Annotated in this window: 108 protein-coding genes and 2 tRNA genes (2 of these 110 only partly in view); 37 read left to right on the forward strand and 73 right to left on the reverse strand. The window is 50.7% G+C overall.

What is annotated here, in order from left to right:
* Window positions 1-152, reverse strand: partial view of a 50S ribosomal protein L32 gene (gene rpmF / locus ACS18Q_RS10055; protein ID WP_014204674.1) — the 5' portion only. The gene continues 19 nt to the left of window position 1, outside the view; 152 of the gene's 171 nt are visible here — the first part of the coding sequence; its start codon is at window positions 150-152; its stop codon lies off the left edge, out of view.
* 34 nt (window positions 153-186) lie between these two features.
* Window positions 187-711: a 23S rRNA accumulation protein YceD gene (gene yceD, locus ACS18Q_RS10060; RefSeq protein WP_041942505.1), complete on the reverse strand. Its 525-nt coding sequence runs from the start codon at window positions 709-711 to the stop codon at window positions 187-189.
* A gap of 147 nt (window positions 712-858) precedes the next feature.
* Here yceD and ACS18Q_RS10065 point away from each other — a divergent pair, with 147 nt between their 5' ends.
* Window positions 859-1,440 (forward strand): Maf family protein, encoded by a 582-nt coding sequence (locus tag ACS18Q_RS10065; RefSeq protein ID WP_143678745.1) that lies wholly within the window; start codon window positions 859-861, stop codon window positions 1,438-1,440.
* A 129-nt stretch (window positions 1,441-1,569) separates the two neighbouring features.
* On the opposite strand, the gene rluC is transcribed toward ACS18Q_RS10065, so the two are convergent.
* Window positions 1,570-2,520, reverse strand: coding sequence for a 23S rRNA pseudouridine(955/2504/2580) synthase RluC (gene rluC / locus ACS18Q_RS10070; RefSeq protein WP_014204671.1), 951 nt, complete (start codon window positions 2,518-2,520; stop codon window positions 1,570-1,572).
* Between the two features lie 617 nt (window positions 2,521-3,137).
* Between rluC and rne the strand changes: the two genes are divergently transcribed.
* The gene (rne, locus tag ACS18Q_RS10075; RefSeq protein ID WP_441257041.1) at window positions 3,138-6,281 is read left to right on the forward strand and encodes a ribonuclease E; all 3,144 of its coding nucleotides are present in this window, start codon (window positions 3,138-3,140) and stop codon (window positions 6,279-6,281) included.
* A 57-nt stretch (window positions 6,282-6,338) separates the two neighbouring features.
* Here rne and ACS18Q_RS10080 read toward each other — a convergent pair whose 3' ends face one another.
* Complete coding sequence (locus ACS18Q_RS10080) at window positions 6,339-7,097, reverse strand: DUF481 domain-containing protein (protein WP_441257042.1); 759 nt, start codon at window positions 7,095-7,097, stop codon at window positions 6,339-6,341.
* A 342-nt stretch (window positions 7,098-7,439) separates the two neighbouring features.
* On the opposite strand from ACS18Q_RS10080, the gene ACS18Q_RS10085 reads away from it, so the two are divergent.
* Both ACS18Q_RS10085 and ACS18Q_RS10090 read left to right on the forward strand, forming a co-directional pair.
* Window positions 7,440-8,999 carry a SulP family inorganic anion transporter gene (locus ACS18Q_RS10085; protein ID WP_158165517.1) on the forward strand — a complete coding sequence of 520 codons (1,560 nt, stop codon included), beginning with the start codon at window positions 7,440-7,442 and terminating at the stop codon, window positions 8,997-8,999.
* A gap of 146 nt (window positions 9,000-9,145) precedes the next feature.
* Entirely contained in the window at window positions 9,146-10,021 is an 876-nt protein-coding gene (locus ACS18Q_RS10090) for a DMT family transporter (RefSeq protein ID WP_055466022.1), read from the forward strand.
* Window positions 10,022-10,151: 130 nt separating this feature from the next.
* On the opposite strand, the gene adhE is transcribed toward ACS18Q_RS10090, so the two are convergent.
* Window positions 10,152-12,854, reverse strand: coding sequence for a bifunctional acetaldehyde-CoA/alcohol dehydrogenase (gene adhE, locus ACS18Q_RS10095; RefSeq protein WP_004724197.1), 2,703 nt, complete (start codon window positions 12,852-12,854; stop codon window positions 10,152-10,154).
* 629 nt (window positions 12,855-13,483) lie between these two features.
* Here adhE and ACS18Q_RS10100 point away from each other — a divergent pair.
* Both ACS18Q_RS10100 and ACS18Q_RS10105 read left to right on the forward strand, forming a co-directional pair.
* Window positions 13,484-14,119 carry a YchE family NAAT transporter gene (locus ACS18Q_RS10100; protein ID WP_014204666.1) on the forward strand — a complete coding sequence of 212 codons (636 nt, stop codon included), beginning with the start codon at window positions 13,484-13,486 and terminating at the stop codon, window positions 14,117-14,119.
* Window positions 14,120-14,170: 51 nt separating this feature from the next.
* Window positions 14,171-15,046: an ion transporter gene (locus tag ACS18Q_RS10105; RefSeq protein WP_014204665.1), complete on the forward strand. Its 876-nt coding sequence runs from the start codon at window positions 14,171-14,173 to the stop codon at window positions 15,044-15,046.
* Window positions 15,047-15,100: 54 nt separating this feature from the next.
* Here ACS18Q_RS10105 and asd read toward each other — a convergent pair whose 3' ends face one another.
* The gene (asd, locus tag ACS18Q_RS10110) at window positions 15,101-16,216 is read right to left on the reverse strand and encodes an aspartate-semialdehyde dehydrogenase (RefSeq protein ID WP_038150668.1); all 1,116 of its coding nucleotides are present in this window, start codon (window positions 16,214-16,216) and stop codon (window positions 15,101-15,103) included.
* 433 nt (window positions 16,217-16,649) lie between these two features.
* Between asd and nhaC the strand changes: the two genes are divergently transcribed.
* Complete coding sequence (gene nhaC, locus ACS18Q_RS10115; RefSeq protein WP_004724193.1) at window positions 16,650-18,089, forward strand: Na+/H+ antiporter NhaC; 1,440 nt, start codon at window positions 16,650-16,652, stop codon at window positions 18,087-18,089.
* A gap of 196 nt (window positions 18,090-18,285) precedes the next feature.
* Here the strand turns inward: nhaC and ACS18Q_RS10120 are convergent, their stop codons facing one another.
* Entirely contained in the window at window positions 18,286-19,527 is a 1,242-nt protein-coding gene (locus tag ACS18Q_RS10120) for an Hpt domain-containing protein (protein WP_441257043.1), read from the reverse strand.
* Between the two features lie 115 nt (window positions 19,528-19,642).
* Window positions 19,643-20,644: a nucleoid-associated protein YejK gene (gene yejK / locus ACS18Q_RS10125; RefSeq protein ID WP_014204663.1), complete on the reverse strand. Its 1,002-nt coding sequence runs from the start codon at window positions 20,642-20,644 to the stop codon at window positions 19,643-19,645.
* Window positions 20,645-20,728: 84 nt separating this feature from the next.
* Here yejK and ACS18Q_RS10130 point away from each other — a divergent pair, with 84 nt between their 5' ends.
* The 3 genes from ACS18Q_RS10130 (at window position 20,729) to ACS18Q_RS10140 (ending at window position 22,924) form a co-directional block, all read left to right on the forward strand.
* Entirely contained in the window at window positions 20,729-20,944 is a 216-nt protein-coding gene (locus ACS18Q_RS10130) for a YejL family protein (protein ID WP_004724190.1), read from the forward strand.
* A gap of 34 nt (window positions 20,945-20,978) precedes the next feature.
* A complete protein-coding gene (locus ACS18Q_RS10135) occupies window positions 20,979-22,784 on the forward strand; it encodes a DUF3413 domain-containing protein (protein WP_055466019.1) in 1,806 nt (601 codons plus the stop codon).
* Window positions 22,785-22,847: 63 nt separating this feature from the next.
* A tRNA-Pro gene (locus tag ACS18Q_RS10140) sits at window positions 22,848-22,924 on the forward strand.
* 96 nt (window positions 22,925-23,020) lie between these two features.
* On the opposite strand, the gene yidZ is transcribed toward ACS18Q_RS10140, so the two are convergent.
* Together yidZ and ACS18Q_RS10150 are read right to left on the reverse strand one after the other, a co-directional pair.
* A complete protein-coding gene (gene yidZ / locus ACS18Q_RS10145) occupies window positions 23,021-23,983 on the reverse strand; it encodes an HTH-type transcriptional regulator YidZ (protein WP_143678739.1) in 963 nt (320 codons plus the stop codon).
* The gene (locus ACS18Q_RS10150; RefSeq protein WP_206980643.1) at window positions 23,958-25,157 is read right to left on the reverse strand and encodes an MFS transporter; all 1,200 of its coding nucleotides are present in this window, start codon (window positions 25,155-25,157) and stop codon (window positions 23,958-23,960) included. Before ACS18Q_RS10150 ends, yidZ begins: the two co-directional genes overlap by 26 nt.
* A 270-nt stretch (window positions 25,158-25,427) precedes the next feature.
* On the opposite strand from ACS18Q_RS10150, the gene ACS18Q_RS10155 reads away from it, so the two are divergent.
* Window positions 25,428-25,518 (forward strand) — tRNA-Ser (locus tag ACS18Q_RS10155).
* Between the two features lie 111 nt (window positions 25,519-25,629).
* Here the strand turns inward: ACS18Q_RS10155 and ACS18Q_RS10160 are convergent.
* Both ACS18Q_RS10160 and ACS18Q_RS10165 read right to left on the reverse strand, forming a co-directional pair.
* Complete coding sequence (locus ACS18Q_RS10160; RefSeq protein WP_441257044.1) at window positions 25,630-26,640, reverse strand: DUF2955 domain-containing protein; 1,011 nt, start codon at window positions 26,638-26,640, stop codon at window positions 25,630-25,632.
* Window positions 26,630-27,688: an HlyD family secretion protein gene (locus ACS18Q_RS10165; RefSeq protein ID WP_286211053.1), complete on the reverse strand. Its 1,059-nt coding sequence runs from the start codon at window positions 27,686-27,688 to the stop codon at window positions 26,630-26,632. Before ACS18Q_RS10165 ends, ACS18Q_RS10160 begins: the two co-directional genes overlap by 11 nt.
* Before the next feature lie 354 nt (window positions 27,689-28,042).
* On the opposite strand from ACS18Q_RS10165, the gene ACS18Q_RS10170 reads away from it, so the two are divergent.
* Entirely contained in the window at window positions 28,043-29,236 is a 1,194-nt protein-coding gene (locus ACS18Q_RS10170) for an amino acid aminotransferase (RefSeq protein ID WP_441257045.1), read from the forward strand.
* A gap of 32 nt (window positions 29,237-29,268) precedes the next feature.
* On the opposite strand, the gene ACS18Q_RS10175 is transcribed toward ACS18Q_RS10170, so the two are convergent.
* The 14 genes from ACS18Q_RS10175 to ACS18Q_RS10240 form a co-directional block, all read right to left on the reverse strand.
* Window positions 29,269-29,751 carry an NUDIX domain-containing protein gene (locus ACS18Q_RS10175; RefSeq protein WP_441257046.1) on the reverse strand — a complete coding sequence of 161 codons (483 nt, stop codon included), beginning with the start codon at window positions 29,749-29,751 and terminating at the stop codon, window positions 29,269-29,271.
* Window positions 29,752-29,754: 3 nt separating this feature from the next.
* A complete protein-coding gene (locus tag ACS18Q_RS10180; RefSeq protein ID WP_441257047.1) occupies window positions 29,755-30,675 on the reverse strand; it encodes a histone deacetylase family protein in 921 nt (306 codons plus the stop codon).
* Window positions 30,676-30,766: 91 nt separating this feature from the next.
* On the reverse strand, window positions 30,767-31,720 hold the full coding sequence (locus tag ACS18Q_RS10185) for an AEC family transporter (protein WP_441257048.1): 954 nt from the start codon (window positions 31,718-31,720) through the stop codon (window positions 30,767-30,769).
* Between the two features lie 131 nt (window positions 31,721-31,851).
* Window positions 31,852-33,693, reverse strand: coding sequence for a bifunctional sugar phosphate isomerase/epimerase/4-hydroxyphenylpyruvate dioxygenase family protein (locus ACS18Q_RS10190; protein ID WP_441257049.1), 1,842 nt, complete (start codon window positions 33,691-33,693; stop codon window positions 31,852-31,854).
* Between the two features lie 32 nt (window positions 33,694-33,725).
* The gene (locus ACS18Q_RS10195; RefSeq protein WP_441257050.1) at window positions 33,726-34,550 is read right to left on the reverse strand and encodes a shikimate dehydrogenase family protein; all 825 of its coding nucleotides are present in this window, start codon (window positions 34,548-34,550) and stop codon (window positions 33,726-33,728) included.
* A 119-nt stretch (window positions 34,551-34,669) separates the two neighbouring features.
* On the reverse strand, window positions 34,670-36,187 hold the full coding sequence (locus tag ACS18Q_RS10200) for a tripartite tricarboxylate transporter permease (protein WP_441257051.1): 1,518 nt from the start codon (window positions 36,185-36,187) through the stop codon (window positions 34,670-34,672).
* Window position 36,188: 1 nt separating this feature from the next.
* Window positions 36,189-36,704, reverse strand: coding sequence for a tripartite tricarboxylate transporter TctB family protein (locus tag ACS18Q_RS10205; protein ID WP_004724177.1), 516 nt, complete (start codon window positions 36,702-36,704; stop codon window positions 36,189-36,191).
* Between the two features lie 82 nt (window positions 36,705-36,786).
* Complete coding sequence (locus ACS18Q_RS10210; RefSeq protein WP_004724176.1) at window positions 36,787-37,794, reverse strand: tripartite tricarboxylate transporter substrate binding protein; 1,008 nt, start codon at window positions 37,792-37,794, stop codon at window positions 36,787-36,789.
* Window positions 37,795-37,838: 44 nt separating this feature from the next.
* The gene (locus tag ACS18Q_RS10215; RefSeq protein ID WP_158107609.1) at window positions 37,839-38,672 is read right to left on the reverse strand and encodes a class III extradiol dioxygenase family protein; all 834 of its coding nucleotides are present in this window, start codon (window positions 38,670-38,672) and stop codon (window positions 37,839-37,841) included.
* A gap of 4 nt (window positions 38,673-38,676) precedes the next feature.
* Window positions 38,677-39,030, reverse strand: a complete 354-nt coding sequence (locus ACS18Q_RS10220; protein WP_238820973.1) for a protocatechuate 4,5-dioxygenase subunit alpha — start codon at window positions 39,028-39,030, stop codon at window positions 38,677-38,679.
* A 10-nt stretch (window positions 39,031-39,040) separates the two neighbouring features.
* Entirely contained in the window at window positions 39,041-39,910 is an 870-nt protein-coding gene (locus ACS18Q_RS10225; protein ID WP_158107611.1) for an amidohydrolase family protein, read from the reverse strand.
* A 52-nt stretch (window positions 39,911-39,962) separates the two neighbouring features.
* Window positions 39,963-41,030, reverse strand: a complete 1,068-nt coding sequence (locus tag ACS18Q_RS10230; RefSeq protein WP_441257052.1) for a 4-oxalomesaconate tautomerase — start codon at window positions 41,028-41,030, stop codon at window positions 39,963-39,965.
* A complete protein-coding gene (locus ACS18Q_RS10235; protein WP_158107613.1) occupies window positions 41,023-41,700 on the reverse strand; it encodes a 4-carboxy-4-hydroxy-2-oxoadipate aldolase/oxaloacetate decarboxylase in 678 nt (225 codons plus the stop codon). Before ACS18Q_RS10235 ends, ACS18Q_RS10230 begins: the two co-directional genes overlap by 8 nt.
* A gap of 16 nt (window positions 41,701-41,716) precedes the next feature.
* Entirely contained in the window at window positions 41,717-42,742 is a 1,026-nt protein-coding gene (locus ACS18Q_RS10240) for an amidohydrolase family protein (RefSeq protein WP_441257053.1), read from the reverse strand.
* A gap of 155 nt (window positions 42,743-42,897) precedes the next feature.
* On the opposite strand from ACS18Q_RS10240, the gene ACS18Q_RS10245 reads away from it, so the two are divergent.
* The 10 genes from ACS18Q_RS10245 to ACS18Q_RS10290 all read left to right on the forward strand — a co-directional run bounded on the left by ACS18Q_RS10245 (window position 42,898) and on the right by ACS18Q_RS10290 (window position 51,417).
* A complete protein-coding gene (locus ACS18Q_RS10245; RefSeq protein WP_158140393.1) occupies window positions 42,898-44,118 on the forward strand; it encodes a LysR family transcriptional regulator in 1,221 nt (406 codons plus the stop codon).
* A gap of 155 nt (window positions 44,119-44,273) precedes the next feature.
* Entirely contained in the window at window positions 44,274-44,768 is a 495-nt protein-coding gene (locus ACS18Q_RS10250; protein WP_441257054.1) for a hypothetical protein, read from the forward strand.
* Window positions 44,769-44,792: 24 nt separating this feature from the next.
* Window positions 44,793-45,746: a Gfo/Idh/MocA family oxidoreductase gene (locus ACS18Q_RS10255; protein WP_441257055.1), complete on the forward strand. Its 954-nt coding sequence runs from the start codon at window positions 44,793-44,795 to the stop codon at window positions 45,744-45,746.
* 4 nt (window positions 45,747-45,750) lie between these two features.
* Window positions 45,751-46,752 carry an aldo/keto reductase gene (locus ACS18Q_RS10260; protein WP_441257056.1) on the forward strand — a complete coding sequence of 334 codons (1,002 nt, stop codon included), beginning with the start codon at window positions 45,751-45,753 and terminating at the stop codon, window positions 46,750-46,752.
* 135 nt (window positions 46,753-46,887) lie between these two features.
* A complete protein-coding gene (locus ACS18Q_RS10265) occupies window positions 46,888-47,922 on the forward strand; it encodes a TRAP transporter substrate-binding protein (RefSeq protein WP_038150658.1) in 1,035 nt (344 codons plus the stop codon).
* Between the two features lie 24 nt (window positions 47,923-47,946).
* Window positions 47,947-48,513, forward strand: a complete 567-nt coding sequence (locus ACS18Q_RS10270) for a TRAP transporter small permease (protein WP_238808954.1) — start codon at window positions 47,947-47,949, stop codon at window positions 48,511-48,513.
* The gene (locus ACS18Q_RS10275; RefSeq protein WP_441257057.1) at window positions 48,513-49,805 is read left to right on the forward strand and encodes a TRAP transporter large permease; all 1,293 of its coding nucleotides are present in this window, start codon (window positions 48,513-48,515) and stop codon (window positions 49,803-49,805) included. The genes ACS18Q_RS10270 and ACS18Q_RS10275 overlap by 1 nt, the downstream gene beginning before the upstream one ends.
* A gap of 12 nt (window positions 49,806-49,817) precedes the next feature.
* Window positions 49,818-50,555, forward strand: coding sequence for an FAD-dependent monooxygenase (locus ACS18Q_RS10280; RefSeq protein WP_441257058.1), 738 nt, complete (start codon window positions 49,818-49,820; stop codon window positions 50,553-50,555).
* A complete protein-coding gene (locus tag ACS18Q_RS10285; protein WP_441257643.1) occupies window positions 50,492-51,064 on the forward strand; it encodes an FAD-dependent monooxygenase in 573 nt (190 codons plus the stop codon). The genes ACS18Q_RS10280 and ACS18Q_RS10285 overlap by 64 nt, the downstream gene beginning before the upstream one ends.
* Before the next feature lie 68 nt (window positions 51,065-51,132).
* Complete coding sequence (locus tag ACS18Q_RS10290; protein ID WP_441257644.1) at window positions 51,133-51,417, forward strand: hypothetical protein; 285 nt, start codon at window positions 51,133-51,135, stop codon at window positions 51,415-51,417.
* Between the two features lie 81 nt (window positions 51,418-51,498).
* On the opposite strand, the gene ACS18Q_RS10295 is transcribed toward ACS18Q_RS10290, so the two are convergent.
* Complete coding sequence (locus tag ACS18Q_RS10295; protein WP_441257059.1) at window positions 51,499-53,451, reverse strand: DNA topoisomerase III; 1,953 nt, start codon at window positions 53,449-53,451, stop codon at window positions 51,499-51,501.
* A gap of 105 nt (window positions 53,452-53,556) precedes the next feature.
* A complete protein-coding gene (locus ACS18Q_RS10300; RefSeq protein WP_004724159.1) occupies window positions 53,557-53,892 on the reverse strand; it encodes a Grx4 family monothiol glutaredoxin in 336 nt (111 codons plus the stop codon).
* A 329-nt stretch (window positions 53,893-54,221) separates the two neighbouring features.
* Here ACS18Q_RS10300 and sodB point away from each other — a divergent pair, with 329 nt between their 5' ends.
* The 3 genes from sodB to ACS18Q_RS10315 all read left to right on the forward strand — a co-directional run bounded on the left by sodB (window position 54,222) and on the right by ACS18Q_RS10315 (window position 56,302).
* Entirely contained in the window at window positions 54,222-54,806 is a 585-nt protein-coding gene (gene sodB, locus ACS18Q_RS10305) for a superoxide dismutase [Fe] (RefSeq protein WP_014204651.1), read from the forward strand.
* 129 nt (window positions 54,807-54,935) lie between these two features.
* Window positions 54,936-55,439: a VC2046/SO_2500 family protein gene (locus ACS18Q_RS10310; protein WP_004724504.1), complete on the forward strand. Its 504-nt coding sequence runs from the start codon at window positions 54,936-54,938 to the stop codon at window positions 55,437-55,439.
* A gap of 194 nt (window positions 55,440-55,633) precedes the next feature.
* Window positions 55,634-56,302 (forward strand): SDR family oxidoreductase, encoded by a 669-nt coding sequence (locus ACS18Q_RS10315; protein WP_158140377.1) that lies wholly within the window; start codon window positions 55,634-55,636, stop codon window positions 56,300-56,302.
* A 22-nt stretch (window positions 56,303-56,324) separates the two neighbouring features.
* Here the strand turns inward: ACS18Q_RS10315 and ACS18Q_RS10320 are convergent, their stop codons facing one another.
* The 23 genes from ACS18Q_RS10320 to sixA all read right to left on the reverse strand — a co-directional run bounded on the left by ACS18Q_RS10320 (window position 56,325) and on the right by sixA (window position 77,800).
* On the reverse strand, window positions 56,325-57,080 hold the full coding sequence (locus ACS18Q_RS10320) for an MlaA family lipoprotein (protein ID WP_441257060.1): 756 nt from the start codon (window positions 57,078-57,080) through the stop codon (window positions 56,325-56,327).
* A 74-nt stretch (window positions 57,081-57,154) separates the two neighbouring features.
* Window positions 57,155-58,378, reverse strand: a complete 1,224-nt coding sequence (gene ccmI / locus ACS18Q_RS10325) for a c-type cytochrome biogenesis protein CcmI (RefSeq protein WP_283513222.1) — start codon at window positions 58,376-58,378, stop codon at window positions 57,155-57,157.
* Window positions 58,375-58,860 (reverse strand): cytochrome c-type biogenesis protein, encoded by a 486-nt coding sequence (locus ACS18Q_RS10330; protein ID WP_441257061.1) that lies wholly within the window; start codon window positions 58,858-58,860, stop codon window positions 58,375-58,377. Before ACS18Q_RS10330 ends, ccmI begins: the two co-directional genes overlap by 4 nt.
* Window positions 58,857-59,411 carry a DsbE family thiol:disulfide interchange protein gene (locus ACS18Q_RS10335; RefSeq protein WP_004724515.1) on the reverse strand — a complete coding sequence of 185 codons (555 nt, stop codon included), beginning with the start codon at window positions 59,409-59,411 and terminating at the stop codon, window positions 58,857-58,859. Before ACS18Q_RS10335 ends, ACS18Q_RS10330 begins: the two co-directional genes overlap by 4 nt.
* A gap of 3 nt (window positions 59,412-59,414) precedes the next feature.
* The gene (locus ACS18Q_RS10340) at window positions 59,415-61,370 is read right to left on the reverse strand and encodes a heme lyase CcmF/NrfE family subunit (RefSeq protein WP_004724516.1); all 1,956 of its coding nucleotides are present in this window, start codon (window positions 61,368-61,370) and stop codon (window positions 59,415-59,417) included.
* Complete coding sequence (gene ccmE, locus ACS18Q_RS10345) at window positions 61,367-61,849, reverse strand: cytochrome c maturation protein CcmE (protein ID WP_441257062.1); 483 nt, start codon at window positions 61,847-61,849, stop codon at window positions 61,367-61,369. The genes ACS18Q_RS10340 and ccmE overlap by 4 nt, the downstream gene beginning before the upstream one ends.
* Window positions 61,846-62,052 (reverse strand): heme exporter protein CcmD, encoded by a 207-nt coding sequence (gene ccmD, locus ACS18Q_RS10350; protein WP_004724518.1) that lies wholly within the window; start codon window positions 62,050-62,052, stop codon window positions 61,846-61,848. Before ccmD ends, ccmE begins: the two co-directional genes overlap by 4 nt.
* A 1-nt stretch (window position 62,053) precedes the next feature.
* A complete protein-coding gene (locus ACS18Q_RS10355; protein ID WP_004724520.1) occupies window positions 62,054-62,800 on the reverse strand; it encodes a heme ABC transporter permease in 747 nt (248 codons plus the stop codon).
* A 92-nt stretch (window positions 62,801-62,892) separates the two neighbouring features.
* Complete coding sequence (gene ccmB / locus ACS18Q_RS10360) at window positions 62,893-63,561, reverse strand: heme exporter protein CcmB (protein ID WP_004724522.1); 669 nt, start codon at window positions 63,559-63,561, stop codon at window positions 62,893-62,895.
* Window positions 63,561-64,181 (reverse strand): cytochrome c biogenesis heme-transporting ATPase CcmA, encoded by a 621-nt coding sequence (gene ccmA / locus ACS18Q_RS10365; RefSeq protein ID WP_004724524.1) that lies wholly within the window; start codon window positions 64,179-64,181, stop codon window positions 63,561-63,563. Before ccmA ends, ccmB begins: the two co-directional genes overlap by 1 nt.
* A 215-nt stretch (window positions 64,182-64,396) precedes the next feature.
* A complete protein-coding gene (locus tag ACS18Q_RS10370) occupies window positions 64,397-64,906 on the reverse strand; it encodes a DUF2802 domain-containing protein (protein WP_004724525.1) in 510 nt (169 codons plus the stop codon).
* Window positions 64,906-65,400, reverse strand: a complete 495-nt coding sequence (locus ACS18Q_RS10375) for a chemotaxis protein CheW (protein ID WP_004724527.1) — start codon at window positions 65,398-65,400, stop codon at window positions 64,906-64,908. The genes ACS18Q_RS10370 and ACS18Q_RS10375 overlap by 1 nt, the downstream gene beginning before the upstream one ends.
* 38 nt (window positions 65,401-65,438) lie before the next feature.
* Window positions 65,439-66,428 (reverse strand): chemotaxis protein CheW, encoded by a 990-nt coding sequence (locus tag ACS18Q_RS10380; protein ID WP_441257063.1) that lies wholly within the window; start codon window positions 66,426-66,428, stop codon window positions 65,439-65,441.
* Complete coding sequence (locus tag ACS18Q_RS10385; RefSeq protein ID WP_004724531.1) at window positions 66,421-67,197, reverse strand: ParA family protein; 777 nt, start codon at window positions 67,195-67,197, stop codon at window positions 66,421-66,423. The genes ACS18Q_RS10380 and ACS18Q_RS10385 overlap by 8 nt, the downstream gene beginning before the upstream one ends.
* A gap of 8 nt (window positions 67,198-67,205) precedes the next feature.
* Window positions 67,206-68,336 carry a protein-glutamate methylesterase/protein-glutamine glutaminase gene (locus ACS18Q_RS10390; protein ID WP_004724533.1) on the reverse strand — a complete coding sequence of 377 codons (1,131 nt, stop codon included), beginning with the start codon at window positions 68,334-68,336 and terminating at the stop codon, window positions 67,206-67,208.
* Between the two features lie 25 nt (window positions 68,337-68,361).
* Window positions 68,362-70,644: a chemotaxis protein CheA gene (locus ACS18Q_RS10395; protein ID WP_004724535.1), complete on the reverse strand. Its 2,283-nt coding sequence runs from the start codon at window positions 70,642-70,644 to the stop codon at window positions 68,362-68,364.
* A gap of 9 nt (window positions 70,645-70,653) precedes the next feature.
* Window positions 70,654-71,370 (reverse strand): protein phosphatase CheZ, encoded by a 717-nt coding sequence (locus tag ACS18Q_RS10400; protein WP_004724536.1) that lies wholly within the window; start codon window positions 71,368-71,370, stop codon window positions 70,654-70,656.
* A 58-nt stretch (window positions 71,371-71,428) separates the two neighbouring features.
* Window positions 71,429-71,797, reverse strand: a complete 369-nt coding sequence (gene cheY, locus ACS18Q_RS10405) for a chemotaxis response regulator CheY (RefSeq protein WP_038150782.1) — start codon at window positions 71,795-71,797, stop codon at window positions 71,429-71,431.
* A gap of 45 nt (window positions 71,798-71,842) precedes the next feature.
* The gene (locus ACS18Q_RS10410; protein WP_014204643.1) at window positions 71,843-72,577 is read right to left on the reverse strand and encodes an RNA polymerase sigma factor FliA; all 735 of its coding nucleotides are present in this window, start codon (window positions 72,575-72,577) and stop codon (window positions 71,843-71,845) included.
* The gene (locus tag ACS18Q_RS10415; protein WP_004724540.1) at window positions 72,570-73,457 is read right to left on the reverse strand and encodes a MinD/ParA family protein; all 888 of its coding nucleotides are present in this window, start codon (window positions 73,455-73,457) and stop codon (window positions 72,570-72,572) included. The genes ACS18Q_RS10410 and ACS18Q_RS10415 overlap by 8 nt, the downstream gene beginning before the upstream one ends.
* 14 nt (window positions 73,458-73,471) lie before the next feature.
* The gene (gene flhF, locus ACS18Q_RS10420) at window positions 73,472-74,995 is read right to left on the reverse strand and encodes a flagellar biosynthesis protein FlhF (RefSeq protein ID WP_441257645.1); all 1,524 of its coding nucleotides are present in this window, start codon (window positions 74,993-74,995) and stop codon (window positions 73,472-73,474) included.
* 59 nt (window positions 74,996-75,054) lie between these two features.
* Window positions 75,055-77,148: a flagellar biosynthesis protein FlhA gene (gene flhA / locus ACS18Q_RS10425; RefSeq protein WP_004724545.1), complete on the reverse strand. Its 2,094-nt coding sequence runs from the start codon at window positions 77,146-77,148 to the stop codon at window positions 75,055-75,057.
* A 184-nt stretch (window positions 77,149-77,332) separates the two neighbouring features.
* Window positions 77,333-77,800, reverse strand: a complete 468-nt coding sequence (gene sixA, locus ACS18Q_RS10430) for a phosphohistidine phosphatase SixA (RefSeq protein WP_004724546.1) — start codon at window positions 77,798-77,800, stop codon at window positions 77,333-77,335.
* A 221-nt stretch (window positions 77,801-78,021) separates the two neighbouring features.
* On the opposite strand from sixA, the gene ACS18Q_RS10435 reads away from it, so the two are divergent.
* Window positions 78,022-80,802, forward strand: coding sequence for an insulinase family protein (locus ACS18Q_RS10435; RefSeq protein ID WP_441257064.1), 2,781 nt, complete (start codon window positions 78,022-78,024; stop codon window positions 80,800-80,802).
* Here ACS18Q_RS10435 and ACS18Q_RS10440 read toward each other — a convergent pair.
* Window positions 80,799-81,392: a VOC family protein gene (locus tag ACS18Q_RS10440; RefSeq protein ID WP_004724550.1), complete on the reverse strand. Its 594-nt coding sequence runs from the start codon at window positions 81,390-81,392 to the stop codon at window positions 80,799-80,801. The two genes, ACS18Q_RS10435 and ACS18Q_RS10440, sit on opposite strands and share 4 nt — an antisense overlap.
* Window positions 81,393-81,598: 206 nt before the next feature.
* Here ACS18Q_RS10440 and argS point away from each other — a divergent pair, with 206 nt between their 5' ends.
* Together argS and ACS18Q_RS10450 are read left to right on the forward strand one after the other, a co-directional pair.
* Entirely contained in the window at window positions 81,599-83,332 is a 1,734-nt protein-coding gene (argS, locus tag ACS18Q_RS10445) for an arginine--tRNA ligase (RefSeq protein ID WP_014204638.1), read from the forward strand.
* A 111-nt stretch (window positions 83,333-83,443) separates the two neighbouring features.
* Window positions 83,444-83,872, forward strand: coding sequence for an HIT family protein (locus tag ACS18Q_RS10450; protein WP_004724553.1), 429 nt, complete (start codon window positions 83,444-83,446; stop codon window positions 83,870-83,872).
* A 43-nt stretch (window positions 83,873-83,915) separates the two neighbouring features.
* On the opposite strand, the gene ACS18Q_RS10455 is transcribed toward ACS18Q_RS10450, so the two are convergent.
* From ACS18Q_RS10455 to znuA, 5 genes are all read right to left on the reverse strand, one after another.
* The gene (locus ACS18Q_RS10455; protein WP_014204636.1) at window positions 83,916-84,146 is read right to left on the reverse strand and encodes a FeoC-like transcriptional regulator; all 231 of its coding nucleotides are present in this window, start codon (window positions 84,144-84,146) and stop codon (window positions 83,916-83,918) included.
* The gene (gene feoB / locus ACS18Q_RS10460; protein ID WP_238820959.1) at window positions 84,143-86,413 is read right to left on the reverse strand and encodes a Fe(2+) transporter permease subunit FeoB; all 2,271 of its coding nucleotides are present in this window, start codon (window positions 86,411-86,413) and stop codon (window positions 84,143-84,145) included. The genes ACS18Q_RS10455 and feoB overlap by 4 nt, the downstream gene beginning before the upstream one ends.
* Window positions 86,413-86,640, reverse strand: coding sequence for a FeoA family protein (locus tag ACS18Q_RS10465; protein WP_004724558.1), 228 nt, complete (start codon window positions 86,638-86,640; stop codon window positions 86,413-86,415). Before ACS18Q_RS10465 ends, feoB begins: the two co-directional genes overlap by 1 nt.
* A gap of 833 nt (window positions 86,641-87,473) precedes the next feature.
* Window positions 87,474-90,827, reverse strand: a complete 3,354-nt coding sequence (locus ACS18Q_RS10470; RefSeq protein WP_441257065.1) for an AraC family transcriptional regulator — start codon at window positions 90,825-90,827, stop codon at window positions 87,474-87,476.
* A gap of 185 nt (window positions 90,828-91,012) precedes the next feature.
* Window positions 91,013-91,912: a zinc ABC transporter substrate-binding protein ZnuA gene (znuA, locus tag ACS18Q_RS10475; protein ID WP_143678719.1), complete on the reverse strand. Its 900-nt coding sequence runs from the start codon at window positions 91,910-91,912 to the stop codon at window positions 91,013-91,015.
* A gap of 82 nt (window positions 91,913-91,994) precedes the next feature.
* On the opposite strand from znuA, the gene znuC reads away from it, so the two are divergent.
* Together znuC and znuB are read left to right on the forward strand one after the other, a co-directional pair.
* Entirely contained in the window at window positions 91,995-92,783 is a 789-nt protein-coding gene (gene znuC, locus ACS18Q_RS10480; RefSeq protein ID WP_004724564.1) for a zinc ABC transporter ATP-binding protein ZnuC, read from the forward strand.
* On the forward strand, window positions 92,776-93,558 hold the full coding sequence (gene znuB / locus ACS18Q_RS10485; protein WP_004724566.1) for a zinc ABC transporter permease subunit ZnuB: 783 nt from the start codon (window positions 92,776-92,778) through the stop codon (window positions 93,556-93,558). The genes znuC and znuB overlap by 8 nt, the downstream gene beginning before the upstream one ends.
* A 69-nt stretch (window positions 93,559-93,627) precedes the next feature.
* On the opposite strand, the gene sucD is transcribed toward znuB, so the two are convergent.
* The 8 genes from sucD to sdhC all read right to left on the reverse strand — a co-directional run bounded on the left by sucD (window position 93,628) and on the right by sdhC (window position 103,189).
* Window positions 93,628-94,500, reverse strand: a complete 873-nt coding sequence (gene sucD / locus ACS18Q_RS10490) for a succinate--CoA ligase subunit alpha (protein WP_004724569.1) — start codon at window positions 94,498-94,500, stop codon at window positions 93,628-93,630.
* Window positions 94,500-95,666: an ADP-forming succinate--CoA ligase subunit beta gene (gene sucC / locus ACS18Q_RS10495; protein ID WP_004724570.1), complete on the reverse strand. Its 1,167-nt coding sequence runs from the start codon at window positions 95,664-95,666 to the stop codon at window positions 94,500-94,502. The genes sucD and sucC overlap by 1 nt, the downstream gene beginning before the upstream one ends.
* A gap of 167 nt (window positions 95,667-95,833) precedes the next feature.
* Window positions 95,834-97,042, reverse strand: coding sequence for a 2-oxoglutarate dehydrogenase complex dihydrolipoyllysine-residue succinyltransferase (odhB, locus tag ACS18Q_RS10500; protein WP_004724573.1), 1,209 nt, complete (start codon window positions 97,040-97,042; stop codon window positions 95,834-95,836).
* A 28-nt stretch (window positions 97,043-97,070) separates the two neighbouring features.
* Complete coding sequence (gene sucA / locus ACS18Q_RS10505) at window positions 97,071-99,881, reverse strand: 2-oxoglutarate dehydrogenase E1 component (protein WP_004724574.1); 2,811 nt, start codon at window positions 99,879-99,881, stop codon at window positions 97,071-97,073.
* Between the two features lie 88 nt (window positions 99,882-99,969).
* On the reverse strand, window positions 99,970-100,677 hold the full coding sequence (locus ACS18Q_RS10510; RefSeq protein WP_004724576.1) for a succinate dehydrogenase iron-sulfur subunit: 708 nt from the start codon (window positions 100,675-100,677) through the stop codon (window positions 99,970-99,972).
* Window positions 100,678-100,691: 14 nt separating this feature from the next.
* The gene (sdhA, locus tag ACS18Q_RS10515; protein ID WP_004724577.1) at window positions 100,692-102,458 is read right to left on the reverse strand and encodes a succinate dehydrogenase flavoprotein subunit; all 1,767 of its coding nucleotides are present in this window, start codon (window positions 102,456-102,458) and stop codon (window positions 100,692-100,694) included.
* The gene (gene sdhD, locus ACS18Q_RS10520; protein ID WP_038150792.1) at window positions 102,459-102,803 is read right to left on the reverse strand and encodes a succinate dehydrogenase, hydrophobic membrane anchor protein; all 345 of its coding nucleotides are present in this window, start codon (window positions 102,801-102,803) and stop codon (window positions 102,459-102,461) included.
* On the reverse strand, window positions 102,797-103,189 hold the full coding sequence (sdhC, locus tag ACS18Q_RS10525) for a succinate dehydrogenase cytochrome b556 subunit (RefSeq protein WP_038150794.1): 393 nt from the start codon (window positions 103,187-103,189) through the stop codon (window positions 102,797-102,799). The genes sdhD and sdhC overlap by 7 nt, the downstream gene beginning before the upstream one ends.
* Window positions 103,190-103,583: 394 nt before the next feature.
* On the opposite strand from sdhC, the gene ACS18Q_RS10530 reads away from it, so the two are divergent.
* Window positions 103,584-104,873, forward strand: a complete 1,290-nt coding sequence (locus ACS18Q_RS10530; RefSeq protein ID WP_004724584.1) for a citrate synthase — start codon at window positions 103,584-103,586, stop codon at window positions 104,871-104,873.
* A gap of 73 nt (window positions 104,874-104,946) precedes the next feature.
* Here the strand turns inward: ACS18Q_RS10530 and ACS18Q_RS10535 are convergent, their stop codons facing one another.
* The gene (locus ACS18Q_RS10535; protein WP_055465374.1) at window positions 104,947-105,705 is read right to left on the reverse strand and encodes a Nif3-like dinuclear metal center hexameric protein; all 759 of its coding nucleotides are present in this window, start codon (window positions 105,703-105,705) and stop codon (window positions 104,947-104,949) included.
* A gap of 88 nt (window positions 105,706-105,793) precedes the next feature.
* Between ACS18Q_RS10535 and ACS18Q_RS10540 the strand changes: the two genes are divergently transcribed.
* Window positions 105,794-106,567, forward strand: a complete 774-nt coding sequence (locus ACS18Q_RS10540) for a DUF1853 family protein (protein WP_441257066.1) — start codon at window positions 105,794-105,796, stop codon at window positions 106,565-106,567.
* Between the two features lie 51 nt (window positions 106,568-106,618).
* Here the strand turns inward: ACS18Q_RS10540 and pgm are convergent, their stop codons facing one another.
* Both pgm and seqA read right to left on the reverse strand, forming a co-directional pair.
* The gene (gene pgm, locus ACS18Q_RS10545) at window positions 106,619-108,265 is read right to left on the reverse strand and encodes a phosphoglucomutase (alpha-D-glucose-1,6-bisphosphate-dependent) (protein ID WP_441257067.1); all 1,647 of its coding nucleotides are present in this window, start codon (window positions 108,263-108,265) and stop codon (window positions 106,619-106,621) included.
* A 108-nt stretch (window positions 108,266-108,373) separates the two neighbouring features.
* Window positions 108,374-108,913: a replication initiation negative regulator SeqA gene (seqA, locus tag ACS18Q_RS10550; protein ID WP_004724593.1), complete on the reverse strand. Its 540-nt coding sequence runs from the start codon at window positions 108,911-108,913 to the stop codon at window positions 108,374-108,376.
* Between the two features lie 92 nt (window positions 108,914-109,005).
* Here seqA and ACS18Q_RS10555 point away from each other — a divergent pair, with 92 nt between their 5' ends.
* The 3 genes from ACS18Q_RS10555 (at window position 109,006) to fldA (ending at window position 110,707) form a co-directional block, all read left to right on the forward strand.
* Entirely contained in the window at window positions 109,006-109,770 is a 765-nt protein-coding gene (locus ACS18Q_RS10555) for an alpha/beta fold hydrolase (protein ID WP_441257068.1), read from the forward strand.
* Between the two features lie 133 nt (window positions 109,771-109,903).
* Window positions 109,904-110,125 carry a DUF2788 domain-containing protein gene (locus tag ACS18Q_RS10560; RefSeq protein ID WP_004724598.1) on the forward strand — a complete coding sequence of 74 codons (222 nt, stop codon included), beginning with the start codon at window positions 109,904-109,906 and terminating at the stop codon, window positions 110,123-110,125.
* A gap of 54 nt (window positions 110,126-110,179) precedes the next feature.
* Entirely contained in the window at window positions 110,180-110,707 is a 528-nt protein-coding gene (gene fldA, locus ACS18Q_RS10565) for a flavodoxin FldA (RefSeq protein WP_004724600.1), read from the forward strand.
* A gap of 71 nt (window positions 110,708-110,778) precedes the next feature.
* On the opposite strand, the gene ACS18Q_RS10570 is transcribed toward fldA, so the two are convergent.
* Window positions 110,779-111,468 carry an LrgB family protein gene (locus ACS18Q_RS10570; protein WP_086027258.1) on the reverse strand — a complete coding sequence of 230 codons (690 nt, stop codon included), beginning with the start codon at window positions 111,466-111,468 and terminating at the stop codon, window positions 110,779-110,781.
* 9 nt (window positions 111,469-111,477) lie between these two features.
* Window positions 111,478-111,885 (reverse strand): CidA/LrgA family protein, encoded by a 408-nt coding sequence (locus ACS18Q_RS10575; RefSeq protein ID WP_038150800.1) that lies wholly within the window; start codon window positions 111,883-111,885, stop codon window positions 111,478-111,480.
* A 123-nt stretch (window positions 111,886-112,008) separates the two neighbouring features.
* On the opposite strand from ACS18Q_RS10575, the gene ACS18Q_RS10580 reads away from it, so the two are divergent.
* Complete coding sequence (locus ACS18Q_RS10580; RefSeq protein ID WP_143678715.1) at window positions 112,009-112,905, forward strand: LysR family transcriptional regulator; 897 nt, start codon at window positions 112,009-112,011, stop codon at window positions 112,903-112,905.
* A 7-nt stretch (window positions 112,906-112,912) separates the two neighbouring features.
* On the opposite strand, the gene ACS18Q_RS10585 is transcribed toward ACS18Q_RS10580, so the two are convergent.
* On the reverse strand, window positions 112,913-113,446 hold the full coding sequence (locus tag ACS18Q_RS10585) for a DUF4442 domain-containing protein (RefSeq protein ID WP_441257069.1): 534 nt from the start codon (window positions 113,444-113,446) through the stop codon (window positions 112,913-112,915).
* Between the two features lie 266 nt (window positions 113,447-113,712).
* Here ACS18Q_RS10585 and fcrX point away from each other — a divergent pair, with 266 nt between their 5' ends.
* Window positions 113,713-114,162, forward strand: a complete 450-nt coding sequence (gene fcrX, locus ACS18Q_RS10590; RefSeq protein WP_004724608.1) for a ferric iron uptake transcriptional regulator FcrX — start codon at window positions 113,713-113,715, stop codon at window positions 114,160-114,162.
* Window positions 114,163-114,215: 53 nt separating this feature from the next.
* Here the strand turns inward: fcrX and ACS18Q_RS10595 are convergent, their stop codons facing one another.
* Together ACS18Q_RS10595 and ACS18Q_RS10600 are read right to left on the reverse strand one after the other, a co-directional pair.
* Window positions 114,216-115,229 carry an aspartate-semialdehyde dehydrogenase gene (locus ACS18Q_RS10595; protein ID WP_004724610.1) on the reverse strand — a complete coding sequence of 338 codons (1,014 nt, stop codon included), beginning with the start codon at window positions 115,227-115,229 and terminating at the stop codon, window positions 114,216-114,218.
* On the reverse strand, window positions 115,213-115,343 hold the 3' end of the coding sequence (locus tag ACS18Q_RS10600) for a 4-phosphoerythronate dehydrogenase (protein ID WP_004724612.1). 1,015 nt of this gene lie beyond the right edge of the window; 131 of the gene's 1,146 nt are visible here — the last part of the coding sequence; its start codon lies off the right edge, out of view — the gene reads right to left on this strand; the stop codon is at window positions 115,213-115,215. The genes ACS18Q_RS10595 and ACS18Q_RS10600 overlap by 17 nt, the downstream gene beginning before the upstream one ends.

The following is a 115,343-nucleotide window of genomic DNA, read 5'->3' on the forward strand; positions in this document are numbered from 1 at the left end:
TTGCCACGGTAGTAACCGTCAGCAGTCACGTTGTGACGTAGGTGAGTTTCACCTGAAGTCGCATCTACAGATAGAGCAGCTGTAGTAAGCGCATCGTGTGAACGACGCATACCACGGCGTGAACGTGTTTTACGGTTTTGTTGTACGGCCATTGACCCTACTCCTATGTTGTTATTGCTTAAAGATTTACTTCTTTAAACTTTTTAGAACATCGAATGGATTCGGCTTGTCTTCCAACACTTCGTCTGGAAGTTCACCAAACACCATATTGTCTGAATTAACGCTACAATCCGCTTCGTCATGCATCGCTACTTGAGGCAAATTAATGATGAACTCGTCTTCAACTAACTGAATCAGGTCTACTTCACCGTACTCGTTTAGATCTACCAAATCATACTCGTCCGGTGCGTCTTCTTCACTTTTTGGCCCGAAGTACGGGGTGTAAGTGAATTCAACTTCACACTCGTGTGCGAAAACCTCATTACAGCGTTGACACTCTAAATCAACTTCGATGTTAGCTTTACCAGAGATAACAACGAGTCGCTGTTCATCAAGCCCAAATGACAATGAAACTTGTGCGTCGCGTTTAACGCCTGCAGTTGATTCCTCTAAGCGCTTGAAAAGACTCATTTGGATGATGCCATCGTAGTCAAGTCGTTTTGAAGCTGCTTTCGCCGGATCAACTGATCGCGGTATTTTTACCTTTTGCATAGGGCGCGAATATTATCTTCCAAAATAGGTTTAGTCAAAGAAAAAGGCAAAAAAGTTAGTTTTTTTTCCCTTTCCGCTGAGAGCATTATGAACAGCCAGTTTACTTGAGATATGCTGCTGCCAAACTCGCGATAATTGTAAATTAAAATGCAAAATTACCAACTAGTTTTAGCCTCAACCTCACCATTTCGTCAGCAGTTGCTAAGCAAGCTGCATCTGCCCTTTACCACCGCCACGCCCAATTGCGATGAAACGCCACTCGATGGCGAAACACCGCAACAATTGGTGATGCGATTGGCCGAAGGAAAAGCGCGCTCTTGCAATGTTTCGACGCCGAGTTTGGTGATCGGTTCCGACCAAGTGTGTGTGATCAACGGCCAGATCGTCGGTAAACCACACACCCGTGACAAAGCGATCGAACAATTGTTGAGTCAGAGCGGCCAAGCGATCACGTTTTATACAGGCCTCGCGCTCTACAACAGTGAAACGAACCAAGCGCAAGTGGTGCTGGAGACTTTTACCGTTCATTTCCGCCATTTAAGTCGTGCGATGGTGACTCACTATGTGGATCAGGAACAACCACTCAACTGTGCTGGCAGCTTTAAAAGTGAAGGGTTAGGCATTGCGCTGTTTGAACGACTAGAAGGCGATGACCCGAACGCTTTGGTTGGTTTGCCATTGATTCGATTGGTGAAATTGCTGGAAAACGAACAAGTTCGAGTCCTGTAAGGGTAAACCACCCCGCTTGAACACTCTGATTCTGCTATGAAAGCAACATTCAGTTGAACAGCAGCATTCGCTTGAAAAGCAACTGCGCTAAAAAGAAAAAGGCTTGTCTTGCAACAAGCCTTTGAAGGTTTATGCCGATTGGCGCATCTTCGCCAACGCTTTTTCCAGCTTCGCATCGAGCGGGGCATTGATTTCCATCTTTTCACCGCTGGCTGGATGCGTGAACTGAATGTTAGCCGCATGCAGGAACAAGCGATCAATACCAAACTGCGCCGTGTAGGCATCAAAGCGGCGATCGCCATAGCGATCATCCCACGCAATCGGGTGGCCCACATATTGCGTATGCACACGAATCTGGTGAGTACGCCCAGTGATTGGACTCGCCTGCACCAGCGTTGCATCGGCAAACTTCTCTAGAATTTTAAAGCGCGTTTCGGACGGCTTCCCATTCGGGTTCACGCGCACAATGCTGTTGACTTCATTTTTGAGCAGCGGTGCATTGACCACTTTACACTGACTCTTCCACTCCCCCATCACCAGTGCAAAGTAATACTTCTGCACGGTTTTCTCACGGAACTGACTTTGCAGTTGACGCAGTGCCGAACGCTTTTTGGCGATCAACAAAATCCCTGAGGTATCGCGGTCGATACGGTGCACCAGTTCCAGAAAACGTGCTTGCGGACGCAGCGCACGCAGCGCTTCGATGGCGCCAAACTTCAGCCCACTGCCTCCATGCACCGCCGTGCCGGACGGTTTGTTGAGTACCAGCATGTGGTCGTCTTCATACAGAATGCAGTGCTCCAGCTCCGCCACTTTGTTTAGTTTGGTGCTTGGTGCCGCCACCTCGTCCTCTTTGACGTCTATTGTCACCGGAGGAACGCGGACAATGTCACCCGCTTCTAGCTTGTATTCTGCTTTGACGCGTTTTTTGTTCACGCGCACTTCCCCTTTGCGTAGAATTCGATAAACCACGCTTTTCGGGATACTTTTTAATTGGTTGCGCAAAAAGTTATCAATGCGCTGACCAGCCATGTCTTCATCGATATCGATGAACTGGACTTGGGTTCTCATTTCGCTCATGGCGGCTATTCTAACCGTAATAGGATGAAAATCACATTTTTCTTCGTAACAGGAAAACCAGCTTTTCAGCTTAAAATTTGCTCTAAATCGCCGAAATTCACATCAAGTTAACCCCTTGCGTTGGAAAATCGGCGTTGTTTTATTGATAAAATTCAAAATTTGTCAGCAATTTTCTCTGAGAATATTCAGCGTTCACTGACATTTTTTGTACAGAGTCTTAAAATTTTAAGCGCTTTCTTATAAAGCCGATTGCTGAGTTTACCAGTCACTGCTATAGTTCACAGCTGCAATAATCGAACAGGTGATAAATTAATTTGACCGTTCTTTTAATGCAGTTTTAATGAGTAGTCAGCTAAACACCAATGTGCAGCACGTGGCGTAAGACACCATTGGTGAAGGCTTCTTGTTGCTCTACTCATCGTCATTTCATGTTGAGTACCCTCCGCCTCTATGCGGATCACAGGCGTGTTTCACGCTTGTGATGACTGACGTGCCCCAGAGCATCCCCTCCAGCCGGGAGGCTGTATTGAATAAGCCATGGGATCAGGCACCGTGAAAACGAAGCAAAGGCAGCAAGAACAATAATCAAAATGAAAGAAAGAAAACGAGATTTTTAAATGAAAAGAATGTTAATTAACGCAACTCAAAAAGAAGAGTTGCGTGTCGCGTTGGTAGATGGCCAGCGACTTTTCGATTTGGATATCGAAAGTCCAGGACATGAATCCAAAAAAGCGAATATCTACAAAGGACGCATCACCCGCATTGAACCAAGTCTGGAAGCAGCATTCGTCGATTACGGCGCTGAACGACACGGTTTCCTCCCCCTCAAAGAAATTGCCCGCGAATACTTCCCTGAAGGTTATAGCTACCAAGGCCGTCCAAGCATTAAAGAAGTGCTGAATGAAGGCCAAGAAGTGATCGTGCAAGTTGAAAAAGAGGAACGCGGTAGCAAAGGTGCAGCCCTCACCACTTTTATCTCTCTTGCTGGCAGCTACCTGGTCCTGATGCCAAACAACCCTCGCGCCGGTGGTATTTCACGCCGTATCGAAGGGGATGAGCGTACAGAACTTAAATCGGCGTTAAGCACACTGGAACTGCCGCAAGGCATGGGTCTGATTGTGCGTACCGCTGGTGTGGGTAAAAGCGGCGAAGAGCTTGAGTGGGACTTGAATGTTCTGTTGAACCACTGGAGTGCGATCAAACAAGCGTCGGATTCAAACCCTGCGCCATTTTTGATCCACCAAGAAAGTAACGTCATCGTTCGAGCGATTCGTGACTACTTGCGCCGTGATATCGGTGAAATCCTGATCGACAGCAACACCATCTACGAACGCGCACTTGAGCACATCCGCCTCGTCCGTCCTGACTTCGTTAACCGTGTTAAGAAATACGACGGCGAAGTGCCGCTGTTCAGCCACTTCCAAATCGAAAGCCAGATTGAATCCGCGTTCCAACGCGAAGTTCGCCTGCCTTCCGGTGGTTCGATTGTCATCGACCCAACCGAAGCCCTGACCTCTATCGATATCAACTCTGCCCGCGCAACCAAAGGTGGTGATATCGAAGAAACCGCACTGAACACAAACTTAGAAGCTGCAGACGAAATTGCTCGCCAACTACGCCTGCGTGACCTCGGTGGCCTCGTTGTTATCGACTTTATCGATATGACTCCAGTTCGCCACCAACGTGAAGTGGAAAACCGTCTGCGTGAAGCTGTACGTGTCGACCGCGCTCGCGTGCAAATCGGCCGTATTTCCCGCTTTGGTCTGTTGGAAATGTCGCGTCAGCGTCTCAGCCCATCACTGGCTGAAGCCAGCCATCACATCTGTCCTCGTTGTACTGGTACGGGCGTGATTCGTGATAACGAATCTCTGGCTCTATCTGTGCTGCGTTTGATCGAAGAAGAAGCTCTGAAAGACAACACCTCGCAAGTTTTGGCGGTTGTGCCTGTCTCGATTGCATCTTACCTGTTGAACGAAAAACGTCGCTCGGTGAACCACATTGAACGCACTCAGGATGTGAAAATCACGGTTGTGCCAAACTCCGACATGGAAACGCCTCATTTTGAAGTGGTCCGTGTACGTGATGGCGAAGAGCAGAACATTCTGTCTTACCTGATCCCTCGCAAACTGGAAGCAATGAAAGAAGCGGAAGGGAAAGAGCCAACTGAAACGGAAGTCAAACCGAAGCGTATTGAAGAACCTGTACTGAAAGGTTTTGCTGCGCCAGCTCAAACGGCTCCAGCGCCTGCGCCAACACCAAAACCTCAGGTTGAACAACCTCAGGAAGTGAAGGAAGAAAAACCAGGTCTGTTTGGCCGCTTCTTGAAAGCCCTGTCAGGCCTGTTCGCAGCACCTGCAGAAGCACCGAAGAAAGAAGAGCAAGATCAGCCGAAAGCGAAAGGCAACGATGACCGTAATAAGTCGTCTCAACCTCGTCGTGAACGCAATGATCGTCGTCGTAACTCTCGCGACAAGAACAAGCGTAAGCCAAACGACGACACGAAAGAAAGAACCAACGAGAACAAAGCCGCGGATAAAGACGCGCCAAATTCTCGCAAGCAGCAAGAGCGTAAGCCGAAGCAAGAGCGTACAGAACGTAACGACCGCAATGAGCGTAATGAGCGCGGCGATCGTAACGAACGCGGTGATCGCAACGAACCTCGTCGCAATAACAAACGTGACGATGCGAAATCAGCCAAGCTGATGGAACAAGGTCGTCAGCTCGCGGCAGATGCACAACAAGACCCAACCGATGCCCCTCGCGCCGAAGCGAAGGAAGAAAAAGCAGCGGTGGTGAAAGAACGTCGTCAACGTCGTAAACTGACCAAGCAAATTCGCGTCAAAGATCAGCAAGCCGCTGAGCTGGAAGCGAAGAGTGACACTGCGCCAGTGGCTGACAAAGCCGTTGAGTCGGTGAAAGACATCAACACTGATGTGGCTGCAAACGAAGCGCAAGACACCGAAAAAGATGAACAGAAGCAGCGTCGTAACCGTCGCTCGCCTCGCCACCTGCGTGCAAGTGGTCAGCGTCGTCGTCGTGGTCGCGACCGTCGTCCAAACCCATTCCGTCTGCGTAAAGGTGGCGTTGCGTCACCAGAAATGGCAATGGGTAAAGTGATGCCGCGTTATGATCTGGCAAAACCAGCTCAGAAAGCCGCGAAAGTCGACGAAGCACCTGCAGCAGCAGCGAGCGTCGCACTCGGTGGCTTTGCTTGTCCAGAAATGGCCATGGGCAAAGTGATCATTCGTCGCGAAATGCCTCAAGCGGTTGTTGAAGCTGAAGTTGTTGTTGAAGCGCCGGTTGAAGCAGTCAGCACTCCTGTCGTCGAAGCGCCAGTAGCAGTCGCTGATGTGGTCACGCCATCTGACGTGGTTGAAAGCGTTGATGCTGAAGTCGTCGCAGCACCTAAAGCGGCACAGGAGCCAAATGTTCAAGCGCCTGTTCTTGAATCCGTGAATGTGGCTGAATCCGTTGATGTGGTTGAAACCGTTGAAACAGCACCAGCTGTAGAAGCGGCAATCGAGCCCGCACCTCAACCTGCCCCTAAAGCAGCACCAGTGGCGAAGCCAACGGTGAAAGCGGCCGTGACATCAGGCCATGCTTCTGCACCAATGGCAAAAGCACCTGGCTCCAACGAGCTGAAAGAAATCGCGGTCGTGGCAGCGCCATTCCGCACTGAGCGCTACCAACCAATCGGCGCAGGCAGCCAAGCTGCTCGCAATCAAGCCGGTGCAGCGATGGCTAAACCTCAGTCTTTCTAAGCGACGCGACATCCGTCATATAAAAAAGCCCACCTTTCGGTGGGCTTTCTTTTGGGCTTAAAACGCGTAATTCAAACTGATGGTGCTGTAGATTTCATCATGGCTCTTGCCCGCAGCCACTTGCGAGTTGTAGATATATTCGGTGTCGAGTACCAACGCCAATTTTTCAGCCAGCTTGTTTTTTAAGAAGGCGTTTGCCGTGGTCGTGGTGTTGGAATCACCGTAGTCGACACGCACTCCCGCCCCGACATTCATGGCATCAGACAATTGCGTGTTGCCATTGGCAAACGCGTTCGCAATCACTTCATCCTGACTTTCGTTCGCTTTTGTTTTATCAAACGCTTGGCGTTTTGAATAACGGAAACCCGGACCCGCACCAATTTCCAGTTTTGAGGTGCCATCATCAATCAGTGTTTGACCAATACCACCGACGATCAAGGCCTGATGACGGTACGTGGCATACTGATCGTGTTCGTACTTCGCATTGCTAAACAAAAAGGTGTCATTCGATACGGTGTGTTTAATGTCGTAGATGATGCGGTACTTGTTGGTGCCATCATCGTCAGATTGATGAGAATAGTAGGTCGCCAAAGACAATCGCTGGGTTTGCTTTTCTTGCTCGTATTTCAAACTAGCGCCGGAGTTCACCGACATCGATGTGCTGTCGGTTTTCGAATAAATAAAGCCCAATTTGGCATCACCACTGAACTGACCTGCATTGCTATCGACATCAGATCCAGACTCCGCAGCCAATGCATGAAAAGAACAGACACTCAGCAGTGCCGTGAGAGTGATCACGTTACCGGTCGTCGGCATAACAAATCTCCAACTGAAAAAATAAAGTGACCAGTATATGACGTAGAGCACACTATTCGGTTAGCCGATCGTAAAATTTTCAGTTAAATCATTAACAAAACTCACAAACATCCAGCCTTGCTATGGCTGAATACGGGATATTTATCCGGTTAATTGTTGAACTTAATCACACTATTCAGTACCATTCGCCGACTTAAAACACGACACCAATCTGCTGCGACTCATTTTTTTGTCACAATTTCGGCCTGTCACTGGTGATCGTTCACCACACCTGCAAGGGGCTAATATTCAGCACAGAGCATGTGTCTCCATTCATTTAACGACAGCGAAAACTGAATACTCATGTTTGAATTTCCACAATTTTCTAAGCATTCGGTCAAAAATGACGTGCTATCGGGTTTAACCGTCGCATTGGCATTGGTTCCCGAAGCCGTTGCATTTGCCTTCGTGGCGGGTGTGGATCCGATGGTCGGTCTCTATGCCGCCTTTATCGTTGGTCTGGTCACCTCAATTTTTGGCGGACGTCCAGGCATGATCTCCGGTGCAACCGGCGCCATGGCCGTCGTGATGGTCAGCCTGGTGGCAACCCATGGCGTTCAATACCTGTTTGCTGCCATTTTATTTGCCGGCATTCTACAAATTGCCGCGGGCTTGTTTAAATTGGGCAAATTCATTCGAATGGTGCCTCACCCCGTGATGATCGGCTTTGTGAACGGCTTGGCAATTGTGATTTTCCTTGCGCAGTTAGGCCAATTTAAAGCGCCGGATCTCAACGGCATGTTGACGTGGTTGCCACAAGACCAAATGCTACTGATGCTCGGCTTGGTCGCTTTGACCATGGCCATCATCTATTTCCTCCCCAAGATCACCACTGCAATCCCATCGTCATTGGCGGCGATTGTGACCATTACACTGCTGGTGCAAGGCCTCGGGTTAGAAACACGCACCGTGGTGGATTTCCTGCGCGCCATGTCGGGTAATGAGGCAGCCACGCTGGCAGGTAACCTGCCAAACTTCTCGATTCCAAGTGTGCCGATGACATTGGAAACGCTGCAAATTATTCTGCCTTACGCCGTTATTCTCGCGGCCATTGGCCTGATCGAATCCCTGCTGACCCTGACCGTGTTGGACGAAATGACCAATACCCGTGGCCAATCAAACCGCGAATGTATGGGCCAAGGTCTGGCGAACATCACCTGTTCCATGTTTGGTGCTATGGGGGGCTGCGCGATGATCGGTCAATCAATGATTAACGTCAATTCCGGTGGACGTGGCCGCTTGTCCGGTATCGTTGCCGCCGTCATGCTACTAGTCTTCATCTTGTTTGCATCCTCTTTGATTGAGATGATCCCACTGGCGGCGCTGGTTGGCGTGATGTTTATGGTGGTGATCGGCACATTCGAGTGGGCCACTTTCAAACTGGCGCGCCGTGTACCGAAGCAGGATTTCTTTGTGATCGTGCTGGTGACCATTGTCACCGTGTTTACCGATTTGGCAATTGCGGTCGCGGTAGGCGTGATTGCCTCGGCACTGATGTTTGCTTGGGAACATGCAAAACACATTTACGCCAGCAGCCAACTCAACGAAGAAGGCTCCAAGGTATACCAAATTCATGGCCCGATTTTCTTTGGTTCAGCAGCGAACTTCCTCGAACTGTTTGACGCCCAAAACGATCCAAGTGACGTGATTGTTGATTTTGCCCACTCACGCGTGGCCGATCATTCAGCAATTGAGGCGATTGAAACGGTTGCCGAACGTTATGCCAGCTTAGGTAAAACGCTACATCTGCGTCACCTCAGCCAAGATTGCCGCGCTCTGCTACAAAAAGCGGGAAGCTTAGTAGAAATCAACGTCAAAGAAGACCCTAGCTACAAAGTTGCCACCGATGTGTTGGCCGGCTAAGTCGCATTCTGCACAACCCTGAACCACAAAGCCTCTCATGCGAGAGGCTTTTTTATGGCTGCTGCTTTATTGGTCATGATTTAACTTGCTGATACCGCATAGCTTTCATAGCATAGTGCCCTCGCCCTCTCCTCGGACACATCATCATGACATGGATTTTCTTCACCTTTCTTGCCGCCTTCATGCAATCTTGGCGGAACGCCTTTCAAAGTCGCCTCGCTGGTGACGTGAAGACCGCCGGTGTCACACTGGCACGATTTATCTGGGCAAGCCCTTTGGCTGCGCTCTACTTGATTACCTTGTATCACATTGAACCGGTTGAATTGCCATCGTTTAGTCACACGTTTATCGGCTTCATCGTTGGTGCAGCGGTGATGCAAATTCTCGCCACTGCATTGATGGTGAAGCTGTTCAAATTCAATAATTACGCAGTCGGGGCAGGCTTAGCCAAAAGCGAAGCGCTGGTCGCAGCCGTGCTCGGCATGTTGTTCTTTGGAACACATTTGAATGTTCTGGGTTGGATTGGCGTGTTGTTGGGCGGCATTGGTGTTTTTATGCTGAGCGCGCAAGGCGGCTTTCGCCAACTTTCGCTGCCGACGATTTTACTCGGGTTAGGCAGTGGCAGTGCTTTTGCGCTCACCTCTCTGTGGGTGCGCGAAGCAAGTTTAGCACTGGGTCTCCCCTTTCCACACAGTGCGGCATGGGTATTACTGCTGGTGATTTCGCTACAAACCCTGCTATTGGTAGGCTATCTGTTCGCACGTGACATCAATACACTGAAAGCATTGTGGTCAAAGCCAAAACTCACTCTGCTGACCAGCATTAGCAGTTGCATCGGTTCGATGGGATGGTTCAGTGCCATGTCACTGCAAGCTGTTCCATACGTGAAAACTTTAGGTCAGGTTGAAATCTTTTTCACCATGTTGATTTCGATATTCTGGCTAAGGCAACGCGTCCGCATTAAAGATGGGTTGGGGCTAATTTTGGTTGCGCTGGCTGCGGTATTGGTGATGTGGACTTAACGCATCATCCATTTGCACGTCCATGCACGCCACGTCATCAGGTTTTAGCACAGCAATAAAAAAGCCCCACCAAACGGTGGGGCTTGAATTTTCCCGATAATAAGTTTCGTGCTAGCGAAAACTTATCTCATTACGCTTCAGCTTTGTCTTTCTTCGCTTTAGGCGCTGCTTTCGCTGCTTCTTGGTCTGCACGTTTCTTGATAACGGTAGTGCCTTCGAAAGTTTCACCTTCAACGAAAGGTTTACCGTAGTAAGACGCTAGCAGAACTTCTTTCAGCTCGCTGATGAGAGGGTAACGAGGGTTCGCACCAGTACATTGGTCATCGAACGCTTCAACCGCTAGTTCATCAACTTTCGCTAGGAAGTCAGCTTCGTTAACGCCAGCTGCTTGAATTGACGCTGGGATATCCAGTGCCAGTTTCAGCTCTTCCAACCAACCTAGCAGACGCTCAATTTTCTGAGCAGTGCGGTCGCCTGGTTTAGACAGACCCAAGTGGTCAGCAACTTCAGCGTAGCGACGACGTGCTTGTGGGCGGTCGTATTGAGAGAACGCAGTTTGTTTAGTTGGGTTGTCGTTCGCGTTGTAACGAACCACGTTTGCCATCAGCAGTGAGTTTGCCAAGCCGTGAGGCAGGTGGAACTCAGCACCCAGTTTGTGCGCCATTGAGTGACATACACCCAAGAATGCGTTCGCAAAGGCCACACCCGCGATAGTCGCTGCGTTGTGTACTTTTTCACGAGCGATTGGATCTTTCGCACCGTTTGCGTAGCTTGATGGCAGGTATTCTTTCAGCAGTTTCAGTGCTTGCAGTGCCTGACCGTCAGAGTATTCGTTCGCTAGAACAGATACGTATGCTTCCAGAGCGTGAACGACTGCATCGTAACCACCGAAGGCAGTCAGAGACTTAGGCATGTTCATCACAAGGTTCGCATCAACGATAGCCATGTTTGGTGTCAGTTCGTAGTCAGCCAGTGGGTATTTCGCACCAGTTTCATCGTCAGTTACCACAGCGAATGGCGTCACTTCTGAACCTGTACCTGATGTGGTTGTGATACAAACCAATTCAGCTTTTTGACCCATTTTAGGGAACTTGTAGATACGTTTACGGATGTCCATAAAGCGCATTGCTAGTTCTTCGAAGTGAGTTTCTGGGTGCTCGTACATGACCCACATGATCTTCGCAGCATCCATTGGTGAACCACCACCTAGCGCTAGAATCACATCTGGTTGGAAGCTACGCATTTGCTCTGCGCCTTTCTTCACGATAGTCAGCGTTGGATCGGCTTCCACTTCGTAGAATGTGGTCACTTCCATGCCTTGCGCTTTCAGCAGGCTCACTACTTCATCTGCGTAACCGTTGTTGAATAGGAAACGGTCAGTAACAAGGAACGCGCGTTTCTTACCTTCTAGATCGCCCAGAGCGACTGGAAGGCTACCACGACGGAAGTAGATTGATTTAGGTAGTTTGTGCCACAACATGTTTTCAGCTCGCTTCGCAACAATTTTCTTGTTGATAAGGTGTTTAGGACCTACGTTCTCAGAGATAGAGTTACCACCCCAAGAACCACAACCTAGCGTCAGAGATGGCGCAACGTTGAAGTTGTATAGGTCACCGATACCACCGTGAGTGGTCGGGATATTCACCAGAATACGAGCTGTTTTCAGACGGTCACCGAAGTAACGGATACGGTCTGCGTTCACGTCTTGGTCAGTGTATAGGCCTGAAGTATGGCCGATACCGCCGATTTCAACCATTTTCACTGCTTGGTCAACCGCGTTTTCGAAAGAAGTTGCGCGGAACATACCCAGTGTTGGAGACAGTTTTTCGTGAGCGAATTCGTCGTCGTAAGACACTTCACCGATACCTTCACCAACAAGGATCTTCGTATCAGCTGGCACTTTAACGCCTGCCATTTCAGCAATCTTAGTTGCTGGTTGGCCTACGATTTTCGCGTTCAAAGCGCCATCAATCAGAAGCACTTTACGTACTTTGTCTGCATCTGCTTTGCTCAGGACGTGTGCTTTGTGAGTCGCGAAACGCTCTTTCACTTCGTCGTACACTTCGTCCATCACGATAACAGCTTGCTCAGAAGCACACACAACGCCGTTGTCGAATGTTTTAGACATCAGTACTGAAGCAACTGCACGTTTGATGTCAGCCGTTTCATCGATCACAACAGGAACGTTACCTGCACCTACACCGATTGCTGGTTTACCTGAAGAATAAGCCGCTTTCACCATGCCTGGACCACCAGTTGCAAGGATCAGAGCGATACCTTCGTGTTTCATCAGTGCGTTAGACAGTTCCACAGATGGCTCATCAATCCAGCCGATGATGTCTTTTGGCGCACCAGCTGCAACAGCGGCGTCTAGAACCAGTTTAGCGGCATCGTTGGTTGAGTGTTTAGCACGTGGGTGTGGCGAGAAGATAATACCGTTACGAGTTTTCAGAGAAATCAGTGATTTGAAAATCGCAGTTGAAGTTGGGTTGGTGGTTGGAACAATACCACAGATGATACCTACAGGCTCAGCGATGGTCATGGTGCCCATGCTGTCGTCTTCTTCAAGAACGCCGCAAGTCTTTTCATCTTTGTACTTGTTGTAGATGTACTCAGATGCAAAGTGGTTTTTGATTACTTTGTCCTCAACAATACCCATGCCTGATTCTGCTACCGCTTGTTGCGCTAGAGGAATACGAGCTTGGTTAGCTGCCAAAGATGCTGCACGGAAGATTTTGTCGACTTGCTCTTGAGAGTAGGTCGCAAATTCTGCTTGTGCCGCTTTCACGCGAGCAACAAGAGCATCTAGTTCAGCCAGGTTAGTTACAGGCATAATGAATCTCCTAAAATAGAAAAACGTTAAAAACTCTTTATTAAGTATGCGTCCCTGAGTTTTTCTTACTTGGTCAACGGTTAATCTAATCGACAGACTTAGTAAATTGCTTTCATGGCTGAGTATAATATTTCACTGTGTGAAAAAAATTGACTCAGATCAGTTATGAAAAATTAATTACCCCTCTAGGGGTATAAGCCAACACAAAAAGCACCTAAGCAACTGAATAACAACACAAATAAAAACCATTTTTTCGATGACAAAAAACACATCAACGAACAAGTAAAACTAAAAAAACTACAACACTTTGTAAAAAAGTTTCATTTATAAACAACAACACTACGTGTAACCGCCGTTTAATGTGCTACTAAGAGTATATCTTGCGCCACTTCCCCCACCACCGCCACGCTCTTTTTTTACAAAAAATGTGCTGATGTTAACAAAGTCAGCGGAAGACATACGCAATAAGCACAATAGTGAAACATGTTGATTGCAACATTTGCCCATGATTAGTTTTTTTAAATCATAGAACCAAAAAAGCGATACTTTTTTTCATTCGTCCTTTTGCTATCTTTGACTTACATTACGCTTGCTTCATTTCAATCCCATGATCGCCAAGAGACCGTTTAATGCATTTTGAGTTTGCTATCTTTCTACAGTTTTTTTTAGGACTGGTTGCCGCTGTGAACCCAGTGGGCATCATGCCGGTGTTTGTTTCGCTCACCGGTCACATGACACCGGAAGAAAAAAACAAAATCGCGCGTACAGCCAACATTGCCGTGGCTGTCATATTGATTACGGCGCTGTTGGGCGGTCAGATGTTGCTGGATATGTTCAGCATTTCGCTCGACTCGTTTCGCGTCGCCGGTGGTTTACTACTACTGAGTATCGCCTTCTCCATGATGAGCGGTAAGCTGGGTGAAGATAAACAGAACAAACAGGAAAAATCGGAATACATCAGCCGTGAACAAATCGGCGTCGTGCCTTTGGCGATGCCCCTAATGGCGGGGCCAGGTGCCATCAGTTCGACCATTGTCTATGGGTCACGTTACCCTGCAATGATCGACACAGCCGGCATCATCCTAACGATTGTGGTATTCAGCGTTGCTTCGTGGCTGCTGTTTCGCTCTGCGCCGTATATTGTGCGTTTGCTCGGGCAGACGGGCATCAACGTGATCACCCGTATCATGGGTCTGATTCTGGGCGCATTGGGCATCGAATTTATCACCAATGGTTTGCGTAGTCTGTTTCCAGGGTTAGCGTAATCGCAAACGAGGCGTTATGATATTGCAACTGATGAAACTGGTTGCAATATCATGTCCAACAAGACGCTTAAACATCATCTTTATGTCATTATTTTTGGGACTTACACGCGAGGCGGTCGAATCTTCGATATCACGCTGATTGCCGCGATTCTCACGTCCATCGTCGCACTCATTCTCGATTCCATTCCCGATATTTCCGCAGTGTGGAAAACTGAAATTCGTTACATCGAATATTTCTTCACGGCGCTGTTTACCATCGAATACTTACTGCGTCTCTACTGCTCACCCAAACCGACTGCGTACGCCAAAAGCTTCTACGGTGTGATTGATTTGCTGGCGATCTTACCCACTTACTTTGCGCTGCTGTTTCCGTCTGCAACGTTTATGGGTGCCATTCGTTTGCTGCGCGTCATGCGTATTTTTCGAATTCTAAAGCTGGTGCGCTACCTGCAAGATTCCAACATATTGATGCGCTCGCTACTTGCCGCACGCCGAAAGGTACTGATTTTCTTCAGTACTGTGGCGGTTTTGGTGACGATCTTTGGTTCGTTGGTGTATGTCATTGAAGGGCCAGAAAACGGCTTTACCAGCATTCCGCAAAGTATTTACTGGGCCATCGTCACCATCACAACAGTCGGTTATGGCGACGTTGCACCTCAAACGGCACTGGGCAAAGCGGTGGCATCACTGACCATGCTGCTGGGTTATTCGATTCTGGCGGTACCGACCGGGATCATTACCGCCGAACTCAACCAAGAGATGAACTCCCACCGCTCGCTGGTGAAATGCCCCAACTGCTCACAAGCCGGTCATGAAGCCGATGCGATGTATTGCAAACATTGCGGCAGTGAATTGGCAGAGCCGGATAAACGGGTGGTACCGGTCGTCAATGGGCTCGAAACGTTAGAAGAAAATAAAGCGCCGTAAAGGCGCTTTATTATTATTTTTATACGTTAGATATACGTTAGAGCAGAGCGGGATTTATTGCTTTTCAGCAAGGATGATGCGCAGTGTACGACGCAGTGGCTCCGCCGCGCCCCACAACAGTTGGTCACCCACGGTGAATGCGTTGAGGAAGTCATCACCCATCGACATTTTACGCAAACGGCCAACTGGCACGGACAAAGTGCCCGTCACTTTCGCAGGGCTCAGTTCACGCGCGGTAATGTCACGCTCGTTCGGAATCACTTTCACCCAATCGTTGTGCGTTGCAATCATCTCTTCAATTTCATCAAGCGGCACATTTTGTTTCAGCTTAATGGTCAGCGCTTGAGAGTGACAACGCATCGCACCAATACGGACACATGTCCCGTCGATTGGCACAGGCGAGTTTTGCGAACCTAGGATCTTGTTCGCTTCCACGCCGGCTTTCCACTCTTCTTTGCTTTGACCGTTGTCGCGTTTCACGTCGATCCAAGGAATCAACGACCCGGCTAGCGGAACGCCAAACTGGTCGGTTGGGAAGCTCGATGAGCGCATCGTTTCTGCCACTTTCTGGTCGATGTCCAGAATGGAGCTTGACGGATTGGCCAGCTCAGAGCTCACCGCATCGTTGATCACGCCCATTTGCGAAATCAATTCACGCATGTTTTGCGCGCCCGCACCGGAAGCAGCTTGGTAAGTCATGGCGCTCATCCATTCAACCAGGCCGCGTTCAAACAGACCGCCGAGGCCCATCAACATCAAGCTCACGGTACAGTTACCGCCAACAAATGTGTTGGTGCCACCATGAATGCCTTGTTGAATTTGCGCCAAGTTGACTGGATCCAGAGTAATGATGGAGTCTTTGTCCATGCGAAGTGTGGAGGCCGCATCAATCCAGTAGCCTTTCCAGCCAGCTTGACGCAGCGCTGGGTACACCTTTTCAGTGTAGCTGCCGCCTTGACACGTGATCACCGCATCCAGCTGTTTCAGGCTATCAATATCAAACGCGTCTTGCAGTAGACCAGCTTCCTTACCAAAGTTTGGCGCAGGGATACCAATTTGTGACGTACTGTAGAAAACAGGATCGATCAGGTCAAAATCACGCTCTTCAACCATTCGCTGCATCAGTACAGAACCAACCATACCACGCCAACCCACTAAACCTACTCTCATCGCACTAACTCTCCGTGTATTCCAGTTAAAAATTCAATCCATCATCTATAAGTGGTTCAGGATAAAATCTCAAGCCTTTATTCAGAAAAGTCGTAAGTTTTTCTTTCGTCGCACCGCGATACACAACGATTTCGCCGGCAAACTGCTAAAAGCGTTAAATTTGTTAATTCTTCAGCCTTTGGTAATCAAATCTTCACTTAACTACTTACACTTTGTTACACGCATTTTTCACATTACAAATCTTTTTGTTTCAAATTGTTTGCTCAAATACAACATTTAAACCTACCAATTAACCACCATAACGACACAAATCACACCAATTGAGTTTAATGTCGATATATTATTCCAACTCATGTACAGTTCCGCGCAACTGATAAGGATGTTTTCCCCTCCTTAGCACAACTACCCGATAACCCGATAAGAGGTTCTTAGAATGACTCAAGCCCCCAAACGCTTACCCAGCTTGGTACAAGTTATTGTATCGCTCGGTCTGTTTTTACTATTGGCTTTTTCGTTTACTGCTAAGTTCGATCTACCGATTCAGCTGGCCTTATACATTGGCTGGTTCATTATTTTTGTATTAGGTGTCCGCCTTGGTCACAAATACCAAGAACTAGAAAAAGCGGCACTTAGCGGCATTTCTAACGGTTTAGGTGCAGTTTTAATACTTTTAGCCGTGGGTGCGCTGGTCGGAACCTGGATTTCCGGCGGGATTGTGCCGACGATCATTTACTACGGTCTGCAAGCGATCCACCCTTCTATCTTCTTGCTGGCGACCATGGTGATCTGTTCTCTGACTGCGCTGGCTACCGGTACCTCTTGGGGTGCTGCGGGTACCGCCGGTATTGCGATGATGGGGATCGGCCAAGGCCTTGGCGTTCCTGCGCCAATTACAGCGGGTGCGGTTCTGTCTGGCTGTTACTTTGGTGACAAAATGTCGCCTCTGTCAGACTCTGTGATTCTGGCCTCATCCATGTCGAACGTTGAAGTCATGGAACACATCAAAGGCATGCTGCCGATCGCGCTGATCAGCTACATCATCACCGGTATCATGTTTACACTATTTGGTTTCCACTACGCAGGCAACGTCGATATGTCACAGGTTCAGTCGGTGATTAACGCGATGGAAACGCAGTTCTACATTACGCCATATTCGTTTATTCCTGTCCTGATTGTGTTGGGTTTGCTGGCCATGCGTATGCCATCTTTCCCGGTGATCAGCTTCGGTTCGCTGCTGGGTATCGTTTGGGCGGTGATGATTCAGGACGTCGACTTCCTGCAAGCATTCAACACGGCATGGGCACCATTCCACATTGAATCTGGCGTGGATTTCATTGATGCGATTCTAAACCGCGGTGGTATGTCGTCGATGCTGGGTTCAGTGGCGGTCATCGTATTCGGTCTTGGTTTTGGTGGTCTGCTGGATAAAGTGGGCGTGCTGGAAACCATCGCGAAACTGTTCGAACGCCGCGTCACAAGCCCGGGCTCACTGGCAACCAGCACCATCGGTACGGCATTTATGGGGAACGTGTTTGGTTCTGCGATGTACGTGTCCCTGATCCTGACCCCAAAAATCTGTGCGAAGAACTACGACCGTCTGGGTTACAAGCGTAAAAACTTGTCTCGTAACGCCGAGTTTGGTGGCACGCTCACCTCCGGCATGGTGCCTTGGAGTGACAACGGTATTTACATGGCGAGTATTCTTGGCGTGGCAACCCTCTCTTACGCGCCGTTCATGTGGCTCAGCTTCGTGTGTATCATCGTGACCATTTTCACCTCTTACATGGGTTGGTTTGTCGATAAATGCGAACCAACCGCAGAGGCTACGTTGGAAGAGGAAGCGGCGCTGGCATTGCAAAAGCAATCGGCTTAATCCGTACCAACTGATCCAATAAAAACAGAGCGCGAATTTCGCGCTCTGTTTGTTTCTCGCTCTATTGATATCTGCAGTGCCTTATCTCTGCACGGTTTTATCTCTGCACTGTCTCGCCGCCTTTGTTCACCGTCGTCTCTATCCGACACATGTCGAAAAGCAGCGCATCTTGAAAACCCAAATGCGTTGGAAACCGTTAACTCGCCCGCTTGTTCAGAAAGTAACGCGCACTTTCAATGGTCTGCTTCAGATGAGCACTCAACTTCTGTAGGTCCGATTCCGTCGGTTGCGAGCCGTGTTTCAGTTTCATCTCAATCGCCAACGCCACATCACGCAATCCATCGGCGCCTAAATTTCCCGCCACCCCTTTCAAGCTGTGCGCTTTACGCAATGCCCCTTCCGAATCCGTCCTCAACAACTGGCGCAACCCCTCATCATCGTTGCGATGATCTTCAATGAACACCTCCAATAGCATGTGAACCGAGTCGTAATCGTCGTTCAATGAAGAGAGCATGCGCTGAATGTTGATGGCCGAACCCTCTTCAATGACCACCTCCGGTTCAAACGTTGGGTTGATGGGGGTCACCACCGGCGTGGGACTTTCCGCCATCACCAGCGCAGGTTCAGCCACGGGAACAGCTTGCTGTTTGGCGTGCCATTTTTCACGGCGCATCGCCAAAATCACCAACAACAGCATGGCGACAGCGCTACTGAGCATGCTCAGGATCGTCAGCGTTTTAAAGCGTTCTTCATATTGCGTGTTAGCCGACATGATCTCGTTGTGCACGCGATGACGCAGCAGTTTATCGACCAAATTGTCGCCTTCCGCATAGTGACTCAGCAAGGTAGAAACGCGAGCCAGCGTGCGTTGCAAATTATCTTTGGCTTCCGTCGGCAAGGATTCGGATTGTTTCAGCAAGGCATCAAAGGTGCGATAGAGTTCAGGGCTGCGCGCGCCTTCGGTGTACAGCGCTTGCAAGACGAAAGCGCCAATTTTGAGGTAATCGGCCTGCACGTCGGGTTGGTGTGCATAGCGTTCTCGCAGCGCCTGCAACTGCTCGACTAACTCGTTAATCGACAATTCCACGGCAAGAAAACTTCGCGTCTGCTCGATAAAGCGATCCGTCACATACAAGGTTTGCGTTAAGTCGGGCTGAAACCAATTGGAATCTGAATCGGCTTCGAGCTGCAACCGCAATGAGTAAATCACTTGAATATTGAGCGCCAGATCATTGGCGCGTGTGGTTCGGTATGGCGACTGAAAGTAGAGGGTATTACGCAAACCATCCACACTATTTTCAAGCTCATTCAGATTGCGGCTGGTCACTTCTAGCGCGCGGTATTGCAACAGCACCGCCAACAAGACGACGCCCCACACGACAATCACCGCAAGATCCAACCTGTTTTTTAGCCATCCACTGATTCGGTTTGCGCTCATCCCTGCTCTCTGCACTGTATTTGTGATTCAATACAAGCATATACTGAAATACATCACCTGTCGTGACAGCGGCGAAAAAGCATACAAAAAAGAGCGCCGTAGCGCTCTCATGTCATCATTGTTTGCGGGTCAGTTGATCGCGCAAGTTAGGCGGGGTGCCTTTAATGGTCAGCGTGTCAGTTTCTGGATCGTAGAATACGCGTTCCCCCATCAGCAGGCTGTCAAAGCTGATGTTCAGGCCGCCACCGGCGCCCACATACTTAGTCAGTTTGCGCACCGTGCTGCGGTCGCCCGGGAAGCTCTCTTCCAACTCATATCCGTGTTCACGGGTGAAATCAAAGAAGCTGGTGCCGTCGGTGCTTGCGGGCAGCTCCCCTGAAAGCTCTTGAACTTGGACTTCTTCACCCGCTTTGATTTGATCGTTGCAGTACTCGTAAACCTGCTTCTTGTAACTGATCGCTTCGTCTTTTTCGAGTTTTGAATCGGTACAGAAATCTTCTACGGCCTGCATCAGCAGTTGGTTTTGCTGTTTTGGATCCAAACCGATGTCTGCTTGCAGAAAATCAAGGAAGAAGTCAGCCACTTTACGGCCCACACGGCCTTTGATGTAAGACAGGTAACGGTTTGAATCACGATCGGTCTCGTAGCTCGACAGATCAATGCGCGCCGCAATGTCCATCTTATTGATGTCGAGGTAGTCGGTCGCGCTGATGTCGAGACCTTCCGTCACTTTCAAGCTTTGGTTCATCGGCAAAATGCCAATAAACAGATAATCAGTCGCCAGTGATTGGTACTCTGCCATCACCAGAATGCCTTCGTCGGCAAAGGGGTACTTCGCCAACTCATCTTTCAGGCGTTGCGCACTCACTTGTGAAAAGTCGTAAAAGTTACGTTCCCCTTTACGCAATTCATGTAACCATGTTTGAAAATCACTGTCAGACTTAAACGAACCGAAACCTTTGCCCGCTTTCGCATTGAAAACGCGATGCAACTCGGCCACGAGGTTCTCGGTTGAGGTATCATTGTCAAGAGACTGAGCGCGGTAGTTAACCATCAACTCGTCATTATCGTTTTTGCGCAGTTGATGCAAAATGACATTGGAAAGGTGCAAACTCATAGTGAAATATTCATCGTACTGGTTTCAGTTGTAAGGCATAGTAGGTTATCATAAGCCGCTTTTACTATCATCATTAGAGTCTTTATGCCAATTACATCGAAATACAGCGACGAAAAAGTTGAAACTATCCTGACTGAAATCGCTGCCGTTCTTGATAAACATGATGCTTCTCCAGAGCTTACCCTGATGATTGCCGGCAACGTGGCAACCAACGTGTTGAACCAGAACGTGGCCGCAGCACAGCGAAAAGCGATTGCAGAGAAGTTTGCGCAAGCGTTAATGTCTTCGTTGCAAAATTAATTTCATACTTAACACCGGATAAATAGAAAAATACATGGTAGATAGCGGAAACACATACGGCGAACGTGTATCTCGTCTGGTCGGTTGGGGGCACTGGTTTGCCTTCTTCAACATCATTGCAGCCATGCTGATTGGCACACGTTACATTGCTCAGTCGCCGTGGCCGGACACCTTCTTAGGCCAATTTTATTTGACGCTTTCTTGGGTGGGTCATTTCGGCTTTCTGGTTTTCGCCCTCTACCTTTTAATTCTATTTCCCCTCACGTTCCTGATACCGTCACGAACGTTATTTCGGTTTGTTGCCGTCTGTTTCGCCACATTCGGCCTCACCGTCTTACTGATTGATACGCAAACCTATCAGACCATTAACCTCCACCTCACTCCTGTGGTGTGGGAACTCCTCTTTAGTGACGACAGCAACGTCAGCACCGACCTACAACATCTGTTTGTGGTTCTGCCGCTGATCTTTTTGCTGCAACTGGGCTTGTCTGAATGGGTGTGGCGCAAACAACGTAAACTGTCTCACAAGCGCATCGGTCGCCCAATGGCCGCGGTGTTTTTCGTCAGCTTTATTGCCAGCCATCTGATCTATGTGTGGTCGGATGCTTACCTCTACGCGCCAGTCACCAGCCAAAAATCGAACTTCCCACTCTCCTACCCGATGACTGCGAAGTCTTTCATGGAGAAACATGGCCTGTTGGATCGTGAGGAATACCTTAAACGTTTGGAAGAGAAGAGCCGCAGTAATGTGGATTTGGTGAGCTACCCGCTGGAGAAAATCCAGTTCGGTCGTCGTGCGAATAACCTCAACATTCTGGTGGTGAGTGTCGACAACCTACGCGCCGATGTGCTGACCAAAGAGATGATGCCAAACATGGCGCAATTCGCCGCCAGCAACCTCAACTTCACCAACCATTACAGCTCAAGCAACGATGCTTTTGGTATGTTTGGCCTGTTTTATGGCTTACCAAGCAGTTATGCCAGCAGCATCACCGTGCAAGGCACTGCGCCAGTACTGATGGACGTGCTTAAATCACAGTCGTATCAGTTTGGCCTATTCAGCGGCGACAACTTCAGTGACAGCCTGTATCAGGAAACCATTTTCCGTGGCCTGCCGCTCTCCAAAGCACCGTTTGATCCCGATACCTCTGCCGATGAGCAAACCATTCAACGCTGGGCCAATTGGGTCAGCGATAAAAGCAGCGCTCCATGGTTTAGCTTCCTTGAGCTAACCACGGTCGACAACTTCAGCAATTATGCCGATAGCAACACCCAAGGTTCAGCAACGGATAAGCTGCGCAACAACTACCACCATTCAGTCACCGTTGCGGATCGCGAGCTGGGGCTGCTGTTGACCAAGTTGCAAGAGCTCGATTTGATGGACAACACCGTGGTGATTGTGACCTCCAATCACGGCACTGAATTTAATGAAACGAAGACCAACAGCTGGGGCGCGAACAGCAACTACAGCCGTTATCAGCTCCAAGTTCCGATGGTGATTCGTTGGCCGGGCAAAATTGCTGCGACCTTTAACCATCGCTCCAGTCATCTCGATTTAAGCGTCACCTTGCTGCAAGATCTGCTGGGTGTGTCCTCAAACCCGAGTGATTTCAGTAGCGGTCGTAACCTATTTAACGAGAACAAACGGAAGTGGATTCTGGCCGGCGATTCCCGTGAATTGGCCCTGATCACGGACCAAGAAACCACCGTGATCGACAAGTTTGGCAACTTCAAATTGTTTGATGACAATTACCAACGATTGAAAGATGCCAACCCAACATTGCCGATTTTGATGCAAGGGTTGACGGAATTGCAGCGTTTTTACTCAAAGGATAATTAAATCAGCGATTTATCACTGTTTCCTAGTTGACGCACTGCATGAAAATGTTTAGATTAACCCCATCGGACTGTAGCGCAGCTTGGTAGCGCACCGTCATGGGGTGTCGGGGGTCGGAGGTTCAAATCCTCTCAGTCCGACCATACACCTAAAAAAAGAGAGCTTCGGCTCTCTTTTTTCTATCCGCAATTTTCTATCTGCCATTTCCTATCGGCAATAGGGCACGCCCTTCGCATCCATCACACCTGCGTATCGCCATATAACGACTTTATCGTCTCGCGCAGCCACATCACTTTGGCGTTGCGGGTATTGCGTTTATGCCAAATCATTGTGTACGGAATCAAGAGTTTGTCTTGATGATGGCGCGCTAACGGAATCGGTAAACAGATCAAATCTGGATGCATCAACGCGGTATAACGCTGGCAATAGTTCGGTGCTGTGGTGATAAGGTGATGATTCGGTTGCGCAGCCATAAACAGCGACTGTTCAAAGCTTGAAGTGGTGAGCGCAATCTCCCGTTGACGCCCGAGATCGCACAACACTTCATCCAGCGCCCACATTTCACTTTTTTCCCACAGCGTACTGATGTGAGGAAACGATAGAAACTGATCCAGATCCCACGGCCCCTGCAACGCGGGATGATCCGCACGCAAGTACACCACCGGCAGGTCTGAGAAAATCACCTCGAAATCGATAAAATATGGTAACAAATCCAGCGACTCTTTCGAGCGAGGATGACTCTCCCTGCCCGTAAACCCTAAATCGGCGTCACCACGAATGATGGCGTCCAATGCATCATAGTCCCAGTTGCTGGTTTTCACTTTAGCATCGGGATAACGACTGTGGATTTTGGGCAAGAGGTTATTGAGTATCGTCAGCAGCAACGGTGATTCCACCATCAGATGAAAATTTATGCCTTTGGCCGATTCATCACTGCGTTTATCCAAAATTTGCTGGCCAATTTGCAGCCATTCCAAAAGATCTGGCTCCATACTTTGCACCATCGGTGTTGGCACCAAACCACGTTGCGTTTTCACAAATAGCGGATCATCAAACCAATCGCGTAATTTGTTGAGCGATTTGCTGACCGTCGACGGCGTGACATTGAGGATCTTCGCCGCCTTCGAGACGCTACCCTCTTGTAAAATCAGTCGGAGCGTCATCAACAGGTTCAGGTCAAGACGAGTAATGGATTTCTTCATACGGCGCACATCGAGCAGGTTTGGGGATCGAGAATAGTAACGCAGCGCACACCACACTACATAACCCTAAACTCACAATCAGAATATTCTGGGCGCTGAGGCCTAACAGCCCCGCGCTCCAAATGTACGCGGCCGACAAACACACCTGGCTCACGCCAATCACAGAACTGGCGATACCGGCACGAAAAGAAAATGGGCTGAGTGCTTGATTCATGGCCACGCCAAAGCCAACAGAGAAAGCCGCACAAATCAGCCCAAAACCGAGTAAATACCACGACGAACTCACCTCCAGAATCGTCACCGTCACAAGCGTGACGGCCGACAGAGCAAACAGCAGTTGCGATGTCATCAATAAGGTGCGTTCACGAAAATAGGTGAGCGCAATCGGGGTTGAAAATGACGTCACCATGCTGACTAACGCCGTCAACGCCATGACCAGCGAGTATCCGCCTCGGTCGTAGCCCATCTCGGTCATGATCAACATCGGCGAGACATTCACGTAAGTCAAAATGGCGGTGCACATCAACGACGTCATCACCACGCGACTGACAAAAAAGCGTTGCCATAATCGTTCCTCAATATGCGGTGAAACCAGCGAATCGGATGAAGTCGCCGTTCGCGCTTGAGGTTTGGTTTCTTTCAACGCCACCAGCGACATCACGCCAACCACCGCGCCCATGCCCGCCATGGCCACAAACAGCGTATTCCAAGGGAAGAACAACATAATCAGGTAGCCCACCACAGGCGCAATCACCGGTATGACACAGGTGACGCCATTGATCATCGACAGCACTTTCGCGCGGCGAGCATCATCCAGCGTGTCCCGTAAAATCGCAAACGCCACCACGTAGCAAAAGCCAGCGCCGATGCCTTGAACAAATCTCGCCATCAAGAACATCGTGATTTGTTCCGCTGCACCGCCCAACAAGGAAGCCACAACAAAAATGAGCGCGCCCGCCACCGCCACTGGCTTTCGCCCTGCCGTGTCCGCGAGTTTCCCTGCAATCAACATGGTTGCAGCCATGCCAGCAAGGTAGAGCGAAAACGCGACATGAAGCTGCGATTCGCTCGCGCCTAAGTCGCTGGAGATTTGAGGTAACCCCACCAAATACAAATCGATGGCCGTCGGATACAACAGAACCAACAAAAAACTACAAAGCAGATAACGCAGCATAAACACCTCACCCATGAATGATGAGGATGGTAGGTCAGCACCGCAACGCTGGCGAGTGACAACGGCGACAACAGCAATGTCCCTTGGCGACATTCCCGCTCGGCGCTCAACCTGCCGAAGCACATTGCACGACACATGCTTCAAGCGCTGAAAACACCTAAAAACTCTACTCAGAACAACTTTTTGCGTTTAAACGCGCATAAAATCAGCAAACAGTTCAATTGGGGCTTTACAAGATTTCGTGAGGTCGATAATATGCGCTCCAACAACGGAGAGATGGCTGAGTGGTTGAAAGCACCGGTCTTGAAAACCGGCGATGGTTAATAGCTATCCTAGGGTTCAAATCCCTATCTCTCCGCCACATTCGAAGAAGCCGCTGAGCAATCAGCGGCTTCTTTCATTTCTGCACTTCGTATTGTACGCCTTTGTATCCCTTGGCCTGCCTTAATGAACCGAACTTGAATCCGTTATTTCACGACGCCACGTTGTTCCCTTTGATACTGTGCTGACGTGGCCTGATAAGCCTTAAAATGAGCGCACCGATAAAAATGGCAATGCTGATGGACGCCAAACGCATGATGCCGGACGAGAACGAATCGAGACCCACATTTTTGATGGCTTGATAAGTCAGCACAACAAAGTTAGTCAGAAGCAACTGATAAATCGCAGCATGCGCATCACGGCGAATGGCATAACAGGCAAGTTGAATACCCAAGAATAATGACACGCCCATCACCACCCACTCGGGTGCGCCAAAGCCACACAGCATCATGGTCGGGATGGTAAACAAAATCCCGGTTGCCGTGGTGATTAGCCGCTGGTAGACATAATCCTTCTGGTGATCAATCAGTGGTAACTTGAGCATACTGCTGACAGTAATCGCGATCAGCATCGTCTGCGAACTGCCAATCCCAATCAACGCCACCAACACCAAACACATTGCGGTCGCCTTTAACATCGCGACGCGGAGATGACTTTCAATCCCTTGTGCAGGTTCATCCCGTTTGATGTCCTGCAGATCCCCCGGCAGCAATATGTGCATAACGAAGGTGACAACAAGCGCCAACGCAAACGCCCGAAAGATGATGAGCGGCAATCCCGCAATCGGGAAATGCATCTGCTTACTCACCACCGTCGCGATGATGAGCACGATTAACGCCAAGTTCGAGATGATGTCTTGTGGATTGTGATGGCTGCGATGATAACTCCACGTGAAGATGCTCCAACACACCAGCGCAAACCCCGTGGGCGATCCCGCAAACATTTGCACCACAAACACCATTCCGAAGCTCATCAAAAGCAGCACAACAACCAGTTGAACCACCAAACTCATTGGTGGTTTAGATGGTATCGTCGTCAGCAGAATCACCACAAACATCGGTGCCAGAATGGGCAAAGGGTGCCCCGTCACCTTCAAATAAAACAGCAACAGGATCGGCACAAAGACAATCTTGACGATGGGATTAACGCAGCTACGAAACATAAGTCCACACACTGACAATGCTCATCCAAAGGCCAGCCAGAAACTCGCCCAACCCACTTTGTTCCGTGTAAAACGCCACCGTCGCTTGTGAGCCATAACGGATGTTATGTGGGATTTCATCAAACACGATGTTAACCGGATAACGTTGCGCGTTGAGCGATGTGGTATCGGCGCGAATAAACCCTGTGGTTGAATCGACGTTATTGCTATCGCCCGTCCCCCAGCCAAGGCTGTAAACCTTGCCATTCAGCACGCGTCCGGGCATAGAATCGAGCACGATTTTCACCCGCTGACCCGGCTGAATGTGTTCCAACGAGTTTTCTCTGACGAGCGCCGAGATCCAAATTTCCCGCGGGTCGATAAACGTTAGCATCGGCGTGCCCACATTCGCAGGCTGGCCCACGGTCAGTTGAACGTTGGTGACAATGCCATCCGACGGAGCACTCACCGAGGTCTTTTGCAAATCAAGCTGCGCTTTTTCCAAGCTCACCATCGCGGCCAGAATTTGTGGGTTGTTGTTACCTTTCGGCCCTAAATTCTGTTTCGCTTGTTGCAATGAGGCTTCAGCCGCATTGAGTGCCGCCTGAGCACGCGAGCGAGCTTCCACCGCATTATCCAACTCTGACTGGCTCAACACCCCTTTGGTCGCCAGTTCGGACACGCGAGCAGCCTGCTCTCTGGCATTATTTCTCGCCGCTAAGGCATCGGTCACTTTGGCCTGCGCTACTTCGACCGCTGCGGTGCTGGCCCCGATATTCTGCCCGGCCAGTTCCAAATTCGCCTGAGCGGAACGCACCGCGAGTTCATAATTTCTGGCATCGACCCTGAACATCACATCGCCCGCTCGCACCACTTGGTTGTTCTTGATTTTGACCTCAACGATATTGCCGGACACTTCGGGCGCAACACGCACCAAATACGAATGAACGCGGGCAATGCTGGTGATCGGGGTCACCCTGTCTGACCACAGGCTGTACATCCAAATCGCGAGCACAATTACGATGATGGTGACACTTAACTTTCTCGAGGACTGTTCCGTTTTCGACATGCGTGACTTCTCTCAATTCCATGAATGCATTGCCGTCGGCCGTTTCAAGCAACCGCGGTGAATCTCATCAGTATAGAGCGTTCTTCATTTCGTATTTGTTTGTGACTTCATATTATTCAGATGGATATAAGCCACCCGTTCCGATACCTGACGCGTATTGCCCCACCCCAAGCATCTACGCAGATACCACAGAGAAAATGCCCAACGTGCACATTGCCAGTTGACGCCACAATCATGTTGGTGTCATTGTCAGTCGTCGCCGCATTCATTCGGCCGACGGGAGCGGTGAACACTGAAAAGCTCAAGCTGCCGCACACCGCCCAACCTGGCCTATCACAACAAGGAGAAAATACAGTGCTCAACCACGTTACTGCCTACGCCGGAGACCCTATCCTCTCGCTGATGGAAAAATTCATGGCAGACAGCCGCGCAGACAAAGTCAATCTGAGCATCGGCCTGTATTACGATGAAAACGGCAAGATTCCTACGCTCGACTCCGTCGCTGCCTCGCAGGAACAACTGGCTCAAGCAGAGAAACAACCGTGCGTGTATCTGCCCATGGAAGGTCTGGCACCTTATCGCGCTGCCGTGCAATCGCTGGTATTTGGCGATCACCATCCGGCACTGAAAACCCAGCGTGTGGCCACCATTCAGACTTTAGGCGGCTCGGGCGCCCTGATGATTGGCGCAGATTTTCTCCATCACTACTTTCCGCAATCGAAAGTATGGGTCAGCAACCCGACGTGGGAAAACCACAACGCAATTTTCGCCGGAGCCGGTTTCAACGTCGGCACTTACCCTTACTTCAACCCACAAACCAAAATGCTTGATTTCGACGGCATGATTGCCGCGCTGCGCCAACTGCCTGCCCAAGACATCGTGCTGCTGCACCCGTGCTGCCATAACCCAACAGGTGTAGACCTGACTCCTGAGCAATGGGACGAAGTGATTGACGTCATCAAGCAGCAACAGTTGATCCCGTTCTTTGATATGGCTTACCAAGGTTACGGCGAAAGCATGGCCGACGATGCGTATGTGATTCGTAAGATTGCCCATGAAGAAGGCGTGGTGAGTTTTGTCTCCAACTCGTTCTCAAAGATTTTTTCGCTCTACGGCGAACGTGTCGGGGGGTTATCTGTGGTGTGTGGCAATGCTGAAGAAGCGTCACGCGTGCTGGGACAATTGAAAGCAACGGTGCGCCGCAACTACTCCAGCCCAGCGAAATATGGCGCGACGGTGGTCTCTGGCGTGCTGTGCAGCGACGCACTCAAAGCGCAATGGCTAAATGAAGTGGATGGCATGCGCAGCCGCATTCTGACCATGCGTGAAGCGCTGCACGACAAACTGAAGCAACTGCGCCCGGAACAAGATTTCAGCTTCCTGATCAAACAAAAAGGCATGTTCAGCTACACAGGCTTTAGTGCCGCGCAAGTCGATACGCTGCGCGAAACCCACGGCATTTACCTGATTGCCAGTGGCCGTATGTGTTTGGCGGGCTTAAATGCCGCGAACGTGGACAAAGTCGCCGCCGCATTTGCTGCGCTGTAAACGCGATAACATCTCTGATCGGGCACGCCTGATCAGAGATGATTGACCTCTTCAGCATGTCCTTGAATATAACTGCCCAGATGCGTGCTGAACCGCCCCTGTTGCACCCGTTCAATCAATGGGCCTTGTAGCTCTTTCGGGTACAGACGCATGGTTGGCAGCTTATCTAGCGGCACCCACGCTACCGACTGAATGGCTTCTTCATCATTCAGTCCTTTGAGGTTGTCGATGTGCGGTGTGCCACGATAACTATCGATGACATAGAAAAACTCGGCGTGATAGCGCTGCGGATTGTGTTCCAAAAACTCGCGCACGCAAATCAGCTCCCCCACTTCAACGTCAATTCCAGCTTCTTCCAGAAACTCCCGTTGCACACACGCTTTGGTGCTACGGTCACCCGCTTCAAATCCTCCGCCGGGCGGGATCCAATATTCACCGGTAAAATCATGAATTTTCACCAATAAAATGGCGTCGTTTTCAATTAACAGCCCCGCGCCGCGAATGCGATGTTCCATGGGTTACTCCTTGTGAACGTGAAATGCGGCTTTAAAGAGCTGCATGTGAATTGGCACCAATGTTTGATGGTCACTGCGATAGCCACCACCGACCACGCACGCCATCGGCAACTGATGCTGCTTGGCAAGACGCATCATAAAACAGTCGCGCTGAAAAATAGCGTCGGTGGACACATGAAAGTAGCCCAGCTCGTCATCCTGATGAATGTCGATGCCAGCATCATAAATAATGAGGTCGGGGCGATGTAGATTGACGGCCATCGTTACCACCGACTGAAAATGGCTCAGAAACTCCTCATCGCCCGCGTCACGACTGAGCGCGATGTCGATGTCGGATTCGGGCTTACGCGCCGGAAAGTTTTTGTCGCAATGAAACGACAGCGTAATGATGTCGTCGCGCGCCGCACATAACGTCGCGGTGCCGTCGCCATGGTGTACATCGCTGTCGACGATCAAGACTTTATCTATCCCATCCAACAGCAAGGCCTGATGCGCAGCCAACACCAAATCGTTATACAAACAAAAGCCGCTGCCAAAATCGCGGTGCGCATGGTGATAACCGCCACTGAGGTGAATCGCCACGCCATGCTCCACCGCCAATTGAACCGTTAAGCACGTGCCGCCCGCAGACGTCAATGTGCGCTCAATCAGCGCGTCGCTCCACGGAAAGCCTATACGGCGCATCTTCGCCGCTGGCAACGTACCAAACGTTAATGCATCCACATATTCGCTGTCGTGAACTTGTTTAATCGCATCGCAAGTCAGCGCCGTGGGCGAGAAAAACTCAAACGTCCGCAACCAGTCAGCGTCCGCCTGCATCTCCATCAGCGCATCGTACAGCAGTCGATATTTGTTGATCGGATAGCGATGCCCTGGCGGCAGCGGCAATTGCGAATAAATAGAGTGGTAGATCAGCGGGATCATAGCCGTGCCAATTCAATGTCGAATAGGCGAATGTTAACAGTTTGCAGCCCAAAAATCACAGCGCCTCATGCCGGATCCATTGCCTAAATCGCTACGCCATGGCGAGCCACCAATGAGCCACACTCAATACCAGCGGAATGGTCACCAGAGAAGCCGCCGTCGTAGTCAATTGCGCTGTGGCGCAGAAGGTTCGCCGGCTATACACCTCGCCGATGATGGCGTAGATGCTGAGCATCGGCACTGCGGTGATCACCACCAGCGTCATGGTCAGTTCCGGTTCGCCCGGCAGCAACCAACTCATCAACATCAATGCAACCAGCGGTTGCACGATCAATTTACCAACCATGGTCAGCGACAGCGGCGCCCAGCGCGTTTCTTTCACCACTACAGAGGCCAACGAGCCGCCAATCACGAACAGCGCAACTGCAACGGCCGACGGCGCTAGCAGGCTCAATGCCTGATGAATCACATCGGGCACAGGCAGTGACGACACGTTCCCCACCACACCGATCACGATGGCAATCAGTAACGGGTTTTTCACCGTACGTTTCGCCACCCCCAGCAGACGCTGACGCAAGCCCGTTTGCGTGGTGATCGCGTGATAATCCATCAAGATGAAACAGGCGGGTAAAATGCACAAGTTCTCAATAATCAGTGCCATCGCAAAACCACTCACCGGAGGGGAATCCATCATTTGCAACATGATGGGATAACCGATAAACGCACTGTTCGGCACCACCATGCCCGTCACCATCACGGCACTATCAAGTTTGGTTTGCGCGCCGGTTTTACTCAGCAGCCAGTACCCCACCACCATCACGCTGGCAGACGTGAGCAGATAGGCGAGTAAATAACGCAGATTAAATAGATCATCGAGGGGCAGACCAATCAGGGTTTTGACAATCACCGCAGGCAGCGCGAGATACATCACATAGCGCCCCATTTCACCCACCGTGGTTGCTGACACTAAGCCGCGACACACGCACAGGTACCCGAGAAAAATCACCAGAAATATGGGAAATACGACCGACAAAACGTTCAACACTGTCTTCCTTACACTGATTCAAACACACATCGATGATGTGAAACCCTGCCATTCTGGCGACACAATGCGTCAAAGGGTGACACCGTACGGCACCACCCTCTATCGCCCATCACCCGAAGAAAGCTTAACAATTAACTGTGGCGCTGCTGCTCACGAGCCTGAGCCGCCAAGCGAATGTGCGCATTGGGTTCTCCGTAGCCCTGATAGTTCACGCGCTGCACCACCTCCAAGAACACGCCGAAATGCTCTTTGGTGTAGAAGTGGAAAAAATGGCCATCGTCATTTTCATCGTACAACACATTGTACGCCTGCATCGTCGCCAAAAGTTCGGCCTCAAGCTGAAAACGCGCATCCAAATCGCGATAATAGTTGGCCGGAATGGGCAAAATACACGCAGGGTTCACCTGTTTGACGGTCGCAAAAATATCATCACAACCGAACGCAATCTGTTGTACGCCCGCACCTTGCGAGCGATTCACAAATCGCTGCGCTGCCGAGTTGCGCGCTGACGAAGAGTTAAAGGGTATCCGGATGGTGCCATCAGGGCTTTTGGCCACGCGACTGGTGACCAAGCCATTGACGTCGGTCAGGTCCTGACTTGGTTCGATATCAAAGCCAAACAATGCCTTAAAGAAGAAGGTTGCCGATAACATGTCGGTATCCAGTACCGTTTGTCCCACGTGATCGAACGTCGTTAAACCCACGTTTTCTGTGGCCGACAACTCGTGATCAACGGGGACAAAATCGACGTCAAAAAACTCTGGTTGTGACTGGCTATCGACAAAGTAAATCAGTTGATCGCCAACCCCTTTGATAGCCGGAATATTGAGCTCTCCCGGCCCGGCTTGATTGTTAAATCGCGCGCAGCCGTAGTGCTTGGTGCGCTTGATCATCTGCGCCACACTGCTGGTACCAAACCCCATCGCACACACCGACACGCCATGCGACAAAAAGTACTGATGTGCCTGACTCTTTGGCTCATGATTGAGCACCAAATTGATGTTGCCTTGGCGCATTAAATCGACATGTTTAGAGCGGTGACGATGGGTGACCGAAAAACCGAGCTGTTTGAGCAAGTCCACCAGTTGCTGCCCATCCTCCCCTTCAATCGCAAATTCAATGAAGGCCAGTTCGTCAATGGTTGGCGCTGGCACTTCCGGCTCTTTGAGCTGTTCACCGAGCCAAATGAGAGAGCGCATACCATCAGTCGCTTTTTCACTGGCTTGTGACGCACGAAACTCATCATTGAAGATTTCGTGCGAAATATAGTCGCGATAGCCTTTCTCTTTCAAACACTGCATGAACTCAAGAATCGGCATATCGCCCTGCCCCGGAAAACAACGGAAATGGCGGCTGAAGTTGAGCACATCCATTTGCAGACTTGGGGCGTCTGCCAGTTGCACCAACGCAATTTTGTCGGCGGTGATTTCGTTACGCAGCGTATCGAGTGTGTTGTTGCGCGCGTACATATGGAACGTATCGAGCAGAATCCCTAAGTTGTTATGGTCTGCTCGCTTGACGATGTCCCACGCTTGATCGTAATCGTGCACGAAGCGTCCCCACGCCAACGCTTCATAGCCAATCATGAAGTGCTCTTTTTGCGCCAGTTCAGCCAGTTCATGCAAATCCGCCGCCGCACGCGCAGGATCATCAATCACGTGTGGTGAAACATTGGAACAGATCATCAGTTTCGAGGTCCCCAGTTCATGCATCAACTCGAACTTTTTTCGTGCCTGATAGAAGTTCTGCTGACGCAGCGGCTCTGGCATGGCTTCAAAGTTGCGCAGCGGTTGCAGGGCGATGATTTCAAGCCCGAGACTTTCCGCCAATTGTCGAACTTGACGTGGTGTGAATTCCGATTGCGTGAGGTCATTTTCAAAAATTTCCACCCCATCAAATCCCGCATTGGCGGCCGCGTGCAACTTTTCCACCAACGAGCCGGAGATACTGACGGTTGCGATTCCTGTTTTCATAGTTTCATCCTTATTTGGCAAGCCTGAAGGCATTATTCAGCGCTGATTTCACCGCGCAGTGTCTCGCTGTCGACCGGGCAATCAGCAAAATGCTCATAGGCATCCACGCCTTGGTGGATAAAGAGTTCAAAACCGCTGATCACACTCATGTCCTGTTGCTGAGCCAGCGCGATAAATTCGGTTTTGACCGGCGTATACACCGCATCAAACACCCAGCGTTGCTGCTGAACTTGCTCGGGTGTAAACGCAGCGCCCGGCGTGGTGTAGTGCCCCACCGGCGTTGCATTCACTAAGCCATCACAAGCCAGTGCACACGAGGTGAGTTCTTGCGCGTGAACCGCACTGCAAGGCACTCCCGCCTGCTGTAAGTCACTCAACAGTGCCTGTAAACTGGCCGGTTGCTCATCATAGATGTACAGGTGTTCCACTTCGAGCTGCCCCAAACCAAACGCAATCGCGCGCCCCACGCCACCGGCACCTTTCATCAGCACCTTGCCCGGTTTTTGCGTTGGACACGCTTTACGATAAGCGCGGACAAATCCGCTGCAATCGGTGTTGGTGCCACACAACGTGTCGCCATCGATCAGCAGCGTATTTAATGCGCCCAAACGCTCACTGGTTTTGAATTTGCGCTGTACGATGTTCCACGCCCACACTTTATAGGGGTGCGTCACATTGACGCCGCGGTAACCGCGCTGTTTCAGTTCATTCAGTAGCGCCAACAGGGCTTGTTCATTGTCCAGTTCGCAGTCAAACAGCTCGTACGTGGTATTGATATTGAGCTTCTGACCCAGCAGTTCGTGCAGTTGAGGGGACTTACTTTTTTGAATATGTTGACCAATGAGTCCAAGTTTCATACGACATTCCTCTTCGATATTCTCTGACACGCGGCCGCAGTTATCCGCAGCACGACCGCATGAGGATCGTGCTGTAGAAGGTACCGCTATCGTGTTTGATGATTGGATGACGAGTCCGCTTATTTGGCGGCAGCTTTGCGATAAAAGCGTCGTCTCTTACATGTCTTCCAAATCGGGGTTTGTGACAAATAAATCAGCGCAATCATGATGGCTAATACGCTGGAAATCGGGCTGGTGAAAATACCCTGAATCAGGCCCCAAATGCTGTCTTGTTCGGCCAGCATCGCGCGGCGCCAGTTTTGATCCATCAAGCTACTGAGGATCACGCCGAGAATGACCGGCGCAATCGGATAGTTGTATTGGCGCATGAAATACCCCAGCACACCAAACGCCATCATCCACCACACATCAGTGATTGAGTTATTAATGGCGTAAGCACCGACCACCGACAGCACCACAATCATCGGCATCAAAATGCCTTTCGGGCAACTGACCAGCTTGCTGAACACCTTGATGCCTGTCAGGCCAAAAATCAGTACGAAGATATTGGCCAGCGTCAGGTTGCCAACGGTAAACCAGAAGATGCTTGGGTTTTCAGCCAACAGAAGCGGCCCCGGATTCAATCCATGAATAAACAGCGCGCCAATGAACACCGCCGTCACCGCATCGCCGGGAATCCCCAAGGTCAGCATCGGAATATAAGCGCCACCGACAGCCGCATTGTTGGCAGACTCCGGAGCGACTAAGCCTTCCTTCGCGCCCTGACCAAACGGCACCTCCGGATTTTTAGTGGTACGTTTGGCGTAGTCGTAAGCCATCAGCGAGGCGATATCTCCGCCGGTGCCCGGCAGTGCGCCAACAATCACCCCCATGAGGGACGATTTGAGACTCAGTGGCAGGTAACGACGCACGTCCATCCAGCCCGGGATAATTTTGGTCAGCTTTTGTTTGATCACGGTTTTATCGATGTTATGCAGTTGACTCAATACTTCCGACAAACCAAACATGCCGATCATCACCGCAATCGGATTAATCCCATCCCACAATTCAACAACGCCAAAGGTGAAACGCTCTTCTGCCGTCATGGGGTCAAGCCCCACCGTGCCAACCAGAATCCCCAGCGCGCCAGTAAACATGCCTTTGGCGAAGCTGCCATTCGACAGCGAGCTGATCAACATGATGCCGAGCATGCCGATCATCAGGTAATCGCGTGGCTGAAATTGAATCGCAAACGTGCTCACCACCGGTGCGGCAAATGAAAGCACCAGAATACCGACAAAGCCGCCAATCACCGACATGATGGTCGTCAGGCCGATCGCGCGTCCGGCTTCGCCTTTTTCCGCCAGCGGATAGCCGTCCAGTGCGGTCGCAATCGCAGATGGCGCGCCCGGAATATTAAGCAAAATAGCCGTGCGTGAGCCGCCGTATACGCCGCCCATATACACGCCCACCATCAGGCACAGCGCATTATTGAGATCCCACGGAAAGGTAAACGAAATCAGGATCGAAACCGCCATGGTCACCGACAGCCCCGGAATGGCCCCGATGTATATGCCGAGAAACGTGCCAAGTGCGGTCAGTGCCAGCAAGTTCAACGATGTCCAAGACATCAAAAAATAGTGAAGTGATTCCAGCATGTTATGCGTCTCCCTTCATCAGTTGGGAGAAATAAGACAACAGTTCAGCTTCGGGAAACACGCCTTCTGGCAGAATCACCAGAAACACCAAACGAAAAACGACATAGATCGCCACCAATGCCACCAACGCCAATCCAATCGCACTGGTGACGCGGCGCTGATGCAAAAAATAGAGCGCAATCGAGAGGAAAATCAATGCCGACACGATGAAACCGACGCTTTCCAAACACAGGGCAAAGCCGCCAATCAACGCCATCATAAAGATGACCTTTCCCGGTAAGATATGCTGAAAAAATTGCGTCATCGCGGACGGAGTCGCCACTTTCTTCCAACTTTCCCAAACCGTCACCGCAGAAAATACCAGCATGATGGCCGCTGCACTGAGTGGAAATGCTCCCGGCGAACTGAGCGTATATAGATCCGAAATAAAAAATGCTTGATACAGCAACACAAGGCTCAATACGACCATTAACGCGTTAAATACCAATTCACCCGGCTTTCTGGATTGAACATCCATGGTAAATCTCCTCGATAGTCCTTTTTATAATGTGTGCGAAGCCACTGGCATGCTGCTGCATGCCAGGGTCGCCGTAACGCGGTTACTTGCTGATTTTTTGAATATTGAATTCTTCAGGTGAGTGTTTGGCGATACCAGAATCGTAAACAATCCATGATGCCACCGAGCGAAAACGCTCGAGATATTCGTTTGCAGCTGCGCCCGATAAGCCTAAATGGGTAAAGCCGCGTTTGGTGACCAGTTCTTTAAATTCAGCGCTAGCCGCAGAATGGTTGAACGCTTCAGAGAGTTTCTGAACCGCGGCGTCCGGCGTACCTTTCTTCACAAAAATACCGAAGAATGAGCTGTAAGGCAGTTGCGCCGCCAGTTGCGGATAGAAATCCGTCACCGGTTTTACATTCGGAAATTCTGGGTTGGCCGTTTTGTCCATCAAACCGATGATCTTCATTTGACCCGCACGCAGGTACTCTTTTGCTGGACCATAGGAGGTTGGCATCACATCAATCGCGTTACCCAGCAGCGCCGTCATTCCCGGGCCATCGCCGTTATAAGGAATATTCGTCACTTCAAATTGTTCCTGATTCTGCAAGATAGCTAGCAAAATCGATGGCAAGCCGCCCGGCCCGGTGGAACCGACTTTCACTTCTTTCGGATGGGCTTTGGCGTAGTCGATGAACTCTTTCACATTGTCGTAAGGAGCGTCATTGCGAGCGACAATAATCGAAATACCCTGAGCCAAAATCGAAATCGGCACCATGTCGCTATAATCCACATCCGCCAGCCCCATCACTTTGTACAGCTGAGGGTTTTCCGCGCCCATCAAAATTGTGTATCCATCAGCGCCCCGTGCGTTGACGTATTTGGTGGCAATCGCTCCCACGCCACCACTGCGGTTGGTCAAAATCACATCGGTGCCCAACAGCTTTTCTGCTTCCGGCGTTACCGAGCGCATCAGGCTATCCGTTGCACCGCCTGCGCCCCACTGAATGATGCCCTGAATATTCTTTGTCGGATAATCAGCGGCCACGGCCAGCGTCGACCCCATCATCATTGCGCCAACGGCAAGGCGCTTGAAGTAAGAGTGTTTCATAATCTCGTCCTGTATTTATAAGTTTAATGAAATTAATGATTGAACTACTCAAGTAACAACAGTCCGGCTCCCGTGTTGGAAATCGGTATATGGTAGTTGCTATGTTTCACGGTCAGCTGCGGGTTGAGCACACCACGCATGCCGAGCCACATGTTCAGCTCTGGCCCCTGAGAACCGGCCTGTTCAACCAAATCGCGAACGGTCAGTTTCGTTAACGCTTCGGGCTCGTTAACAATCTTGTCCATGCAATAAAGGTCAAATTCTTTGTTGATGAAACCAGCGCGCTCGCCATCCAATTGATGCGATAAACCGCCCGTCCCTAGCACCACCACTTTCAAGTCTTTGTCGAAGTTGCGAATCGCATCGCCCATCGCTTTACCCAAGTCGTAGCAGCGTTTTGGCGAAGGCATCGGGTGCTGTTCAACATTGATACACACTGGAATCACTTTGATGTGATCGTATTGATAGCCAGGCCACATCAATTGCATCGGCACCGTCAGGCCATGGTCGACTTTCATCTCCTGACAGATCGTGATGTCAAATTCTTGATCCACCAGCTCATTACAGATATGCCACGCCAGCTCCGCTTCCCCTCGAATGGTAGGGATGGGTTTGATGCCCCAACCTTCATCAGCGTTGTGATACTCTTCCGCCACGCCAATAGCAAAGGTCGGTTTACGGTCGATAAAGAACTCCAAACCGTGGTCGTTATAGAAGATGATCGCCACATCCGGTTGCTGTTCATTCAACCATTCACGCACCGGAGGGTATGCATCAAAGAAAGATTTCCAGTACGGCGTGTCTTGCAGGCCTTCATCGATCGCTTTGCCGATTGCCGGAATATGTGATGTGGTGATCCCACCTAAAACTTGAGCCATCTGCTTATCTCCCTGCATCCACCAGCTTCTGTTTAAACGCTTCGACACTCATGCCTGTTTGCAATGCGCCGATATCCTGCATGTTCATCCCCAATGCCCCAGCGAACTTCGCCAAGTAATAAATGTTGCCGCCTAGGTCAATCATGCGCAGCACGTCGCGCTCGCGCACGGCCTGCTTCTGCTCGTCGGTCAAACCAAAGCGCTCGCAGTAAGCCATCTCATCGCTGAAAAACGCTTCACGCGCAGACGCGTCGTTGAGCGAGTAACACATTTTGTTGAGGCCGTAGCCTTTGCGCGCCATGTGACCATCGAAAAACGTGGTACCAAAAATGGGCACTTCATTTTTTACATACGCCATGCTCAGTTCCTCATTTCCAGTACAGTTTCATTGGGTTGGTCACCAGTAGTGCGTGTTGCAGCGCTTCGGTTGGGGCGATGCGCGGAATCACATCCACCAAATGGCCATCGTCCGGCACGTGCGATTTCATGTTTGGATGCGGCCAATCGGTGCCCCACAACACTTGATTAGGGAAGTGTTCCACCAGATAACGGGCAAATGGCACCACATCGCTGTAATCCGGCGGCGTTTGTGTCAGGCGCTCTGGGCAGCTCACTTTGGTCCAGATGTGTGGATTGTCTGCCAGTAGCTGGGCGAATTTCTGGAAGTTCGGATGCGCAACGCCCAGTGCAACGTCCGGGCGACCCATGTGGTCGATGACGATTTGCGTGTCCAGTTCAAGCAGGAATGGCGCGATGTCGTCAAAATCCTGCGCTTCGAAATAGACCACAATGTGCCAGCCAAACGGGCGGATTTTTTCTGCGATAGCGAGGAACACCGCTTTAGGCGTCGCATCAACCAAGCGTTTCACAAAATTAAAGCGCACACCGCGCACACCCAGATCATGCATGTGTTGCAGCTCTTGTTCGGTGATGTCGGGAGAAACCACCGCCACACCACGCGCTAAATCCCCCGCGGTGTCGAGCGCGTCCAGCAGTGCGGCATTATCGGTGCCGTGGCATGACGCCTGCACAATCACATTGCGCGCAAAACCGAGATGATCACGCAGTGCAAACAGCTGATCTTTGGACGCATCACACGGCGTGTATTTACGCTTTGGCGAATAGGGGAACTGATCGCCCGGGCCAAACACGTGGCAATGGGCGTCAACCGCCCCGGCTGGCGCGACGTATTGCGGCTGACTTGGGCTGGGATGAAAGGGTAAGTAGTCTTGATCCATGTTTCTCGTCCTTATTATTCTAATCTTTCATTTGTTTCACGCCGGTGTGGGGTTAACGGCCAAACACCACACCATCAAACAGTTTGCGAGCGGTACGCAAAATAGCCGCGCTCTGAACCTCTTCGTGTTCGTTTAACGTCACCACCACACTGAGTTCTCCGCTCGGATGCTCGATACTGAGCGTCATGCGATCGTGCTTGGCAACGTGGGCCACTTTTGCCGCGGGCGACTCCGGCAGCAAGCAAGCCGTCGCGACACTCACGGCGCCCAACACGCCAATCGCGTCATGGCAGCGGTGAGGAATAAAAGTACGCGTATTGATGGCACCGCCCGCTGAAGGCGCGCTCACGATACTCATTTTGGGCACGGACAATTCCGTCACATCACCCAGATTCATCATGGCTCCGGCTTTGATCCGCAGCTGTTCCAGTTGTTGGCGCAGTTCTTGATTGCTCTCCAGCACCTGTGGCGTTTCGCAACCGGATAAGCCGAGTTCTTCGGCCAAAATCACGACCACAGGCATACCGTTATCGATCAAAGTGACCTGCAACCCGTTGATCTCATCGACGGGATTGCCCGTTGGCAGCAGCGCGCCACAGCTCGAACCCGCGGTGTCTTGAAACTCAATCTCGATGGGGCTGGCGAAGCCCGGTACACCATCGATACGGGCAGAGCCTCGGTAACTTACCTGACCTTGTGGTGTCGGAACACGGCATACGGCAATTTGCGCGGTGTTTTCCATAAACACAGTGACATCGGTCACTCCATCCTGCGCGTCAACCAAACCATGCTCGATAGCAAACGGACCAACCCCCGACAGGATGTTGCCGCAGTTCTGCTGATCGGTGACCAGCGCTTGATCGACGAACACTTGCAAAAACAGATAATCCACATCCACGCCGGCACGTTCAGACGGCTTCACCACCGCCACTTTCGAGGTCAGTGGATTGGCGCCACCCATGCCATCAATCTGTTTGGCATCCGGAGACCCCATCACATCCAGCAGAAAGGCGTCACGCGTTACGCGGTCCTGCGGCAGATCCGACGCAAGGAAATAGCCGCCTTTTGACGTGCCACCGCGCATCCACATACACGGCGTGGCAAATGGCTGCTCAGACATATTGAAGGCCTTCTTTTTCTAAGCGCCCACGCATTTCATAAATATCTAGCCCCAGTTCGCCGTTGGCTAAACGCACGCGTTTGGCTTCTTCACGCGCTTCACGAGCGCGGGCTTCTTCCAGAACCCAAGCCGCTTCTTCGCGGCGCACCACACAGACGCCATCGTCATCGGCAACAATCACATCGCCCGGGTTGATCACTTCATCAGCGCACACAATCGGCACATTGACCGACCCTAGAGTGGCTTTGATGGTGCCTTGCGCGAAAACGTGTTTGGACCACACCGGGAAATTCATCTGCTTGAGTGTGCGGACATCGCGCACACCGCCATCAATGATGAGACCAACCACACCACGCGACTGCGCAGAAGTCGCCAGCAAATCGCCAAAGAAACCGTGGTTAGACGGCGACGTGGGCGCAAACACCAGCATGTCACCAGCCTTGGCTTGTTCCATCGCCACATGCATCATCCAGTTGTCCCCTGCCGCGCCGGAGATAGTCAGTGCCGAGCCTGCCACTGAAACATCGCTGTAAATGGGGCGCATGTAATCGGCCAGCAGGCCTTTGCGACCCTGCGCTTCATGCACCGTGGCCACGCCACATGTTGCCAGCCCGGCAATGATCTCCGGGTCAACACGTTCAATATGCTGCACTACGACGTTCTTACTCATCGTTTTTACTCCTTGGTTACGCTTTGCTTCGCAGGGCGTCTAAGCGGCTGAAAACACGGCGCGCGTTACCTTCAAAAATCTGCGATTTCTCATCGGCACTTAGCTTGGTGTTGGCGTCGATATAACGTTTGGTGTCATCGAAGTAGTGGCCGGTTTCCGGGTCGATACCACGCACGGCACCTATCATTTCTGAGGCAAACAGAATGTTTTTGGTCGGGATCAGATCCAGCAACAGGTCGATGCCTTTCTGGTGATAGACACAGGTATCGAAATAGATGTTGTTCAGTACCGACTCTTCCAGTGGTGGCAGCCCCATGTCCTGCGCGATACCGCGGAAACGACCCCAGTGGTAAGGCACGGCGCCGCCGCCATGAGGAATGATGATTTTAAGTTCCGGGAAATCTTTGAAGACATCCGACATCAGCAGTTGGCTGAACGCGGTGGTATCGGCACCCAGATAGTGGGAACTGGTGGTGTGGAAACAGTGGTTACAGGCGGCACTGACGTGAATCATGGCCGGCACATCCAACTCGACTAATTTCTCATAAAGCGGGTAAAAACTGCGGTCAGCCAGTGAGGCATCTTGCCAGAAGCCGCCCGTGGTGTCCGGGTTGAGGTTACAACCGATAAATCCCATCTCTTCCACACAACGCACCAGCTCAGGAATCGATTTGCTTGGCGTCACGCCCGGTGATTGTGGCAGTTGTGCGACTGGCGCAAAGTTGGCTGGATAAAGGTCACAGACACGGCGAATCAGGTCATTCTGATGCTCGGTCCAGTAACGGCTGGTGTACTCATTACCAATGTGATGCCCCATCCAGCTGGCGCGAGGTGAGAAAATCGTTAAATCGGTACCGCGTTCACGCTGCAGACGCAGCTGGTTGTTCTCGATACTGTCACGAATTTCATCATCGCTGATATGAATTGCCCCTTTCTCGCCACGATAGGCTGGGTCTTGTTTCAGCGCGGCTTTTTGTGATTCTCGGTAATCCGCCACTTGAGGCGGCGTCGTGGTGTAATGTCCATGACAATCAATGATCATACTTAGTCTGCTCCCTGGTCACTAAGCAATAAGGCTTACTCAATGCGTGGATCACAGTATTTACATCTTGATTACCTTTTGCCATTTCAATTTACAACAATGGTATTGATTTTTGATATAGTCGTTTTAATCAGGATAAAAAAAATACGCATAATATGGACAAAATTCCCAACCTACGACACTTGGTCGCGTTTGTAGCTGTAGTCAAACATGGCAGCATCAGCAAAGCCTCAGAAAGCATTTTTCTTTCCCAACCGGCCATCACTCAGGCACTGGCAAAAATTGAGAAAGAGCTCAAGACATCGTTGTTTGAACGTAAGACCGACGGGATGAATCTCACCGCCGAAGGTGAGCTGTTCAGCTTTCGAATTGAGCGCGCGCTGGAGATGCTCAATCAAGCGATCAAAAAGAACTATCGGCTCGATAAAACCTCCGGAAGCCCCAGCAGCCCCAGTTTGTTTGCTGTCACCACGACACAGTTACGCGCCTTGGTGGCTGTATCCGAAGCGCAGAACTACTCTGCCGCCGGGCGTAACATTGGCGTGTCGCAATCGTCGCTCTACCGAGCATGTAAAGATCTGGAAGAGTATTTAGGGACTGTGCTGTTTGAAAAAACCAGCCTAGGCGTCAGCCCAAGTAAAGCGGCGCAAAGCCTTAGCCGCGCAGTCAAACTGGCGTTTAATGAAATCAAACAAGGCATCGCTGAAATTGATGCCAATAACAATGTCAGCTCTGGCAGCATCATTGTCGGCAGCCTTCCACTGGCAAGAACCTGTATTTTACCCAATGCAATCAACGAGTTTACTGAGCTTCGGCCGGACTTTAACATCAGTATTATTGATGGCTTATATGAAGACTTGCTTGAGCATTTACGCCGTGGTGAACTGGACGTCATCGTCGGCGCACTGCGCTTTCCGATGCCCTCATATGACGTGCACCAAGAGACATTGTTTTTTACATCCAACGTTATTCTGGCGCGCAAAGGCCATCCGCTGGGTCAATTGAAAAGGCCGGTAACGCTGGATGACTTGTGCCAACAGGGCTGGGTGATCTCGCGCAAAAACACTCCCGGCCGAACCATGTTTGAGCAGCTTTTTACGTCAAAAGATCACGCGCTGCCTCCTCAGATCATTGAAGCCAGTTCGCAGATGCTGGTACGCGAAATCGTGGTCGGCAGCGACAAACTGACCATGCTACCCAAGCATCAGGTGCACCGCGAACTGAGCGACGGTGCGTTTGAAATCGTGCCATTTGATTCCGAGCAACAGAAACGAGCGATTGGCATCACGATTCGCAAAAGCTGGCGCGGTACGACCGCGCAAGAAGCCTTCATTGACACCATTCGAAAGATCGGACTTTCGCTGATCAAGCTATAAGAAATTGATATAGGCCATCCACTTCTGGCTATTCAAAATTTGAATAGCCAATACTAAATTCTAATTATCCCCTTTCTTAACAGTTTGCTAACTTTTCTATCAACGAAAAGTTTTCAATACACTCCATTAACATAATTTCGATTCAAGGACTGTGTATGCCAAAGATATCGCGACTGGCCTTCATTGGTTTTGGTCACACCGCAGAACGCATGCTGAAGCTTGGGCTCAATCGCCCCGATCGCATCATTACCGCCTTCGACCCGAATGCGTTGCAGGACGACACCTGTAAAGCCCAGTTGGAACGGTTTATTTTCTGTGGCGTCCAGGGCTGTTTTTCTGTCGCCGATGCCATGCACAGCGCCCACCTGGTGCTGCTTTCAGACAGTGAACAAGACTTATCACCTTGGTTGAAGGAGCTGAAAAGCCACATTCAACCCGGTCAGATCGTCGCGGATTTACGCACTCACAACGACGATAAATCTCAGCTCAAGCAAGGAATCGAGGCCTCGCAGGCCATATACCTCGACGGTCAGTTGCAAGTCGATGGCAGTGAACTGGCGATTGCCAGCACCCAGACCGAAGCGATGCTGGATATGCTGAAATCACTGGAAGTCCCCCCCCATCAAATTGCGGTCAGCCACCGTGTTTAAACCACATTATAAAAAGGAAGAAGTATGAATATTTGTGTCGTTGGTGCCTCTGGCGCTTTTGGAACCAAACACCTTGAAGCGCTCAGCCAGATTGATGATGTTCAGGTCACCGCGTTGGTGGGGAGCGAAGTGGATAAAATGACTGCGCTCGGCAAACAATACCCACACGCCATGATCAGCGACAGCCTGAGCGAAGCATTGAAACTCGACAATGTGGATTCCGTGATTCTGGCAACACCAACTCACCTGCATGCCAGTCAGGCGATTGAGTGCCTCGAAGCAGGTAAACACGTACTGGTTGAGATTCCGATGGCCGACAACATCGAAGACGCACGCCGTTTGGTGGAAACCCAGCAACGTACCGGGCTGGTGGCCGTGGCCGGTCACACTCGCCGCTTCAACCCGAGCCATCAGTGGATTCACAATAAAATTGCTGCGGGTGAACTGCACATTCAGCAAATGGATGTTCAGACCTACTTCTTCCGCCGCACCAACACCAACGCCAAAGGCGAACCGCGTACATGGACGGATCACCTGCTATGGCACCACGCTTGCCATACGGTCGACCTGTTCCAGTACCAGACCGGCGAATCCGCCAGCCAACTACAAGCCATGCAGGGGCCAGTTCATCCGCAGCTCGGTATCGCGATGGACATGAGCATCGGCATGAAAGTGCCATCTGGCGCGTTGTGTACGCTGTCGCTGTCGTTTAACAACGACGGTCCTTTCGGCACATTCTTCCGTTACATCTGTGAGGAAGGCACCTATCTGGCACGCTACGACGACCTGTATGACGGCTACGAAAACCCGATTGACCTGTCAGGCGTTGCGGTCTCCAACAATGGCATCGAATTGATTGACCGTGAATTCATCGCCGCCATCCGAGAAAAGCGCGAGCCAAACTCGTCTGTGCTGCAATGCTTGAGCGCAATGGAAACGCTGCACAAACTCGAGCAGCTGCTGGAAAACAACGGGTAAGGCGATGAAACGCATCGGACAACTCACCAGTCGCGCCATCGGATTAGGCTGCATGAATCTTTCGCACGCCTACGGCCCGGCGACACCGGAAAAACAGGCAGCGCAGCTTCTCAATCAGGCGCTGGATTTAGGCTACGACCATCTCGATACCGCGACACTGTACGGCGCGGGTGCCAACGAGTCGTTGCTTGGCCGCGCGGTCATGCATCGTCGTCACGAATTTCTGCTCGCCAGTAAGTGTGGCATGTATATGGATGCGCAGGGCGTGAAATGCATCAGCGGCGATCCGGCGCTGATTCGCCAACAGTGTGAAGCGAGTCTGCGCCGCCTCAACACCGATGTGATTGATCTGTACTACCTGCACCGCTGGGACAAAGTGATTCCGATTGAAGAGACCGTCGGCGAGCTGAGTCGTTTGGTGGACGAAGGTAAGATTCGCGAAATCGGCCTGTCTGAGGTCTCGGCACAGACGCTGCGTAAAGCGCACTCGGTACATCCGATTGCCGCGGTGCAGTCCGAATATTCACTCTGGACGCGCAATCCGGAAATTGCCCTGCTCGATGCCTGCCGCGAACTCGGCACCACGCTGGTGGCGTTCAGCCCGCTTGGCCGCGGCATGCTCACCGGCACGCTGAAAGGCACCGACGCGTTCACAGAGAAAGACATTCGCCGCGCGATGCCCCGCTTTGATGAGCGCAATTTCGCTCACAACCTGGCACTGATTGACGGGCTGCAAGCGCAGCTTGCGGAGTGGCAACAGGCCGGTTTATTGGCGATGAACCTGGCCCAGCTCTCACTGAGCTGGCTGAACAGCCAATCCGTTGAACTGATTTCGATTCCGGGCACCACAAGCCCAAATCACTTAAAGGAGAACATCGCCGTCAGTGATCAAACGCTCAGCGCTGAGATTGTTTCGGCGCTGAGCGAGATGATTCATTCGACCAATGTGGCGGGCCCGCGTTACAACGCCGCGACACAACAAGAAATTGATACTGAAGAATTCTGAGACATACAGAATCATCGCAGGGAAGCGATCACGGAACACGCTGTCTGTTCCGGGGTGAGTGGCACCTCGCTCCCGCGTACAACCGGTTGACCCCGGCCAATCACGTGAACACAAACATAAGTATGGATGCGAACAATGAAAAAGATAACAGCTCTAACCTACGCCTGCACGCTCGGTACACTCATGGCTGCCAACGCCGCTCACGCTGCAGAGGTGACCCTGCGATTTGGTCACTTCTGGCCCGCCGTTTCAGCCGCGCAAAAAGACATCTTTCAGGCTTGGGCAGATCAGGTCAAGCAAGATTCTGACGGCCGCATGAATGTCGATATTTATGCCAGCTCCATGCTTGCCAAACCGCCAGCACAATATGATGCGGTGACTCACCAAATCATTGATGTCACGGCAACCGTTCAAGGCTACACCGCGAACCGCTTCCCACTGACCCAAGTGGTGGAACTGCCGGGCGTGGTCAAAACTGCCGTACAAGGTTCATGCGTGATTCAGACCCTGTACAACGAAGGCTTAATTGCATCCGAATACAAAGACACCAAGCCGCTGTTCCTGTTCACACATGGCCCGGGCATGCTGCACACCAAGGATAAGAAAGTTGAAAAACCGGAAGACTTAGCTAACTTGCGCATCCGACGTCCAACCTCCGTGGTGGCCAGTTTACTGGAGAAAATCAAAGCCCTGCCCGTCGGCATGCCAGCCCCAGACTCTTACCAATCGCTGCAACGCGGGGTGATTGATGGCGTCGCGCTGCCTTGGGAAGGCGCCACCGTATTCAAAATCAATGAATTGGCGAACAACCACACCGACATTGGTGGCCTCTACTCGCTAGCGTTTGTTGTCACCATGAACAACGACGTCTACAACCGTCTCGACCCACAACTGAAAGCGGTGATCGACAAAAACTCCGGCATGTCCTGGTCACTGAAATCTGGCGAGTCATTTGATGCACTAGACAGCAAGGGCATGGCAGAAGCGAAGACCATGGGTGACAACATTTACACGGTGAGCGACAGCGAGATGCAGAGCGAATGGAAACCCGTGCTCGATTCCGTCACTCAGGATTACCTCAACGCATTGGAAGCCAAAGGCCTACCCGCGAAAGCGGTCTACAAACGTGCGTTGGAACTCTCTTCGGGCAACTGTGCGAATCCGGCCTAACGGCCGGACACCAGGAGTGATCTCATGACGGTACTCAAGAAGTTGATTAACCGAGTGTCCCAAGCGATGCATGTGTGCAGCGGCGCGTTCCTGATTGGCATGATGCTGGTGACGCTGCTCGATGTGGTGACACGCACGCTTTACGGTTTGAGTGATGGTGGTATCGAGTTGACCTTCGTCGGTGGTGTGGAACTGATTAAATACGGCTTGCTGTTTACCGTGCTGTTTACGCTGCCGCAGTCGGTGGGTGACTCTCAGGTGGTGGTCGACTTGTTTACTGAGCAGATGTCTGACCGCTTCAAAACCTATCTGGAATCCTTCTATCTGCTTGGATTTGCCCTGCTGGGTGCGGGCATGACCTACCGCTTTTATTTGGCGATTGAAGGCGCAGTGATGAGCGGCGAAACCACGCAGGATCTGATGATTCCGATGCCATGGATTTATCGCATCGTGGTGTTTGCCACCAGCATGCTGACCTTACGTTGCCTCATCTTAACGTGGGATTTGCTTCGTCACCATCACCCTAAAATAGAACGGATGTCGTCACCGACATCTCCTCCATCCAACCATCAGCATAACGAGGTGTTGTAATGGATGCATCGATGATTGGTTATCTCTGCATTGCGATCATGCTGCTCATGATCGCGTTTCGTGCCCCCATCGCGCTGTCGATGGCGGTGACCGGCTTCGTCGGCTTCGCGTCGATTGTCGCATTTCAACCAGCGGTGGCGATCCTCGACAGCGCGCCGTTTGATGCGCTCTCGAACTACAGCTTCAGCCCGATTCCGATGTTTATTCTGATGGGGGTCTTTGCCTCCAAAGCCCGCATGTCGCAAGAGCTGTTCAATGGCGCAAAAACGCTGTTCGGTTCGTGGCGCGGTGGCATGGCACTGGCGGCCGTCACTTCGTGCGGTATTTTCTCGGCGATTTCCGGTTCTTCGCTCGCAACCGCGGCCAGTATGTCGCGCGTCGCACTGCCAGAAATGAAACGCAACGGCTACTCCGTCTCACTGGCGACGGGCACACTGGCGGCTGGCGGCACACTGGGCATCATGATCCCGCCGTCGATTGCGCTGCTGCTGTACGCGCTGATCACCGAGCAATCGGTGGGTGACATGTTCATCGCAGGCGTGATTCCAGGCTTGTTGGGCTTGGCCCTCTACTGCTTAGCCGTGGCCGTCACGGTATGGATTTTTCCAAACCTAGCCACACCGGGTGAGAAAACCACCGTGATACAAAAGCTCATCGGTCTGAAAGGCCTGCTGCCGTTTACGGCCATCTTCGCGTTTATCATTGCCGGTATCTATGCAGGTTTCTTTACGCCGACCGAAGCGGCGGCCATTGGCGCGGCGTTGACGCTGGTCATCGCGCTGATTCGCGGCATGACCTGGGTGATGTTCCTCGAAGCGGTGAATGAAACGCTGTCTATTTCGGCGATGATTTTCTTTATGATCATCGGCGCGGAAATCTTCGGCTTCTTCCTGTCGGTATCGCGTATCTCCTACTCACTGGTCGACTATGTACAGCGCCTCAATCTGTCACCTTATATGGTGCTGTTTGCCGTGCTGATGCTGTTCATTCTGTTGGGTTGTGTGATGGACAGTATTGCAATGCTACTGCTTACCGTGCCAGTCGTTTTCCCGCTGATTCAAGCGGCAGGTTTTGATCCTATCTGGTTCGGTATCGTCGCGGTCATCACGGTGGAGGTAGGCCTCATCACGCCGCCAGTCGGCATGAATGTGTTTGTCATCAAATCGCTCGATAAAGACCTCAACATCACCGACATCTTTAAAGGCGTGATTCCGTTTGTCCTCTCCGACGTGGTGCGCCTCGGATTACTGATCGTGTTTCCATCACTGGCACTGGCGCTGTTATCTCACTAAAAGGAGCTGAAAATGAAAACCTTAAAAACTCAAGTTGCCATTATCGGCTCCGGCCCATCCGGTCTGCTGCTTGGCCAACTGCTCAATAAGCAAGGCATTGACAATATCATTGTTGAACGCAGCGCCGCGCCGCATGTGCTGGGTCGTATTCGCGCCGGCATTCTCGAACAGGGCTTTGTCGACCTGTTGCGTGAAGCGGAGTGTCACCAGCGATTGGATGAAGAGGGCCTCGTTCATCATGGTTTCTTCATCAGCGTGGAAGGCAGAAAGCAGCACGTTGACCTCACTCGCCTGACGCAAGGCAAAGTGGTGACCTGTTACGGCCAGACCGAAGTCACCCGCGATCTGATGCAGGCGCGTGAGCAATCCGGCCAGCGCAGTTTTTATTCCTCGCCGGTGACCAAGCTGCACAACCCGGAACACGGCCTCGCCAACGTTGAGTTTGAAGCAGACGGCGAAACCTATCAGATCGAATGCGATTTTATTGCTGGCTGCGACGGCTACCACGGTATCTCCCGTCCAAGCATCCCCGATGAAATTCGTACTGAGTATGAGCGCATCTATCCGTTCGGTTGGCTTGGCCTGCTGACAGATACACCGCCGGTGTGCGACGAGCTGATTTACTGCAACATTCTCGCGGCTTTGCGCTGGCGAGTCAGCGTTCTGAAACCCGTTCACGCTACTACCTGCAGGTGCCCAACAGCGAGAAAGTGGAAGACTGGAGCGATGAGCGTTTCTGGGAAGAGCTGAAACGCCGCCTGCCCGCCGCAGAAGCGGAGAAACTGCAGACCGGACCGAGCATTGAAAAAAGCATCGCGCCGCTGCGCTCATTCGTGTGTGAACCGATGCAGCACCGTAATCTGTTTCTGGTCGGCGATGCCGCGCATATCGTGCCGCCAACGGGCGCGAAAGGCCTGAACCTTGCCGCTTCCGATGTCGCTGCGCTTTATCAGGTGCTGAGCGCTTACTACGCCGGTGAGCCGCGCAAAGTCGTCGAACAATATTCGGATGTGTGCCTGCGCCGCGTGTGGAACGCCGAACGCTTCTCTTGGTGGATGACCAGCATGCTGCATCATTTTGACAGTGAGTTGCAGGACCAACGCTCATTCGTCGAGAAGATGGCTGATTGTGAACTGGAATTTTACTTACACAGCGAAGCTGGCATGAAGCTCATCGCTGAACAGTACGTCGGTTTGCCGTATGAACAGATCCAGCACTGTGATACCGTCAGCACATTCAACATGAAATTGCGGGGGTAGAAAAACTGCCCGGCACCTACCCGTTCGGGCTGGAGAGTGCGCATCGCGCCTATCGTCTGAACGACTTTCTGCATCGCCTGATTGAGCCTGCGCACCGCGAGCGCTTTCAACAAGAACCAAAAGCTCTGTTTAAAGAATTCGGTTTAACTGAACAGGAACAGACCATGGTGGCAGAAAAGCAGTGGATTGAGATGATTCGCTACGGCGTGAGTTTTTTCCTGCTGGAGAAACTGGGCGCAGTGGTGGGTGTGCCGAATCCGCATATCTACGCGTCTATGCGCGGCGAGGACATCGATACGTTCCAGAAATCGCGTAACGTGTCGATGAACTACTCTGTCTCGGGCGGCAAATAATTTGCTCAAGGCTCACTCGACTCTCCCCTGAGTGGACCTTTCTTCATGTCTTGCCGTTTTCTTCCATTGATAGAACCACCGCTAGGTGCGACTTTTTCCTTTCGGCTGACTTCGATTGCTGCTGGTGCGGCGTTTACGCTTAAACGCAGGACGTTCTACTTTCGGCAATGCACGCAGTGATTCCGGTACTGGCCCTGTTTTGACCTGCGCCATCAGTTGATCAATACGTTGTTGTAACGCCTGCATAAACGGCTGATAGGCCTGACCACGTTCGGCCATGGCTTGCAGCTGATGCTCCCAGTGCGCCGTCATATCCGGATAGGTTGCATCCGATGGTAGCGCATGAATCAGGCCACGCCCGGCCGCCGAGCTTTTAATCAACTTCCCTTCGCGTATGAGCAGCTGACGCTTGAACAGCGTATCGAGAATGCCCGCACGGGTTGCTTCCGTCCCCAATCCATCGGTGTCACGCAGAATTTTTTTCAGCTCTTTGTCTGCCACAAAACGAGCAATACCCGTCATCGCCTGAAGTAACGTTGCCTCGGTAAAATGACGCGGCGGCTCGGTTTTACGATCTTTAATTTCCCCTTCACGGCACGTCAGCACCGTTCCGACCGGTAGCGGCGGTACAGTATCCACGCCCTCTTCCTGCTCTTCTTTCTGACCCGTCAGGGTTTTCCAGCCAGCCGAGAGTAGTTGGCGCCCTTTGGCGACAAACGTGCCGCCAGCGATATCAAACACCAACTTGGCTTCGGCATACACCGCTGGCGGATAAAACTGCATCAGATACTGACGGGCAATCAGCTGATACACCTTCATTTCATAGCTGGAAAGCGCATTGACTGAGGCCTGCTTCGGCGTGGGAATAATGGCATGGTGCGCGTCGACTTTAGCATCGTTCCACGCTTTGGATTTGCGCGACAAATCGGCGTTAGCCACTGCGCCTGCCAGTTCGTTGGCATTATTGGCGATGGCCGCCGTCACGGAAGGCGCCTGCGCGAAATGTTCTTTCGGCAGGTAACGACAATCGGAACGCGGATAGGTGATCAGTTTGTGTTTTTCATACAGCGACTGGCAAGTATCGAGCACTTGTTGCGCACTCATGTTAAAACGCTTCGCCGCATCAATCTGCAACGCCGACAATGAATAGGGCAGCGGCGCAGACTGCTTGGACTGGTTCTGCTCCGACTCCACCACTTTGGCGGGTTGTCCGGCGATGCGACTGGCTACGTTCTCGACCAGTTTGCGGTTGAGCACGCGGCCCTCTTCATCCTGCCAAGGCTTGCAAGCGTCACTGGGTTTCCAGCGCGCGCGAATATCAAACGCGCCGTTGGCGTCCTGATAAGGGATCAGCGCATCCAGCGTGAAGTAATCGCGTGGCACGAAGTTTTCGATCTCTTCATCACGGCGCACCACCAACCCCAGCACCGGTGTTTGCACGCGCCCGACCGAGAGCACACCCTGATAACCCGCTTTTTGACCGAGCAAGGTGTAAGCGCGCGACATGTTCATGCCGTATAACCAATCGGCTCGTGAGCGCGCCAGCGCAGACACAGAGAGCGGAATAAAATCGCGGTTGCTACGCATCGAGGTTAATGCACGCTTCACCGCTGGCAAGTTCAAGTCACTGATCAGCAGCCGTTCCATCGACTCTTTTTTGCTTTTCGCTACTTTGCAGTAATCGATCACTTCGTCCACCAGCAGCTGTCCTTCGCGATCCGGGTCTCCGGCATGAACGATGTGATTGGCCTCTTTGAGCAGTTTTTTCACCACGCTGAGCTGCTTGCTGGCCGATTTGCGGGCGCGCAATTGCCACTGCTCAGGCACAATAGGTAAGTCGGCCAGGTTCCACTTTTTATAACGCTCATCGTAAGCATCCGGTTCCACCTGCTCAAGCAAATGACCGATGCACCATGTCACCACATCGCCATTGGCGCAGCGGATAAATCCTTGATCTTTCTTGTGCGGTTTTGGTAATGCATCGGCGATCGCGCGGCCAAGGCTGGGTTTTTCTGCAATGAAGAGACGAGTCATAGCGTTCAGTGTCTGACGGCCAAAAAATTAAGGCCACATTATCGAATGTGGCCTTAAGAAATCAAGAAAAACTGTGATTTTATACAGTATTTTGACGATTCAGAATCACTCTTCGCTGCTAGCTGAGCGAGCTGCGGCTTCTTTGATGAGTGGTTGAAGTTCGCCTTTTTGGAACATCTCGATGATGATGTCACAACCGCCGATCAGTTCGCCTTCTACCCAAAGTTGTGGGAAGGTTGGCCATTGAGCGTACACAGGGAGTTCAGCACGGATATCCGGGTTTTGCAGGATATCAACGTAGGCAAATTTTTCACCACAAGCCATCAGGGCTTGCGCTGCTTGTGAAGAGAAACCACAGCTAGGCAGTTTTGGTGAACCTTTCATGTACAGAAGGATCGCGTTCTCTTCAATTTGCTGTTTGATTTTGTCGATGGTTTCCATTGCTTCCTCTTAATGGATTTCAATTTTCATGGCGCCCATTCTAAATCATTAATAGAGAATAAAAAGCACATTATCTTTATGGTTATAGCATCCATTTGGCGCGATCGGCAAATTTGCACATGTGCCTAACCTCGCCTTCAACTGGCACTGACGTTGTCACACTCGCTTTCATTATCTGCGGGTTGCGAAACAATTTTTCTCCACATTGGGGTTTTAATAAAGTAAAAACTTGCTAAAATAGATCGCAAGTCAGTCGTATCGACGAATATAAAATAACACTGGAAGCAATCGAAAGAGGTAACTCTTTCAACTATATGGAGAATCGAGCAATGGCATTTGAATTACCAGCTCTTCCTTACGCTAAAGACGCACTGGAACCACACATCTCTGCAGAGACTCTGGATTACCACCACGGTAAGCACCACAACACTTACGTTGTTAAGCTGAACGGTCTGATCCCAGGTACTGAGTTTGAAGGTAAAACTCTGGAAGAGATCATCAAGACTTCAACTGGCGGTGTATTCAACAACGCAGCGCAAATCTGGAACCACACGTTCTACTGGCACTGTCTGTCTCCAAATGGCGGCGGCGAACCAACTGGCGCAGTAGCGGATGCAATCAACGCAGCATTCGGTTCTTTCGAAGAGTTCAAAGCTAAATTCACTGATTCAGCAATCAACAACTTCGGTTCATCTTGGACTTGGCTTGTGAAGAAAGCAGATGGCTCTTTGGCTATCACGAACACTTCTAACGCAGCGACGCCTCTGACTGAAGAAGGCGTAACACCACTGCTGACTGTTGACCTGTGGGAACACGCGTACTACATCGATTACCGTAACGTACGTCCAGATTACATGAACGGTTTCTGGGCTCTGGTTAACTGGGAATTCGTTGCAGCGAACCTAGCTAAATAATCCTGTATAGGATAAAAAGCAATTGAGACTAAGCCTGCATTTTTGCAGGCTTTTTTGTCATTTTTCTCCGGAAAATCCCTAAAGTTTTAGGCTTGTTGGCCGTTACAAGGGCATCAAACGGAGAACATCATGCACGTACATACTTTAGATAAAGCAGGCTTGATCAACGAACTGCAGATCGGCACTGGCATCAGCCAGGCGGTTTTGCATGGGCGTCGTGCCGACTTTTCTTTGATGTTGGCGCTGTTCTCTAACGATGTACGCGATACGACACCGGTTGAAGCTATCGAGCAGGTGGAGACGACGGAAGATGTGCTGCGTCAGCGTTTTGAATTGCAAGCACCTCAGACGCTGCGCAGTGACCAAAGTTCTTACCAGATTTCAGCCAGACAAGCTGACCTGTTTCATCAAGGCGGCTTGGCGAGCGCCAAACTGTCACACTACCTTACCCCTGAAGTTTTGGCTTATCTCCCTGAAGATACGCAAGATTTGCCGGAAGAGGTTTACCTAAACCTGTCGGGGCATGAGCGTCGTCACTTAGCGCAGAAAACGCCAAAAACACTCCTACCATCAGATCTTTATCCTCAATTGAACATGGCTTGGCGTCACGATCAACTGCGTGCACAGGCATAATCACTGTCGACATTTGCGACGGTTTACCTTCGATTTCGCCAGAGTGTGAAATAGCGCAAAGAAATCATACCCACCTTGGCCATCAAACCAAGTTATTTGAAGTTATTCACATCGTACTCACAGCTAATCAACCATCCTATGCTGACCTGTTTCATAATGAAATGACATAATAAACACAATAAGGCAGGCACACGATGAATATAGAAAGTGCACTTGTTTTGATTACTTCAGCAAGCTCAATATTAGGCAGTACACTGGCCATTCACTTTGCGCGTTTAGGGGCAAAGGTGGTGTTGTGTGATACCAACCAGCAAGGTCTGCTTGAAACTTTTACCCGTTGTCGGCATATTTCCCAAGACGTGGAACACTATCACCTGAGCGATTATTCGCTCAATAGCATTCACGGTATGCTCGACGAGATCGAGATACGCTACCAAGGTGTTCCGGATGTTCTGATCAACAACTGGCCCAACGCGCCGCTCCCTTCCGTGGTGGATGATCGCCCCGCAGAGCTGTTCATTCAGAAACTGGCGTTAATGGCCTCGTCACTGTTTACCTTCGGTCAAGCTTGCTCGGAACGCATGCGCCATCGCTCTACCAAAGGGGTGATCGTCAATGTGTTGTCTTACAACTCTCCGCAAGATAAGCCGGGGATTGAAAACGCTACGTCGATGGTCTCAGGCTTTACCCAGAGCTGGGCGAAAGAGCTGACGCCGTTTAATATTCGCGTCGGAGGCGTGGTGCCGATCATCTCAGCCAATGACGAACACGAGCATTGGGCAGCCGTGAATGATGAACTGATTCGTAACACAGAATACATTGTGTCGAATGAGTATTTTAGCGGGCGAGTGATGTCGGCTTAACCGTGGTTAAGCCGAGCATGGATTAGAAACCTTCTTCCAAGTAGTCGTCGAGGTAATCTTCCTCGGCAGCGTTGTAGTCTTGTTTCTCAATTTCTGCTTTGAAGTCCTGACGCTGCAAGTAGACCTCTCGCGTCAGCGCATAAGGGTCGGGCGAGTTGTCCAGCATCGCTTCTTGTGGCACCAACGCCGCGCGAGTTTCCATACCTTCAAACGCCCATTTACCAATGCTCGCCCAAATGTTTAGGTATGAAAGTGGCGCATACAAACCGTCCACCACGTCAGTGGTTTCTCTAACCGTAAACGGCCCATATCCCGGTACCATCACGTAAGGGCCATTCCCGACGCCATGATGCCCAGCAGCATCACTGAATGCTTTCTCATCGTGTTTGGTGATCCCCGCTTCCGACGCAATGTCGATTAAACCAAGTAAACCGAGCGTGCTGTTAATCCAAAATCGGTTGAAGTGATCGACCGCTTTACTCCCATTGCCCATCAAAAGGTTGTTGACCATGCTGGAGGGTTCATCCAGGTTGGACAAAAAGTTGGCAATGCCACGGCGTACTGGCGATGGCACGTAATCGACGTATGCCAGCGAAACTGGGCGAACAAGGTAAGGATCCAGATAGTCATAGTTAAGCGACCACATGGTACGGTTGAAACCTTCCAGCGGGTCATTCACGCTGGCATCTGCGTTGGCTGTATCGTCTGGTGCAGAGCTACACCCGACCAAGACCAGCATCATACAAATAGATAGAATCCGTGCTAAGCGGCTCGTCATTATTATAATCCATAGACAAAGGCCGATATATTCATCGGCCTTTGGTTTTATTGAAAGAAACAGTTGGAGGGTTATTAATACTGTTTATCAATCACAACTTCAACTGATTCACCTAATTTAACCGCCTGACTTTCACCGTACCAATCGCCGTCTTTCGTCGACACATTGCCATCGGTATCGATGCGAACACGCACCATCAAAGCATCCAGACTCGACAGTTTACGGCCTTGCATCATGCTGTTGGCATCATCCAACACCACTGTGCGAGGGAAACTACTCAGCGGGTAACGCGCGGCTGCTACAGGCATCGGTGCGCCATCCGCCGTGTGAATCGAGACAATCAAAACGGCATTTTGCGGCAACGTCACATTGCTGGCCAATGAAATGGTGACCGGTACCGATTGACCGTCGACGACCACCTCGCCCATCTTACGTTTGGCGCTCTCAATACTGCGCGTCAGCATGTCATAACGGCCATCGTTCGGACCGATCATTTGCTGCATCATGCCCCAATATTGGATGGCGGATGGGTAATCAGCACGCTCAAATGCATCAAATGCCAATAGCGAGTAGACACGCAAGTCAACATAGTCGCGCTGAGACAAACGTTTCAAAATGGCGCGCGCCTGATTTTGGTCCATCTCATCATCAGACAACATCAGCGCCTGCGCGTAGCCAAGTTGAATGTCGCCATCCTGTGGCTCTAGCGCGTACGCATGTTTCATGGCACCAATGGCCGTTTGCATGTCACGATTGGCCATCGCAATGCGGCCCAACAACAACCAACCGGTTGAATCTTCGGGTTGATAATACAAGCGGGTACGCAGCGACAATGTTAGATCTTGCATCTCCTGATCCGACAGCTCGACACCCTGACCTTGCGGCGCCATTAACTTACGGGTGAGTTCCGGTAAGTTAGCACTCACCTGTTGCCACTGTTCCACTTTAGTATAGTTGCCAAACTTAGCGTACAGACCGTAACTCAACAAAACCACCAGCGCGATCGATGGGATGAGTACCCCCATGGTTGAAATCGAGCTCTGCTGTTTCGCCTGTTCTTGTGTCGGTATGTCATCCAGAAGCGACTGTTTGAGGTCTGCGATCAAATCTTGTTCATTGTCCACCAAACCCTCTTCGGTCTCTTCTTGGAGCTCATTCAAACGGTCTTTGTAGAACGCTTTATTCAGCTCGTCACGCAGCACCGTGTCGTTGTTGGCTTTTTTCTGAATCAACGGAATGGCAACGAAAACGCAGGTAATCGCGACCAAAATCAGCGTTGAGATCCAAAATAAGGTCATGATTGCTGATCTCCGTCTTTGTCTTCATCCAGTAACGCTTTCAAACGCGCCTCTTTGTCGGTGTCCCATTGGGCCGGCGTACTGGCCGTTGCCGCTTTACTGCGACGACTACGAATCACAATCACGCCAAAGCCAATCAGCAATACGGACAGCGGAGCCAACCACAAAATTGCTGTACTGAGCGTAAACGGCGGATTGTAAGTCACAAAGTTGCCGTAACGCGCAATCATGTAATCAACGATTTCGCTTTTCGATTTACCTTCTTTGGTCATCTCATACACTTTGTGTCGCAAATCTTTAGCCAGTTCGGCATTCGAATCCGCAATGGAGTTGTTCTGACATTTCGGGCAACGCAAGGTGTTGCTGAGTTCTTGAAACTGAGTTTCCTGCTCTGGCGACTCAAAATCGTACACATCAATGGCGGCCATGGCGGTGAAAGAAACCATCAACGCGGCAGCCGCAGCGAGTATCCTACGCTTCATTGTTTGGCCTCCTGCAACAATTGGTTATAGAGTGGCTCGAGTGTGTCTTGCCAGTTGCGAGGGTTGACGTCCCCCACATGACGATAACGAATCACGCCATTGGCATCGATGAGGAAAGTTTCCGGCGCGCCGTAAACCCCGAGATCTAAGCCCAGCATACCGTTTCCATCGAACAGACTAATCAAGTATGGGTTCCCCAAATCGTTGAGCCATGTCACCGCTTTATCACGCTGATCTTTGTAGTTCATACCAATGATTTTGACGCCTTTACCCGCCAATTGGTTGAGGTATTGGTGCTCGGCATAACACGTCGGACACCAAGTGGCCCAAACGTTCAACAGCAGCGGTTCGCCTTTGAAAATCGACTGGTCATAAAGTTTGCCGGGTTCGACTAAATCTTCCAGGCGAAACTGCGGCACGGCCTGACCGACCAACACCGATTCCAGTTTGGTTGGATCATCCCCTTCGGAGTTTTTGACCAGTTGGGTGGCAAACACTGCAACTAACGCCAGAAACGCCGCCAGCGGAATAAACAAAATCTTCTTATTCATCAATCAAGCCTCCTGCTGCGCGTTTTTTCTGAAACGGTAACGCTTATCACTGATCGCCAACGCGCCACCAATGGCCATCAACAGTGCGCCAGCCCAAATCCAACGAACAAACGGTTTGTAGTAAATTCGAACCGCCCACGCATTGTTGTCATCGAGGCGCTCTCCCATCGCAATGTAGAGATCGCGCGTCAAACCGCGATCAATCGCCGCTTCGGTCATCATCGAACGCGCCGTGCGATAGAAGCGTTTCTCCGCATGCAAGGTGTTGAGGTATTTGCCGTGGTGTGTAATTTCAAAATCCGCGATATAGCCGTCGTAGTTCGGGCCATCTTTGTCACGCAGTCCTTTGAAGTAAAACTCGTACTGCTGCATCTTGAAGTGCTCACCTGGCGCTAAACGCACATCACGTTCAATGCTGTAATTTTGTACCATCGCAATACCGATGATGGTCACCGCCAAGCCCATGTGGCCCAGCATCATAGACCAATGACTGCGTTGCAGCTTTCCGATGCCTTCGAAGAACGTATGGCGATGCGTGGCACGCTCGTACAGCTCCACGCCATGCAGGCAAACAATCCACAACGCCATCACCCAACCCATGTAGGCCATGGCACTGAAATGTTCGGTGGTCAGTTGCACAATCAGCGCACCGAGCAGCAGGGAGATCACGCCAGAAATCAGCATCGGTTTAATCAATTTTGACAGGTTATCGCGCTTCCAACGGATCAGCGGTCCAATCCCCAACAAGAAAGCAAACGGCACCATTAACCACGCAAACAGCGTGTTAAAGAAGGGGGCGCCAATCGAGACAGACCCCAAGCCCAACTGTTTATGCACCAAGGGTAACAGCGTACCAATCAGCACGACGACCAGCGCAGCAATCAACAACACGTTGTTTGCCAGCAGCGCGTTTTCACGCGACACTAATTCAAAGTTGCCACGCACACGCACAGACGATCCTTTCAGCGCAAACAGCAGCAGCGAACCGCCGATCACAAACACCAAAAACGCCAGAATGAACATGCCGCGCGCCGGGTCCGACGCAAACGCGTGAACAGACACCAAAATGCCAGAACGCACAAGGAATGTGCCCAGTAAGCTCAAGGAGAACGCCGAAATCGCCAGCAGAACGGTCCACGCTTTGAAGGTGCCGCGTTTTTCAGTCACCGCCAGCGAGTGCATCAACGCGGTGCCCGCCAACCAAGGCATGAATGACGCGTTTTCGACCGGATCCCAGAACCACCAGCCACCCCAGCCTAGTTCGTAGTATGCCCACCAAGAGCCCAATGCGATCCCCAGTGTCAGAAATAGCCACGCGGCGGTGGTCCATGGACGTGACCAACGCGCCCACGCCGTGTCCAAACGGCCAGTCATCAACGACGCAATCGCAAATGAGAATGCCACCGAGAAACCCACATAACCCATGTAGAGCATTGGCGGGTGAATGATTAAGCCTGGGTCTTGCAGCAATGGGTTCAAATCGCGGCCATCAACCGGGAAGTACGGTAAGGTACGTGTGAATGGGTTTGACGTGACGATGATAAACAGCAGGAAGCCCACGCTAATCAAGCCCATCACGGCCAACACGCGCGCCACGGATTCTTGCGGCATGCCACGGCTCAATGTCGCCACCGCAAGCGTCCAAGCCGCTTGAATCAACACCCAAAGCAGCAAGGAGCCTTCGTGCGCGCCCCATACAGCCGTCAGGCGATAATACCAAGGTAATTGACTGTTGGAGTTACTGGCAACGTATTGCAGCGTGAAGTCATTGGTGTAAAACGCCCACAGCAAAATGCCAAACGACAGTGCCAACATCAGGAACATGCCGATCGACAGCGGACGCGCTGCATTCATCAACACGTGGTTATTTTTCGATGCGCCCACCAGCGGCAAAACACTCAGCAAGACTGCCAGTGCCAGCGACAAAATCAGCGCAAAGTGACCGATTTCCGCAATCATTTCGCACTTCCTTGCATTTGGTCTTGTGAATAGCTCATGGGTGAATGATTTTTCTCCATCGCTTCCGCAATCTCAGGAGGCATGTACTCTTCATCATGCTTCGCCAAGACTTCAAACGCTTCCACGGTGGTGGCATCTTTCAGCACACCTTGCGCCACAATGCCCTGCCCTTCACGGAATAGGTCCGGAAGAATGCCTTCGTATGTCACGGTTACCGAAGGGCCCATGTCATGCAGCAGGAAGCTCACTTTCAGAGAATTCGGGTCACGTTTCACAGAACCCACTTCCACCATGCCGCCAATGCGCAAGCGTTGGCCGACTTCCGGTTTCTGGCCATTTTTGCCGTTCACCAGTTCAGTGGGGGTATAAAACAGATCCATGTTTTGATTGAGTGCGTACAGAACGAGACCAATGGTGGCACCTAAGCCGATGAAAATCGCCAGCACAATACCGAGGCGCTTCTTGCGTCTTGGATTCATAGTGTGTTCTCCATATTTTTTGCTGCATCGATTCGTGCCTGACGCGCTACCTTAGCCTGGACTTCAGTCAGTAGCGTTTGACCGCGGCGAACACTCGCCACCCACAAAATCAACATTGATAAGAAAGTAATACCAAAGGAGCTCCACACATACGCCGCGTAGCCTCCCATTGCCCAGAAATCGCTCATCGATTCAAAGTGCATCTTATTTCCCTCTTCGCGTGCTAGCCAATTGAATCACCCACGGGCGGTGACTCTCTTTACTGATGATTTCATTGCGCAAACGGATCATCGTCAGTGCGCCAAAGAAGAAGGCAAAACCGAAAATGTTCAGTAACAGCGGCCACAGCATATCGCTTGAAATCGAAGGTTTATCGAATTTAGTGATGGTTGCGCCCTGATGTAGGGTGTTCCACCACTCCACAGAATAGTGAATGATTGGTAGGTTAATCACGCCAACAATCGCCAGAATGCCCGCGGCTTTCGCAGCGGTTTTTTGATCGTCAAACGCATGATAAAGGGCGATCACACCGAGATAGAGGAAAAGAAGAATGAGCTCGGAAGTCAAACGGGCGTCCCACACCCACCATGTGCCCCACATGGGCTTGCCCCACACCGCACCTGTAATCAACGCGATAAACGTGTAGACCGCACCAATAGGCGCCATGGCTGACGCCGCCATATCCGACAATTTGACTTGCCATACCAAGCCAATGAACGCGGCGATAGCCATCGACATATACACCCCCATCGACCAAATCGCGGCGGGCACATGGATGTAGATGATACGAAAACTATCTCCCTGTTGATAATCAGATGGCGCGTAGGCAAGGCCCCAGACCGTACCTGCGGATAAACACAACAGAGCTAGAATCGCAAACCAAGGCAGAAACTTACCGCACAGGCGATAGGCCGACTCTGGTTTGGCATAGGGATGAAGCCATTTCCACATTGTTTACTCTCACTTTTACTTCAAGTACCGAATCTCGATTGTTCGGTTTGCAATTTATCTAACCAGATTTTTTCGTGCTTGATCGAACACAATTAATTGACACTTACGCGCAACGCTGCAGCAATCGCAAACGGTGTTAGGGTCAATGCCCCCATAAACATCGCCGCCAAAATCGCCAATTGCCCGTTGTACGCCATGCCTAACGATGCCGCATCAATCGCCGAAGTCGCAAAGATCAAAATGGGGATGTAGAGAGGCAGCACCAGCAAACTGAGCAGCACGCCACCTTTTTGCAACCCCACCGTCAGGGCAACACCAATAGCACCGATAAAGCTTAATGTGGGGGTGCCAAGCAGCAATGTCAGCACCACCGACAACCAAGTGTTCATGTCCAAAGACAATAAAATCGCCAGCAGAGGACTAATCAGGATCAGTGGCACACCCGTGAGTAGCCAATGCGCCAATACTTTTGAAATCACCACCACCGGTAACGGCACGGGCATCAACATCATTTGTTCCAGCGAACCATCCTGATAGTCATCACGAAACAGACGCTCTAAAGACAACAATGCCGACAAAAGCGCAGCCACCCAGACAATGCCAGGCGCAATGCGCGATAATAAACTCGGATCCGGGCCAATGCTGAGGGGGAAAAGGGTGATCACGATAATGAAAAACCACAGCGGGTTGAAAATGTCGGCCTGACGACGAAACGCAATCAGCAGTTCACGACGAATGATGGTGCTCATGGTTGAAAGCATCAAGCGTCTCCCAACTTAATCTTGCGCAGTTTTGGGTTGTCCGCAAACATGTCCTGATGCGTGGTCAGCACCACGATGCCGCCTTGGTCCGCATGTTTTAGAAACAGCGCTTCCAATACTTTCACCCCTTGCTTGTCAATGGCCGTGAGCGGCTCATCTAAAATCCACAGTTTTTGACGACTGAGCCACAAACGGGCGAGCGCAACTCGGCGTTGCTGACCAGCAGACAACTGACCCACCGGTACATCTTCACGTCCGGCCAAGCCCACCTGAGTCAACGCTTGATACAAGGTCTCTTGGTCACAGCCCGTCGTATGAATTGATTGATAAAAACGCAAGTTTTCCAATGCCGTCAGTTCCCGTTTGATGCCGGTCTGATGGCCAAGAAACAGAAGATCGTGGTGATAACTGTCGCGGTCCGCTTCGATGTTCACCCCGTTCCAGTGAATCTCACCGTCATCACGGTCACCCAGCCCCGTCACAATGCGTAAAAGCGTTGTCTTGCCGGTGCCGTTTCGTCCTTCGATTTGAACCAGTTCCCCCGATTGAATGTTGAAAGATAACGCTTCAAATAACACTCTTTCATCACGAATCGCAGTGAGATTTTTTACTTCCAGCATGAGCTTCTGTATCAATAATTTGGGGCGCTTATATTACCACACCCTAGAAGAGACTAAATAGAGTAAGGGTATTACGAGTCACGAAACTAAGTAAGAAACTGTTAATTTTTAATTATATTCTGAAGCAACTACCCCTTTTTGGTTACATTCATTCATAACCTACACGCATAAAAAAAGGAAGCACATTGGCTTCCTTTTTCACAAATGAAAATCGATTAACGTGACGGTTTTCTCACCGGCCTTTTCGCCCCAGCAGCCGCAGCGGCTTTTCGCTCGGGATGGCTCGTCAGTGGCGGAATCGCCTCTTTACCGGACAGTTTTTTCTGTAGCGATAGCATGAGCTCGGCTTCCGCTTTCGGTAATTCGCACTCTTCAATCAATTCATTGATGTCGGCACCCAGTTTCACCATCTTCGAGGCTCGGCTGTACAAACGGCCATCAGTATCGGCATTTTCCAGCTCTTTCAAACGCTCGTTGAGGTGCAAAATAATGTCTTGTTGCTCCGACACTTTTTGCCCCAATCCGACCATCACAGAGCGAACTTCCAACACCTGTTTATTGGCTTTTTGCAGTTCTTTGTCGAGATGACGAACCTGCTGACGAAAATAATCGGTCTGCTTTGACTGACTGCGGCGCAGACGAAACAACGCCAACAACAGTAGCAAGACAACCAGTGCACTGCCCCCTGCAATCACAGGCGGCGTTAGCCAAAGAATGTCACCCATTACAGATGAGCCATTTCATCCCATTCTTCATCGGTCAGCAGCTTGTTCAGGTCAACCAGAATCAGTAGTTTGCCATCGCGGTTGCTCACGCCCTGAATGAATTTCGAGCTTTCATCGGTGCCCACGCTTGGTGTGGTATCGATTTCAGAAGAACGCAGGTAAACCACTTCCGCGACGCTGTCGACCAGAATACCGATCACTTGGCGTTCTGACTCAATCACGATGATACGGGTGTTATCGGTGATCTCACCTTGCATCAAACCAAAACGAGAACGCGTGTCGATCACGGTAACCACGTTACCACGTAGGTTGATGATCCCCAGCACGTAGTCTGGCGCACCGGGAACTGGTGCAATTTCAGTGTAACGCAGCACTTCACGCACTTGCATCACGTTGATGCCGTACGTTTCTTCTTCTAGTTGGAACGTCACCCACTGAAGCACTTCGTCGTTAGAGTGTTCTTTTCTCACTTCAACTTCGTTCGCTTGAGACATACCTTTTCCTCTCTAAGTCGTATCCGACAAAAAATGTGTTATTTATCGAGTGCTTTTACATCAAGACCTGCGTTAAGCATAGCTATCAATGCTTGAACATGGATCAATGCGCACATTTTTTCTTTAACCATTCCGGCCAGCCATGGGCGTTTACCCACCTGCTCACGCCAGCGAACTTTTTCACTATTGAGCAGCTCCGTGCCCAGCAGCTTGGTACACGCCAAGCCCCATAAACTTTCGCCTAACATGACGATGTATTGATAATCGTCTTTGTAGCTCTCGTCACGCAGCTTTTCAGCCATCACCCATTTGGCAGTATCCACCACGTCCAACTGCGCGTCGCGGTTGGTTTGTAAGCCTAAATACCACCCCGGGCGACCAATCAGGTGATTGAGGCTGCTCTTGCGATGAATTCCGCCCAGTTCGTCCAATGGCACAGCAAAGGTCACGCCATTGACATCAAAGTAGAGCACTTGAAAGGCTTCATTGCGAACCGAATTGTCCCAAAGTCCTAGGTCAAAACCACCGGTTTGCGTTTGAGGAGCTTGCTCAACTTCAGGCTCAGCAACCCCTTCATCCAACGTGGGTTCCAACGTCACCACGTCCGGCTCAACCCGTTCAACGGTGTCGACGAGCGGCTCATCTGCAACGACGTCTGTCATCACCTCAGCAACAGGCTCAATATCCCATTCCTGAATTTCGTCCACGACGTCGGCCACATCCAGATGCTGTGCAATCTCGATGGTGTTTTGTTCCATCACCTCTTCGAGATCCAGCTCCGCCACTGGGTTGCTGTTTTCCAGCTGGCTCAGCAAACGCTGAACGTCATCCAGATTCGGCAGTTCAATCTCGTCGAGTTCTTGTTCGAAATAACTCTTTTCTGGCACCGATTGCAACATCGGTTCCAGTGCAGGCTCTGACTCGGGCTGTGGTTGCGGCGCAAGCTCCTCTTCACCCAGCTCCTCATCAAGCAGAGCGGTGAAGTAATCATCTAGCGCTTGTTCACTCGACAGCAACGGGCTACTCATTGATAGCAAGCCTCTCTAAAAACAGCAGTAATTGCTTATACGCAAACACACCCCGGCTACCTTCCGCAAAATGGGATGCAGGTAAACGTTTCAAACTCGCGTCCCGGAATTTGGTATCAATCGGCACCGCCGAGGTCCATACCTGCTCCGGATAATCTTTCTTCAACTGATTTAATGTCTGCAATGATGCGCGAGTTCGTTTATCGTACATCGTCGGGACAATGGTGACCTTGAATTCTCGGTTGCGCGATTTCTGCATAATGGCCAACGTACGCACCATGCGCTCCAAGCCTTTCATCGCCAGAAACTCGGTTTGTACAGGAATCAAAATACGGTCACTCGCGGCAAGCGCATTCACCATCATCACCCCAAGAATCGGCGGGCAGTCAATCAACACGTAATCGTAGCGCTGACGCAAAGCCAGCAACGCGCGTTTGAGGATCAACCCCATGCCGCTGCGATTGCCCATCACGCGATCCAACGTTGCCAGCGACATGTGCGCTGGAATCAGGTCAATGCCTTCCACATCGGTACGCAGAATCAGAGGCTCCACCGTGTGTTCGGTATATTCACGCAGTTGAAACAGATCAAACAGGCTCGCAGGCACACTATCGGAGTCATACCCCAGATAGGTAGTCAGCGACGCATGGGGATCGGTGTCCACCAACAACACACGCTTGCCTTGCTTACTCAACAAGCCCGCCAATGTGATGGTGGTTGTGGTTTTACCGACGCCGCCTTTTTGGTTGGCTACACTCCAAACAATCATAGCGCTCCTCAGGCCAAGCCCACTTCGACCAACATGCGCTCAGCGATGCGGTCCAACGGTAAATCTTCGCTTGAGATGCCGGCTTTCGCGACCGCTTGTGGCATGCCATACACCACGCAACTGTCTTCGTCTTGGGCCCAAATCGTGGCGCCTGCATTTTTCAGCATACGCGCGCCTTCACGACCATCGGCACCCATACCGGTCAACACCATTGACAGTACTTTGTCGCCGTAAATTTTTGATGCCGAACCAAAGGTCACATCCACGCACGGTTTGTAGTTCATACGTTCGCCGCCATCGATAATACGCAGCTTCGCCGCACCAGGACGACCTTCCAACATCATTTGCTTGCCACCCGGCGCAAGATACGCCACGCCCGGACGCAACACGTCACCGTCTTCGGCTTCTTTCACTTGGATCTTGCACAGCGAATTCAAACGGCTAGCAAACGCGGCCGTAAATGTCGCTGGCATATGTTGAATCAGCACGATCGGGTGAGGATAATTGGCCGGCAACTTGGTCAGAATTTTTTGCAGCGCCACCGGACCACCGGTTGAGGTGCCAATTGCCGTCAATTGATACTTCTTACCACTGGCTTTAAAACGAGCCGATGCCACGACGGGGCGACTTTGAGTCAACGACGACGTGGATGAAGACGTGCGGTTAAGCAAGCTCGATGGCGATGCTGGCGTTGGTGATGAGGTCGCCGGACGTGAGACGACCGGGCGACGCATAAACGCTTTCTTTGACGCGATTTGAATGACACGTTGTTGCAGCAGCGACACCGCTTCATCGCGGTTACGAGCTATGTCTTCAAATTTTTTCGGTAAGAAATCCAGCGCACCAGCGTCCAACGCATCTAGGGTCGCTTTCGCGCCATCGTGCGTCAGGGATGAGAACATCAAAATTGGCGTCGGATTGGCGGCCATGATTTCACGAACGGCGCTAATGCCGTCCATCACAGGCATCTCAATATCCATCGTAATGACATCGGGTTTGAGGCGCTGGGCTTTATCCACTGCCTCTCTGCCGTTAGTCGCGACATCAATCACTTCTAAACGCGATTCGGAGTTAATGATTTCACTCACACGGCGTCTGAAGAAGCTTGAATCATCAACAACTAATACTTTAATCGCCATAGTTATCCTTATCTTGGGTGGTCAACTAGATTCGCGATGCCGCAGCGTACTGCTTGAGCAAATCCGGCACATCCAGAATGAGTGCGATATGACCATCACTGGTAATGGTTGCGCCCGCCATACCTGGCGTGCCTTGCAGCAGTTTGTCCAGCGGCTTGATCACCACCTCTTCCTGACCAATCAGTGCATCAACCACGAAACCGACACGTTGGCTACCGATCTGTACGATAACCACGTGGCCATGACCTTTACGCGCTTCCACTCGACCTGCCTGTGGCGCGAGCCAGTTTTGCAGATAGAATAGCGGAATCGATTTGTCACGAACGATGATCGTTAGCTGACCATCCACCACGTTGGTGCGGCTCAAATCCAAATGGAAAATTTCGTTCACGCTTGCCAATGGCAGCGCAAATGGGTGACCGGCAACGCCCACCATCAAGGTTGGCAGAATGGCCAGTGTCAACGGCACTTTAATCGTGATCTTGGTGCCTTTCCCTAATTCAGAGTCGATATCAATCGAACCGTTGAGCGTGTTGATCGCAGTTTTCACCACGTCCATGCCCACACCACGACCCGAGATATCCGAGATTTTTTCTTTACTGGAGAAACCCGGCGCAAAGATAAGATTGAAACACTCTTTGTCAGACAGACGCGCTGCCGCATCTTCATCCATCATGCCGCGTTTCACCGCAATACCACGCAGCTTATTCGGATCCATACCGCCGCCATCATCGACGATCGCCAGTTCGATATGATCCCCTTCCTGCGACGCAGAAAGAATCACTTTACCGGTACGCGGTTTACCCGCTTTGACGCGGTCATCCGGCATTTCAATACCGTGGTCGACTGAGTTACGCACCAAGTGGATCAATGGATCCGCCAGCGCCTCAACCAAGTTTTTATCTAGGTCGGTTTCTTCACCGCGCATTTCCAGCACGATGTCTTTTTTCAGGTTACGCGCCAAGTCACGAACCACGCGCGGGAAACGACCAAACACTTTCTTGATCGGTTGCATGCGGGTTTTCATCACCGCGCCTTGCAAGTCCGCCGTGACCACATCCAAGTTTGCAACCGCTTTTGACATTTCTTCGTCGTTGCTGTTGAGGCCCAAGCTCAACAGTCGGTTACGCACCAGAACCAGCTCACCCACCATGTTCATGATGGTATCCAGCGTTGAGGTGTCCACACGTACGGTGGCTTCCGCTTGCGGTTTCTTCGCACCACCAGCCGCTGCCACTTCACGTTTTTCAGCAGGCTCGTCCACCACTTTCGGTGTGGGCGCTGCTTTCGCGGGTGCAACTTTAGGGGTGCTTTGTGCTGCAGGTTTTGCCGCAGGTGCTTTCGGTGCAGATGCTTTTGGCGCTGGCGCTGAAGCCGGGTTCTCGCTGACTGGGCGAGTCGCCATGTCCAGCTCTTCCGGAGAAGGACCTTTACCCGCACCGTGCAGTTCATCAAGCAGTTTTTCAAACTCTTCGTCGGTCATCAAATCGCTGTCTGAACCGGCAGAAGGTGCTTTGGCTGCAGGTGCTTTCGGTGTTGGCGCTTGAGGCGTTGGCGGTGTCTCCGGCGCATTCAGTGACGGCCCTTTGCCTTTGCCATGCAGCTCATCCAGAAGACGTTCGAACTCGTCATCAGTAATGTCGCCGCTTGCATCGCTACTTGCCGGTGCTGGCGTCGGTTGTGTTGGCGCAGCGGGTGCTGCCGCTTGAGCATCTGCGCCCGGAGCGCGGCCTTTGCCATGCAGCTCGTCGAGCAGTTTCTCAAACTCGTCTTCGGTAATGTCGTCGATCGAATCGGCCTCAACGGCGCTGACGGGTTCGGCAGGGGCAATATCAGCCAATTCAGACTCAACTTCTTCAATCACGTCTTCGATCACCATCTCTTCAACGGCTTCTTCAACGTCATCGTTGTCTTCAGATTCAGGTCGGCACAGTTGATGAAGCTCTTCAAGCAACTCGGGATCTGCCGCTTCAAGCGGTTCATGCTCTTGGACTGCACGGAACTGTTCGTTGACGGTATCCAGCGCACGCAGCATGGTATCCATCAAACGAGGAGACACGCTGCGTTGACCGTTTCGCAAAATATCGAACACGTTCTCGGCACCGTGACACGTTTCTACCAGTTCAGTCAGAGATAAGAAACCTGCACCGCCTTTCACGGTATGAAAACCGCGGAAAATCGCGTTTAAAAGGTCTCGGTCTTCTGGATTATTCTCTAACTCGACTAGCTGTTCAGACAGCAGTTCGAGAATTTCACCCGCTTCAACCAAAAAGTCCTGAAGAATGTCTTCGTCTAAATCGTAGCTCATACGTTACCCCTAAAATCCAAGACTCGATAGCAAGTCGTCTACTTCGTCTTGAGATGAAACCGCGTCACTGCGTTCATGAGGATTCAAAATTGGCCCCTCTGGATCAGTCGATGCTTTTTTGGCTTTGTCTTGTTGTTCTATGTGATTGCTGCCAAAGACTGTCAAAATATCGACCAGACGTTTTTCGACTTCATTCACGAGTGTAATCACGCGACGAATAATCTGCCCAGTCAGGTCTTGGAAGTCTTGAGCCATCAGAATTTCGGTCAATTGCCCGCGCAATTCACTGCTGTCACCTTCTATTTGAGAAAGAATGTTGTCGATTCGGTGACACAATGCTTTGAACTCACTCAGTTCAATTTTACCATGCATCAGTTCGTTCCATTGAGGACGAACCAACAGTAAGCTCTCGTGCAAACTGTCTGCTATCGGCATGCAACGATCCACGGCGTCCATGGTCTTGTTGGCAGCAATTTCTGTTTTTTCAATGACGTACTGTAATCTGTCTCGCGCATCAGGTATTTCGTCATTGGCGATCTCGCTCATGCGATCATCGATATGGAACTGCTTCAGCGAATCATGCAGTTCGCGCGTCAGTTCACCAATCTCCTGCAGCATCGGATTGCGTTCCGATTCGTACATCTGCTTGAGTAAAAGATTGGCGCTGTCTTGCTGTCCATTCTCGAGTAATTGAACGAGTTCTTTGGCTTGTTCTAATGAAATCATCCGGTAATTAACCTTTCACGCGTTTGAATAGAGCAAACTTTTGTTCTCACGAAAGTTCTTAGAGACGCTCGAAGATTTTTTCTAGTTTTTCTTTCAGCGTCGCCGCGGTGAATGGTTTAACGATGTAGCCGTTAACGCCAGCTTGAGCCGCTTCGATAATCTGTTCGCGTTTTGCTTCGGCAGTGATCATCAGTACCGGCAGGTGTTTCAATTCGTCGTCCGCGCGAATGTTTCTCAGAAGATCAATGCCTTGCATGCCTGGCATGTTCCAATCTGTGACCACGAAATCAAATTCACCCTTTTTAAGCATCGGCAATGCCGTCAAGCCATCGTCCGCTTCTTGAGTGTTATTGAAACCCAGATCGCGGAGTAGGTTTTTTACAATACGGCGCATTGTTGAAAAATCGTCAACAATAAGGATCTTCATGTTTTTATTCAAAGTTGCCTCCACTGAGTTCGAAATCAGTGATATTTAGTCGTTTTGTGTCCAAGAGCTCAATTTGGTTCTCAGACGTTGCATTGCTTGGCTCAGTATTTGGCTCACGCGGGACTCACTCACGCCAAGTACTTCACCAATTTCTTTCAAGTTTAGCTCTTCATCATAATAGAGCGAAAGTACTAAAGCTTCACGCTCAGGAAGTGATTTTATTGACTCAACCAATGCTTTGCGGAACGATTCGTCTGCCACACCTTTAAAGGGTGAATTGTCTTCATCGTCATCCACTGGCGAAATGGCATCGTCTGTCACACCTAAGTCTTCAATTCCGACAATTCGTGAACAGTTTATGTCGGTTAACACGCTATGATATTGATCTAACGACATACCCAGATGTTTTGCGACTTCACTGTCGGTCGGATCGCGATTCAGCTCTCCTTCCAACACTGCAATTGCCTGACCGATTTCACGATTGTGCTTGTGCACCGATCGTGGCACCCAGTCACCACGTCGAATATCGTCGAGCATTGCGCCCCGAATACGAATTCCGGCGTAGGTTTCAAAACTCGCACCTTTACTTCCGTCGTAGTTCTTCTGTGCTTCAAGCAAGCCGACCATGCCGGCTTGTATTAAATCTTCAATAAGGACACTGGGAGGTAAACGCCCGATTAAATGATGAGCTATACGCTTAACCAGCACGGAATATTTATCCAGAAACAATTTCTGGCTATTCATATTGCCGTACTGATCATAAGTAAGCGCTTTATTCACCGAATGGTTCCCCTACTATTTCTGACCGATTAAGTAGCCTTTCCACAAAGAATTCTAAATGCCCACTTGGGGTTCTTGGGATCGGCCAAGTTAAGGCCTTGTTCGCCAGCGAGCTAATCGCTAACGCTGCGGGTGAACGCGGGAAGGCATCCACCACAATTTTTTGTCTTTTGACTGCCTGACGTACATTATCGTCCAAAGGAATACAGGCGACGAGTTCGAGGCTAACATTCAGGAAGCGCTCTGTGACTAACGTCAACTTCGCGAACAACTCCCTGCCTTCACGATAGCTCCTGACCATGTTCGCAACAATCTTAAATCGCTGAACTTGGTGTTCTCTGCTCAAAAGTTTGATCAATGCATATGCATCCGTGATAGAAGTCGGTTCATCGCACACCACCACCACGACATCTTGCGCGGCTCGTGAAAAGCTGACCACCATGTCGGAGATACCGGCTGCGGTATCCACCAGCAAAATGTCCATCTCATCTTCGAGCGAGCCAAATGCACGAATCAACCCCACATGTTGCGCGTGGGACAGTTCGGTCATCGACTGCGTTCCAGACGTGGCGGGAATGATACGGATACCGTGCGGACCGTCAACGATCGCATCTTTGAGTTCGCATTCCCCGGCGAGAACATGACCTAAATTGCGTTTGGGGCGAATGCCGAGCATCACGTCCACATTCGCTAATCCTAGGTCAGCATCCAGCACCATGACTTTTTTTCCCTGGCGAGCCATGCAAATGGCCATACCCAGAGTCACATTTGATTTGCCCACGCCCCCTTTACCACCAGTCACCGCGATGACTTTGGTTACAGAAGGCTGGGTTAAACGACGTAAGCCGCTTGCTTGGTCATATATCATTTTGTTCGTCATAATCTGTCCGCCGCCTAGAATCTCTCTGAATCACTGTTCCAGTAATGAGGTTCATCTTCTGTCGACTTCTCTAGCAACTCGTTTGCCTTCGCTACCATGTATTTGGGCTGAGCAATCACTATGTCTTCGGGTACCCGCTGACCATTGGCGATGTACGCCACTGGCAACGAATTTTGAACTACAACACTGACAAATTCGCCTAAGCTCAAACACTCATCGAGCTTAGTCATAATGCACCCAGAAAGAGGAATTCTTCTGAAGTGCTCAATGGTTTCCTGCAACACTTTGCGTTGTGCGGTTGCCGGCAACACCAGATAACTGTGAATGATTTCACCACTCTCTTGCATGAGGGTGTCGAGCTGCTCTGACAGGCGCACATCGCGCTGCCCCATACCCGCTGTATCCACCAAAATCAGGCGACGATTACGTAGCTGGTATATTACATCGGCTAACTCATTGGAATCTTTAGCAACTCTTACAGGGCATCCCATAATTCGTCCGTAAATGGACAATTGTTCATGGGCACCGATACGGTAGGTGTCGGTGGTCACCAGGGCGACATTATCGGAGCCGTACTCCATCGCTGCACGTGCAGCCAGCTTCGCCACCGTGGTGGTTTTACCCACGCCCGTTGGCCCTAGCAACGCAACCACGCCACCGCGTTTGAGAATGTCTTGTTTCACCACCGGAATTTGGTCGGAGACCAAACCTAGTAACGCTTTCCACGCTTTTTGCGGTTGCGTATCTTCGGGAATATAACAGGCCAGTTGGTCCGCCAAATCCAATGACACACCCATGCGCTCAAGACGTTTGATCAACATTGCGCGCAGCGGTTCACGGCGTTCCACTTCCTGCCACATCAAACCGGACACTTGATGCTCCAACAAACGACGAATCGACGTCATTTCTTCGCGCATATTCTCCAGTTCATTGGGATTGGCAGGCGCTTCTTCTTCACGTTGACGTTCGTAGCGAGATGGGTCCAAGCGTGGACGACCACGCGATTCAGAACGCTCTTCCGCCAACAATTTGGCCAGTGGCGATTCATTGCTGAGCTGTCGTGCGAGCGGTGAACGATTGTCTGATGTGCGATTATCAGCCAAACGGTTATCGGCCAAACGCTTATCGGCCAAACGCTTATCGGCACCATAGTTGTCCGACTGGCGTTTCAGCAGCGCAGACAGTGAATCTTCGTTTTCTGCACGATGCGATGGCTCATCTTCTTGCGCGCCATTGCTGTACTGCTTGAGCATGTTGGCAAAGCGTTGCGTCATCGAATTGCCGTTCCCTGCGCCGTTAAGGCTCACGCGGTCATCTTGCAATTCTCGACGCGTCGCTGTGTTTTTCAGTGCGGGCGATGCCTGAGTGCCGACGTGTCTTGGTTGTGAACTGTACTGTTTCGGTGCTGCCGGTGCGACGGATGCACTTTCACCGTCAACGGCCGCCACGATTTCGACGCCACCCGCGACTTTTTTGTTTGACATGATCACCGCCTCTGCGCCGAGCTCTTCTTTCACTTGAAGCAGCGCTGTTCTCATGTCTTTGGCAAAAAATCGTTTAATTTTCAAAGCAGCTATCCATTATTAAGTGAGGACGTTCAGTTGCCGACCGCCTGCACAATGCGAATTTGTTTTTCGTCTGGTATCTCTTGATACGACAGCACTCTTAGGTTCGGAATCGTATTTTTGACGAATTTAGCCAAGGTAGAACGTAGGACACCGGATGTCAGTAGTACCGCCGGTTCGCCTTTCAGTTCCTGCTCTTGCGTTGCTTGGCTTAATGCCATCTGCAAGCGCTCCGCCAAGCCAGGTTCAATCCCTGCCGATTCTCCGCCTGAAGCCTGCATGGTTTGATGCAAGATTTGTTCCAGCTCAGGAATCAACGTAATGACCGGAAGCTCTGGTTCTATGCCATTGATTTCTTGAACGATTAGGCGTTTCAGCGCAATACGAACCGCCGCAGTCAGAATGTCGGGTTCTTGACTCTTACTTGAATATTCAGACAAGGTTTGCACGATGGTTCGAATATCGCGAATCGGAATCGCTTCATGCAGCAAGTTTTGCAGCACTTTGACCACCACGCCCAATGCCAATTGATCCGGCACAAATCCATCCACCAAACGCGGCGCCGAACGGCCGAGCATTTCCAGCAAGTTCTGCACTTCTTCGTGACCAATCAGTTGCGCGGCGTTGTTGGTCAGCAGTTGGCTCAAATGCGTCGCCAACACGGTGGATGAGTCGACCACGGTGTAGCCCAGCGCCTGAGCGTGTTCCCGCTGCTCTTCGCGAATCCACACCGCCTCCAGACCAAACGCCGGGTCATAGGTGTGTTCGCCATCAATCATGCCATACACTTGGCCGGGGTTGATGGCCAGTTCTTGATCGGGGCGAATCTCTGCTTCCCCTACAGCCACGCCCATCAGCGTGATGCGGTAGCTGTTTGGCGTCAGTTCGAGGTTATCGCGAATGTGCACCGGCGGAATGAGGAAACCAAAATCTTGCGATAGTTTCTTGCGCACCCCTTTGACGCGCTCCAACAGCTCGCCGCCTTGGTCGCGGTCTACCAATGGGATCAGGCGATAGCCCACTTCCAAACCAATCACATCGACGGGCTGAACATCGTCCCAAGACAGCTCACGTTGGGTGGGCGCATCGCCCTCCACTTTGGCTGGTAACTGGGCATCGCTTTCGGCTTTTTTCTGTTTCCGTTGAATCAGATACGCACCACCACCCGCCAAAATAGCTAAACTCAAGAACGAGAAATGCGGCATGCCCGGCACGATACCCATCACCCCAAGAATCGCCGCAGTGATCATCAGCGCTTTCGGGTTATCGAACAGTTGGAAGATAACCTGTTGACCCATGTCTTCATCGGTATTTTGACGCGTCACCATGATCGCAGCGCCGATTGACAGCAACAACGACGGGATCTGAGCCACCAGACCGTCACCGATGGTCAGCAGGGTATAAATTTGGATGGCTTCGCTAAAGCCAAGGTCGTATTGAATCATCCCGATGGTCAGACCGCCGAGGATGTTGATAAACAGGATCAGGATACCGGCAATCGCATCCCCTTTCACAAACTTGGACGCACCGTCCATTGAGCCGTAAAAGTCCGCCTCTTTGGTGACTTCAAAACGGCGTGTGCGCGCCTGCTCTTGATCGATCAAACCGGCATTCAAGTCGGCATCAATCGCCATCTGTTTGCCCGGCAACGCATCCAAGGTAAAGCGTGCGCTCACCTCTGAAATCCGGCCCGCACCTTTGGTGACGACCATGAAGTTGATGATCATCAGAATGAGGAACACCACCAAACCGACGGCGTAGTTCCCGCCAATCACGACGTTACCAAACGCTTCGATCACGTTACCCGCAGAGCCCGGCCCTTCATGTCCGTACAGTAAAACCACCCGCGTCGAGGCCACGTTCAGCGCCAAGCGAAGCAAGGTCGCAATCAAAAGCACGGTAGGGAATGCGGCGAAATCCAGAGGTCGCCGGGTATACACGGTCACCAACAACACCACCATCGACAAAGCAATGTTGAAGGTAAAAAACAAGTCAAGCAGGAAGGCGGGCATCGGCAGCACGACCATCGCCAACGTGGCCAATACCATGATCGGCGCACCGATCGCAGGCATGCTACGTTGAGGGATGTTGGGCAATTTGTCCGCAAATGGCAGAGTAAACTTCATAGGCTGCTAGCAATTAGTGGTTGAAAATTAAGAGACGCAACAAGACGTTGGCGTTGTGATGCAAGTTTTAGTCCATACCAAGTGTCAAAAACTTGGCTAGGCGTTCTCTCGTTTGGCTTGGCGAGAAAAACATGCCCCATTAAAAAAGGTTGCCCGCAGACAACCTTTTTCTCGCGTCCTTCCCTTACGGGTGGACGTTCCAAGCCACTTTGCCCTGGCGGGTGTGGGGATCGTAGTCAATGCACATCAAGCCCGAGGTCGGGAACATCGGCGGAACCATATCCGCCACAAACTCGGAAGCCAGATAGCCCACCAACGGCAGATGTGACACCAACAGCAGCGAGTCGAGCGTTTCCAACTCAACCAGCGCCGCTAAATATTCAAACACACTCTCAGCCTGACCATAAGGCGTAATGTCGTCACAAATCTGCACGTGGCGAGCAGAAAAATAACGTGACACTTCCTGCCACGTTTGCTGCGCACGAAGATAAGGGCTGACCAAAACTTTATCGATAGTATGCAGATCTTGTTGTTCGATACAGGCACGGGCAACCGCGACTGATTCGCTGCGACCTCTGTCTGTCAAAGCTCGCTCTGCGTCGCTGGCTGCATAGTGATGCGCTTCACCATGACGCATGATAAATATTTTCATTAGGTATACCTATTTGCTCTTCTACACACAGGCAGTCTGATGCTGCTTTGTCGCCGATTATAGCAATCCCTAAAGTAAAGACTTAGACCGGGGTAACAGTCTATTAAAAAGTCAGCTTTAGGACTAGAATGACATTCTGCTCAAAAAATCACAGGCTTGAATTTGCGCCGTTTCGTTTCAACGCCATACTTAAAAAATCAAAGCCCTATCGGAGAACTTCTGTGCACATTAGCCCAAATGATTCAAATAGCTACCGACATCTGACTCTGTCCAATTCGTTGCGTGTGCTGTTGATCCACAATGAAAGTGCTCAGAAGTCTGCCGCCGCGTTAGCCGTTAAGGTTGGCCACTTCGACGATCCTAAAGAACGCGAAGGGTTAGCCCATTATCTGGAACATATGCTGTTTTTAGGTACGCGAAAATACCCTAAAGTGGGCGAATTTCAAAGCGTAATTAATCAGCACGGCGGAACCAATAATGCGTGGACTGGAACGGAACACACGTGTTTCTTCTTCGATGTATCACCGAACGTGTTTGAAAAAGCGCTCGATCGTTTCAGCCAATTTTTCACCGCGCCGCTGTTTAATGCCGAAGCCTTAGACAAAGAGCGCCAAGCGGTCGACTCCGAATACAAACTCAAACTGAGCGATGATTCTCGCCGTCTCTATCAAGTGCAAAAAGCCACCATTAACCCGGCGCACCCGTTTGCGAAGTTCTCGGTTGGCAACCTTGAGACACTCGGCGACCGTGACGGCAGCAACATTCGTGACGAAATCATCGCGTTTCACGAACAACACTATTCTGCCGATTTGATGACGCTGGTCATCATGGGACCGCAAAGCCTTGATGAGCTCGAACACTGGACGCGCGACACATTCAGCGCGATTGAAAACCGTCATTTGGCGGACAAAGTCATTGATGAACCCTTTGTCACGCCGGAACAAACGGGGTTGATGATTCAGGTTGAGCCACTCAAAGAAATTCGCAAACTCATCATGAGTTTTCCGATGCCCAGCACCGATGCCTATTATCAGCGTAAGCCGCTGTCCTACTTTGCCCATTTGATTGGTTATGAAGGCGAAGGCAGCCTGCTGCTTGCCCTAAAAGAGAAAGGATGGATCACATCGCTGTCTGCCGGTGGTGGTGCCAGCGGCAGCAATTACCGTGAGTTTTCCGTCAGTTGTGCCTTAACCCCGCTGGGGCTTGAGCACGTCGATGACATCATTCAAGCCTTATTTGAAACGTTAACGTTGATCCGCGAAAATGGGTTGAACGCATGGCGCTACACCGAAAAACGCGCGGTGCTGGAATCAGCCTTTCGTTTTCAGGAAACCTCACGCCCGCTGGATATCGTCAGTCATTTGGTGATCAACATGCAGCATTATGCCGCTGAAGACATCATCTACGGCGATTACATGATGCAAACCTATGACGAAGCGCTGCTGCGTGAAATTTTGACCTATCTGGTGCCAGAAAATCTGCGTGCAACGCTGATTGCACAAGGGCTGGACTACGACCGTGAAGCCGATTGGTATTTCACACCGTATTCCGTGCGCCCATTCAGCGCCCAACAAATGACCCAATTCCACCACCACAGCATGTCACTGCCACTTGAGCTGCCGGGAGAAAACCCGTTTATTTGTGATCAGCTTGACCCGCGCCCATTGGAAGACGACACCCAAACCCTGCCGCAAGTGGTACAGGATCTCCCGGGCTTTCGTCTGTGGCATCTGCAAGATACCGAATTCCACGTGCCGAAAGGTGTAATTTACATTGCCATCGATAGCCCACATTCCGTGGCGAGCACGCGCAATATCGTCATCACGCGCCTGTGCGTCGAGATGTTTCTCGACACGCTGGCCAAAGAGACGTATCAAGCAGAGATTGCCGGCATGGGTTACAACATGTACGCCCACCAAGGCGGCGTGACACTGACCATTTCCGGGTTCAGCCAGAAACAGCCACAACTGATGAAGATGATTCTCGATAAATTTGCCCGACGAGAATTCAGCGAACAACGGTTTGACACCATCAAACAACAGTTGCTGCGCAACTGGCGCAACGCCGCCCATGACCGCCCAATTTCACAGCTGTTCAATGCCATGACCGGCTTACTGCAACCCAATAACCCGCCCTACGGCCAATTGTTGGAAGCACTGGAAACGATCCACGTCGGTGAACTGGCCGAATTCGTAGAGAAGATCCTCGCGCAACTGCACATCGAAATGTTCGTGTATGGCGATTGGCAACAACACGATGCGATAGCCATGGCAGAAGTGCTCAAAGATGCACTGCGCGTCAAAAACCAGACTTACGAAGAGTCGTTGCGCCCGCTGGTGATGTTGGGCGACAACGGCACCTTCCAGCGTGAAGTGAATTGCGATCAAGATGATTCCGCGATCGTGGTCTACTACCAATCGAAAGATACCGAACCACGCAGCATTGCGCTGTATTCGTTGGCAAATCATCTGATGTCAGCCACCTTTTTCCACGAAATCCGCACCAAGCAGCAACTGGGTTATATGGTGGGCACAGGCAATATGCCACTCAATCGCCATCCGGGCATGGTGTTGTACGTTCAATCCCCCAATGCTGCCCCAGCGGAACTGATTCGCTCCATCGACGAGTTCCTCAATGCGTTTTACATGGTGCTACTGGAGCTCAACGAATATCAATGGCACAGCAGTAAACGCGGGTTGTGGAATCAGATTGCCACACCGGATCCAACACTGCGCACACGAGCGCAGCGTTTGTGGGTCGCCATCGGCAATAAAGACTGGACGTTCGATCAACGAGAAGTGGTTTTAGAAGAACTGAAACAGCTTAGCCGTTCCGACATGATTCGCTTTGTGGTGAATGAGCTGAAACCGCGCACCGCCAACCGACTCATTATGCACACACAGGGCAATGCGCACGAAGATGCAGAGCCGCTGAGTTTAGGCCAAGAAATCGGCTCAATTGAAGAGTTTCAACTGCGGCCAAAAGCGTACGATCTCGGTTAACGCTCCGATGCCACAATGGTTTTCAGGGTGTGTGGATGCAGTTTGATGCACACGCCCTGCCATTTAAACGCCACCGTTGGGTTGTTCAACCGCTCCCCTTCACCTTTCGGGCTCGACAATTTGGTTTTCACGCCCAATTCTGCCAACTTCGGCCATTGCTGCGCGAAGGCTGGAAAGCGCTGTAACAACTCATGGAGAAAGTCATCGGCGGTTTGCGCTTGTGATGGAATCACAAACTCCACATGTTCCCAGCTTTGCTGCGGATACGTTTTTCCCGGCGCGGGATACGGCAACTCTAAACACTCAATGCGCCACGGTTCAGCGACCAAAGGCTGATGAAATGCCATCACAATGATCGGGCGACCATTAATCTGCGCGCAGGAGATTTCTTCTGCTTCATCCAACCATGCCACATGAGCGGCTTTCGCCAATTCCAAATCATTGATTCTGAGTGCAATGTGGTCCAGCGTATGGGTGGATAAATCCATATGCAAAAGCTCGGATAATTGCTGAATTTTATGCATAAATTCTGCGAGTTTGTCTTTCATTTGAACAGGATGAAGGCCTGATTCCATCAGCGACTGAAGCATTTTAACTACTCAAAATAATGATTTGTCGTCGATGTTACCAAGATTCAACCGAAAAGTAGAAAATTTCGTAATTTTGTCCCTATAAGCTCTGTCATAAAATTGCTATCATGTGCGCCAATTTATGAACAAAATCGAGATATGCATTCACGACTGCCAAGTGAATAAAATGCATATCCAACCAATTCCCAGAATTGAAGGACACGCGTGTGAATATCCAAGCACTGATTAATGACAAAGTATCTCAGGCTCTTGAAGCCGCTGGCGCACCTGCAGGCAGCCCTGCAGCCGTTCGCCAATCCGCAAAACCACAGTTTGGTGATTACCAAGCCAACGGCGTTATGGGCGTTGCAAAGCAGTTAGGTACAAATCCGCGAGAATTCGCGCAAAAAGTCATCGATGTGCTTGATTTAGACGGTATCGCGAGCAAAACCGAAATCGCAGGCCCAGGGTTCATCAACATTTTCCTAAGCGAAGAATTCTTAGCGAAACAAGCGGATGCAGCACTGGCTGACGAGCGTCTGGGTGTGGCAAAAGAAGCACAACAAACGATCGTGGCTGACTACTCAGCGCCAAACGTTGCCAAAGAAATGCACGTGGGTCACCTGCGTTCAACCATCATCGGCGATGCTGTGGTTCGCACCCTGGAATTCCTCGGCCACAAAGTGATTCGCGCCAACCACATTGGCGACTGGGGCACACAGTTCGGGATGCTGATTGCCAACCTTGAGCGCGTGCAGCAAGAATCTGGCGAAGTGTCGATGGAACTGTCTGACCTTGAAGCCTTCTACCGTGAATCGAAAAAGCTGTACGATGAAGATGCAGAATTTGCGGAAAGAGCACGTAACTATGTGGTGAAACTACAAGGTGGCGACGCATTCTGTCTCGACATGTGGAAGAAACTGGTCGACGTGACCATGATTCAAAACCAACGCAACTACGACCGCCTAAACGTGTCACTGACGCGTGACGACGTGATGGGCGAAAGCATGTACAACGACATGCTGCCAGGTATCGTGGCGGACCTGAAAGAGAAAGGTCTGGCCCAAGAAGATGACGGCGCGCAAGTGGTCTTCCTCGAAGAGTTCAAAAACAAAGACGGCGAGCCAATGGGTGTGATCATCCAAAAACGCGACGGCGGCTTCCTGTACACCACCACAGACATCGCGTGTGCGAAATACCGTTACGAAACACTGGGCGCAGATCGCGTGCTGTACTTCATCGACTCTCGTCAGCATCAACACCTGATGCAAGCGTGGACCATCGTACGCAAAGCGGGTTACGTGCCTGAAGAAGTGACTCTGGAACACCACGCATTCGGTATGATGCTGGGCAAAGACGGTCGTCCATTCAAGACACGTGCTGGCGGCACCGTGCGTCTGGCCGATCTGCTGGATGAAGCCGAAGAACGAGCAAAAGCCCTGATCGAATCGAAAAACCCAGATCTAGGCGCTGACGAGAAAGCGGATATCGCGACCACTGTAGCAATGGCTGCCGTGAAATACGCAGACCTGTCAAAACACCGTACCACTGACTACGTGTTTGATTGGGACAACATGCTGGCATTTGAAGGCAACACCGCACCTTACATGCAGTACGCGTACACACGTGTTGCGTCTATCTTCGCAAAAGCAGGCGTTTCACCAGACAACCTGACGGGCGACATCAAGATCACCGAAGAGAAAGAGAAAGCACTGATCGCCAAACTGCTGCAATTTGAAGAAGCGGTCCAATCAGTGTCTCGTGAAGGTCAACCGCACATTCTGTGTAGCTACCTGTTTGAACTAGCGGGTCAATTCTCAAGCTTCTATGAAGCCTGCCCAATCCTGATTGCTGAAGACGAAAGCGTGAAACAAAGCCGCCTCAAACTGGCCGCGCTGACCGCGAAGACCATCAAACAAGGTCTGTCGCTGTTGGGTATCAAAACGCTAGAACGTATGTAATCAATAAATTGAGACGATTCAAAGGCTGGCACATGGTGTCAGCCTTTTTTATTGGCGTATAATGGTGACTTCTGTCGCATTCCGACGGCATCAACCATAACGGACAACACCATGAGTTTCGAACTTCATCCTCAGTTAGCAAAAGATACCGATGTCATTGGCCATTTCCCATTATGTGTCGCGCTGCTGCACAAAGACGCTGCCGTGCCTTGGGTCATTCTGGTTCCGAAAAAAGCGAATCTGAAGGAACTTCATCACTTGCCAATGCATGAACAGCAGCAATTTCTGCTCGAATCCCAAGCGATCAATCAGGCGCTGGAAGCCTTGTTCCAACCGGACAAACTCAATTTGGGTGCGCTAGGCAATATGGTTCCTCAGCTGCATATCCATCACATCGCTCGTTTTGAACACGATGTCGCTTGGCCAGGTCCCGTATGGGGCAACACCCCGGGCGAACGTCGCAGCGAAGCCGACCAAGACACCATGTTGACTAAACTGCGCAATGTCCTTTCCTTGAGCTCGCTGTTTGTGGCCGTTTAAACGCCGTAAAAAAAGCCGCTTAACGCGGCTTTTTTCGTTCCAATTACATCGTGACCGTCACAGACAATCCTTGCTCCCGATTGAGGGAATAACGCACTCGCGTGACACGATGCGCTGCATTGGTATCAATAAAGCGTGAAATAACGCCTTTCTTAATCCACACCGCCAACATCGCATCCACGCCATCTTCACTGAGCGCAAACCGCTTCGCGAGCTCCTTGCGCGAAATCCCGCCTTGCGCTGCAATCGCTTGTTTTAGCTCAGTTAAAATCATGCAATTTGCACCTCAAGACGTTGTTGTTTGCGACCTGCTCGTTTGAGTAAATGAAAGACCAGCGCGCAGCCCAACACAATACCGACGATCCAACTGGCACTCTTCATCGGTGCGTCACTGAAATGTGCCGCTTGATTGAACAATGCTGCCGAAGCATAGGCCAAGCCCATCGTCCACACCGCAATAAAGCGCGCATAGCGAGTACCGAATTCACGCACGTACGCCCCCATCGCGGCCACACAGGGTGTGTAAAGCAGAATGAAAATCAGGTAAGAGAACGCAGCATAACTGGTCACAAAGTGGCTGTTCAGGTTGCCAAAAATCGAGGCATCGACATCTTGATCTTGCGCCACCGATGCGCTGTCAGACAAATCGCCCACTTCAATGCCCAGCGGATCTGAGAAGTTTAGTCCCATCAGGTTTTCAGGAATCGACATCACCGCATCTTTCAGGCTGCCCATCAGATCGTACTCAGCATCGTCGCCTTCTGCAGAGGTGTACAGGTTGTTTAACGTCCCGACCACCGCTTCTTTGGCAAAGATACCCGTGATGATACCAACCGTCGCTTGCCAGTTATCTTGCTTGATCCCAATCGGTTCAAAGATCGGCGTCACCACCTGCGCTGCTTTGGACAAGACCGAGTTGTCACTGTCTTCGTTGCCAAATGAGCCGTCGGTACCGACCGAGTTCAAGAAGCTCAGCACCGCCACCACAATCACGATGGTTTTACCGGCACCCAACACAAAGCGTTTCAGCTTCTGCCACGTTTTGATCAGTACGTTTTGCAGCGTGGGGACTTCGTAGTCTGGCATTTCCATCACTAGGTTGTCACTTGAGCCCGGATACAGTGTCTTCTTCAATACCCAACCGGTAAATACCGCCGCAATGATGCCCAGTAAGTACAACGCAAACACCACATTTTGGCCACTTTCCGGAAAGAATGCCGCCGCAAACAGGGCATACACAGGCAAACGCGCACCACACGACATAAATGGTGCCATGGATGCGGCTAATTTGCGCTCGCGCTCTTGATCAAGGGTTCGCGTTGCCATGATCGCAGGCACGTTACAGCCAAAACCAAGTACCAGCGGGACAAATGCTTTACCCGGCAGGCCAATTTTCTGCATCACTTTATCCAGCACGAACGCCGCGCGCGACATGTAACCTGAACTTTCTAACACCGCTAGGAACAGGTACAAACAGGCGATCACTGGAATAAAGGTCGCCACCGTTTGAATACCGCCGCCAAGGCCATCGGCCAGCACCGTCACTAACCAAACCGGCAAATGTCCGTCCAACACATAGTGGCCACCATCGACCAACAAAGCGCCCACACCGATATCAAAGAAATCGATAAATGCGCTCCCGATGTTAATGGAGAACATAAACATCAGGTACATCACCACAAAGAAGAACGGCACACCGATCCACTTGTTCAGTACCAAACGGTCTGCTTTTTCCGTGAAGCTGTGACTCAATTTGCCTTCACTGCGGCGCACTTTCTGACACAACTGATGCAGATACGTGTATTTGCAATCCGCAACCAGCAGATCGATGTCGGTGGCACACAAGCGCTGCTCGTGCGCAATCTGCTCGCGATGAGATTCGGCTAAGCCATTGATCACCAGCAAGTCATTTTCTAGTGCGCGAATCGCCAGTGCACGTGCAGCCACTTCTTGATTAGAAAACAGCGGCATCAAACGCGCAATCGACGCTTCAAATTCAGTGCCATAGTCCAAATCAAGCTGCTTCAGCGCGACGCCTTTCACCAACAATTCATGTAATTTGTCTTTAAATCGGCGAACTTGACTCTTGTCGTGTGCCGACAACGTCAACACCGGGCAACCCAGCGCTTTTTCTAGTTTCTTCACATCAATGGTTTGACGTTCACGTTTTAACGCGTCCATCTTATTGAGCACCACCACCATCGGGCGCGCCAATTCACGCAGTTGCAGCGTCATATATAAGCTGCGTTCCAAACAGGTCACGTCAACCACGTTAATAATCAGGTCAGCCGGATGGGTGAGCACCGCACGTGATGCGATAGACTCATCAATGCTGTTGCTGTCGTTCCCGCTGTCGAGCGCATAAATGCCCGGTAGATCCGTTAATCGACATTCGTCACCACCATGTTGATAACGACCCGTCTTTTTCTCGACAGTCACCCCTGCCCAGTTGCCCACTTGTTGTTTGGCACCCGTCAGGCCGTTGAAGAGTGTTGTTTTACCGCTGTTGGGGTTACCGACCGTTAGAACGTTATAATGCATTACGCTTTCTCCACATCAATCGCTGCGGCAATACTTTCCCGTACTGCAATAGACACACCACGAACTTCAACTTGCAAAGGATCACCCATCGGCGCACGACGAATTAAAGTGACCTGCGTGTTTGGTAACAACCCCATCACCATGAGTTTTTTTCGAACATCGGTCGACAGACCATTCAACGCCAGAATCTGGCCGGATTCACCCGCTTTTAAATCAGATAATTTCATCGTAGCCACACGCAATCGTATTGTTAATGAGAAATATTATTATTAATAATGTGAATCATACTCTTCCACCCCAGCTATGTAATTGTGTGAAATCAAAGATTGCACCAATTGAACCGTCATTTTTGTTAATTATCCGCCCGTCAAAAACGTTAATCTCGCTTTAAGTATTTTCTTACGCCTCCGCGGTGTGATCCACCTCAAACCGAGAAAAACATAAACATCTAATAAATCAAACGCTTAAATATAAAACGAAGATTGGCGGATTTCTCCTGTTACGTTGGCGTTAATTTTATAAGTAAAAAAAGCCGCGGCCGATATAGTGACTCTCGTCGACAGGGAATTCTCCCTGAGATAGAAATTCCAGAGGTGCATATGGCTTAGTCCATATCACTCCGGCAGCAAGCGAAGGTGTCGTTGACGCCCGTGGTATAGTCCCCCCGGCTATACCACGACATTTTTTTCTGCTGCATTTCCCTTTATTCGTTCCCACACCCATTCGTTCGACACAACCCCTTCATGCGAGCGTCATCACTCGGCACCGAATACTAACGCCTGTGGGCATGCTCACGCTCAAACGCCCCGTTTTCTCATAACCTTGTTTTCCTCATAACCCTGTATCCTCGCGCCTGTGCCGACACAACACCGCTTAGCGCTAGACACGAGCACACCCGGGATTTTGGCATTTAGGAAAAGCCATGCTCAATGCACCACGCCGCGATTTATTTATCAGGGTCATGCACGAGGATGAACGTCGACCGCGGTCACGACGCGGTCAGTCGATGAATTGAATGGTGTCAAAAAGAAACGCGCGACAAGCATGCCGCGCGTCATCGTTAGTCCATCAATTCTTTGTCTTCGATGAACTGAGTCGGCGAGACACCAAAGTGGTGCTTAAAACGTTGACTAAAATAAGACGGGTCATTGAAACCGCAGCAAAATGCAACTTGCGCGACTTTCTGGCCCTCCAGTAACACCTGACAAGCTTTTTCCAGTCGGTATTCGGTGAGGTATTCTTTGAAGGTTTTATGTGTGGCGGTTTTAAATCGGCGTTGCAGGCTGCGTTCAGACACAAACAGCAACTTCGCAGCTTCTGACGTGCTAAATTCCGCGTCAGAGTAGTGCTCACGCACCAAGTGTTCGACTTTATTGAGCCACGCGCGTTCTTCGTCATCTGACGACACCGCGAGCCTTGTCCTCCAGTCCGCGTCCTGTGCCATCGAGTCTTGACTCACTTGCGGCCACGACAGCTCCACCAGATTCCGTTCCGATGACGTATAGACCGCGATATCGCCCCCCGACAATTCCACCAGTTGACTGAGTAAAGTGCTGTGATTATCGCCGGAAGTCACCAGCAATAATGGCAAATCTTCACAGGACTCACCGCAATCAATCCACGTCATCACGATGCGCTCGTCACGCAAGCTGCATTGAATTGTCAGACGTTGATTGCGATACATCCGTTTAAGCGCTTGGGCGAGCAATGCATTGAACACCACGTCAATGCCCCAGTGCTTGAGCTCAGCTTCCGGAAGTCGTTCCAAACACTGACGCTCGATCTTGATACCCGCTGCCGAAAATTCGGCGCTCCACCCCGCGATCACGGTGTCAATCACATCAATAATGTCGTGTTGAGTCACCTGTGCCTCGCCATTGCCATCAAGCGCTTGGAACTGCTCAAATTCCGTCAGTAGTGACTCTGCCGTTTGTCGCACCTCATCAATTTGCTCGTAACGTGCCTGTTGCGCCAGCTTCACCAACGAAGGCCGCATACCGCTCAGCAGTTTATCTAGCCACAAATGGCGCACTTGAATCTGCTTACGCAACTGTTGGTTGTTACTCAACACCGCTTTGCTTTGGTGGCGCATTTGGTTGGTTTTCAGCACCACTTGCTCTTTAAGCTCACGGTTCATCGCCGACACCATGCGCGAACGCCACCAGCTCACCAAGAGCACCGTCGCGATAAAGGCCAAAGCATAAAGCGTCACCGCCAAATTTGAGAGGTACCACGGTTTGAGCACCGTGAAAGTCACTTGGTTGCTGACCTGCTGAAACGCTTGGGGACTGATGCTGCGAACCGTCAACACATACTCGCCCGGCATCAAATGATTGAGCGTCAGTTGCGCGCCTTCAAGCGGTTGCCATTGTTCTTGATTGAGACGAAATTCCAATTGTTGGCCGCGCGCTTCAGGCAAGGTGCCAAATTGAAAACTCGCCGGGCTACCGTACGCCAGGCGTAATCGTTGACTGCGGCTGCCGACGAGCACTGGCGTATAATCCACACTGATTTGACTAAAGATAATTGGCGATGGCGGCAAAGTTGCTTGCGCCAACGCGGGTGAAGAGACTTTGACCAGCCCCATGGTGGACGCAAACAACAGCGATTCACCTTGCGCCGACTCCCCAACGGCGCAGATGCCAGTACGCAGCTCATCATTGATTAAGCCGTGAGGCGAACCAAAGTGATTCAAAATTTGGCCATCGGTGTTATACAGCGTCATGCCGCGTGACGACCCGAGCCACATGCCTTGTTGCGTGTTCAACAGGCATTTTAAGCGAATGTTGTCTTCTATGAGTGTGACCGGTTCAATCACCGACTCCGGGAGAAAATCTTGGCGTTTGAACACGCCATAGCTGCTCACAAACCACAATTGACCAGCGGCATTTTCTGCAATATCAATACTGGCACCAAAGCGTGCACTCTCTTTGTCGTAGCGAATTTGATGATTCCGCAAGCCATAGATCCCGTGGTCAGTCCCAATCAATAATCCTGAATGGGTCGTCATTTTCAATGTCGTGACTTTGGATGATGGCGTCGCCAACGACATCCAGCCGCTCCCGTAATCCGTCACCTCGTGCGTATCAGGATTCAATGACCACAAACGATTTCGGCTGGTCCCCCAAATTTTCCCTTCCGCATCGATTTCGAGATGCTGTACCGGCTGTCGCAGTACGTCATCTTTGAGGGGTTGAGGACCTTGATGTTGATGAAGACGATACGTCAACAAGCCGCGATTGGTCGCCAACCACAGCACATCACCTCGTTGCACCACGTCATGGACAACAGCATCAAAAATACGCTGCTTACGAAAGCCTTTAAAAAAATGAATCAGATATAAGCCGTCATTGCGGCTCATTAAATACTGGCGACCTTGATTGACGGAAAACAGATGTGCCACAGAGGCTCGCGGTGTGAACGCGTTCAGATCGTCCATCAACACACGCGTAAATTTTTGGCTAAACCGAGAAAAATACCGAATCCCTTTGTCGGTCGCGATCCAAATACCACCTTGTTGGTCATTGATCAGGGCGTAGATTTTTCCATGAGACAAGCCGTAATGCTCTGGATTACTGCCTTCCAATTTCACCGTGGTGCCGGTATCGACCGAATACACCAGCAACCCACTGTCCGTTCCAATCCAATATTCGTTCTCTGTTTCAACCATCGACAACACGGGCGCATTGCCGACGTGTTGCGGCTCTTGCTCTGGCTGATTGATATCAATTAACAGCGCGCCATGCAGGGTTCCCACCACCAATTGATCCCGTTGTCGCGACATTAATAAGGTTTCAACGTAATCTTTGCCCGAACGTTGCACATGGGTGAACTCTTGCCCCTCAGACAGATACACCCCAGCGTTCGTCGCCAGTACCCATTTGGTGTGCACCATCTTGGCGTCATTGACAACGACTTTGCTGGCTTGATTGAGCTGGTAGAGCGTCATCAATGAATAGGTTTGAAAATCACCGCTCGCGATATGGTAGGTGTAAAAGTGTGTCTCGTCGGTCAGCCAGATATAACCAGCAGAAGCGCCAATCTTCTCAATCACGGTTCCCGGCGTGAGACTGAACACCAACTCCGGTTCGCCCGGCGGAATCGTACGATACAATTCGTTATCGATGAAGGTCCAAAATGCGTTCTGTGCATACGCCAGTTGCTGAACATCACTGTCAAGCAGCGATCCTCGACGCGGCAGCACATTTTGCCCATCAAAAAACACCACGCGACCGTGCACATCGTGAATCCAAATGCCGCCTTCATCCCCCAGATACAGGTGCTGAGCAATAAATACTTTCCCCTGCGCTTGGGTAGGCAAGGGGTAAAACACGGATGGGCTTTTATCCAGTGCATTGGCGGTTGAAGAAAGCAATCCTAAGACGAGACTGAGGATCAAAAAGAGTCGGGACAAAGCGGTTCCTTTAGCAACAAAAAAAGAAATGCCTGACGCCTTATCATGGATGGGTTATTTTGCGGCGCTAATTATAGAGTATTCTATCTATTCAGCGCCGCTTGTGTAGCTTGGTTGTCGCTTGGTCGCAATTAAAACTTGGTTTTTTAGCTTAGATCACAGGAACCCAAGCCGTAGAACATCGATCAGTCGACTGACTGTGACAAACATTGATGGTAGCTGTCGCTCAGTTGATGCAAAAAGGCAAAGTAACTGCCGGCTTTGACCGCAACATCAGTGCCCAACGGGTCCAAAATGCCAATGTGCGCCTGGCTGCCACGCACCACGGTTTCAATCACTGCAGGCTGGAACTGCGGTTCAGAAAACACGCATTTCGCTTGATTTTGCGCGAGAGAGCGACGAATTGCGATCAAGGTTTTTGCGCCCGGTTTGCGATCTGGGCTGACCGTAAAGTGACCAAGATTGTTCAGCCCGTAGCGCTGCTCAAAATACGCATACGCATCATGGAAGACATAGTACGGCGCAGACGTCACATCCGCCAGTTGAGCGCGGATCGCGGCATCAGTCTCATCAGCCTGCGCAAGGAAACGTTGCAGGTTAGCAGCGTACACCTGTGCATGTTGCGCGTCGTTTTCACTTAAACGGGCAGCAATCGCCACCGCCACTTGTTTGGCTTGCTCAATCCCCAACCAGAAATGCGGGTCATGCGTCCCATGGTGGTGATGACCATCGTCATGTCCGTGCTCCAACTCTTCGGCACTGTAAGCTCGCAATTGAAGCTCCGGGACTGCGCTCAAAGTCAGGACATTTTTGTGGCTGCTTAAGACTTTTTCCAAAAACGGTTCTAAGTCTGGACCAAACCAGATCACCAGTGACGCCTGATGAATACGCTTTACATCTGATGGACGAAGCGCATAATCGTGCGGCGAAGCATTCGCAGACAAGAGTACATCAGGCTCCGATACCCCAGCGGTTAACTCATGGGTAATCATCTGAATCGGTTTTATACTGGTTAGAATATCATTCGCCCACGCCGAGCAAGACGCTGTGACGAGGGCTGTCATAAGGGCAAATCTGGATAACATGATGGAATTTTCTCAAGCTGTAGCGTTCATCGTTCCGAAATGTTACATTATAACATTACTAAATTGCAAATGAGTTCCTTTCATGTCACCGCTTATTGAATTGCATGACATCTGCGTTGAGTTCGACCAGCGCCGAGTCTTGGATAATGTCAGCTTGTCGATTGTTCGAGGCAAGATCACAACGCTGATTGGCCCAAATGGAGCGGGTAAATCGACACTGGTTCGCGTTTTACTGGGTTTACACACTCAAAACACGGGGACCATCAAACGCGCCAAAAATCTCAAAATTGGCTATGTGCCGCAGAAGCTGAAACTCAACGATACCCTACCGCTGACCGTGAAACGTTTCTTGCAGTTGGCGGGCAAATACAGCAAGCAAGAGCTCAATGACGCGCTACGTCTGGTGGGAGCCGAGCATCTGCTTGATTTTGACATGCACAAACTCTCCGGCGGCGAAAATCAACGCATTCTCATCGCTCGCGCATTATTGCAACGCCCTGACCTGCTGGTGCTAGATGAGCCGGCGCAAGGTGTCGACGTACAAGGGCAAATTGATCTCTACGATTTGATCGACACCATTCGTCTGCGTTTTGGTTGCGCGGTCTTTATGGTCTCTCATGACCTGCACTTGGTGATGGCGAAAACCGATGAAGTGATCTGTTTGCATCATCACATTTGCTGTTCTGGCGCTCCGGCGGACATTACGCAACACCCAAGTTACATCGCCCTGTTTGGCCATCGCAGCCGTGAAACGCTGGCGTTTTATCACCACCAGCACGATCACCATCATCACGATCTCGCGGGTCAACCGGTTACCGGCGACGCGCAACAATGTTCCCATCATTCACATGGTCACCATCAACATGATTGAGTTTTTACTACCCTCGGTGCTGGCCGGCATCGGCATCGCTTTGATTGCAGGCCCATTGGGGTCATTTGTCGTTTGGCGTCGTATGGCCTACTTCGGCGACACTTTGGCGCACGCATCACTTTTGGGCTTGGCTCTCGGCTTTTTGCTCGACATTAACCTTTATTTCGCCTTGCTGGTGTGCTGCTTGGGATTAGCGGTGATCTTAGTCACCATGCAGCGCCAACAACTGGTGGCAACCGACACGCTGCTGGGTATTCTGGCCCACAGCTCGTTATCTCTCGGCCTGATTGCGGTGAGTTTCCTCGACAATGTGCGTATCGACCTGATGAGCTATCTGTTTGGTGACTTGCTGGCGGTGAGCCCAAGCGATTTGGTGTTTATCTGGAGTGGCGTGATTGCAGTCGGGATCGCTGTGTACCTGTTCTGGCGGCCGCTCCTTTCAACCAGCGTCAATGAAGAACTGGCACAAGTCGAAGGCATCAATACGGATTTAATGCGTTTAATTTTGATGCTGTTGATCGGTTTGGTCATTGCCGTGGGTATGAAGTTCGTGGGTGCACTCATCATGACATCATTGATGATCATCCCCGCAGCGACGGCGCGCCGCTTAGCCAGAACACCGGAACAAATGGCGCTGTTTGCATCCAGCATTGGCATGGTTTGTGTGTTATCTGGCCTGTCGCTGTCTTGGCAGTTCGACACCCCAGCAGGCCCATCGGTGGTGGTCAGCGCGACAGCCCTGTTTATGCTCAGTCATTTTGTGAAACGTGCTTAGCCAAATCAGCGCAGATTGAACGCCATAAAAAAACCCGGGCTTGCCCGGGTTTTTACTCATTCGCTGCGCTTACCAGCCTGTCACTTCACGGAGTGCAGAACCGATCTCCGCCAAGCTTTTCACAGTTTTCACGCCCGCTGACTCCAACGCCGCAAATTTCTCGTCAGCAGTACCTTTACCGCCCGAAATGATTGCGCCCGCGTGGCCCATGCGTTTACCTGGAGGCGCCGTAACACCCGCAATGTAAGACACCACTGGCTTGGTCACGTTCGCTTTGATGAACGCTGCCGCTTCTTCTTCCGCTGTACCACCGATTTCACCGATCATCACGATCGCTTCTGTCTCAGGGTCTTCTTGGAACAGTTTTAGGATATCAATGAAGTTTGAACCTGGGATTGGGTCACCACCAATACCAACACACGTTGATTGGCCGAAACCTTCGTCGGTGGTCTGTTTCACCGCTTCGTACGTCAGCGTACCTGAGCGAGACACGATACCTACTTTCCCTTTCTTGTGAATGTGACCCGGCATGATACCAATCTTACATTCATCAGGCGTAATCACACCTGGGCAGTTCGGACCGATCATGCGAACGCCAGTTTCTTCCAGCTTCACTTTCACATCGATCATGTCTGTCGTTGGGATGCCTTCAGTGATCGTCACGATCAGTTGAATGCCCGCATCGATCGCTTCCAGAATGGCGTCTTTACAGAAAGGTGCTGGAACGTAGATAACTGTGGCTGTTGCACCAGTCGCTTCTACTGCTTCACGCACGGTATTGAATACAGGTAGGCCAAGATGCGTTTGACCGCCTTTACCTGGAGAAACACCACCGACCATTTGCGTACCGTAAGCGATCGCTTGCTCAGAGTGGAATGTGCCTTGACCACCGGTGAAACCTTGACAGATTACTTTGGTGTCTTTGTTAATTAGTACAGACATTATTTGCCCTCCGCAGCAGCAACAACTTTCTGAGCTGCGTCAGTGAGCGACTCAGCTGCAATGATATCCAAACCTGACTTAGCCAGTACGTCGCGACCGAGGTCAGCGTTAGTACCTTCAAGACGAACAACAACAGGTACCGTGACACCGACTTCTTTCACTGCGCCGATGATACCTTCTGCGATCATGTCACAACGTACAATCCCACCGAAGATGTTAACCAATACCGCTTTCACATTGTCATCAGACAGGATGATCTTGAATGCTTCTGCAACGCGCTCTTTTGTTGCGCCGCCACCAACATCGAGGAAGTTTGCGGGTTTGCCACCGTGTAGGTTCACGATGTCCATCGTACCCATCGCCAGACCCGCACCATTGACCATACAACCCACGTTGCCATCGAGTGCAACGTAGTTCAGTTCCCACTGAGCTGCGTGTGCTTCACGCGCATCTTCTTGCGAAGGATCGTGCATTTCGCGCAGTTTAGGCTGACGGTACAACGCGTTTGAGTCGATGTTGATTTTGCCGTCTAGGCACAACAAGTTGCCTTCGCCAGTCACAACCAGCGGGTTGATTTCTAGCAGAGCCAGGTCGTATTGAGCAAACATTTGGCCCAGACCCATAAAAATTTTCACGAACTGTTTGATCTGGTCACCTTGCAGGCCCAGTTTGAATGCCAGCTCACGGCCTTGGTATGCCTGAGGGCCCACCAATGGATCGATTGCTGCTTTGTGAATCAGTTCTGGTGTTTCTTCCGCCACTTTCTCAATTTCCACGCCACCTTCAGTGGATGCCATGAAAACGATACGACGTGTTGCACGGTCAACAACCGCACCTAGGTACAGTTCGTTAGCGATATTTGATGCTTCTTCAACCAAGATTTTTGTCACTGGCTGACCATTTGCATCCGTTTGGTAAGTTACTAGGTTTTTACCCAGCCACTTTTGTGCGAATTCTTTGACGCCTTCTTTGGTGTCGTGCAGTTCTACACCGCCCGCTTTACCGCGGCCACCAGCGTGAACCTGACATTTGACAACTTTCTTCGCGGTGCTGATGCGACCAGCTGCTTCGAACGCTTCTTGTGGCGTATCACATGCGTAGCCTTCTGGTACAGGCAAACCGAATTCTGCAAACAGCTGTTTGGCTTGGTATTCATGCAAATTCATTGTTTTATTCCGTTTGTATATTTTTATTCCATAGAGCCCATTGAATGGCTGAGCTTTACGTCTGTAGGGTTACTCTTGAGCGAGCAGCCAATTGGCTTAAATCGGGCCGAATGTTGAGCGAATCCGGCCCGCCGCACAGGCGCTTAGTCCACTAAGCACCTTTGCGATTACACGTCTAGCAGTAGACGTGTTGGATCTTCAAGCAGTTCTTTCACTGTCACCAGGAAGCCAACTGACTCACGACCATCAATCAAACGGTGGTCGTAAGACAGAGCAAGGTACATCATTGGCAGGATTTCAATCTTGCCATCAACAACCATTGCGCGGTCCTGAATCTTGTGCATGCCAAGAATCGCTGCTTGTGGTGGGTTGATGATTGGCGTCGACATCAGCGAGCCAAACACACCACCATTCGTGATAGTGAAGTTACCACCAGTCAGCTCTTCAACTGTCAGCTTACCGTCACGACCTTTGATCGCCAGATCCTTGATGCCTTTTTCGATCTGAGCCATGCCCAGCGTATCGGAATCTTTCAGGACGGGTGTCACCAGACCGCGTGGTGTAGACACCGCGATGCTGATATCAAAGAAGTTGTGGTACACGATGTCGCTGCCATCGATGGAAGCGTTCACTTCTGGATAACGTTTCAGCGCTTCCGTCACCGCTTTCACGTAGAACGACATAAAGCCAAGGCGGATGCCGTGTTTCTTCTCAAACACATCTTGGTACTGCTTACGCAGATCCATGATTGGCTTCATGTTGACTTCGTTAAACGTTGTCAGCATTGCTGTGCTGTTTTTCGCTTCCAGCAGACGCTCTGCCACACGCTTACGCAGGCGAGTCATCGGGACGCGTTTTTCGCTGCGAGCTGCAATCGGTGCTGGTGCAGCAACGTCTTGTGCTGCCGCTGGCGCTGATTTATCCGCAGCGAGGTACGCTTCGATGTCTTCACGCGTAATACGGCCACCAACACCCGTGCCTTTCACTTGTTCCGCTTGCAGATTATGCTCTGCCAGTAAGCGGCGAACGGCTGGGCTGAGCGCGTCGTTTGTTTCTTCAGTCAACGTCGCTTTGTGGCGTTTGTCTGGAGAAGATGCAGTCGCACTCGTGGTATCGGTTGTTGGTTCACCCGCAACCGCACCCGGTTTCAGACGCGCCAGCAACTGTTTCGACAGTACAGTGGCGCCTTCTTCTTCCAGAATCGCTTCCAACACACCTTCTTCTGGTGCTGGTACTTCCAACACCACTTTGTCGGTTTCGATTTCAACGATTACTTCGTCACGTGCAACAACGTCACCTGGTTGTTTATGCCATGTCGCTACGGTTGCGTCTGCTACTGATTCAGGTAAATCTGGAACCAGAATTTCAACTGTCATATCTGTGTCTTCCTTTTAGTTCTAGTTCTTAAGCTAGGGTCAGAGCGTCTTCAACCAACGCTTTCTGTTGTTTCAAGTGTACCGACATATAACCGACTGCTGGTGAAGCAGAAGCCGGGCGGCCCGCATATTTCAGTTCTGCACCCGCTGGGATAGCGGCACGGAAGTTGTGCTGGCTACAGTACCAAGCGCCTTGGTTTTGAGGCTCTTCTTGACACCAAACGTAGTCAACAGCGTTCGTGTATTGTGCAATCGCAGCTTGGACTTCATCCATCGGGAATGGATACAGCTGCTCGACGCGGACAATCGCAACGTCATCTTGTTCATTGCTGCGACGCTGTTCCAGCAGGTCGTAGTAAACCTTGCCTGAACAGAACACAACACGTTTCACTTTCGCCGGATCGAGGTTATCCACTTCAGGAATCGCTGGCTGGAAGGTACCTTCGGCCAAATCTTCCAAAGTCGACACACACAACGGGTGACGAAGCAGTGATTTCGGAGACATTACGATCATTGGGCGACGCATCTTACGAACCACCTGACGACGCAGCATGTGATACACCTGCGCTGGGGTCGATGGCACAATCACTTGCATGTTTTGCTCTGCGCAAAGCTGCAGGTAACGTTCGAGACGTGCCGATGAGTGTTCAGGGCCTTGACCTTCGTAACCGTGAGGTAACAGCATTGTCAGACCACACAAACGTGCCCATTTTTGCTCACCAGAAGAGATGAACTGGTCAATGACCACTTGAGCGCCGTTGGCGAAATCACCAAACTGAGCTTCCCAAATTGTCAGACCACCTGGCTCCGCTGTTGCGTAGCCGTATTCAAACGCCAGAACCGCTTCTTCAGACAACACCGAGTCTATCACTTCGAATGGACCTTGGTTGTCATGAATGTTGCTCAGCGGGATGTAAGTGCTCGCATCGCTCTGGTTGTGCAGGACCGAGTGACGGTGGAAGAAGGTGCCTCGGCCAGAATCCTGACCCGAGATACGAATGCGCTGACTGTCGTCAACCAACGTTGCATAAGCCAACGTCTCCGCCATCCCCCAGTCAAGCAGCTTCTCACCTGAAATCATCGCAATACGGTCGTTGTAGATTTTCTCTACACGGCTTTGCAGTTTGTGACTTTCAGGGTACTGGCACAAACGCTGGCCCAGTTCTTTCAGACGCTCAATTGGGTATTGGCTCTGCCACTCTTCATTCCAGTCATGGCCCAAATAAGGTGACCAATCCACAGAGTGCATCGCCATTGGACGCCACTCTTTCACCACGACTTCGCCGCGATCCAGTGCGTCACGATATTCGTTCACCAACTGCGTTGCAGTTTCAATATCACTTTCGTTGCGATCAATCAGCACATCGGCATACAACTTACGCGGGGTTGGATGCTTTTTAATTTTCTGATACATCAACGGCTGAGTCGCATTCGGCTCATCCGCTTCGTTGTGACCATGACGGCGGTAACACACCAGATCAATCACCACATCGCGTTTGAACTCATTGCGGTAATCCAGTGCCAGACGCGTCACAAACGCAACCGCTTCTGGATCATCAGAGTTGACGTGGAAAATCGGCGCCTGAACCATCTTCGCAATGTCGGTACAGTACATGGTTGAACGTGTGTCACGTGGGTTTGATGTCGTAAAGCCAACTTGGTTGTTGACCACAATACGCACCGTACCACCAACACAGTAACCACGCGCCAGCGACATGTTGAAGGTTTCCGCAACCACACCTTGACCGGCAACGGCTGAGTCACCGTGAATGGTAATTGGCAGGACTTTGCTTCCCTCTTCATCGCCCAAGCGATCTTGACGAGCACGAACCGAGCCCATGACAACCGGGTTCACGATTTCCAGGTGAGATGGGTTGAATGCCAGTGCTAAATGCACATCACCACCCGGGGTTGCGAAGTCAGCAGAGAAACCTTGGTGATATTTCACGTCCCCCGTGCCCCACGTTTCATCGTGTTTGCCGGCAAATTCGTCAAACAGATCTTGTGGTTTCTTGCCGAGAACGTTGACCAGCATGTTCAGACGACCACGGTGAGCCATACCGATAACGACTTCACGCATGCCCGTTTTACCGGCATGGCGAATCAGCTCTTTGGTCATTGGAATCATGGCGTCGCCACCTTCCAGTGAGAAGCGTTTTGCACCAGGGAATTTCGCGCCGAGATAGCGTTCCAGACCTTCTGCTGCAGTCAGTTCTTCGAGGAAAGTGCGTTTTTCATCTAGGGTAAAGGATGGCTGGCCTACCACGGGCTCCAGACGTTGTTGAATCCAACGCTTTTGCTCGGTGTCGGTCATGTGCATGTACTCTGCACCGATCGATCCACAATAGATGTTATTGAGGGATTGATAGATGTCTTTCAACTTCATGGTTTCGGTGCCAATGGCAAACGAACCAACGTTGAAAGTCTCTTCCATGTCATCTTCGGTGAGATTGTGGAATGAAGGGTCCAATTCCGCCACGGTCGGGCGTTTCCACAAACCTAGAGGGTCCAATTGCGCAGCTTCGTGACCGCGGAAGCGGTACGCGTTGATCAGCTGCAATACTTTTACTTGTTTAGCATCGACTTCAGGATCACTAACTTGGACATTGTAATGCTTAGTCTCTTGAGCGAGTCGTCGGAAGTAGTCACGGACACGTGAGTGCGGTTGTTCAACCACATTGTCAGGTTGCGCAGGCAGCCCTTCAAAAACACGTTTCCACTCCTCACTTACCAGATCGGGATCACTTAGATACAGTTCGTAGAGATCTTCTACATAATTTGCATTGGCGCCAGCCAAGTGTGAAGACTCGAGCCATGCCTTCATCACGCCGTTGTGCATTATTTTCCCTTAACCAGTAGTTTTCACGTTTGCTTCGGTCTATGCCGAGCTATAAAAGGCAGGCCCGAAGGCCTGCGATTCTTATCTATTAAACCGAGCGATTCACCAGCATCGACTTGATGTGGCCAATAGCTTTTGTCGGGTTTAATCCTTTAGGACAAACACTTACACAATTCATAATGCCATGGCAACGAAAAACGCTAAATGCATCATCAAGATTTGATAAGCGCTCATCTGTTGCGGTATCGCGGCTATCAATTAGCCAACGGTAAGCCGCAAGCAGACCAGCAGGACCGATAAATTTGTCAGGGTTCCACCAGAATGATGGACACGAGGTTGTACAACATGCACACATGATACATTCGTACAAACCATCCAGATGCGCTCGTTCTTCAGGAGACTGCAGATTCTCGCGTGATGGTGGCAGCGCATCATCGGCGATCAAGAACGGTTTCACTTTCGCATAGTTGTCGTAGAACTGCGTCATGTCGACGATCAGGTCACGCACAACAGGCAAACCAGGCAACGGACGAATCACGATGTTGCCTTTCATGGCTGACAACGGTGTGATACACGCCAAGCCATTTTTACCGTTCATGTTCAAGCCATCCGAACCACACACACCTTCACGGCATGAGCGGCGGAACGCGATGGTTGGATCCTGCTCTTTCAGAAGAATGAGCGCGTCAAGAACCATCATATCTGAGCCTTCTTCCACTTCAAGCACATAGTCTTTCATGTAAGGCTTTTTATCTACATCCGGATTGTAGCGGTACAGAGAGAAATTCAGTTTCATCGTTCAGTCCTCCCTTAGTAAGTACGTACTTTTGGTGGAAATGCTTCGCGATAAACTGGCGCCATGTTCACATCACGCTTGCTCATCTGCTCTGTTTCCGGATTGTAGATTGAGTGGCACAGCCAGTTTGCATCGTCACGATCGGGGAAATCGAAACGAGCGTGGGCGCCACGACTTTCTGTGCGGTAGTTTGCCGCGACCGCCGTTGAGAATGCGGTTTCCATCAGGTTATCCAACTCCAGACATTCCACACGTTGCGTGTTGAATTCTTGAGATTTGTCAGCCAAATGGGCATCTTTCAGACGTTCACGAATCACTTTTAGCTCTTCCAGACCCGTTGCCATGGCGTCACCTTCACGGAATACCGAGAAGCTGTTTTGCATGCAGCGTTGTAGGTCTTTACGGATTTGAACTGGATCTTCACCACCTTTGCTGTTTTCCCAGCGCATGGTGCGAGCCAGCGACGCTTCGATATCCGATGCAGTAGCAGGACGCGCTTCCGCTTGTGCAGCCAGAGTTTCACCCAGATGCAGACCTGTGGCACGACCAAACACCACCAAGTCGAGTAGCGAGTTGCCGCCCAGACGGTTTGCACCGTGTACTGATACCGATGCGATTTCACCACACGCAAACAGACCTTGAACTTCAACGTCCTGACCAGCTGCAGTTTGTTTGATCGCTTGACCAGAAACCTGGGTTGGCACGCCACCCATCATGTAGTGACAGGTTGGAATGACTGGAATTGGCTCTTTCACTGGATCGACGTGTGCAAATGTACGCGACAGTTCACAGATACCAGGCAGACGCGATTCAAGTACATCTTTACCTAGGTGATCCAGTTTCAGTTTGATGTGCGGCCCCCATGGACCATCACAGCCGCGGCCTTCGCGGATTTCAATCATCATTGAACGCGCAACCACGTCACGACCCGCAAGGTCTTTCGCGTTTGGCGCGTAACGTTCCATGAAACGTTCGCCATCTTTGTTCAGAAGGTAACCCCCTTCACCACGACAGCCTTCAGTGACCAGTACACCCGCACCAGCAATACCTGTTGGGTGGAATTGCCACATTTCCATGTCTTGCATCGGCACACCTGAACGCAGCGCCATCCCCACACCATCACCCGTGTTGATGTGTGCGTTGGTAGTCGAGGCGTAGATACGACCGGCACCGCCAGTCGCCAGCACGGTGGCTTTGGCTTTGAAATAGCAGATCTCGCCAGTTTCGATGCAAAGCGCGGTACATCCCATGACGGCGCCATCTTGGTTTTTCACCAAATCGAGGGCATACCATTCAGAGAAGATGGTGGTTTTGTGTTTCACGTTTTGTTGGTACAGCGTATGAAGCAGAGCGTGACCGGTACGGTCAGCTGCCGCCGCAGTACGTGCCGCTTGCTCACCACCGAACTCTTTTGACTGACCACCAAATGGACGCTGATAAATGGTACCGTTGTCGAAACGAGAGAATGGCAGGCCCATTTTCTCTAATTCAATGACCGACTCAGGGCCATTTTTACACATGTATTCGATCGCGTTTTGGTCACCGATGTAGTCCGAACCTTTAACGGTATCGTACATGTGCCATTGCCAGTTATCTTTATGAGAGTTACCCAGCGCAACCGTGATACCACCCTGCGCCGATACAGTGTGCGAACGAGTAGGAAAAACTTTTGAAAGCAGGGCGCACGACAAGCCTTGCTCAGAGATTTGTAGTGCAGCACGCATGCCTGCACCGCCAGCGCCGATTACTACGGCATCGAATTCACGAACTGGAATAGTCACTTACGCACCCCACAATACAAATAGGCCAGAGAAAAAGTATCCGAACAGCACTGCGATTACGACGAGCTGAAGTCCGCCACGCAGTTTTGAACACTTCACGTAGTCAGTCAGTACCTGCCATAGGCCAATCCAGCCATGAATCAGGATGCAAACTAACGCCAACATTGTGAAGACTTTGGTGAAGGTACCACCAAAGAATTGAGTCCAAGAGACATAAGAAATATCAGTGAAAGCACAGAAGCTAACAATATAAATGGTGTAAAGCGTCATGATGATCGCACTAGCGCGAATCAATAGGAAATCATGAACCCCATTACGACCAAATGAGGAAACGTTCTTTACCATACCCAAACCCCCGCCAATAGAGATAGAACCGCTGTTACGCCGAACGCAACTTTTGCACTCATTGCACCTGTGTCCAACTCTTCAAAGTGGCCAAGGTCCATAAGCAGGTGACGAATACCACCAACAATGTGGTAAGACAGTGCGGTCAAAATACCCCACAGAATAAATTTCACGAAGAAACCGTTGACGATGTCACTCGCCTCCATGAAACCTACTGGAGAGGATAATGAGATGGATAATAACCAAAGCAAAATGCCGACCGCCACAAACGTAATAACCCCCGCCACGCGGTGAAGGATAGAAGCGATTGCAGTGATCGGAAAGCTAATGGTCTGCAGATCTAAATTAACAGGTCTTGACTTTCTTTCTTTCACGGGCTTGCTCACTCAGCTCCATTGAGCATTTATAGTTATGGATGAAATTTGGTCGCAAACCTACAAAAGTTAACATTTATTCAACAAATTCTCGGCGAATATCGAAACGAAATTGTAAAATAGTTGTTAACAGCAGGAATGAAAACATCACTAAAAATTTATTTTCAGCCTTGTATTTATAAGGTTTTCACCAAATTTTGCTACGCCAATATACGGCTAGCAACATTGTACAACAATTGATGTAACAATTTTTGCTACACAGAACAGATTTTTAACTTTATATGTATAAAAAATCAAAGTAAGTGCACACATCAGAGGAGAAGAATTGACTTTGATTAAGATCGGACGTACAAGAATGTCACACAAACATCCTGGACGGATTAAATAATAAACAAAGGAGATTGTTATGGCAGATAAGAAAGCGACCCTTCATATCGAAGGCAAAGCGCCAATCGAACTGCCGATTATGGACGGGACAATTGGTCCTCAAGTAATCGACGTTCGTAAACTTGGCTCAAATGGCTACTTTACGTTTGACCCGGGTTTTCTTGCCACTGCATCTTGTGAATCTCAAATCACTTACATCGACGGCGCCAAAGGTGTTCTGCTACATCGCGGTTTCCCAATCGATCAGTTAGCCAATAACGCCGATTACTTGGAAGTGTGTTACATCCTACTTTACGGTGAAGCCCCTAATCGCAAACAGTATGAAGAGTTTAAAAAGACTGTAACTCGTCACACGATGGTTCATGAGCAAATCGCGAGCTTCTTCCACGGTTTCCGTCGTGATGCTCACCCGATGGCTGTAATGTGTGGTGTAGTGGGCGCGCTAGCGGCCTTCTACCACGATTCACTCGACATTAATAATGACGTGCACCGCGAGATCGCGGCTTATCGTCTTCTGTCTAAAATGCCGACACTGGCAGCAATGTGTTATAAATACTCTGTAGGTCAACCATTTATCTACCCTCGTAATGACTTGGGCTATGCAGAGAACTTCCTACACATGATGTTCGCAACACCATGTGAAGAGTACGATGTCAACCCGGTGGTTGCGCGTGCGATGGATAAAATTTTCACCCTACACGCAGACCACGAACAAAACGCGTCGACGTCAACAGTACGTCTAGCGGGTTCTTCTGGTGCCAACCCATTTGCATGTATTGCAGCGGGTATCGCGTCTCTGTGGGGCCCGGCACACGGTGGTGCAAACGAAGCATGTCTACGCATGTTGGAAGAGATTGGCAGTGTTGATCAAATTCCTGAATTCGTCGAACGCGCCAAAGATAAAGATGACCCATTCCGTCTGATGGGCTTTGGTCACCGCGTGTACAAAAACTACGACCCTCGCGCGACAGTTATGCGCGAAGCATGTCATGAAGTCCTGAAAGAGCTCAACATTCAAGATCCACTGCTAGACGTTGCAATGGAACTGGAACGCATCGCTCTGTCTGACGACTACTTTATTGAGAAGAAACTGTACCCGAACGTGGATTTCTACTCAGGTATCATTCTGAAAGCGATTGGTATTCCTGTGTCAATGTTCACGGTTATCTTCGCAATGTCTCGTACGATCGGTTGGATTGCACACTGGAACGAAATGCACAGCGACCCAAGCAACCGCATCGGTCGTCCTCGTCAGCTTTACACGGGTGAGAAGATGCGTGATTTCGTGCCGCTATACGAGCGCGAATAACACCCCAGATGTTTTGTGTATAAACAAAAAGAGCGAGGCAACCCTCGCTCTTTTTTATGGCTGACCTCCCCGCTTATACAGGGTTATCAATATCGATAAACGTCACGTCAAACCCGTGTTCTTTTGCCAACCATTCACCCAGCGCTTTCACACCATAGCGTTCTGTTGCGTGATGCCCTGCCGAGAAGTAGTGAATGTTGAGCTCACGCGCTGAATACGTTGTCCGCTCAGAGATCTCACCAGAAATAAACGCATCCATCCCCTGCGCTGCTGCGAGCTCGATATAATCTTGCCCACCGCCAGTGCACCAACCCACTTTTTTGATCAATTTATCTTTTAATTCTGGCGCAATATGCAGCGGCTGACGCTTTAGCACATCGGCAATACGCTGAGCCAATGCTTCTCCCGTCATCGCGTCAGCTAAAGAGCCGTACATGGCCACCGATTGAGGATGTCCTTCAAGACCGCCTTCAACTTCGATCCCGAGTCGCTTAGCCAACTGCGCGTTGTTGCCCAGTTGCGGATGAATATCGAGCGGAAGATGGTAAGCCAATAAATTGATGTCGTGTTTAATCAACTGACGAATCCGGTCGCCTTTCATGCCACGAATCGCTTCGCTTTCCCCTTTCCAGAAATAGCCATGATGAACCAACAGCGCATCAGCGTTGTGTTCGATGGCTTGCTCAATCAGGGCTTTCGACGCGGTCACGCCGGTGATGATTTTCTTGATTTCCGAACGCCCCTCCACCTGAAGGCCGTTGGGACAGTAATCTTTGATCAATTGTGGAGACAACGTCTCATTGAGCAATGCTTCAAACTGTAAATTATTCATCTTCTCGTCCATTGCATGATAATCATGGCGAGGTTATAACAATTTAAGACTAAAATGTCGAAGACGATGCCAATGGGATAACGAGAATATGGACTTAAAACAACTGACGGAATGGGTCGCATCAACGCCCTCGCTTTTTCAACCCTCCCCTCCCATTGCGGGGAAAACGCCATTCATTCACTACATTCCGACGGAATGGCCGGTGTATCAAGGCAATCAACGTTTAGGATTTCTCTACCAATATTTGTGTCAACAGCTGTTTACCGCCACACCCCGCTACAATGCGGTGTCGGAAGAAATTCAGCTCAATCAAGCCGGTCGCACTTTGGGGTCGCTTGATTTCATCGTGAAAAATCGCCGCACAGAGCAGTATGAACACTGGGAAGTGGCGGTGAAGTTTTATCTGCTGCATCAAGGGCTTTGGTATGGCCCCAACGCGCAAGACCGGCTCGATCTCAAACTGGCTCACATGCTCGAACATCAGTTACCGCTGTCTGCCAGCGACGCGTTTATGAACACCTACCCCTTATGGGCAAACGCACAACAAAACCTGTTGATGCAGGGGCGCTTATACATGAATCCGTTTGAACCGGAAAATGTACCGAGCGAATGCCTCGGCTTTGCATTGAATACCTCACAAATCAACGGTTACTGGTGCTATCAGGATCAGCTGGCGCAGATTGAAGAGCCGCTGTATACACTCACCAAAGCGCAATGGCTCACGGGACGAACCGAGGATTCAGAGCTGTATGACGGCGGCGAATCAGGCTTTGTGCATTGCCAGACCCCATCCGGACGTTTTTGGTTCATCGTGCCAAGGCATTGGCCACACAGCGAACCACAATCCAGCGCTCTCGAATAAAAACCGCATAAAAAAGGCGACCCGAAGGTCGCCTTTCTATGACAATGCGGCTTACAAGCCCGCGTCTTTAAACACCTGATTGACGATCTCTTGCGCTTCCGCTTCAATCTGTTTCAGGTGCTGCTCGCCTTTAAAGCTTTCGCAGTAGATTTTGTAGATGTCTTCCGTGCCCGATGGGCGCGCCGCAAACCAGCCAAAATCGGTGGTCACTTTCAGGCCGCCAATCGCAGCGCCGTTACCTGGCGCATGCGTTAGACGCGCTGTGATGGGGTCACCAGCTAACGTTTGCGCAGAGACCATCTCGGCAGAGAGTTTTTTCAACACCTCTTTTTGCGGGCCATTCGCCACCGCCTGAATTCGGTTGTACTGCGATTCACCGTGTTTAGCAGCCAGTTCATCGTAATATTGCTGCGGGTTCTTGCCGGTTACCGCCGTGATTTCAGCTGCAAGCAGACACAAGATGATGCCGTCTTTGTCAGTTGACCAAGGCGTGCCATCTTTACGCAGGAACGATGCCCCGGCACTCTCCTCACCGCCAAAACCGAATTTGCCGCTGTACAATCCTTCCACAAACCATTTAAAGCCCACAGGCACTTCGCACAATTCACGGCCAAGATCGGCCACCACTTTATCGATCATCGCGCTTGAGACCAGCGTCTTACCCACGGCGACATCCTGACCCCATCCGTCACGGTGACGGTACAAGTAATCGATACACACCGCGAGGAAATGGTTTGGATTCATCAAGCCTTTGGGCGTCACGATGCCATGACGGTCGTAGTCTGGGTCGTTACCAAATGCCAGATCGTACTCATCTTTCAGTGCCAACAGACCCGCCATTGCATAGGGAGATGAACAGTCCATGCGCACCACACCATCTTTGTCTAAAGACATAAATTGGAAGGTTGGATCGATGGCTTCGCTCACCAATGTCAGGTTCAGGTTGTACGCCTGACCAATTTGACGCCAGTAATCGATGCCGCTGCCACCCAGTGGATCCACACCCAATTTCAGATTGGCTTTTTGAATCGCCGCCATGTCCACCACATTCACCAAGTCATCGACGTATGGTTTTACCAAATCGACTTGTTTGAACAGCGGTGATGCTTTGGCCTCCGTGATCGACATACGTTTGACGCCGCTCAAGCCTTCTGCAATCAGTTGGTTGGCGCGGTTTTCAATCGCTTGTGTCAACTCACCTTCGGCCGGGCCACCGTGCGTCGGGTTGTACTTGATACCACCATCTTGCGGTGGGTTGTGCGATGGCGTGATCACGATGCCGTCCGCTTTTTCTGCATGTTTCAGGTTATGCGTCAAAATCGCGTGAGAGATACCCGGCGTCGGCGTGTAGCCGTTGTCTTGTTGCACAATCACTTCAATACCGTTGGCCACCAGCACTTCAACAACACTGCTAAATGCTGGTTCAGACAACGCGTGAGTATCTTTACCCACAAAGATTGGGCCAGCAGTGCCTTGCGCTGCACGCACTTCAACAATCGCTTGTGCGATGGCCAGAATATGATTTTCGTTGAAGGTCGCTTTATCAGCGGAGCCGCGATGGCCCGACGTTCCAAATTCCACTTTGTGTTTTGGATTACTCGGATTCGGCTGAAGAAGGTAGTAGTTTGCTACAAGTGCTGGAATATTATGCAGGTCTTGCTGTTGCGCTTTTTGTCCTGCACGTGGGTGCATTGCCATAAAGACATCCTTTCAAAATATAACGACAAATAAAAAACCTCATAATACGCAGTTTGGTTTGCATATTATGAGGTTCAAATCAGACTTTTCGTGCTCGATCGTTACAAATCAAATCGATTGAGTAACTTTTTCAATAATGTCCGCTGGGAAATTCATGCGAATCATCACTTGCTCAATCATCTGCTGTTTGCGGCTGGTGTTATTGTTCGTGATCACCCAAAACGGCGTGTTTGGAATCGCCTTTGGCTTCGTCGTTTGACCATTTGCCAGCAGGGTTTGCTCATTGTCAGCAAAGTAAACGCGCTTACGACCTTTCACCAACATCGCTTCAGAAAAAGCGGCTGGATCGATGCGATGAAGGGTAGAAAGCACCAGCATAAAACGATCAACCGCTTTTTTCAGACCGGCAAATTCGTCTGAAATCAGAAGAGAGCGCATTTCTTTCACGCAATCCAGTTTCGTTTCTTGACCAGCATCTTTACTCACCACTATACCTTTAGGTGCCGCGGCCGCTTTAGGCGCCACTGGAGTGCTTTGACCATCCACGTTCAACAGGCGGCGCAGAATGTCCGATGCGCTCTCACCAATGTGAAGGGTTTGGCCTGCAATGTAACGGTATAGATCCTCATCAACCTCAATTGTTTTCATTCGCTTTTCACAATCTCAATGTTTAAACTCTGGGGGATTATAGCGAGATCTTCGCTGAGACTCTACGTTAAACCCATTACTAATAAGATAAAATGTCAGCACTTCTGAATTACAAACTTGAAGGTGAGGGTCACACCGTTGTTTTGATCCATGGTCTGTTTGGTAGTCTGGATAACCTCGGGCTACTGGCTCGCGATCTAAAAAACGATCATCAAGTTCTGAGTATCGACCTGCGCAATCATGGTCACTCATTCCACTCTGACGCACACAATTACGCGCTGATGGCCGCCGATGTGGATCAGCTATTGACCCACCTCAACATTCAACAAGCGACCATTATCGGTCACTCCATGGGTGGCAAAGTGGCGATGAAACTCGCCGATATAGCGGCAGAAAAAGTGGCGCAACTGGTGATTCTGGACATGGCGCCCGTCGCATACACCGAACGCCGCCACGAAAATGTGATTGCCGGATTGGAAGCCGTCTTGGAGCAAAAGCCGTCATCACGCAGCGAAGCCATGGCGATTTTAGCCAAACACGTTGAAATCGACGGAGTGCGCCAGTTTTTGGGTAAATCGATGATGAACCAAGACAGCGTGATGGTGTGGCGTTTTAACGTCGCGGCACTGAAAGCCAACTACACATCGATCATGGGCTGGGAACCGATCGCACGCTGCGACATACCCACCCTGTTCATCAAAGGTGGCGACTCCAATTATCTGACCGCCGAACATCAAGCGCAGGTGCAAGCCCAGTTCAGTCATGCCAAAGCGCATGTCATTGCCAATACGGGCCACTGGCTACATGCGGAAAAACCGGCGGAAGTACTGCGCGCGATTCGTAAATTTATCCTGTGAGGCAGCCCGCTTCACCACGCAACATCCACGATGTTCTCTTCATACAAGTGTGAAATCGATTCTCATCCGCGCATTAACTTTGCCGTATAACAATGGTATAGTGCGCGCAAGCAAATTGGCATAAAGGATAACCATGCTGTACGACTATATGAACATGATCGAATCGATAGGACTTGATCTCCTGTTTGCGTCTATTTTCTTCCTCATCGGGATGGCAATTAAAGACGTATTGAAACAAGGTAATGTTCCGGTATTTGGCCGTCGTATTGTGTGGCTTGTTCTGTTTTTAGGTTGTGCTGGCTTTATTGCCAAAGGCATTATCCAACTTAGTTGGGAAGGGACTGGCTTGGGCTGATGCCTGAGCGTTCAACCATCCGCCACCCCATTACAATTTAAAGGTAAAGACTCTATGGCAAGTGTAGGTATCTTTTTTGGTAGCGATACAGGTAACACCGAAGCTATTGCAAAGATGATTCAAAAACAACTCGGTAAACAACTTGTTCACGTTCAAGATATCGCAAAAAGCAGCAAAGAAGACATCGACAACTTCGATCTGCTACTGCTTGGTATCCCGACTTGGTATTACGGTGAAGCGCAATGTGACTGGGACGACTTTTTCCCAGAACTAGAAGCGATTGACTTCTCAACCAAGCTGGTTGCTATCTTTGGTTGTGGTGACCAAGAAGATTACGCGGAATACTTCTGTGATGCGATGGGCACTGTGCGTGACATCGTAGAAGCCAAAGGCGCCACAGTTGTGGGTCACTGGTCAACTGAAGGTTACGAGTTTGAAGCGTCAAAAGCGCTGGTTGATGAGAACCACTTCGTGGGTCTATGTATTGATGAAGATCGCCAACCTGAACTGACTGAAGAACGCGTGACCAAATGGGTCAAACAAGTTTACGACGAAATGTGTCTGGCTGAACTTGAAGACTAATCCATAAAAAATCCCCAGCCAAGGCTGGGGATTTTTTTATCCATGAAGAACACATGACCAAGAAGAACACATTACCAAAGAATGCTTCCCAGTAGCGGGGCAATCAGCACAGTGACCATCCCAGCAATCATCATCACCACACTTGAGACCACCCCTTCCGAATTGCCGATTTGATAAGCCTTAGCGGTACCCGCACCGTGCGCCGATGCGCCCAAGCTAGCACCTTTACCTAGGCGAGAACGAATCGACAACACGGTCAACACGACTTCGCCCACAGCCATACCAATCACCCCAGTCAACACCACAAACAGCGCGGTTAGGTCGCTCTGACCCCCGATCGATTTGGTGGCTTCAACGGCAAACGGTGTGGTAATGGAGCGCATCGCGAGACTACGCTGCAACAATTCTGGCAAGTTTAACCAACGCGCCAACAGCACGGTGGAGCCGACCGCCACAATCACCGACACCAGCACGCCAACCGACAACGACAACCAATGACGCTGAATCAAATGGCGGTTGTCATACACTGGAATCGCAAATGCCACCGTTGCCGGGCCAAGCATCCACAACAGCCAATGTGATTCAGCCATGTAATCCTGATAAGGAATGTGAAAGCCCATGACCACTGCAACTAACAGCAATGGCGCCAGTAGTAAGGGCATCAAGAAGATAGAGCGTTTGCGGCGATAAAGTGATTTGCTGCCGTAGTAAAATGCCAAGGTCAGCACCAGACACAATACGCCCAAGAGTGAATCATTCAAGCTCATCACTTAAGCTCTCCGCAATTGATTGCTTTTACGACGCGCCAGTTTGAGTTCAAACCGATACAGTTTATCCACCACCCAAGCTGTCGATGCGATCACCACAATCGTGCTCACAATCAGCACCACCATAATACGCAGCCCTTCTTGAATCATCAGATCCTGATAGTTCACGACCGCCACCACCGCAGGGACAAAAAATAGCAGCATTTCCGCCAATAACCATGTTGCGCCGCGGCGCAACCAATCCACCTTCACGATGTTGCTAAACACCAAGGCCAGCAACAGCAGCATCCCGGTGAGGTTGGCAGGGATGGGTAAATGAAACTCACGCACCAGAAAGTCTGCGATAAACCAAATCAACGCCAGTACCGCAATCTGGCTCAGCGTCATTAAGCTATTTCCTACCCGTTTCATGCTTGCTCTTCGCTTGTTTTGTGAAATTAGTCACAGTATAAGCATGCTTAAAACCGTCACAAAATGACTTTTTATTATCAAATTTATGCCAAAATGGAATAGTTTAATTCAACGGGCACAATCATGGACATCAAAGCACTGCGTTATTTTGTCGAGTTGGTGAATGAACAAAGCTTTACCCGCGCTTCTGAAAAATTGTTTGTCACGCAACCCACCATCAGCAAGATGATTCGCAGCTTAGAACAAGATGTCGGGCAACCACTTTTGCATCGCGAAGGCCGACGCTTTTGGTTAACCGACGCTGGCGACATCGTGTTTCAGCGCGCGCAAGAGATCCTCGCGCAGATGTCGCAGCTCGAAGCGGAACTCATCGATTTGAATGAGCTGCAACGCGGACATTTACGCTTGGGGATCCCGCCGATGGTCGGCCATGTCTACGCCGGCCTGATTCGCCGCTACCGCCAAACATACCCAAACGTCGAAATGACCATCGTCGAATATGGCGGGCGAAAAATTGAGCAAGCGGTATCTGAGGGCGATCTCGATGTGGCAGTGACGATGTTATCTTTAAATGCGGCGCAGAACCTCAACACCTTGGAACTCGACAGCTATCCGATTCGTGCAGTGTTGCCCGATACCGCGCCTTGGCGCGATCTCGAGACCGTTCATTGGCAAGATCTAAAAGACGAACCGTTCTACGTTTACACGCAAGAATTCACGCTCAGCGAATACATCGACGCTTTGTGCCAACAAGAAGGTTTTGCGCCGCAAGTGGCCGCTCGCAGCAGCCAATGGGATTTCTTGGTCGCATTGGTCAAAAGTGGGGTTGGTGTGGCCTTCTTACCCGAACCGCTATGTCACCGCATACAGGGCGAAGGCGTGGTGGTCAAAACCATGACGCCTTCCATTGACTGGCAACTCGGCGTCATCTGGCATTCAGAGCGTTATGTGTCACGCACCGCCGACGCGTGGATCAGCCTGTGCCGTGACTATCGAGATCAAAAGTATCCCCAACCTTGAATGTCCTTTAGGGCAGTGTCTGGGAATCAGCCAATTCGCGCTCCTGCGTCGGGTCATCTGCATCTTCGCGGTATTTCGGTTTCTTCCGCACATACAGTTTGCGATGCACTTCAGACACCACTTCGCCATGCGCATTTTTAACGTGGATGATAAATTCGGGGAAACATTTATCACCGCAAGCCGTGGCACTTAAAATCGCATCCAGTTGCTGCTGAGGGATCAAAAACTCCGCGTACAAATCGGTATGACCCGGCTTAATAAAGTTGATGCTGGCTTCTTTGTCCCACACATAATATTGCTCGCCTAAAATGCCCATCAACATCAGCGAGTAAACTGGGTCTGTGAGCGAAAAAATGCTGCCACCGTATTGGGAGCGATTGGCGTTTTTGTTCCACCAACGCAATTTCAGCCGCATGCGGGCTTCGCGAAAATCGTCACTGATGGATTCAATTTTTATCCCCGCGCCCCAGAATGGCGGCCAGCTATTCAGCGCCCATTTGACAATATTTGGTTTATATAGCTTTGCGAGAGTTTTATTCATGCTTTCCGTGCCTTAGACTCGATTTCGACCGCCTACATCAGTGCTTAAATCGACAGGGTCTATTAATCACGACGTAGACTTAACGCTCAGTTAATGTTAAACAATTGTAACTGGTCAGAGCACTTTTAGCAGTGATATCACGCGGCTTTACGAAAAAATAGTAGTAACCCTTTGAAGTTCGTGGTTTATTGTTCGCTGTGACTAACCTATAATGTTGGACAACATTGACTTCTGTTCATTACTGCAGATCATCAACGGGAAAGTATATGTCAGACAATAACCAAGCGCTAAAGGATGCTGGTCTTAAAGTAACCCTTCCACGGCTAAAGATTTTAGAAGTACTACAACAGCCTGAGTGCCAACATATTAGTGCTGAAGAGCTGTACAAGAAGCTGATTGATCTCGGTGAAGAGATCGGCCTTGCGACAGTTTATCGAGTACTAAACCAATTTGATGATGCAGGCATCGTGACACGCCATCACTTTGAAGGCGGCAAATCAGTATTTGAACTGTCGACTCAGCATCACCATGATCACCTGGTGTGCCTCGACTGTGGGGAAGTAATTGAGTTTTCGGACGAATTGATTGAACAACGTCAGAAAGAGATTGCTTCACAGTACAACGTACAACTGACTAACCACAGTTTGTACCTGTACGGCAAATGTGCAGACGGGAGCTGTAAAGACAACCCAGACGCACACAAAGCGAAAAAGTAACCATAAAAAAACCACCGCAAGCGGTGGTTTTTTTTCATGTCGGCGAACCCGAATCAGAAGTAGTCACGTACCAACACTTCCGCAATTTGCACCGCGTTAGTCGCTGCACCTTTACGAACGTTGTCCGCCACAACCCACAAGTTCACGCCGCTGTGATGACTGATGTCATTGCGAATACGGCCGACCATCACATGATCTTTTCCGCCAGCATCACGCACTTGCGTTGGGAAGTCTTCCCCTTGGAACACTTCCACACCATCCGTTTGTGACAATAGCTCAATCACCTGCTCGGCATCGATTGGCGCACTGGTTTCTACGTGTAGCGCTTCCGCATGACCATAAAACACGGGCACACGAACACAAGTTGGGTTCACCATGATCGACGGATCATTGAAAATCTTTTGCGTTTCCCACACCATTTTCATCTCTTCTTTGGTGTAGCCGTTGTCCATAAACACATCGATTTGTGGAATGCAGTTAAACGCAATTTGTTGGCTGAATGCTTTGTTCTCCGCAGGAATCCCGTTGAGCAGCTTCGCCGTTTGGCCAGCCAATTCATCAATGCCCGCTTTCCCCGCCCCTGAAACCGACTGGTATGTCGTTACGTTGATGCGTTCAATGCCTACTGCGTCGTAAATCGGCTTCAGCGCCACCAGCATTTGAATGGTAGAGCAGTTAGGGTTGGCAATGATATTGCGGTTACGAAACTCTGCAATCGCTTCAGGGTTCACTTCAGGCACAACCAACGGGATATCGTAGTCGTAACGGAAGTGCGACGTGTTGTCGATCACAACCACACCCGCATCCGCAGCAATCGGCGCCCACTGTGCAGACAGATCACCACCGGCTGAAAACAGCGCAATGTGCACTTGTGACCAATCAAACTCTTCCACGTTTTGGACGCGGACTGTTTTGCCGTTGAAACGGTAGGTTTTCCCTTCGCTACGCTCACTTGCGAGCAGGTACAGTTCGCCGACAGGAAACTTACGTTCCTGCAGCACTTCTAACATGGTTTCGCCTACGGCGCCTGTTGCGCCAAAGATGGCAACATTAAATTCTTGGCTCATTCGTTACCTCAATTTTAAAACCTAATTTCGCCAGTGGCTCCAGATGACAGGTCGCCTCTCCAACGAGTGTGATCGCGCTATACTCACGTCTGTCCCAATATTGTTTACGCATTT

It is taken from the genome of Vibrio sp. Vf1514, assembly GCF_052076135.1.
Classification (GTDB): domain Bacteria; phylum Pseudomonadota; class Gammaproteobacteria; order Enterobacterales; family Vibrionaceae; genus Vibrio; species Vibrio furnissii.

Bases quoted from the DNA above. Each gene is read 5' to 3' on its own strand.
- yceD (WP_041942505.1), bottom strand. From the start codon at position 711: ATGCAAAAGGTAAAAATACCGCGATCAGTTGATCCGGCGAAAGCAGCT.
- ACS18Q_RS10065 (WP_143678745.1), top strand. From the start codon at position 859: ATGCAAAATTACCAACTAGTTTTAGCCTCAACCTCACCATTTCGTCAG.
- rluC (WP_014204671.1), bottom strand. From the start codon at position 2,520: ATGAGCGAAATGAGAACCCAAGTCCAGTTCATCGATATCGATGAAGAC.
- rne (WP_441257041.1), top strand. From the start codon at position 3,138: ATGAAAAGAATGTTAATTAACGCAACTCAAAAAGAAGAGTTGCGTGTC.
- ACS18Q_RS10080 (WP_441257042.1), bottom strand. From the start codon at position 7,097: ATGCCGACGACCGGTAACGTGATCACTCTCACGGCACTGCTGAGTGTC.
- ACS18Q_RS10085 (WP_158165517.1), top strand. From the start codon at position 7,440: ATGTTTGAATTTCCACAATTTTCTAAGCATTCGGTCAAAAATGACGTG.
- ACS18Q_RS10090 (WP_055466022.1), top strand. From the start codon at position 9,146: ATGACATGGATTTTCTTCACCTTTCTTGCCGCCTTCATGCAATCTTGG.
- adhE (WP_004724197.1), bottom strand. From the start codon at position 12,854: ATGCCTGTAACTAACCTGGCTGAACTAGATGCTCTTGTTGCTCGCGTG.
- ACS18Q_RS10100 (WP_014204666.1), top strand. From the start codon at position 13,484: ATGCATTTTGAGTTTGCTATCTTTCTACAGTTTTTTTTAGGACTGGTT.
- ACS18Q_RS10105 (WP_014204665.1), top strand. From the start codon at position 14,171: ATGTCCAACAAGACGCTTAAACATCATCTTTATGTCATTATTTTTGGG.
- asd (WP_038150668.1), bottom strand. From the start codon at position 16,216: ATGAGAGTAGGTTTAGTGGGTTGGCGTGGTATGGTTGGTTCTGTACTG.
- nhaC (WP_004724193.1), top strand. From the start codon at position 16,650: ATGACTCAAGCCCCCAAACGCTTACCCAGCTTGGTACAAGTTATTGTA.
- ACS18Q_RS10120 (WP_441257043.1), bottom strand. From the start codon at position 19,527: ATGAGCGCAAACCGAATCAGTGGATGGCTAAAAAACAGGTTGGATCTT.
- yejK (WP_014204663.1), bottom strand. From the start codon at position 20,644: ATGAGTTTGCACCTTTCCAATGTCATTTTGCATCAACTGCGCAAAAAC.
- ACS18Q_RS10130 (WP_004724190.1), top strand. From the start codon at position 20,729: ATGCCAATTACATCGAAATACAGCGACGAAAAAGTTGAAACTATCCTG.
- ACS18Q_RS10135 (WP_055466019.1), top strand. From the start codon at position 20,979: ATGGTAGATAGCGGAAACACATACGGCGAACGTGTATCTCGTCTGGTC.
- yidZ (WP_143678739.1), bottom strand. From the start codon at position 23,983: ATGAAGAAATCCATTACTCGTCTTGACCTGAACCTGTTGATGACGCTC.
- ACS18Q_RS10150 (WP_206980643.1), bottom strand. From the start codon at position 25,157: ATGCTGCGTTATCTGCTTTGTAGTTTTTTGTTGGTTCTGTTGTATCCG.
- ACS18Q_RS10160 (WP_441257044.1), bottom strand. From the start codon at position 26,640: ATGTTTCGTAGCTGCGTTAATCCCATCGTCAAGATTGTCTTTGTGCCG.
- ACS18Q_RS10165 (WP_286211053.1), bottom strand. From the start codon at position 27,688: ATGTCGAAAACGGAACAGTCCTCGAGAAAGTTAAGTGTCACCATCATC.
- ACS18Q_RS10175 (WP_441257046.1), bottom strand. From the start codon at position 29,751: ATGGAACATCGCATTCGCGGCGCGGGGCTGTTAATTGAAAACGACGCC.
- ACS18Q_RS10180 (WP_441257047.1), bottom strand. From the start codon at position 30,675: ATGATCCCGCTGATCTACCACTCTATTTATTCGCAATTGCCGCTGCCG.
- ACS18Q_RS10190 (WP_441257049.1), bottom strand. From the start codon at position 33,693: ATGAAAACAGGAATCGCAACCGTCAGTATCTCCGGCTCGTTGGTGGAA.
- ACS18Q_RS10195 (WP_441257050.1), bottom strand. From the start codon at position 34,550: ATGAAACTTGGACTCATTGGTCAACATATTCAAAAAAGTAAGTCCCCT.
- ACS18Q_RS10200 (WP_441257051.1), bottom strand. From the start codon at position 36,187: ATGCTGGAATCACTTCACTATTTTTTGATGTCTTGGACATCGTTGAAC.
- ACS18Q_RS10205 (WP_004724177.1), bottom strand. From the start codon at position 36,704: ATGGATGTTCAATCCAGAAAGCCGGGTGAATTGGTATTTAACGCGTTA.
- ACS18Q_RS10210 (WP_004724176.1), bottom strand. From the start codon at position 37,794: ATGAAACACTCTTACTTCAAGCGCCTTGCCGTTGGCGCAATGATGATG.
- ACS18Q_RS10215 (WP_158107609.1), bottom strand. From the start codon at position 38,672: ATGGCTCAAGTTTTAGGTGGGATCACCACATCACATATTCCGGCAATC.
- ACS18Q_RS10220 (WP_238820973.1), bottom strand. From the start codon at position 39,030: ATGGCGTATGTAAAAAATGAAGTGCCCATTTTTGGTACCACGTTTTTC.
- ACS18Q_RS10225 (WP_158107611.1), bottom strand. From the start codon at position 39,910: ATGGATCAAGACTACTTACCCTTTCATCCCAGCCCAAGTCAGCCGCAA.
- ACS18Q_RS10230 (WP_441257052.1), bottom strand. From the start codon at position 41,030: ATGTCTGAGCAGCCATTTGCCACGCCGTGTATGTGGATGCGCGGTGGC.
- ACS18Q_RS10235 (WP_158107613.1), bottom strand. From the start codon at position 41,700: ATGAGTAAGAACGTCGTAGTGCAGCATATTGAACGTGTTGACCCGGAG.
- ACS18Q_RS10240 (WP_441257053.1), bottom strand. From the start codon at position 42,742: ATGATCATTGATTGTCATGGACATTACACCACGACGCCGCCTCAAGTG.
- ACS18Q_RS10245 (WP_158140393.1), top strand. From the start codon at position 42,898: ATGGACAAAATTCCCAACCTACGACACTTGGTCGCGTTTGTAGCTGTA.
- ACS18Q_RS10250 (WP_441257054.1), top strand. From the start codon at position 44,274: ATGCCAAAGATATCGCGACTGGCCTTCATTGGTTTTGGTCACACCGCA.
- ACS18Q_RS10255 (WP_441257055.1), top strand. From the start codon at position 44,793: ATGAATATTTGTGTCGTTGGTGCCTCTGGCGCTTTTGGAACCAAACAC.
- ACS18Q_RS10260 (WP_441257056.1), top strand. From the start codon at position 45,751: ATGAAACGCATCGGACAACTCACCAGTCGCGCCATCGGATTAGGCTGC.
- ACS18Q_RS10265 (WP_038150658.1), top strand. From the start codon at position 46,888: ATGAAAAAGATAACAGCTCTAACCTACGCCTGCACGCTCGGTACACTC.
- ACS18Q_RS10270 (WP_238808954.1), top strand. From the start codon at position 47,947: ATGACGGTACTCAAGAAGTTGATTAACCGAGTGTCCCAAGCGATGCAT.
- ACS18Q_RS10275 (WP_441257057.1), top strand. From the start codon at position 48,513: ATGGATGCATCGATGATTGGTTATCTCTGCATTGCGATCATGCTGCTC.
- ACS18Q_RS10280 (WP_441257058.1), top strand. From the start codon at position 49,818: ATGAAAACCTTAAAAACTCAAGTTGCCATTATCGGCTCCGGCCCATCC.
- ACS18Q_RS10295 (WP_441257059.1), bottom strand. From the start codon at position 53,451: ATGACTCGTCTCTTCATTGCAGAAAAACCCAGCCTTGGCCGCGCGATC.
- ACS18Q_RS10300 (WP_004724159.1), bottom strand. From the start codon at position 53,892: ATGGAAACCATCGACAAAATCAAACAGCAAATTGAAGAGAACGCGATC.
- sodB (WP_014204651.1), top strand. From the start codon at position 54,222: ATGGCATTTGAATTACCAGCTCTTCCTTACGCTAAAGACGCACTGGAA.
- ACS18Q_RS10310 (WP_004724504.1), top strand. From the start codon at position 54,936: ATGCACGTACATACTTTAGATAAAGCAGGCTTGATCAACGAACTGCAG.
- ACS18Q_RS10315 (WP_158140377.1), top strand. From the start codon at position 55,634: ATGAATATAGAAAGTGCACTTGTTTTGATTACTTCAGCAAGCTCAATA.
- ACS18Q_RS10320 (WP_441257060.1), bottom strand. From the start codon at position 57,080: ATGACGAGCCGCTTAGCACGGATTCTATCTATTTGTATGATGCTGGTC.
- ccmI (WP_283513222.1), bottom strand. From the start codon at position 58,378: ATGACCTTATTTTGGATCTCAACGCTGATTTTGGTCGCGATTACCTGC.
- ACS18Q_RS10330 (WP_441257061.1), bottom strand. From the start codon at position 58,860: ATGAAGCGTAGGATACTCGCTGCGGCTGCCGCGTTGATGGTTTCTTTC.
- ACS18Q_RS10335 (WP_004724515.1), bottom strand. From the start codon at position 59,411: ATGAATAAGAAGATTTTGTTTATTCCGCTGGCGGCGTTTCTGGCGTTA.
- ACS18Q_RS10340 (WP_004724516.1), bottom strand. From the start codon at position 61,370: ATGATTGCGGAAATCGGTCACTTTGCGCTGATTTTGTCGCTGGCACTG.
- ccmE (WP_441257062.1), bottom strand. From the start codon at position 61,849: ATGAATCCAAGACGCAAGAAGCGCCTCGGTATTGTGCTGGCGATTTTC.
- ccmD (WP_004724518.1), bottom strand. From the start codon at position 62,052: ATGCACTTTGAATCGATGAGCGATTTCTGGGCAATGGGAGGCTACGCG.
- ACS18Q_RS10355 (WP_004724520.1), bottom strand. From the start codon at position 62,800: ATGTGGAAATGGCTTCATCCCTATGCCAAACCAGAGTCGGCCTATCGC.
- ccmB (WP_004724522.1), bottom strand. From the start codon at position 63,561: ATGCTTTCAACCATGAGCACCATCATTCGTCGTGAACTGCTGATTGCG.
- ccmA (WP_004724524.1), bottom strand. From the start codon at position 64,181: ATGCTGGAAGTAAAAAATCTCACTGCGATTCGTGATGAAAGAGTGTTA.
- ACS18Q_RS10370 (WP_004724525.1), bottom strand. From the start codon at position 64,906: ATGGGTGACATTCTTTGGCTAACGCCGCCTGTGATTGCAGGGGGCAGT.
- ACS18Q_RS10375 (WP_004724527.1), bottom strand. From the start codon at position 65,400: ATGTCTCAAGCGAACGAAGTTGAAGTGAGAAAAGAACACTCTAACGAC.
- ACS18Q_RS10380 (WP_441257063.1), bottom strand. From the start codon at position 66,428: ATGAGTAGCCCGTTGCTGTCGAGTGAACAAGCGCTAGATGATTACTTC.
- ACS18Q_RS10385 (WP_004724531.1), bottom strand. From the start codon at position 67,197: ATGATTGTTTGGAGTGTAGCCAACCAAAAAGGCGGCGTCGGTAAAACC.
- ACS18Q_RS10390 (WP_004724533.1), bottom strand. From the start codon at position 68,336: ATGGCGATTAAAGTATTAGTTGTTGATGATTCAAGCTTCTTCAGACGC.
- ACS18Q_RS10395 (WP_004724535.1), bottom strand. From the start codon at position 70,644: ATGAGCTACGATTTAGACGAAGACATTCTTCAGGACTTTTTGGTTGAA.
- ACS18Q_RS10400 (WP_004724536.1), bottom strand. From the start codon at position 71,370: ATGATTTCATTAGAACAAGCCAAAGAACTCGTTCAATTACTCGAGAAT.
- cheY (WP_038150782.1), bottom strand. From the start codon at position 71,797: ATGAAGATCCTTATTGTTGACGATTTTTCAACAATGCGCCGTATTGTA.
- ACS18Q_RS10415 (WP_004724540.1), bottom strand. From the start codon at position 73,457: ATGACGAACAAAATGATATATGACCAAGCAAGCGGCTTACGTCGTTTA.
- flhF (WP_441257645.1), bottom strand. From the start codon at position 74,995: ATGAGAACAGCGCTGCTTCAAGTGAAAGAAGAGCTCGGCGCAGAGGCG.
- flhA (WP_004724545.1), bottom strand. From the start codon at position 77,148: ATGAAGTTTACTCTGCCATTTGCGGACAAATTGCCCAACATCCCTCAA.
- sixA (WP_004724546.1), bottom strand. From the start codon at position 77,800: ATGAAAATATTTATCATGCGTCATGGTGAAGCGCATCACTATGCAGCC.
- ACS18Q_RS10440 (WP_004724550.1), bottom strand. From the start codon at position 81,392: ATGCTTCAGTCGCTGATGGAATCAGGCCTTCATCCTGTTCAAATGAAA.
- ACS18Q_RS10450 (WP_004724553.1), top strand. From the start codon at position 83,444: ATGAGTTTCGAACTTCATCCTCAGTTAGCAAAAGATACCGATGTCATT.
- ACS18Q_RS10455 (WP_014204636.1), bottom strand. From the start codon at position 84,146: ATGATTTTAACTGAGCTAAAACAAGCGATTGCAGCGCAAGGCGGGATT.
- feoB (WP_238820959.1), bottom strand. From the start codon at position 86,413: ATGCATTATAACGTTCTAACGGTCGGTAACCCCAACAGCGGTAAAACA.
- ACS18Q_RS10465 (WP_004724558.1), bottom strand. From the start codon at position 86,640: ATGAAATTATCTGATTTAAAAGCGGGTGAATCCGGCCAGATTCTGGCG.
- znuA (WP_143678719.1), bottom strand. From the start codon at position 91,912: ATGTTATCCAGATTTGCCCTTATGACAGCCCTCGTCACAGCGTCTTGC.
- znuC (WP_004724564.1), top strand. From the start codon at position 91,995: ATGTCACCGCTTATTGAATTGCATGACATCTGCGTTGAGTTCGACCAG.
- znuB (WP_004724566.1), top strand. From the start codon at position 92,776: ATGATTGAGTTTTTACTACCCTCGGTGCTGGCCGGCATCGGCATCGCT.
- sucD (WP_004724569.1), bottom strand. From the start codon at position 94,500: ATGTCTGTACTAATTAACAAAGACACCAAAGTAATCTGTCAAGGTTTC.
- sucC (WP_004724570.1), bottom strand. From the start codon at position 95,666: ATGAATTTGCATGAATACCAAGCCAAACAGCTGTTTGCAGAATTCGGT.
- odhB (WP_004724573.1), bottom strand. From the start codon at position 97,042: ATGACAGTTGAAATTCTGGTTCCAGATTTACCTGAATCAGTAGCAGAC.
- sucA (WP_004724574.1), bottom strand. From the start codon at position 99,881: ATGCACAACGGCGTGATGAAGGCATGGCTCGAGTCTTCACACTTGGCT.
- ACS18Q_RS10510 (WP_004724576.1), bottom strand. From the start codon at position 100,677: ATGAAACTGAATTTCTCTCTGTACCGCTACAATCCGGATGTAGATAAA.
- sdhD (WP_038150792.1), bottom strand. From the start codon at position 102,803: ATGGTAAAGAACGTTTCCTCATTTGGTCGTAATGGGGTTCATGATTTC.
- ACS18Q_RS10530 (WP_004724584.1), top strand. From the start codon at position 103,584: ATGGCAGATAAGAAAGCGACCCTTCATATCGAAGGCAAAGCGCCAATC.
- ACS18Q_RS10535 (WP_055465374.1), bottom strand. From the start codon at position 105,705: ATGAATAATTTACAGTTTGAAGCATTGCTCAATGAGACGTTGTCTCCA.
- ACS18Q_RS10540 (WP_441257066.1), top strand. From the start codon at position 105,794: ATGGACTTAAAACAACTGACGGAATGGGTCGCATCAACGCCCTCGCTT.
- pgm (WP_441257067.1), bottom strand. From the start codon at position 108,265: ATGGCAATGCACCCACGTGCAGGACAAAAAGCGCAACAGCAAGACCTG.
- seqA (WP_004724593.1), bottom strand. From the start codon at position 108,913: ATGAAAACAATTGAGGTTGATGAGGATCTATACCGTTACATTGCAGGC.
- ACS18Q_RS10555 (WP_441257068.1), top strand. From the start codon at position 109,006: ATGTCAGCACTTCTGAATTACAAACTTGAAGGTGAGGGTCACACCGTT.
- ACS18Q_RS10560 (WP_004724598.1), top strand. From the start codon at position 109,904: ATGCTGTACGACTATATGAACATGATCGAATCGATAGGACTTGATCTC.
- fldA (WP_004724600.1), top strand. From the start codon at position 110,180: ATGGCAAGTGTAGGTATCTTTTTTGGTAGCGATACAGGTAACACCGAA.
- ACS18Q_RS10575 (WP_038150800.1), bottom strand. From the start codon at position 111,885: ATGAAACGGGTAGGAAATAGCTTAATGACGCTGAGCCAGATTGCGGTA.
- ACS18Q_RS10580 (WP_143678715.1), top strand. From the start codon at position 112,009: ATGGACATCAAAGCACTGCGTTATTTTGTCGAGTTGGTGAATGAACAA.
- ACS18Q_RS10585 (WP_441257069.1), bottom strand. From the start codon at position 113,446: ATGAATAAAACTCTCGCAAAGCTATATAAACCAAATATTGTCAAATGG.
- fcrX (WP_004724608.1), top strand. From the start codon at position 113,713: ATGTCAGACAATAACCAAGCGCTAAAGGATGCTGGTCTTAAAGTAACC.
- ACS18Q_RS10595 (WP_004724610.1), bottom strand. From the start codon at position 115,229: ATGAGCCAAGAATTTAATGTTGCCATCTTTGGCGCAACAGGCGCCGTA.